Below are 82,062 nucleotides of genomic sequence, written 5' to 3' on the forward strand. Positions count from 1 at the left end.
CTAGGGTCAAGTGATCTCCTTGACGCTAGACGGTTTCCTTTCTAGACTCCGACTCCAAGGTGGTTGAAGTAGGGAAGAAGGAAGAATCATATGAAAATGCGAGAATAAGGGAGAAAGACTCTAATTTTGAGGGGTTAAACCGGTGGTAATTTTGATTTAAAAGATTAAAAAAGCTAACTGTAGGGAGTTTACACTCGGTTTAGAACAAGAAGTAACTGTTATGGAGCGAGTAAACTTAGCAGGCTTATTCCTACTTGAACATAAAGAGGAATAGGCCTTATGTATGTAAAATCAAATTTCTGAAGAATACGATGCCAAACCAAGGTACTGGCAGTTGAGAAAGCAAAAGCGGTGTATCGTAGACGCTGAATTTTCGTCACCTTTTCAAGTCCGCCTGCTTACCTGTTAGTGTAACCGTGTACTGCAAGAGATTTCCGACTTACCCCCCTCGACAAAAGAACAACCACTCCCCCACCCAGCGTTCGACACCCTTTCCACCCCCAATCAGCTAAGATGATGGTAAGAAGTATAAGTGAATACATCAGCCAACGGCGAAGATACTTCGGCAGTCAGCGGGAAAGAAGTATTATTCGCCTGTTGCTGCGCATAAAGTGAACGTATCGCAGTTATTGCTGGTGTGAGAGGGGAGATATCATGCATGCGATCCGCTTCGGGACGGATGGCTGGCGTGCGATTGTCGCAGAGGAATTCACGATGGAAAATGTTCGCATCGTGGCACAGGCGATTGCCTGCTACACGAAGGAGATCGGACAACAGGAGCAACCGCTGCTCGTCGGACATGACACCCGATTTTTAGGAAGAAGATTTGCGGAAGAAGTAGGCAAAGTGCTGACAGCCAACGGCATACGCACCTATTTGCTGAATGAGGCTGCTCCAACGCCGGCGGTCGCATTCGGCGTCAAGCATTTCGCCGCGAGTGGAGCGGTGATGATCACGGCAAGTCACAACCCGCCCGAGTACAATGGCATCAAATACATCCCCGAATACGCGGGCCCTGCGACGCCTGCAATCACCAAAAAGCTGGAGGCATGGATTGCCCGGATCGCAGAGAGCGGCGAGGTGCGAACGATCTCCCTGGAAGAAGCCAAGGCACAAAAGCGCCTGCAAATTATCGTTTTGCGTCCTCATTACGAGGCCCATTTGCGGCGGATGGTGAAAATGGACGTGTTAGGCCGATCTTCCTTGCATGTGGTCGTCGATGCCATGCATGGTGCTGGCATCGGGTATGTGAGCGGCTTGCTGCGGGAAGCGGGAGTCCGAACCGTCGGCATCAGGGAGAGTATAGACGCCGCATTCGGAGGAGATCTTCCCGAACCCAATGACAAGCATTTGGCCTTGTTGAAGCAAGAGGTGCTGAACCAAAAGGCAACGATAGGACTGGCCAATGACGGGGATGCAGACCGTTTTGGCGTGGTAGACGAGCAGGGCAGGTACATTCCAGCCAATGACGTCCTGGTGCTCCTCACCTACCATCTGGTAAAAAACCGCAAGCTGAAAGGAAAAATCGTGCGTACAGTAGCGACCACGCACTTGCTGGACAAAATGGCAGAAGCATATGACCTGGAGCTGATCGAAACGCCAGTCGGCTTCAAGTATATCGGGGAGCAAATGCTTGGCGGCGATGTTCTGATCGGCGGGGAAGAGAGCGGGGGAGCCAGCATCCTGGGCCATATCCCGGAAAAAGACGGCGTCTTGATCAACATGCTGATCGCTGAGCTGTGCGCCTGGGAGGGCAAGAGCATCAGCGAGATCAGGCGCGACATCCACGAACAGTTCGGCGAGCGGTTCAGCGCACGCCTGGACCTGCCCTTGACCTCACAGGAAGGCTTGCTCCAACGAATCATGGACGCAGAACCCCAGTTCATCGGTCCCTTTGCCGTGCAACACATCCAAACCTTGGATGGACGTAAGTTGTTATTGGAGGACGGCCATTGGGTATTGATTCGACCATCTGGAACCGAGCCGTTGGTCCGCATTTATTGCGAAGCCGCAACACAGCAGGCACTGGAAAAAATCAAGGAAGCCATTCGCGACTGGTTTCTTGATATTCGGGTATCGGTTTAGAAGCAAATGCGAATTCGAGACGATTGAGAATAGCTTGAGGGATGGCCAACGGGCCATCCCTTTTTTATCGAGAGTATATACGGTATCTGGCGAGTGTCAAGAAGAAGTCGTATCCCCCGGTTCTGTCTGCCTGAGCAATATAGGCATGGAAACAGCAATTCCCGCTGCCGCGATCATGACTAACACTGCCAGCACCAAATATCCGGCAGCAGCATTGGTTGAATCGAGCATGATCGTGAACAGGGCCAACAACAACAGCCTCATCAAGGTGCCAATCGCCCGAAAAAAGCTCAAGACTCTACCCATCAAATGATTCGGCAGCAATTCCATATACAGGTTCTGACGGATCAACCGTGTCGATACGTTGCACCAGCCTAAGAATGCCGATAAAAGAACAAATACCCATCCGATCGGTATGGCGACCGTCATGACGAGAGCTACGGCCATCCAGATAAAATGGAAGACCATATAGGCGATTGCACCGATTCTTTGGCTCAGCCATCCCATCCACATGCCTGCTGCCACTGCGCCAATGGAATATGTAACCTCTCCGAATGAGTAAATGTTCACTCCTTCTCTTAGAACCTGGCTCACAAATAGAGGATTCAGAAGGTTCGTCAACAACACTGCAATGAATGGCATCAGAGCAGAAACTCCAAAGATGAGGAAACCCGGTTTCATCCTGATATAGACCCAGCTTTGAGAAAAAAGGACCCACCAAGAGGTTCGGGCAGCGCTTTCCGATTGCCTATTCGGCGTAAACGCATAATCAATCCCTGACAGGGTTACGAAAGCGAGAAAATAGGTGAATGCGTTCAAGAGAAGGACCACATGAAGGCCGAACTGCCCAAGAAGAAGTCCTGCACATGCTCCTGCCAGAACGAGAGCGGTCTGATTCTCCACCTCCAAGGCCGCATTGACCGCTTTGTACTGTTTTTGCTCAAAGATCTCTTGTACGAAAGCAGCCTGGGCAGGCTCATGTAGTTGAAACATAAACATTGTCGCCAAATAGAGAAGGACAAGCATCCACTCCTCGTAAGGAGCCCAAAATCCCAAAGCCGCCAGAAAGAACAAAACCGCAAAACCTCCGAGCTGTTCGATCTGCAGCATGAGCTTTCGAGAATAGCGGTCAATCAACGTACCCACGTAGGGTGCGATGAGGAGCGAAAGGATAGCCGAAATCAACATAGTTGAGCCAAGCACGCCGACTGTGCCGGTCGATTCGACCAAATACCACGATATTCCGATCATGGTCATGCCTTGACCAAAGCCAGAAAACAGGTTGGAAAAAAATAGTTTGCGAAAATGACGATCTCCAAAAACGTTTCTCATATTCCACGCTCCTCTTTGCGTTTCTAGGGATTTTTAGTCCCTAATAAAAACGATAAGGAGCCTGCTTATAGATGAGGATTTCCTTCATCCTTAAGCAGGCTCCCAGTATTTCAATGGGCCGATTTCATTTTCGCTTCTAAAAGTATAGCATTGTTGTTCGTAGCCTTGCAATATTCTGAAACGAATCCCTTCTCAAAAATCTTATAAAAAATGGCAGAGAAAATTTACCAACAAACAATTGCCAAACAATTTTGAAAGCGTTATCATAATAATCAGAAAAACTGACAACTGATTCACTTTTCAGTTTTGAGAGCGCAACTACTTCTTTTCAGACAAAAGGTGATGCAAATGACGGAGATAACTCCCGCGATGAAACAGCATAGCAAGACACCGGCGACGACGAAAGGCGCGAAGACGCGGCAAAAGCTGCTGAACGTAGCCGAAGAGGTTTTCGGGGCGAAAGGATACTTCGCTGCCTCCATCATCGACATTACCCAGCAGGCCAACGTCGCACAGGGGACCTTCTACAATTACTTTGAATCCAAGTACGAAATTTACGCGGAGCTCATCCGCCAATTGAGCCGGGATTTCCGCATCGAGATCAAGCAGGAGGTGGCTCAGGCGAAAAGCCAGCGCGAGGCGTTGGAGATCGGGATCCACGTCTTCCTCAAATGGGTGAAAAACCACCGCAACCTGTACAGTATCGTCCAGCAATCCGTGCTGGTGGATGAGCAATTGTACCGCGCCTATTACGAACGGCTGGCACAGGGTTACCTGAAAGGACTGGAAGGCGCAATCGAGCGAGGCGAATTCAAAAACCTCAATCCCGAGACGGTAGCCTATTGCCTGATGGGAGTCACCTCCTTCATCGGGATGCGCTGGGTTTACTGGGAGGATAAAGAGGTGCCTGACGAGGTCGTGCAGGATGCCATTACCTTTATTTTTGAAGGGCTGGTACGCCAGGAAGGAAAGGATCAGAAGGGGGAGTAAGATGAACGGGATTGCGGACTGGATTGATAAGCGAGCCTTCATTACACCCGGCAGAATCGCACTCATTGATGAGAGACGGCAGCTTACCTACCGAGAAATGAGCGCGGAAATCAACCGCTACGCCCACATGCTTGAAGGGAGGTACGGGCTTCAGCCTGGCGAACGCATTGGCATCTGGGCGACCAACAGCATTGAATATCTCATGCTGCTGTTTGCGATCGCCAAGCTGGGGGGCATCGCAGTCGTGCTCAATGTACGGCTCACGCCCAGCGAACTGGAATACCAGCTTAATGACAGCGGCTCACGGCTGCTGATCGTAGAGACCTCTTTTCGAGAGGAAGCGGAATCTATCCTTGCGAACACCGGAGTTCAGCAGGTGCTCTGGTTCGATCAGGGAGAAAGCTCCTGTCACCAGCTGTCCGAGCAGGCTGCCGCTTATCCGAACGACTTGCTGAAAAGGGAGGGAGTTGCCGGAGAGACGCCCTTCATCATCTGCTATACATCAGGCACCACAGGAAAGCCCAAGGGGGCAGTGCTAACCCAGGAAAACATGTTCTGGAACGCTGTCAACAACGTGCTGGCACTCGAACTCACCTCCTTTGACAAATCCCTCACCTTATTGCCGCTGTTTCATATCGGCGGGATCGGACTGTTCGCTTTGCCGACGCTTTTTGCCGGAGGGACAGTCATCGTGCCTCATCGTTTCGACCCGGTAAAAACGCTTCAGCTCATCGAAGAACATCGTGTGACGATCGTGATGGGCGTACCTACGATCTATGATTTTATTCGGAAAAGTCCTAATTTTCCAACTACCAATCTCGAATCGATCCGCTGGTTTTACTGCGGAGGAGCGCCTTGTCCGCATGAGTTGATTCAAAGCTATCTGGAACGCGGGGTACCGTTTGCTCAAGGCTTTGGCATGACGGAAACAAGCCCGACCGTATTTATGACTTCACGCGAGGACTACGGCCGCAAGATTGGTTCAATCGGCAAGCCAGTGATGTTTTGCGACATTCGCGTCGTCGATGAGAGCGGACAGGATGTCGGACCCGGAGAAATCGGCGAGCTGTGGATCAAGGGCGGCAACGTCATGCAGGGCTATTGGAATCGGCCGGAGGCGACAGCCGAATCGTTTCGCGATGGGTGGCTCTTGACAGGGGATCTGGTGACACAGGACGAGGAGGGCTTCGTCACCATCATTGGCCGCAAGAAAGACATGATCATCTCCGGCGGCGAAAACATCTATCCCCTCGAAGTGGAGCAGGTAATCAGCCAAATGCCGGCTGTTGATGAGGTGGCTGTCGTAGGGGTTGCGGATGCGAAATGGGGAGAGGTTCCAGTAGCGGCGATCGCCGTCAAAACGGGACATGAGCTTCAAGCAGATGATGTAAAGCAGTACTGCCAAAAGCGGCTGGCCAAGTACAAGGTGCCTGTGAGGATAGATTTTGTCAACGCTCTACCCAAGAATGCAACCGGAAAAATCGACAAAAAAACGATCAAAGCAGATTTTATGAAGGAGGAACAGCATGGCTAAGTACGAGATCGGACAGACAGCTTCTTTCAGCAAAACGATTACGGAGACGGACGTCGTGACCTATGCGGGACTCAGCGGAGATTTCAATCCCATTCACGTCGATCGGGAATACGCGAAAAACACGCGCTTTGAACAACGGATCGCCCACGGTCTTTTGACGACCAGCCTGCTGTCAGGGGTGCTGGGGATGCATTTGCCCGGACCGGGATGTGTCTACATGGGACAGACGCTGCGCTTCGTCAAGCCTGTGTTTATCAACGATACCGTGACGGCTACCGTAGAGGTGCTGGACTTTGACCCTGAAAAGGGGAACATGCGGCTCAAGACGGAATGCCGCAATCAGCATGGAGAGCTGGTCCTTGAGGGAGAAGCGAAGATGCGGGTGCCGCGTGAGGAACAGGGGGGAGCAGCATGATCGGCATTGCTCATACAGGGGTGTACTTTCCGCCAAGAATCGAGACAGCAAAAGAGATCGCGCAGCGGGCAGAGATTCCCGAGAATGTGATTGTGGAGAAGTTCGGATTGGTACAAAAGCATGTCTCAGACAGCAGCATCCACGCCTCCGATATGGCGATTCAGGCTGCGAAGCCCATTTTGGAAAAAGTAGATCCGCTCTCCATCGATGTACTGATCTACTTCGGAAGCTCCTACAAAGACTACATGGTCTGGACCTGCGGCACCAAAATCGTGCACGAGCTCGGGCTGAAGAATGCGTACGCCTTCGAGATCATGAATGTCAGCTCCTGCTTTCCCATCGCGTTAAAGGTAGCCCGGGATATGCTCGTCGCAGATGACTCCATCCGCAACATCCTTCTGGTCGGGGGATGCAAGGAAGCGGAGCTGGTGGATTACCAGAATGTGCGCTCCCGCTTCATGTTCAACTTCGCTGACGGAGGGGCAGCAGCTCTTGTTTCGCGGGACGCCGGCAGAAGCCGCGTGCTCGGTTCCTGCATATACACGGACGGCTCGTTTCATGACGATGTGCGGGTAGTGGGCGGCGGCTCCAAGCATCCAGCGAGTCTCGAGAGCGTGCAGCAGCGGCTCCATTTTCTCGATGTGAAAGACCCCAAGGATATGAAACAGCGGCTGGACCCCGTCTCTGTAAGCAATTTCGTGCATGTCGTACAGGAAGCGATGGCGAAAAGCGGCAGTTCCGCAAGCGAGATCGACTGGCTGATCCCGCTGCACACCAAGCGCTCGATGTTTCTTGAACTTCTGGACAGACTGGAGCTGCGAGAAGAGCAGGCCATTTATCTGGACCATTACGGTCACTTGTCTGCACTCGATCCTTGCATCGGCTTGCACCTGGGGCAAGAGCGCCGACTTTTCAAAAAAGGAGACAAGATCGTCACCGTAAGCGCTGGAACAGGCTATACTTGGGCCGCAACGGTACTGGAATGGCTCGAATGACAATAGAGGGGGAACGAAAATGAGAAGGAGAAAGCAAGGATTCAAGTTCGGAATCACCTCGCTGCTGGTAGCAACGACATTGTTGGCAGCCGCTTGCTCACAGCAGCCAGCGGCTCAGCCAAGCCAATCTGGGTCGGGACAGGGCGCACCATCCTCGCAGGGCGAATCGAAACAGCCCATCAAAATCGGGGTTCTCGCCTCTCTGACCGGGGCGCTGGAGGATTACGGCAAACAGACGACGCGCGGCTTTGAACTGGGAATCGCCTACGCGACGGGAGGAACCAATGAAGTGGCAGGGCGACCGATCGAGGTCATCATCGAGGACACCGAGACCAAGTCGGATGTAGCGGTAAAAAAGGCGACGAAGCTGATTGAAGACGATCAGGTGGACTTTCTCGTAGGCTCGTCCAGCTCCGGCGACACTTTAGCCGTCGTTCCGCTGGCGGAAGAGCACAAGAAAATCATGGTGGTCGAACCGGCAGCGGCAGACAGCATCACCGCAGACAACTGGAACAAGTACGTGTTCCGCACGGCCCGCAACTCCTCGCAGGACGCCATCGCGGGAGCGCTCGCCATCGCCAAGCAGGGAACGAAGATCGCCACCCTTGCGCCTGATTACGCGTTTGGACGCGATGGAGTAGCCGCTTTCAAGGAAGTGGCGGAAAAACAGGGCGCCCAGATCGTGCTGGAGGAGTACGCGGATCAAAAGACGACAGACTTCACGCCGAATTTGCAAAAAATCATTCAGGCCAAGCCGGAGTATCTGTTCGTCATCTGGTCCGGTGCCAACACGCCATGGAGCCAAATTGCGGATATGAAGCTGCAAGAGCAGGGCATCAAGGTTTCGACGGGGACGGCGGACTTCGCTACCCTGAAAACGATGAAAACCATGGTCGGCATGGAGGGCTTCACGCTCTACTACTACGATCTGCCCAAGAACGAGGTCAACGACTGGCTGATCGAGGAGCATAAAAAGCGCCACAACGGCGATGCCCCGGATCTGTTCGTCCCAGGCGGCATGACAGCGGCAATGGCCATCGTCGAAGCCGTGAAAAAATCGAATGGCGATACCAATGCAGACAATCTGATCCCGCTGATGGAAGGCATGTCGTTTGATTCACCCAAAGGAAAAATGACATTCCGTCCTGAGGACCATCAAGCGCTGCAGGTCATGTATGCGATTCGTCTGGAACAAAAAGACGGGATGGAGTGGCCTGTACCTGTCCTGATGGGGGAACTGTCGCCGGAGGACACGGCTCCGCCGGTTCGAAACAAACGATAGACGCAAGATCAATCAAAAAAGGGTGATAGCATGCAGCCGATTCTTCAGACGGAAGGGTTGACGATCGCGTTTGGCGGACACAAGCCTGTCCAGGATGTAAGCCTGAACGTCATGCCCCACACCTTCACCTCGATCATCGGTCCCAATGGCGCGGGCAAGACGACCCTGTTCAATCTGCTCAGCGGCCAGCTCAAGCCGACAGAGGGCAAAGTGTGGCTAAAGGGAAAGGACATCACCCATCTGTCGGTGGCAAAGCGCACGAGGCTGGGCTTGGGCCGATCCTTTCAAATCACCAATGTCTTCCCCTCCTTAACGGTGTTGGAAAACGTCCGTCTTGCCGTCCAGGCACAGGCGGGCGTCTATTACAGCCTGTTTGCCAGTCCCAAAAAACACGCGCATTTTGAGAAGCGGGCCATAGAGCTGCTGGAGACGGTTTTGCTGGGGGCAAAAGCGGATTCTCTCGCCAAAAATCTGGCGCACGGGGAAAAGCGAAAGCTGGAAATCGCCATGCTGCTCGCCCTGGAGACGGAGGTGCTGCTCCTGGACGAACCGACAGCGGGGATGTCCCTGGAGGAGGTCCCGTCCATTCTGGAAGTCATCCGGCGAATCAAGGAAGAAGGGAACCGGACGATTCTTCTCATCGAGCACAAGATGGACATGGTGCTCAGCTTTTCAGATCGGCTGCTGGTGTTGTTCAACGGCAGACTTCTCGCGGAGGACACCCCGGAAAACATCATGAAAAGCGAACTCGTCCAAACCGCATATCTGGGGGGACTGTATGATGACGCTTCTTAAAGTGGACCGCATCGAGACGTATATCGGCCAGTACCATATCCTGCAGGGTGTATCCTTTGAAGTGAAAAAAGGGGGCGTTACGGTCCTGCTGGGCCGTAACGGAGCGGGGAAGACGACGACTCTTCGCTCTTTGATGGGACTGAATCCGATCGCGACGGGAGCGATTACCTTCAAGGGAGAAGCCATTCATCATCTGCCCACCTACGAAATCGCGCGCAAAGGAATCGGATATGTGCCGGAGGACCAGGGGGTTTTTCCCGAGCTGACCATCGAAGAAAACCTGAAGCTGGCGATGCGCAAGAATGACGAGGCCACGCTGGAGCGGCGCGATTGGATCCTGCAGCTCTTTCCCGATCTGAAAACCTTCTGGAAAAAGCCGTCGGGTCTGCTCTCCGGTGGCCAAAAGCAGATGCTGGCGATCGCCCGTGCCTGTGTCAACGACAACGAGCTGCTGCTGATCGACGAGCCGAGCAAGGGCTTGGCACCGATCATGGTAGACAAGGTGATGAGCGTGATCATGGAGATGAAGCAGCGGGTTACGGTCGTGCTGGTCGAGCAGAATTTTTATATGGCAAGCACGATCGGGGATGACTACTACATCATCGATGACGGGCGGACGGTTCATACAGGCATGATGAAAGAGCTGAAGGAGAACGAAGCGTTGAAAAAAGAATACCTCGGCATCGCGTGAGGAGGTGCACCGCTTGGATGTGCTGTTGAATTTGACAATAAACGGAATCGCAACAGGGAGTCTGATTTTCCTGTTGGCCGCCGGATTGACGCTGATCTTCGGACTGATGCACGTGCTTAATTTTGCCCACGGTGCGCTGTTTGCCTGGGGAGCTTATTTCGGCGTCTGGATTTACACCCAGACAGGCAGCTTCGTCGTCGGGATCATAGGGGCGATCGTGATTGGAGCATTGCTCGGCTGGCTGCTGGAGCGATGGATCATTCAGCCGGTCTACACCAATACGATGTCGCAGATCCAGGTGACGATGGGCTTGCTCCTGGTGATGAACGAATGCATCAAGGTCTTCTTTGGACCCAATCAAGTCAGTGTCCAGCTCCCTTCCTATCTGGATGAAAGCTGGCTGATCGGCGGGGTCATCCTGATCAAATATAGGCTGTTTGTCATCGCTGTCGGCATTCTTGTGTTCCTCGCTCTGCAATATATGCTCAAGCGGACCAGGCTTGGATTGATCGTGCGGGCTGGCGTGATGAACAAGGAGATGGTGCAGGCCTTGGGCGTCAATATCAAAAAGGTGTTCCTGTACGTTTTTATCCTGGGCTGCGGCATGGCAGCGCTCGGCGGAATGCTGTTCGCTCCGTATTCGGGTGTCATCCACGCGGAGATCGGCATGGATTATGGAATTCTTGCCTTTATCGTCGTAGTCATCGGCGGGATGGGCAGCATGGTCGGCTCCGCGCTGGCCGCCCTCTTGGTGGGAGTATTGGGCGCTTTCATGACGTTTTACGTTCCTAGTGTGGCTCTTGCTGTGAATATGCTGCTGATGTTTGGAGTCCTGATGTTCCGGCCGGCAGGCTTGTTGGGGAGGGGATGACCATGATGTTGACGAGACGCCTTGCTTCCTCGCGCTGGTGGATAGGCCTGGTGGTATTGCTGCTCATTGGCTTCCCCTTTGTCAGCGATTCGCGCGGTGCCTTGATCCTGATGACGCAGATTTTTATTTATGCAGTATTTGCGATGAGCTACGATATTCTGCTTGGGTATACCGGAATCATTTCGTTTGGTCATGCGATGTTTTTCGGGATCGGAGCCTACACGACAGCGATTTTTCTCCATCGCTGGGATCACAGCCTGCTCTCTTTTCTGGTCTCGCTGCTTGCTGTTCTGGTTTTGACCGGAATCGTCAGCTACCTGATCGGCGTCATGACCCTGCGGCTGAAAAGCCATTTTTATGCGATGCTGACCTTGGCCATCGCGGGCCTGTTTCTGGTGCTGGCAGAGAAGTGGCGTGATGTGACCAAAGGAAGCGACGGCTTTACCTTTTACATTCCCGATCTTTTGAAGGACCGCACATCCCTCTATTTTGTCGCGCTTGCCTTCATGATCATCATGTTTTTCCTGCTCAAGCGCTTCACGGATTCTCCGACTGGCAAGGTGCTGCAAGCCATCCGTGAGAACGAGCAGCGGACAGAGTCGCTCGGCTACCAGATCCTCCACTACAAGATCATCGCCAGCATGGTGGCCGGACTGGCGGCAGGTCTAAGCGGGTCGATGTACGCGATTACCCTGCGATTTGTCAATACGGCGGTGTTTGGCACCAATGTCACGCTCGACGCCTTGCTGATGACCATTATCGGGGGAGTAGGGACGCTGTTTGGCAGCATGCTCGGCTCTGCGCTGATCCTGCTGGTGCATGCAGGGCTGACCGACCTGGCAAAAATTCACTGGATTTTTGAACGCTGGATGATCTTTTTTGGAGCGATTTATATACTCGCTGTGATGTTCTTCCCGCAGGGGATCGTGGGGATGTTCCGCCAGTGGCGGGCAAAATGGAACAAGGGATAATCTTTACGTGCGTCGGATGGCGCACTTTTTTTATTGCCCTGGAATCCTGACTGGCGGTAGCGCATACGATCTCTTACGTGATTCCTGGTTTCCTTGGCTTGTTTGATTTGCTAGAATCAGTATTGAAGTCGGTGACAGCAAAGAGATGAGAATGAGTGAAAATAGACCAAAAAGTAATCGAATCGTTTTTACAGGACGTTCGCCTGGAGAGCCAGTCACCGATTGATCCCGTTGTTGTCCACCACACGCCGGCTCCCTGGGAGCTGCTGGGCACCGGCAATTACGCGGCTGTCTTTGTCCATCCGGATTATCCCGACGTGGTCCTCAAGCTGTACGCACCAGGACGGCCCGGCTGGGAGCAAGAGGTGCAGGTGTATGAGAGATTGGGGGTAACTCCCTGGTTTCCGATCTGTTACCAGGCGGAGGAAGGATACATCGTCATGAAAAAGATGAACGGCATCTCCTTGTTTGATTGCCTGCGTTTCGGAATCCCCATCCCGCCGCAGGTGATCGAGGATGTGGAGGAAGCCCTGGCCCTCGCGCGAGCGAAGGGGTTATTTCCTCATGACGTTCACGGGAAAAATGTGCTGATGAACCAAGGACGCGGCTGTTTGATTGACGTATCAGACTATCTGAAAAACATCCCGGATCGCAAGTGGAAGGATCTGCGCAAGGCGTATGATCGGGTCTACGTGCCGTTCCTCAAGGATCGCGGCTGGAAAATCCCGTTATGGGTGATGAATACGGTGCGCAAAGGGTATCGCCTGTACCGGAAAATCCGTCGTCCGTTGCGGTCATTTTTGTTTCTATCTGTTGCTTGTGGTATCATATACATTTGACATTGTGTCCGAAGGTCGGCGCGAGTCAGACGAAGGAGGATTTACCTTGTTTTATTATCTATTGGCTGCAGCAGGAATTATCGCTCTTGATCAGGTAACCAAGCTACTTGTGGTGAAGTACATGGCTTTGGGGGAATCGATTCCGCTGATTCAGGATGTCTTTCATCTTACTTCACACCGCAATATGGGAGCAGCGTTCGGCATTCTGCAAAATCAGCGCTGGCTCTTTATCGTGATCACTACGGTGGTCGTGATCGGGATCCTGGTTTCGCTGATTCGCATTGGCAGAAAACAGCCTCGTGTTTCCATGGCCTTAACCCTTGTATTAGGCGGAGCTATCGGCAATTTTATCGACCGTATCATGACCGGACAAGTGGTTGACTTCCTTGATTTTACCCTGATCAATTTCCCGATTTTCAACGTAGCTGATATGGCGATTACGATCGGTGTAGCCATCTTGCTTCTGGATATGGCCTTGGAAGGAAAAAAGAAAACCGCATAATGAACATTGCGAGGAGACAAACATGACCGACACACAGCTTTTTGAACGCTATGACTGGAATATAGAGCCGTCTGACGCAGGTGAGCGGGTCGACAAATACATTACGCTGCAAAACGAGGACTGGTCCCGTTCTCAGGTTCAGGCCTGGATCAAGGAAGGGCGCGTCACAGTCGGCGGCGAACCTGTAAAAAACAACTACAAGCTGCAGGCAGAAGACGAGCTTACCTTGCGCGTGCCGCCTCTGCGGGAAATGGAGATTCTGCCGGAGCCGATGCCGCTCGATATCGTCTATGAAGACAGCGATGTCGTGGTCGTGAACAAACCGCGCGGACTCGTCGTCCACCCGGCACCTGGCCATTACAGCGGAACGCTGGTGAATGGACTTTTGGCACACTGCAAGGATTTATCCGGGATCAATGGCGTGCTGCGCCCCGGAATCGTCCATCGCATCGACAAGGACACGTCCGGTCTGTTGATGGTCGCCAAAAATGACAAGGCGCATATGAGTCTGGCAGCGCAATTGAAGGAGCATAGCGTCAATCGGAAGTATGTCGCAATCGTGCACGGAGTGATCCCGCACGAGATGGGCACGATCGAGGCGCCGATTGGCCGTGATCCGAAAAACCGTCAGCAGATGGCTGTTGTATTTGAAAACAGCAAGCCCGCTGTCACGCATTTTGTTGTGCTGGAACGCTTCAAGAATTACACTCTGGTTGAACTGAAGCTGGAGACGGGCCGTACCCATCAGATTCGGGTCCATATGAAATATATCGACCATCCTTTGGCGGGCGACCCCAAATACGGGCCGAAGCAGACGCTGGATCTGGATGGACAGGCCTTGCACGCCAAGACACTTGGTTTCGTGCACCCGCGTACGGGGGAGCATTTGGAATTCGAGGCTCCCTTGCCGGACGAATTGGAACAGGTCATTCATTTTTTAAGACAACAATAACATAACCATGCAAAAAGGACTTCCATATGATGCTGGGAGTCCTTTACGTTTACTTCTCTATGCGTTTGGAAAGCTTCCATTCGTCAGCTATGTACGCCTGTAGCGTCCCGAGAGGATGGATGATGGGTATCAAAGTTTGCCTTTCAAACTGCTGGGCTGCTTCAGCCATAGACAGTTGTGCAACGGAAACGATTTTCTCAGGATCCTCTTGCACGAGATTGTGCAAAAAAGCACATACTTCCTGCTGATATTCTTCCTTCTTCCCCTGCATGATCAACGGGAAAACGCCCTCCAAGACACGCACATCCGGTTGCATCTCGCTACCTTTTGCCTTTGCGTAATCTGTAAAACGCTTTACCGTACATTCCACAGTGGCGGGATTCGTAAACAGCATAATCGGAGGCCGGGGTTGGCGGCAGAGCGCTTCAAAATAAGGCTCGTCGATCTTCAGGATCGGGATGGAGCAGTTCAGATTTGCTTCTTCCAGCAAAGCAATGTAGTTCGTACAGGTGATGAGGATGGCATCTGCTCCGCATTTTTCAATCCAGGCAATCTGCTCTGCTGCCTTGCGCTGAGCATCCGAATGATGAAAGGAGGCATCCTGAGTCACGCAAATAAGCAGTCCAGGGTCAACGAAATGGAGAGTGTCGACGTCATATAGTTGGAAGGCTTTTTCCGAATATTCGATATTGGAATAGTGAGCATGCAGACAAGCGATTTTTTTTCGCAGCGACGTTCCCTCCCTTGCAATTTTGCATCATTGTAACACAGGGAAGTGAGGGAGAGGGGAGCGTTTTTTTACATGAAAAAAGTCGTTGCTCACGCTTGGAACTATTTCCAATTGCGAATAATAGGCGAGAAAGGCAGGAAAGAGGAGGAGAGCAAGTTGTTATCCATGATGAAAGTATTGTCAGGAATTGCATTGGCGGCGAGTCTATGGAGTCAGGGAAGCAGTGCCGGAGTCCTGGCAGAAGAAACGCAGCCGCTGCCGGAACGGGTCAATCCGGTCACAGTGCCTGCTCAGATTGCCTTTACCAGCAATCAACAGCTTTGGATGCTGAATGGGCAAGACAAGAAAAGCAAGCCCGTCCAAGTGACCAAGGAGGGGATCAGCGAGATTGTCGGCTGGTCTGGCGATGGGAACTGGCTATTATTTATGAAATATCCTGATGAGGACTCGTACTACACCAAAGGGTATCTCTGGGCAGTGAGCAAGGATGGAAGCTCTTCCTTGCAGATCGATGAAAGGCCAATCGTGGAAAAACCGAAGTGGTCCCCGATCACTAATCAGTTCGCCTATGTCGCCGGGACAGTGAGCGGCACCGATACAGAGGCGGAAACGTCCTTCGTCACAGCCCAGCTGAACAAGGACAATACCGTCAGCATCATCAGCACGGTCAAGGCAGATTTCGTTGATTTCGCCTGGATGCCGGATGGCAAGCAATTTCTCGTCTCGCTTCCGGTAGAAAAAGATCGCCCCATGACGCTAAGCCTGCGTGATTTGGCAGGAAAAACGGTAGCGAGTTACCCCATTGCCGATTTGCCAAAAGCGGGCGAAGAGATCTATGCCTGGGCAGCCAAGGCTCTGCAGGTATCTCCAGATGGCAAACAGGTAGCGTACTATGTGCAGTACAACTCGGCTTCGCTGTCAGCCGATGGCGTGCCTGTCCAGTTATTTGATCTCAGCCAGCCAAAGCAAAAGCCGTTGGTCCTGGGAACAGGCTTGGCTTATGCGGAGTGGCTTGGCTGGTCGCCTGACAGTAGCCAGCTTGCCTGGATCGACGGATCAGATCGGATGGCGACACAAAACAAGCAGGTAAAAGTGGTTGACCGTCAAGGGAAGCTGGTCTTCGAAGGGGAGAAGGGACAGGTGGATTCTTTTCCCGTCTGGACAAAAGAGTCCCCGCATAGCCTGTTCTTCACTAGAGGATTGGCAAAAGAGTATCACTACGAGCCGGAGAAGGTCATGGTCCCCGGCCAACGGATCTGGATGCGAGGTACAGATGGAAAGGCTGCACAGGTCACGAAAGGGAGTGAGCACACGGCAGATACGTTTCCGTCTCCATCACAAGACGGCGAGCAGCTTCTCTTTGTCAGACTGGACGCTGCCGGACACGGCTCGCTCTACCTGGAAAAAGGAGGGGAAGAAGTCGAGCTGATCCGCCATGTGACCGGGAATATCGGCTATTACGCCAACTATTTGCCGGAATGGATCGAAGTCTATTGGGATAAATGATTCACTGGTGTTTGTCGATTTTTCATTGACACCCGTCCGGGATTATGACATAATCCTACATGACGAATGGAACCTTTTAATCCAGTCCAGTGAGGCTGGCAAGGGCACGGAATCGACAAGCCATAGGCTGAGGGCTGTAGAACGATGGTTCTCCTGTCTCGCCTACTGATTGTCCACCTGCTTCTTGTCTCCTGACAAGAAGCTTTTTTTCTGTCCACTTGTTCCCGTCGAGGAGGGATAAGCAAATGATCAACAAAAGCGTCATTATGGACGAAGCGGCCATCCGCCGCGCACTGACCAGGATCGCCCACGAGATCATTGAGCGCAACAAAGGTGTCGAGGATTGCATTATCGTCGGCATCAAAACGCGCGGAATCTATCTGGCGCAACGGCTCGTGGAGCGGATCGAACTGATCGAGAATGTCAAGGTTCCGGTCGGGGAACTGGACATTACCTTCTATCGCGACGACTTGCAGCACAAGTCCGAAGATGCCGTCCTGCAAGGCTCGAAATTGCCGGATCAGATTACCGGCAAGACCGTCATCCTCGTAGATGATGTGCTCTACACCGGACGCACCGTCCGCGCAGCGCTGGATGCTTTAATTGACAATGGTCGCCCGCGCATGATTCAGCTGGCAGTACTGGTAGACCGCGGCCATCGCGAACTGCCGATCCGCCCTGATTTCGTCGGAAAAAACGTTCCAACATCACGCACCGAAATCGTCGACGTGCAGCTGGCTGAGGTGGATGTCATGGACATCGTGTCCATCCGGCAGCTTTTGTAAAAGAATATGTTCCTCTTTAAAAACGATCCCGTGAGATCGGCAAGAGGCAGACTACCTTCCTGTGCTTTCAGGAAAGGCTGGCCTCTTTGTGCGCTCACAAAGAGGTTTTTTGTTTGCCGCTAGCGAGAAAGAGAATGATAAAGACAAGACTTAACAGGGGAGAGTCAAGAATAATGAACGAAAAGAACTACATTGACGTACATGAGACGCCGAAATTATCGAAGCTGTTCCCGCTCAGTATCCAACATCTGTTCGCGATGTTTGGCTCGACGGTACTCGTACCGATTCTGACTGGACTTGATCCGGCTACAGCACTCTTTACCAGCGGGATTGGGACACTGCTCTTCCTCTGGATTACAAAAGGAAAGCTGCCGAACTACCTGGGCTCCTCCTTCGCTTTTATCGGACCCATTATCATGGTGAGCAAAGCGTACGGATTCGGAACGGCCTTGCTGGGCTGCTTCCTCTCCGGGATTATCTACATGATCGTAGCAGGCATCGTGAAGAAGGCCGGGGTAAAATGGCTGGATCGCGTATTGCCTCCGGTTGTCATCGCTTCGGTAATCGTGGTGATCGGGCTTAGCCTCGCTGGGGTAGCCGTAGATATGGCCACAAAGGTTACGGTCGATAATGTATCCGTGATCTCCCTTACTTCCATTGAAATCTCCTTGGTTACAATTCTGGTAACCGTGCTGGCAGCTGTAGTGCTGCGCGGATTCTTCGCCCTGATTCCGATTCTGATCGGCATTATCGTAGGTTATCTCTACACGCTCTTGCGCCACCCTGATCTGATCGACCTGCAAAAAGTGGCGGAAGCAAAATGGTTCGTCGGCTTGCATGAGCTGTTTACACAGAACTTCAAATTCGCGGAAGTAGCAGCAGCCATCGGCAACCCATCTGCTTGGATATCCGCGCTCATCATCGCTCCCGTAGCCTTCGTAACCTTGGCAGAGCACCTGGGACATCTGCTGGTGACGAGCAAGGTCATGGATCGGGATCTGATGAAAGATCCGGGCCTGCACCGCAGCTTGTTCGGGGACGGGGTTGCCACCTCCCTGGCCGCTCTCTTGGGCGGACCTCCCGCGACTACGTATGGAGAGAATATCGGAGTTCTGGCGATCACACGCGTCTACAGCAGAGTGGTGATCGGACTGGCGGCCGTTTTCGCCATCCTGTTCGCCTTCTCCGGCAAAATCAACACCTTGCTGATGAGCATTCCGACTCCGGTGCTCGGCGGCGTCTCCGTCATCCTGTTCGGGATTATCGCCGCACAAGGCTTGCGGATGTATGTGGACAACAAGATCAGCTTTGAAAACAAACGCAACATGATCATCGCGGCTGTCATCCTGGTTACCGGGATCGGCGGCTTCAAAATCAGCTTTGAGGGAATGGAAGGCTTCCTGAGCCATGTAGCCATCGACAACATCGCCTTCTCTACCTTCCTGGGGATCATCCTGCATCTGATCTTGCCAGGCAAGGAATCGGCGATGGGAGAAGCGAACCCATCCCAAGAAAAATAAATAAGATCAACACGTTTCAGAACCTTTAACCCGGTCCCGTGAGGCTGGCAAGGCTGATGAACGCTGTTTCCTCCTGTCTGCCTGCAGACAGAATCGCAGCTTCTTGTCTACGCCTGCCCACACGGCTCCGGATGACAAGAAGCTTTTTTTCTGGACAGAACAGATCATACGGAGGGATACACGATGAACAAGACTCGGCACTTGATTGGCCTGTCGGATTTGAGCAAAGAACAGATGGCACACCTCTTGGAACGCGGAGAGTACTGGGCGAAGCGCCCGGGTGAGCAAGCGGAGATTCTGCGAGGCCGCTTTGTCGCCAACCTGTTTTTTGAGGCGAGTACGCGCACCCGCTTTTCCTTTGAAGTCGCGCAAAAACGTCTTGGAGCTCACGTGTTGAACTTCATACCGGAGACCTCTTCTTCTGTAAAAGGAGAGACGGTCTACGATACACTGCGCACCCTCGAAGCGATGGGGGTAGAAGCGGCAGTCATTCGCACAAAAAAGGAAGGCTTGCTTCAAGAGCTGGCTGAGACTGTGGACCTGCACCTCATCAACGCGGGAGACGGCACGAACGAGCACCCGACGCAATGTCTGCTCGACATGCTGACGATGAAGCAGCAGTTCGGACGACTGGAAGGGCTGACAGTCGCCATCATCGGAGATTTGCGTCACAGCCGAGTGCTGGGCTCCCATCTGCACGCGCTGCCGAAAATGGGTGTGAAGCTCTTGCTCAGCGGTCCAGCTACCATGATGCCGCAACCGGCACGGATACCGGACGGCGTCAAAATCGTTGAAATCGATGAAGCAATCCAGACCGCAGACGTAGTGATGATGCTGCGTGTCCAACTGGAGCGGCATTCAGAAGCACTTTACATCTCCAAAGAAGAGTACCACCAAAAACACGGCCTTACGCTGGAGCGGGCGAAGATGATGAAGCCAGGCGCGGTCATCATGCATCCGGCACCAGTCAATCGCGGTGTAGAGATTGATACGAACCTCGTAGAAAGCAAAACCTCACTGATTCAAAAACAAGTAACCAATGGAGTAGCAGTGCGCATGGCCGTACTGGAAACATTGCTGAAAGGGAGCGAAATGACATGGGTATCATCCTTGGCAACGGCAAACTGATCAATCAAGACGGACAATTGGCACCCGTCGAAATTTTAGTGGAAGACGGACGAATTACAGCGATGGGTGAGTCCATCCCACGCGAAGGACATAAGTGGGTGGATTGCAATGGGGGCATGATCAGCGCAGGGTTGGTCGATGTACACGTTCATTTGCGCGAGCCTGGATTTGAGCAAAAGGAAACGATTGCGACAGGTGCTGCGGCAGCAGTTCGCGGCGGATTTACAACCATCGCCTGCATGCCCAACACCCGCCCTTCCATCGACAGCGTCGAGACGGTCACCTATATTCTCGAAAAAGCCAAAGAAGCAGGCAAGGCGCGGGTCATCCCGTATGGCGCGATTACGGTTCGCCAATTGGGGAAAGAATTGACGGATTTCGCGGCATTGAAGGAAGCGGGCATCTTCGCCCTGACCGATGACGGCGTCGGCGTACAATCGACCGCCATGATGAAAAAGGCGATGAAAGCAGCGCAGGAGCTGGGCCTCTCCATCGTAGCGCACTGCGAGGATGACGACCTGCTGATTCCGGGCAGCGCCTTGCATGACGGCGTCGTAGCAGCGCGTCACGGCTTGCCTGGCATCCCGTCCGAGTCAGAGTCCATCCATGTCGGACGCGACATTCTGCTGGCAGAGCAGACAGGTGTTCACTACCATGTATGCCACATCAGCGCGAAAGAGTCGGTGCGTCTGGTGCGCGACGGCAAAAGAGCAGGCGTGAATGTGACCTGCGAGGTAACCCCGCACCACCTGCTCCTGTGCGACGAGGATATTCCGGAGAACCTGGATACCAACTGGAAGATGAACCCGCCGCTGCGCTCCCGCGAGGATCGTGCAGCTCTGATCGCCGGTCTGAAGGACGGCACGATCGATATGATCGCGACCGACCACGCGCCGCACACGGCAGAGGAAAAAGCAAATGGCATCGATCGTGCCCCATTCGGGATCGTCGGCCTGGAGACAGCCTTCCCGCTGCTCTATACCCATCTGGTCGAGACGGGTGAGATCACCCTGCAAAAACTGGTGGAGCTATTGACCGTAAAACCTGCGCAAGCCTTCGGACTGCCGTATGGCCGCCTGGAGGTAGGGGCACCGGCAGACCTGACCGTCATCGACCTGACGACGGAAAAAACGATTGATCCCAAGACCTTTGCAAGCAAAGGAACCAATACGCCTTTTAGCGGCTGGGCATGCAAGGGCTGGCCGATTCTGACACTGGTAGACGGCAAGATCATGTACAAGGAAGCTTAAGAGAGAAAAACATCCCTGCTGACTCAACGAGATACGACAGGAGCGACTACGGAGGAGGAACGATAGATGCGTGCAAGACTGATCTTGGAAGACGGAACGGAATTACTCGGCAGCGCGTTTGGCGCAACGAAGGAAACAAGCGGTGAAGTGGTGTTCAATACGGGGTTGACTGGCTACCAGGAGGTTCTGTCCGACCCATCCTACTGCGGCCAGATCGTGACCATGACCTACCCGCTGATCGGCAATTACGGAATCAACCGCGATGATTTCGAAGCGGTTCGCCCTTATATCCACGGATTTGTCGTTCGGGAGCACAGTGAAGCACCAAGCAACTGGCGCAACACCCAAACCCTGGATGAGTTGCTGAAAGTCTACGATATTCCCGGCATCGCTGGCGTCGATACACGGATGCTGACGAGAAAAATCCGCTACCACGGCACCTTGAAAGGGATGATTACGACAAGCGACGCCCCGCTGGCTGAGCTGGTCGCATCCTTGAACGCTACGCCGCTGATGACCGATCAGGTATCCCGCGTCTCGACCAAAAGCGTCTTCAGTTGTCCAGGCACCGGACATCGCGTAGTCTTGGTGGATTTCGGCTCCAAGCACGGCATCCTGCGCGAGCTCACCAAACGCAACTGCGACGTCGTAGTCGTGCCATACGATGTGACAGCAGATGAGATCCGCCGCATTCAGCCGGACGGCATCCTTTTGTCCAACGGCCCTGGAGATCCCAAGGACGTGCCGCAAGCCATCGAGATGATCCGCGGCATCCTGGGTGAATACCCGCTGTTCGGCATCTGCCTGGGGCACCAGTTGTTCTCCCTGGCTTCCGGCGCGGACACGATGAAGCTGAAATTCGGCCATCGCGGCGGGAACCATCCGGTGAAGGAATTGACGACCGGACGCACCTACATCACCTCCCAGAACCACAGCTACGCTGTAAAAGAAGAATCGCTCGCAGGAACCGAGCTGGAGATTACTCATATCGCCTTGAACGACGGAACGATTGAGGGCGTGCGCAACGCAGCGAAAAACGCTTTCTCTGTCCAGTACCACCCGGAAGCGGCCCCAGGCCCTTATGATTCCGGCTATCTGTTCGACCAGTTTCTTGCCATGATGGATACCGCTAAGGAGGAGAAAACCCATGCCAAAACACGCTGATCTGAAAAAAATCCTCGTGATCGGTTCCGGTCCGATCGTGATCGGGCAAGCCGCCGAATTTGACTATGCAGGTACACAAGCCTGCGAAGCTTTGAAGGAAGAAGGGATGGAGGTCGTCCTGATCAACTCCAACCCGGCTACCATCATGACCGACACCAATATGGCGGACAAAGTCTACATCGAGCCGATCACGCCCGAGTTCGTCGCGCGAGTCATCCGCCAGGAAAAACCGGATGGACTCTTGCCGACATTGGGCGGACAAACGGGCTTGAATATGGCAGTGGCCCTGGCTGAAGCAGGCATCCTGGAGCAGGAAAATGTCAAGCTGCTCGGCACCAAGCTGGAATCGATCAAAAAGGCGGAAGACCGCGAGCTGTTCCGCGCATTGATGAACGAGCTGGGCGAGCCTGTGCCGGAATCCGTGATCGTCAGCACCGTAGAGGAAGCCGTGGACTTTGCCAATGAGATCGGCTACCCGATCATCGTGCGTCCGGCCTATACCCTGGGCGGTACCGGCGGCGGGATTTGCGAAGACGAGGAGAATCTGCGCGAGATCGTGGCAAGCGGGCTGAAATACTCTCCGATCACGCAATGCCTCATCGAGAAAAGCATTGCCGGAATGAAGGAAATCGAATACGAAGTGATGCGCGATGCCAACGACAATTGCATCGTCGTCTGCAACATGGAAAACATCGACCCGGTCGGGGTGCATACAGGAGACTCCATCGTCGTGGCGCCAAGCCAAACCTTGTCGGACCGTGAGTATCAAATGCTGCGCTCCTCCGCACTGAACATCATTCGCGCACTGGGCATCGAGGGCGGCTGCAACGTACAATACGCGCTTGATCCGCACAGCTTCCAATACTACGTCATCGAGGTAAACCCGCGCGTGAGCCGTTCTTCTGCGCTGGCATCCAAAGCGACTGGCTATCCAATCGCAAAAATGGCAGCGAAGATCGCCATCGGATACACCCTGGACGAACTGAAAAATCCGGTGACAGGCCAAACCTTCGCTTGCTTCGAGCCGACGCTCGACTACGTGGTAAGCAAAATTCCGCGCTGGCCATTTGATAAATTCCAGTCTGCCAACCGCAAGCTGGGAACGCAAATGAAAGCGACCGGAGAGGTCATGGCGATCGGTCGGACCTTTGAAGAGTCGATCATGAAGGCGATCCGCTCGCTGGAGATCGGCAGCTATCATATCGAGGTCAAGGGAGCAAAAGAGATTTCCGACGAGGTATTGTCCGCACGCCTGATCGCCGCCGATGATGAGCGCCTCTTCCTCCTGGCAGAAGCGCTGCGCCGCGGCTGGACGATCGAGCAGCTACATGAGTTAACCAAGATCGATTTGTTCTTCCTGTATAAATTCCAAAAAATGGTTAATTTTGAAGCGGTACTGGAGGAAGGCTTGACCACGGAAAAGCTGTATGAAGCCAAACGCATGGGCTTTACCGACCGCAAAATTGCCGAGCTTGCCGGACTTTCCGAAGAAGAAGTGCGCGAACAGCGCAAACAGCAGGGATTCGTGCCGGTATTCAAAATGGTGGATACGTGCGCAGCGGAATTTGAAGCACAGACACCGTACTACTACTCCAGCTACGAAGTGGAAGACGAACGTATCGAGACAGGCAAAAAACGCGTCGTCGTCCTGGGCTCCGGTCCAATCCGCATCGGACAGGGGATCGAGTTCGACTATGCGACCGTGCACGCTGTATGGGCGTTGAAAGAAGCCGGATACGAAGCGGTCATCATCAACAACAACCCGGAGACAGTCTCGACTGACTTCAACACCTCCGACCGTCTGTACTTCGAGCCGCTGTACATCGAAGACGTCATGAACATTCTCGACGTAGAAAAGCCAGAAGGCGTCATCGTCCAGTTCGGCGGACAAACCGCGATCAACCTGGCAGACAAGCTGGCAGCACGCGGCATCAAGATTCTTGGCACCAGCCTCGAAAATATCGACGCAGCCGAGAACCGCGAGAAGTTTGAAGCGCTTCTGCGCGGCCTGGAGATCGCACAGCCGCCAGGAAAAACCGTCACATCGGTGGAAGAAGCAGTCGTAGCGGCAGAAGGACTTGGCTTCCCGGTACTGGTACGCCCATCCTACGTACTGGGTGGACGCGCGATGGAAATCGTCTACAATCAGCCTGAGCTGCTGGAATACATGGAAAAAGCGGTAAAAATCAATCCGGAGCATCCGGTGCTCGTAGACCGCTACATGGTCGGGATCGAGGCAGAGGTAGATGCGATCTGCGACGGCGAAAACGTCCTGATTCCGGGCATCATGGAGCATATCGAGCGGGCAGGGGTCCACTCCGGCGACTCGATCGCGGTATATCCGCCACAATCCCTGTCCCAAGAAATCAAGGATGAACTGATCGACATGACGACGAAGCTGGCACGCGCGCTGCAAATCAAGGGCTTGCTCAACATCCAGTTTGTCATTTATAACAATCGTCCGTATGTGATCGAAGTGAATCCGCGCTCTTCCCGCACCGTGCCTTTCCTCTCCAAAGTGACAGGAATTCCGATGGCAAACATCGCGACGAAGGCGATCCTCGGACACTCGATCGTGGAACAAGGCTTCACGCCGGGCTATCACCCAGAAGAAGAAATGGTATCGGTCAAAGTGCCGGTCTTCTCCTTCGCCAAGCTGCGCCGCGTAGACATCACACTCGGTCCGGAAATGAAATCGACAGGTGAAGTCATGGGACGCGAAAGCACATTGGCAAAAGCGCTGTACAAAGGGTTGGTCGCCGCAGGGATGAACATTCCGACGCAAGGCACCTTGCTCGTCACCGTCGCAGACAAAGACAAGGAAGAGGCGCTGTCCATCGTCAAACGCTTCCGCAAGCTCGGCTTCAAGCTGCTGGCCACTTCCGGCACAGCCGATTACCTGGAGCAGGCAGGCCTGCCTGTCACCCGTGTCAACAAATTGTCTGAAGGCACGCCAAATCTGCTGGACATGATTCACACGGGGGAAGCCAACATCGTGCTGAACACCTTGACCAAAGGAAAAACACCGCAGCGTGACGGATTCCGCATCCGCCGGGAAGCTGTCGAGAACGGAGCCGTGTGCCTTACTTCACTCGATACGGCGACAGCTCTCCTGCATGTGCTGGAGACAATCACCTTCTCGACAGAGGCGATGCCAACACAGCGCGCAGGTGCGAAGGTTACCGTAACGGTATAAGAAAAGCAGTGTCAGATAGAGAAAACCAGACTGGAGATCAAAGGGGAGAGGCAGTGTGAAACCGGAAACCATCGATATTCGTGAGCGCATGATCGTTGCGCTCGACTTTTCTACACTGGAAGAGGTCAAGCAATGCCTGGCTTCTTTGAAGGGACATGTACGCTACGTAAAGGTCGGCATGGAGCTGACCTATGCTGAAGGACCAGCCGTGTTTCATTACCTGAAGGAGCTGGGACTAAAGGTCTTCGTCGACCTGAAGGTACACGACATTCCCAATACGGCAAAAGGAGCCATGCGCAGCCTTGCACGGCACGGCGTGGACATGGTGAATGTGCACGCGGCCGGCGGCGTTGCGATGATGCAAGCGGCACGCGAAGGATTGGAGCAGGGAACAGCGGCGGGTGCTGCTGCTCCCTTGCTGATCGGCGTCACGATGCTGACATCTACCGGGAAGCAGACGATGAACGACGAATTGGCAATTGCAGGCGACGTCGAGGATGTCGTCCTTCACTACGCGAAAATGACCAAGCAAGCGGGTCTGGATGGCGTCGTCGCTTCTCCGCTGGAGGTCCCTGTGATCAAAAAAGCGTTGGGAGAATCCTTTGTTACCGTTACCCCGGGGATTCGTCCGCTGGGCGCCGACCAAGGCGACCAGACACGGATCACCACACCGGAGCAGGCATTTAGGCTCGGCAGCGACTATCTCGTGATCGGCCGGGCCGTCACCGCAGCGAAAGACCCGTCAGCCGCTTGGGAGAGCATCGTGCAAGCGGTCGAGGCGGACCGCAGCTAAATCCGCTCATATACGAGCTACTACAACCCCATCTGGAAAAGAGAGGACATGATAGCATGACGAAGGCGAAAGAAATCGCGAGCAGCTTGCTTGCCATCGGCGCAGTCCATCTGCGCCCTGATCAACCCTTTACCTGGACATCCGGCATCAAATCGCCGATCTACTGTGACAATCGGATCACCATGTCCTATCCGTCCGTTCGCCGCCAGATCGCACAGGCATTTGCCGAACTGATTCGCGAAAAGTATCCTGAAGCACAGGTCGTAGCGGGAACAGCGACAGCAGGGATTCCTCACGCTGCCTGGGTGGCGGAGCTGTTGGATCTGCCGATGATCTACGTACGTGATAAAGCAAAAGGCCACGGCCGCCAGAATCAGATCGAAGGAGCGCTGGCTGCAGGGCAAAAGGTGGTTGTGATCGAGGATCTGATTTCCACGGGCGGCAGCTCGCTCAAAGCAGCGCAGGCCGTGCAGGCGGAAGGGGGCGAAGTTCTCGGAGTCGCCGCGATCTTCAGCTATCAGTTCCCGGATGCCGAAGCCTTGTTCGCTAATGCAGGAATTCCGTGCACGACCATTTCCCATTACACGGCATTGCTGGAAGCAGCGAGGGAGCAGGGTACGATCACTGCCGAACAGGAAACGCTGCTCGGAGAATGGCGCAAAGCACCAAAAACGTTTTTTGCTTAAACATAATGAGAGTGAAAGTGGTCGAATTGCCGCTTTCACTCTTTTTTCATTCCAAATGGGCGTATAAAATATGTAAGGCTGGAATTTATTTGGAGACTATTTCGTACCTTTAGTATATTTTAAAACGAATAGGCTTCATTTCTTAATCGAGAAGGGAGAATGTTATTTGAGTATAAAAAATGAGAAACATATGAAGTCAGAAAAAGTTGATAAAATGTATTTGACTAAAGGATGGGGCTATGTAGCAGCTTTTGCTCTGTTGCCGTATGCGATTTTAAAATCGCTTTGGGCATGGGGATCAACGGTGGGACTTACAACAAATCAAGCTGTACAAGATGTAGCAGGGTTTGGTGATGCGTTAAAGGAAGGATCTGCTTTTCTATATACGTTCTATGCCATTGGAATCGACTTCACAGCTGTCTTGGCGATACTGGCATCATTATTTGCTTTAGCTCTCGTGACCTCTTGGGGGGAGAAAATGCCAAGATGGCTTTTGATCATTGCAGGATGGTCAGTTGGGGTCATAACAGTTCTTATTAGCTTCTTGACAGCCCTTCAATTTATGGGAGTGCTTCCGAAAGGATATACCGAAGGGTTTGCCATTGAGTGCTTATCTTAGTGTCCTTTGGTGTTCCGGAACAACTTTCAACCATCTGGCGCATTTGCTGAATAAAGAGCTTCAGCTTGTAAGAAACCCAGCTAATCTTCTTTTACGAAAGTAGCTGGGTTTTATAGGTAGGACATGCCCTCGTCATTTCATCATGATGATGTTTTGGCTTCCTTTTTTTTCGGGTATCCGATGAGGATCGCGACGATTCCGCAGATCCCTATGAGGATCGGATAAAAAGAGTACGGCAGGATGCTCACTGGTGATATTCCGGCAACACTTGCAGCCGCCAGGAATTGGGCTCCGTATGGCAGAAGGCCTTGAATGGCACAGGAGAAAAGATCTAAAATGCTTGCGGACTTACGCGGCTCAATCCCATACTGGTCAGCAATATTTTTTGCAAGCGGTCCGGCAATTAAAATAGCGATCGTATTATTGGCCGTCGATACATTCGTTAAGCCTACAAGACCGGCAATGCCAAATTCAGCACCCTTTTTCGATGTAATCTTTCGTGTCGCAAGTTGAAGCAAAAAGTCAATTCCGCCGTTGCTTTTCATAACCTCCACCATACCAGCAATTAATATCGCAAGAAAGGCCATTTCATACATGCCTGCCATTCCTTGGCCAATCTTTTGGAAAAGGCTCATGATATGATAGCTGCCATCCGCTAAGCCAACTGCCCCAGCGAGAACAATCCCTGATGCTAGAACTAGGAAAACATTCATTCCAGCCAACGCCAAAATGATAACCAAAATATAGGGGACAATTTTGATCAAATGATAGCTCAGATGCTCCACTTGTGCCGTTTCACCCATCGTGATGGCCCATAAAATGATGCACGTTGCAATAGCGGCCGGTAGCACAATCCAAAAATTCACCTTAAATTTATCCCTCATTTGTGCACCTTGTGAGCGAACGGCAGTGAATGTTGTATCTGAAATAAAGGATAAGTTATCCCCAAACATCGAACCGCCAATAATCGCCCCGATAACGAAAGCCATGGAAAGATCGGTTTGCTGGCTTATCCCAACGCCAATCGGCGCCAGTGCAACAATCGTACCCATCGATGTGCCCATTGACAGGGAGATAAAGCAGGCAATAATGAACAAGCCTACAACAAGCAGGTTTTGCGGAACGACCGATAGAGCAAAGTTAACAGTTGAGTCTACTGCTCCCGTACCTTTTGCTACTTCTGAAAAGGCCCCTGCCAAAAGAAAAATCACTACCATCAGCATGACATTTCCATTTCCTGCTCCTTGGCAAAAAATTTCAACCTTTCGAGAAAACGGCTCTTTTCGATTCATCATCAGAGCGATAGCTCCCGAAATAGCGATGGCTACAATCACAGGAAAGGCGTAAAAGTCACCTGTAATAACCCCTGAACCAATAAATAAAATCAAAAAAACAACAAATGGGATCAGCGCCCATGGATTCCCTGGCTTCATGGTTCTACCTCCAAAAATAAAAGGAACAATTCTTTTGTCCATTCTTTGCCCGAAAAAGGGCCTCATCTTGAAAATACAAGAAGAGGCCTTATATCTATAAAACACTCCTTTTATCTATCAAGCCTTTGCCGAGAGTCTCATCGGGCCAGTCGGTCCATCTCTCTTGATAAGAAGAAAAAGTCTGGATATTTTTAGCTGCCGGATAGACGATTATATTAGTATAGCTGTTCCTGCATATTTCACTCCAGTCTAAATTATATGGAATTTTTTCCTTATTATTCAAAACGCGAGTCGAAAAAAATCTTGGAGAGAGATTTATTGATGGATTTATCCCAGTAACGCAGATGTAGTTGTATTTACCAGACAATGAGGATAACTGATAGAGTGCCAGGGATGCCCCCCAGCAAAGATCCCAACCCGCCTGAAGCGTTTTCCCTTTTTTCCTCCCCACCACTGCAGCATGTATCACACCTAACGGAAGTTTCCTCTTGCATCTTCGGCAAAGGGAGTGTAAAGTATGTAATTATTTCCCTGCTCGATTGAGGGTGGTTGCGCGTGTGCAGATTAAGATAACGCTTGTAGCGAATAAGGCCGCTACAAGAAATATGGATAGCAAGACGGAAATAACCTATTTTTCAAAAACAATAACTGGGCACCAACCCGTGGTGAAGCGTACGACAAGTTTCGAGTTTGATGAAGCTATCGGATCGGCGAATCTCACAGGGGCAGGGAAAGCAAGTTAAACGCCGGACGGTTGCCCAAGTATCATGAAATAGAATCACTCAAACGATATGTTTGGAGCGCTTTACCCGCGGCAGATGCCGGGCTTGTCCTCCCCTCTTTTGCAATTCTGCCTATTGAACAGGCAGGTCAAATTGCTTAAGTTGGATGGGAGGAATGGACAATACCATTCTACAACCCGGGGCAGATGGATGTTGGTGCCCTGATCCTACAAGTTAGAGGTGTGTCCACAATGACCCAGCCATTTATCCGCAACCATCAGTACAATTTCATTAAAAAACAGGCCGATCATGTTCTCCGTACCCATAATACGGTGTCTGATCCGAAAGTTCTCGAAGCGGTCATCTTCCTTGCTGAATCCAAGATCATGGAGCTGTTCCCTGAACTGAGCAAGGAACAAAAAGACCTGCTGCAACCGATTACGACCTGCAAAACATCACAGGATTTTTCGGAGTACCTTAACAGACTAAGCGAGTACACGATAGATTTTCCAGCGATTACAGAAGCGCAGATCAAAAAGCTCTTTCCAAAAAGCAAGAAGCTCAAGCTTCCAGATCTCGCCAATATGGAAATCTCCAAGCTTACCTACCTGGGATGGATCGACATCGCAACGAACAAGATTTATTTTGTTTATCCAGAAAATGGTAAATTCATCGGGGTAGAAGGCAGATTTACGCCGGGGAACAAGAAAAATCTTTGTTCATTGTGCCACGGCCATGAAGAAGTGGCGCTGGTGACGGCGATATCCAAAGCGAAATCCTCGCTTTCGCCGGATTATTACAAGGCGGTTGGCAATTACATGTGTGTCGATTCCGAGAAATGCAACAAGCGGATTACAGACGTCAGCCAATTGGAAGACTTTTTCCAGCGAGTACTGGTGTAAAGGAGAACCACCTGCTCCCTCATGGGGCCAGGTGGTTTTTTTGCTTCCATCCCTTCTTCCTATTCCCATATTCTTCTCGTAGGCCATATGCATTATAATAAGATGATGCTATGTGCTTATTATCGTTTTCAGGGGAGAAACCAATGACAAAGATAGAGATATTGAAAGCGATGCTGACTCGAGATGAGACGAATGCATTGACTTGGTATCTGCTTGGACTGGAATATGCAGAGATGGGGGAGCGCAATGAAGCGTTGCATGCCTTTACGCAGGCTTTGACCCTCGGGGATGAAGAGATTAGACATATGATCGTGAAAGAGGGAAATCCGTATCAGCAAGAATCTCCGCTCAAAAAGGCAATTGAGGATACGGATTTTTTCCTTGCGTATGAATCGGTTCCCATGCTCCTGGCGCAGAGAGGCCAATCGGGCGCGGAGGGTTCCAATGACGAGCAAGAGCAGCGGCCAATCACGCTGGCTGACATCGGGGGAATGACGACTATCAAGGAAGAAGTGCAGCAGAAGATTGTCCAACCGTTTGTCACTTCAGGGGCAGCCGGGATCTTTCGCAAAAAGGGGAGTGGTGAAAGCGTACTGCTTTACGGGCCGCCCGGGTGCGGCAAAAACACCCTCGCGAAGGCGATCGCCGGAGAATGTCAGGCGCATTTCCTTCCAATGTCCCTGGCAGACAGTCTTTCATCCTATCAGGGGGTCAATGAGGATCAAATCAAGGACTTGTTTGCTATGGCACGGGAGCAAAAGCCAACCCTTCTTTTCCTCGATGAGCTGGAAGCGTTGAGCAACAACAGGGGAAAGGCTTCCTCCCTGCTCTTGCGCAGGGTGACCGACCAATTGCTGTGGGAGATGGACCAGATCAAAAGCAGCCCGGAAAAATTGCTGTTCGTTGCAGCCACCAGCATGCCTTGGGACGTCGATCCCGCCTGTCATCGACGGTTTGACAGGCTGATCTTTGTCGGTCCGCCAGATTTGGAAGCGCGCGAAGCGATATTCCGTCAGAAATTGTCCGGACGTCCTTCGGAACCGCTCGATTTCGCGCAGCTTGCCGCCTGGACATCTTTTTATTCCGCTTCGGATATTGAGTATGTAGTAGAATTGGCGACGGAGCAAGTCCTGCATGATATGCTGACCAAGGGCATCGAACGCCCGATCCAGATGAGCGACCTGCGCGAATCGATCGCCGCGACCCGCTCCACGACGGTCGAATGGCTGCGGACGATGAAAAGCTATCTGAAGCACGCGGATCAAGAAGGACTGTACAAGGAAGCCGAATGCTATCTTCTCCACCAAAATCGGTTGTAACTTACCAATCCATAATTGTACAAATTGTGGTACTCTATTTGCAGCAGTTGTTGGGAAGGAGAAAATCATGAGAAAAGCTAAAGCATGGATGCTGATAGTGCTGTCGGCCGTTTTGTTGCTGGCAGGCTGCAGCAGCGATCCAGTCGAGGAAGATGCGAATCACTACTTCAAAGAGGAATTGCCCAAGGTAGCCTCCCTGGAACAGGAGATTATGACCCAGTTTAGCAACATGTCGCAAACCCTGAAGGACCCGCAGGCCCTGTACCAGGGATTGAATGATCAGGTATTGCCGCGTTATGAGGCATTTGTGAAGGAACTGGAGAAGATCAAGCCTGCGACCAAGGAAGTACAGGAGGTACATGAAAAGTACCTGTCTGCGACCCGTGCACAGCAGGAGGCATTTCAACGAATTGTCAATGCTATGAAGGACAAGGACAAGGCAGGCCTGACCGCTGCCCGCGAAAAGCTGGAAGAGGCCAGGACTTTGATCAAAGAAAGCAAAGAGGGCATGAAGCAATTGGCCCTTGGCTATGGAATCCAGTTGTAAACCCCTCTTACCCTTGTGATGCAGGGGACGGCTCGTATAGTCCGCCGGTGTAAATCGCGACGAGGGTACTCGCGATTTCGTCCAGCGAAGCTTGATTTTTGTTTTTGACGATGTCCCACAAATACATTTCATGCGAGTAGAACCAGCCCCGGGCGACAAGCTCGGGGTTTACTTCTGCCCGGGCCAATCCTTGGCGCTGGGCATGGCGAATATCCTGGGCGATTCGCTGGACGAATTGCTCCCGGATCTCCTCCCATTTTTGCTGGACAGTGGGGAAAGCGCCCATCGCTTCGGAAAACAACTGCAGCATTTTGCGTTCGGTTACGGCCAGATTCAAAAATGTCGTCGTCTGGTACAGGATCATCTCGTGGGCTTCCTGCGGGGTCTGCGGAAAGAAAGGCAGTTCCGCGATCGCGTAAAAGGCGGCCATAACATCCTCCATGAGTACAATCAAAAAATCGTCCTTTCCGCTGAAATGCACGTAAGCTGTCCCATATCCGGTATTGGCTCGCTTGATAATCTGCGAGATTGTTGTTTTTTGAAAGCCTTCTTCGAGAAAGATTTGTCGCGCAGCTTCCAGTAGCTTTTGCCGTGTCTGCTGCGATCTGAGGTGGCGACCATCTGTCTGGGAATGGCTCTGTTCCACTTCCATCGTCCCCTTTCTATGTTCTTACGATACAGGGAATAGTCGCAAATGAAAAGAGAGAACCCGATTATTCGCGTGAATGTTGACGCTGGTTCCACTATTCTGTAATCTGTGGAAAAGAAGCGTAGAGGAAGGAAGGGAAATTCGTATGTGCGCGAAATTGCTGGATATATCACGCCCGCTGGTGGCAGGGACACCGACATGGCCGGGTGATACGCCTTTTACCTATGAAGTGAACTGGCCAAAATCATCAAGCGGCTCCGTCAATGTAGGAAAGCTGACGATGAGTATACATACCGGAACGCATGTGGATGCACCTTTTCATTTCGATGACGACGGGAGAAGGATGCTTCATCTGGACATCGACCTGTACGTCGGGATGGCACGGGTCGTGGAACTGTTGGACAAACCCAGTATCGGGGCAGACGATCTCGCCGATTTTGATTTGGAAGGCGTCAGCCGCCTGTTGATTCGTACTGGCTCCTGGAGTGATCCAGAGAGGTTTCCCGAGGAGATCTGCTATCTGCGCCCTGATCTGCCGGCCTTTCTGGCGGAAAAAGGAATTCGGCTGATAGGGGTCGATGTACCGTCGGTCGATCCGCTGGACAGCAAGGAATTGCTTGCCCATCACGGCTTGCACCAGCACGATATCCATATTTTGGAAGGCTTGCTTTTGGATCATGTCCAGCCGGGTGATTATGAGTTGATCGCACTGCCGCTGCCGCTTGCCGATGCGGATGGGAGTCCTGTGCGAGCCGTGCTGCGAAAGAGCGAATAACAGATGTGAAAAAACCGTTCGCCCCAAACAAAAGGGTGAACGGTTTTCTTTATCTCAAGTTACGTGCTACGTGCCTTGCGAGAGAGGGGAAGTCTTCTCGATGACATCCCAAGCCATACCGCGAGCTTTCAGCCGTTCCAAAAAAGGGATGGGGTCAATCAACTCCGGTGGAATGCAGCCTGTCGTCTGTAGCAACCCCTCTGCAATCATGTCGACGGCAACGACCGGGGGAATGCCAGTCTGCCAAATCGTCGCCTGGAACTCGGTCTTATAAAAAACCTCGTCATGATTGGCTATCGTGTAGACGTAAACTTCTTTGCGTTTGTTATTTTTCTTGCCCTTGACCAAGGCACCCACGCTGGAGTAGCCATGGATTTTGCCAGCCAGATCAACCGGTTTGGGCATCGTGGTGACGACGACATCCCGAGGGGCCACTTTTACGCCTTTGACCTCGATCTCCTCGTCGCTGTCCAGGCCCAGATAGCTTAAGACCTTGAGCGTATTGACGAAATCGGGATGCAAGGCGTATTTGAAGTCGACGTATTTGCAGCCTTTCGCCCTGCCGATCGTTTCGCCGAGCGTCGTCGCTTCCTCATGCTCGACATTGTAGCAGTCGAGCCAGCCGATCGGTTCAGGGAACTCAAACTCCTCCTTGTTGGCAAAAGGGGTCGGGAGATACTGCTCCCCCTTGTCAGCCGTCCAGTAATTGGGTTTGGCCAGACATTCCTGGATGGCAGTCTGAGGGCTGAAATAAGAGCAAAAACCATCGTAATCGACGATGGAGTTATCGCCGTCACGGATCAGGATCGCGTCTACCTCGTCCAGTTGATCGACGGCGTAGCGGGCGGCAATATTGGAAAAGCCGGGGTCGCAACCCAAGCCCATGATGCCGAGGATTCCGGCAGCACGGAATTTATCGTTCCAGGCAAGCTGCTTGCGGAGCCATTGTGGTCCCGAAGAAGCAGTATCGATGTAATGCGTTTTTGTATTCAGGCATGCTTTCATCACTTCAAAATTATTTTCCGGCAATCCGATGTGCAGCAGGACATCAATATCGTCCAAAATGGCCTGCACACTGGACACGTCCCTTGCATCCACCCGTTTGACCTGAATTTCCACGTCAGTCTCGCGACGCAGCTCTGCGGCCAATTCCTCAGCTGGTGCGATGGATATGTCCGCCAAAACCAGCTTGGTCAAATACTGTGATTTTACCAGCTCACACGCACTTACTTGTCCTACTCCTCCAACGCCTACTATCGCGACTCGCATAGAGTCCTCCTCCCATGGTTTGAACTATCTTCGCATTCGGAACAACCATTTTTGCAAATGCCAATCCTGATCAGCGATACAAGTCGATACATACATGACAACGTCGATAGGTTCACGCGGACGAAGTCTCAAGACAATAACCTCCTTCAATCAAGTTTCACGGTAGTGGAGAGAAAGGGCACCCCCTCTCATGAGCAATTGCCTTCCCCTTATAAGGTATGAGACTCCCGCAACGTCCCATGCCAGGTGAGCAAGCCTGAAATGACGGATGGCAGACTTTTCTGACAACGTGTTGGGTGGTTATTTTGCCTGCTCTCTATATGGTTCACGAATCAGTCAAAAAAATCCTCTTCTCTCGCAAAAAAGCGGGCACAGGATGGCAGGGAGTCACTTGATGAAACCAGGCATTTGCCTAATAATAACGGTGTCAGCTTGTTCGTGATGATGACAAGGAGGGGGCAATCAAAAATGGATACGATGACCATGCTGCTGTTTGGCGCAACAGGTGATTTGGCAGCCCGCAAAATTTTCCCTGCCTTGTTTCGCATGTATCTGGACCGGAAGCTTCCGCAGCCTTTTTGGGTAGTCGCGACCGGCAGGAGAGCGTGGAGTCAGTCGCGGTTCCGAGCTCACATAGAAGAGTCGCTGCGTGATTTTTGTCAGGATCGGGCAGGGGATTTTTCCAGGCTTCCGGTCTTTTTGCAAGGGATCGAGTATTACGAGATGGATGTGCGGCAGCCGCAAGCCTATTTGAATTTGCACCACTATGTACGGAGCGGGGAGAGCGAACGGCGGATCGGGGAGAATCGTCTTTTCTATTTGTCTGTTTCACCGGAGTTGTTTGCAGGCATTGCCGGGAACCTGCATCGAAGCGGACTGAGTCAGACGAGTGGCTGGAGGCGTCTGATGGTTGAGAAGCCGTTTGGTTCAGACCTCGCATCTGCGCGTGACTTGAATCGCAAGCTGGGTGAGGCGTTTGCCGAGGAAGAGATCTACCGCATCGATCACTATCTGGGCAAGCCGATGGTGCAGAGCCTGGGATCGCTGGAATCAGCCAATCCGATCATTCATGCGATCTGGAACAGTCGATATATCGCCAATGTGCAAATCACCGCCAGCGAGACGATCGGAGTAGAGGAGCGGGCCGCTTATTATGATCATGCCGGGGCCATTCGCGATATGGTGCAAAATCATTTGCTGCAGCTGGCCATGTTGACCGCCATGCACGTGCCTGGGAGGATGACAGCGGAGGAGATACAGGCTGCAAAGCGAAACGTAATGGAAGCCGTGCGTCCGCTAGACAAAGAGGATGTCAGGCTGCACGTGGTTCGCGGGCAATACAGCGAGGGTTCAATAGACGGAACCCATGCCTTCGCTTACCGGGAGGAAGCAGGAGTAGCGCCCATGTCAATGACCGATACATTCGTCGCTGCCCGCCTGTTCATTGATCTGCCGCGCTGGCAAGGGGTGCCTTTTTACCTTCGTACCGGCAAGCGAATGAAGGAAAAGTCGACCCGAATCGTGGTGCAGTGCAAACCTTCCGAGGAAGCAGAGCTGCCGAATCTGATGGTGATCCACGTCTCGCCGGATCAAGGAATGACCTTGCGATTGAATCTGAATGGTCCCGGCAAGCCCGGACAGCTCGAGCCTGTTGAATTGAAGTATGCCAATCAGGAAAATCTCCCCGAGCCCTACGAGCTTCTGCTGGCTGAAGCGATGAAGGGAGATCGGACGCATTTTGCCCAGTGGGAGGAAGTAGAGCTGGCGTGGCGTTGGGTGGAGCCGATTCTCGCGGCATTTGCCGAAAATCGCGTGCCGCTGCATGACTATCCGGCAGGTACGAACGGCCCGGATGCGGCATACCGTTTGCTGGAGGAGGACGGCTTTACCTGGTGGCTTGATCCGCAGGACGAGCCTGTATACACACCTGTACATGCACGATGAAGCAAAGGAAAATGAGGGGGCGGATAACGATGAAGGTCGGGTTGATCGGTTTGGGAAAAATGGGTCTGAATCTGGGACTGCAATTGATGGAGCGTGGACATGAAGTAACTGCCTTTGACGTGAATGCGGAAGCGGTAGGAGAAATCAGCATTGCGGGTGCAACCGGGGCAAAAAACCTGACACAGCTGGTCGAGTCATTGGATGCTCCGCGCATCGTCTGGCTGATGGTCCCGCACGCCCACGTAGACGGCGTCCTGGCGGAGTTGACCCCATTGCTCGCTGCGGGAGACATTGTCGTTGAAGCTGGCAATTCGCATTACAAAGAGTCCATTCGCCGTGCAGCGCAGATGGAGGAGCACGGGATCTTTTATCTGGACGCCGGGACCTCTGGCGGGATCAGCGGGGCCAGACACGGTGCTTGCTACATGGTAGGCGGAGACCCGCAGGCTTGGCGTCTAGTCGAACCGCTATTCCGCGATACGGCAGTGGAGAACGGCTATCTGTACACAGGCAAATCGGGCAGCGGCCACTTTCTCAAGATGATCCATAACGGCATCGAATACGGCATGATGGCGGCGATCGGGGAAGGGTTTGAGGTCTTGGCCAAAAGCGAGTTCGATTACGACTTTGCGAAGGTGGCAAAAGTGTGGAACCACGGCTCGGTCATTCGCTCCTGGCTGATGGAACTGACCGAACAGGCCTTTTCCCAGGATGCCCGTCTGGACGAGATCAAAGGAATCATGCACTCCTCCGGGGAGGGCAAGTGGACCTTGGAGACAGCGCTCGACCTGCAGGCAGCCACGCCGGTGATCGCCATGTCCCTGTTGATGCGCTACCGCTCGCTGGAGACAGATACTTTTTCTGGAAAAGTAGTAGCTGCCCTGCGCAATCAATTTGGAGGACATGCCGTGGAGAAGAAAGAATAAAATAGGGAAAAGCGTCTTCTCAAAAAGGGGGCAGGACTATGCGGTTTGGCGTGATCGGAACCAACTGGATTACCGAGGAATTCATCCGTTCCGGCAGGGAAATGGATGGCTTCTCGCTGGAGGCCGTCTATTCGCGAACGGAAGAAAGAGCCCGAGAATTTGCTGCTATGCAAGGAATTCCCTACTGGTTTGCAGACCTGGAGGAAATGGTCAAAAGCAAGCGGATTGATGCGGTCTATATCGCCAGCCCCAATTCATTTCACGCCTCGCAAGCCTTGGTCTGCATGGAGCACGGCATGCATGTCCTGTGTGAAAAGCCGCTTGCCTCCAACGCCCCAGAAGTCAAGCAAATGATTCAGGCTGCACGCAGGCATGATGTCCTCTTGATGGAAGCAGTCAAATCCACGCTTGCCCCCAATTTCCGGGCGATTCAGGGCAATCTGCACAAATTGGGGCGGATACGCCGCTATGTCGCCAGCAACGGGCAGTATTCCTCCCGCTATGACGCCTACAAGGATGGGCAGCTGCCCAATGCCTTCAACCCGGCTTTTTCCAACGGAGCGCTGATGGATATTGGCATATACTGCATATACCCGCTCGTTGTCCTATTGGGCAAACCTCAGCGCATCCAAGCTGAAGCAGTCATGCTTGACTCTGGTGTGGACGGGCAGGGAAGCATCCTCATGCGTTACCCGGACTGTGAAGCCGCAGTAATGTTCTCCAAGATTACCACCTCTTTTCTGCCTGCCGAAATCCAAGGCGAGGACGCCACGATGGTCATCGATAAGATCAATCGTCCGCAAAAGGTGGAGATACGCTACCGCGATGGTCGCGTCGAGGACATCACAGTACCGCAAACCTCCCGCCTCATGCATTATGAAATTCGTGAATTCATGGAGTTGATCCGCACAGGAAAAAGAGAATCGTCAACCAACTCTCATCAAAATTCCCTTGTCGCAATGCAGATCATGGACGAAGCTCGCAGGCAGATCGGATTGCGCTTTCCGGCTGACGAGCACGTGGATTGGGGTACAGAAGAAGAGGAGGCGGGAACATGAAAATGTACGATGTTACAGGTGCGATCTACGAGGGGATGGCCGTCTACAAAAACAAAGCGGAGAAACAGCCGAGAATCAAGCCGCAGACCAACGGCTACGTCACAGAATCGAGAATCGAGCTGGATGTACATACTGGGACGCATGTCGATGCTCCGCTCCATATGGTCGTGGACGGAGAGACGATGGAGTCAATTCCGTTGGAAAAGCTGGTCGGGAGCTGCAAAGTGCTGGACCTGACAGCGGTAGAAGACCGAATCACGAGGCAGGATCTGGAGCGTTTTGAGATTGAACAGGGGGACTTTCTGCTGTTTAAGACAAAAAATTCGTACAGCGACGAGTTTTCCTTTGCGTTTGTCTACCTAGCTCAGGACGGAGCAGAGTATCTGGCAGAGTTGGGCGTTCGCGGCGTCGGGACAGACGCTCTCGGGATCGAGCGCAATCAGGAGGGGCATCCCACTCACAAGATTTTGTTTGCGGCAGGGATTATCGTGATCGAGGGTCTTCGCCTGAGAGAAGTGGCAGAGTCGAGGTACTTCATGGTCGCAGCGCCGCTGAAGCTGATCGGGACGGATGCTGCGCCAGCCCGTGTTTTGTTGTTTGAAGGACTGTCATAGCGACGAGAGGAAGGCAGGGGGACACAACATGGAAAAGCAGTACGTGCTTGCAATCGATCAAGGAACCACGAGTTCACGGGCGATTTTGTTCGATAAATCAGGGAAGATCATCGGGATGGCCCAAAAGGAATTCAAGCAGTACTTCCCGAAGCCGGGCTGGGTGGAGCAGGATGGCCTGGAAATCTGGGCTTCCGTGGTCAGCGTCATCGGGGAAGTGCTGGCCAACCAGCAAGTTTCAGCCCATGAAGTCGCTGCGATCGGGATTACAAATCAGCGGGAGACGACGCTTGTCTGGGATAAAGAGACAGGGATGCCGATCTATCCCGCGATTGTTTGGCAATCGCGACAGACGGCTGAGATCTGCGATACGTTGAAGCAGCAGGGATGGACGCAGCTTTTTCGCGACAAGACTGGCTTGCTGATCGATGCTTATTTTTCCGGCACCAAGCTGAAGTGGATTCTGGATCATGTAGATGGGGCAAGGGACCGCGCACAGCGTGGGGAGCTGATGTTTGGCACTGTAGACACCTGGCTGATCTGGAAGCTGTCAGGCGGAGCAGTGCACGTCACAGACTGTACGAATGCATCGCGTACGCTGATGTACGATATCCATTCCCTTCGCTGGGACGAAGAACTGCTATCCATCCTCGACGTACCTGTGCAGATGCTGCCCGAAGTACGGTCCAGCTCAGAAGTATACGCCTATACGGATAAAAATCTGTTTTTTGGCGCAGCCGTGCCGATAAGCGGGGCTGCTGGAGACCAGCAGGCGGCTTTATTTGGTCAAGCATGCTTTGAACAAGGCATGGCGAAAAACACCTATGGCACAGGGTGCTTCATGCTGATGAATACAGGCAAGCAAGCTGTTCGCTCCGAGCATGGCTTGCTGACGACGATCGCCTGGGGGATCGGGCAAGAGGTGGAGTACGCCTTGGAGGGAAGCATTTTTGTCGCCGGCTCCGCGATCCAATGGCTGCGAGATGGACTGCGCATGCTGAAAACCTCCTCGGAGAGCGAAAGATATGCGGAGCGTGTATCCTCCACCGATGGCGTGTATGTCGTCCCGGCATTCGTCGGGCTGGGGACGCCCTATTGGAACAGTGAAGTTCGTGGGGCTGTATTCGGCTTGACGAGGGGAACCAGCAAGGAGCATTTTGTCCGTGCCACGCTGGAAGCCTTGGCGTATCAGACCAAGGATGTATTGAACGCCATGGAGGCCGATTCGGGAATACAGTTGAAAAGGCTGCGGGTGGACGGCGGCGCGGTGAGCAACAATTTCCTGATGCAGTTTCAAAGCGATATGCTGGGTGTGCCTGTCGATCGCCCGCAGGTGAATGAGACGACCGCATTGGGTGCAGCGTATTTGGCTGGCCTGGCTGTAGGCTTCTGGAAGGATAAGCGGGAGATCGCCGAAAACTGGCGGATGGATCGCTCATTTACGGTAGAGATGGGGGAGGAAAGCAGGGAACGACTCTATGCTGGCTGGCAAAAAGCCGTGCAGGCAGCTATTGCGTTTGCGTAAAAAGCCTGGCTATCCGTCGAGGCGAGGGACAGCCAGGCATGGGGGAACGGGCAGAGGTTTTCGTTTGGGCAAGCTAGTCCTTGGCAGATACGCTGCCGTCTGAATGAATCCTCGCATTGATGGAGATGGACTCCAGTCGCTTGAGCAGGATCTGCCCGTCTGTATCATTCATCGGAACGGCTCGTGCCAGCTCAGCATGAACCGGGATCGCCTTGAGTGCGCAATTCCCTGATTTCGTGCAGCTTGCCTGCAAAATGATGCTTTCCCAGGTTCGGGGTTCGGTCGAGCGGGTAAAGACGAAATTGCCCAGGCTGTATGCAATCCATTTATCCTTGTACGTTTCGAAGCCTTGCAGGACATGCGGATGTCCGCCTACTACCAAGTCAGCGCCCGCGTCGATGTAGGCTCGTGCGAGTTGTGTCTGATGATCGACGGGATCATCCTTGCGCTCCTCGCCCCAATGGGGGATGACCACGACCAGATCGGCCTGGGTGCGGGCTTCCTGAATCGCTTTTACTGCAAGGGCGGGATCATAGGTGGCAGCCATTCCCGGCTTGTTTTTTCCGGCGTACCAGCTTACCTCAGGAATGACGCGGCTGAATCCAAGGAAAGCAACGCGAATCCCGTTTTTCTCGATGATGACAGGGGCATAGGCCCGTTCCATGTCTTTTCCTGCTCCGATGTAGGCAATCTGGTTTTTATCCAAAAAAGAAAACGTATCGAGAAGCCCCTCCACCCCCTGGTCCATGGAATGATTGTTCGCCAGGTTGACCACGTCAATGCCCGCTTCTTTGAGGGCAGGCAGGGCCGCGGGCGGCGACTTGTAGATAAATGCTTTGTTTTCAGGCGGAGTCCCTCTGGTCGTCACGGGCGTTTCCAGGTTGGCGATCGTAATATCGTCTTGGGCAAACCATGTTGCCACCTCTGTGTAAGGATAGTCATATCCCTTCTCTATCAGCATTTTCTCTACGTTTCCTGCCATCATGACATCGCCGACAAAGGAGAGATGAACGTGCGGCTCCGGTGCAGGCTCGGGCATCTGGCCAACACTGTCAGGCCCGGTCTCGGGAAATCGGCTAGCTTCGTCCGGATCGGAAAAGAAGGTTTTGAAGAACGAATACGCACCGACTGCCAGTACGGCGATCAAGCAAAATAGAATTGTTCGCATACTGATTTGCAGCCATATGCGGCGCTTTTTTTTGCGTTGTTCCATCACTCTTTGTGTTCGCGTCTGTTTCATTCTACCCCCCTCGATCTTCCAGGACTATTGTGAAACATTCCTATAGTATAGCAAATCGAAAGCTGGCAAAACCAGTCGGCCAGCTTGCCAGATCCAAATGAGAAGGGAGTTTGCCGGATGGAAGCAGCTTTTGACCATCTCGTCCATTTTCTTCATCGTCCCCCTGCGGAAGGGAGCGCTCTTCTTGCGCAGGCAGGTTTTCATGTTTCACCAGGTGGACGTCACCCCTTATGGGGGACCTGGAATAGTGTCAGCTATTTTGGACTTTCATACATCGAATGTTTCGCTGTGGAAAACAGCGAGATAGCAAGCAGATCGGACAACCCTTTGATTCGCCAGCTGGTCGATGAAAAGCCGGCAGGCGAGGGGTTCGGTCAGATCGCAATCCGTACTACGCAAATCCAGGAGTGGAGCAAGCGATTGGCTCAAGCTGGCCTACAGGTTACGGGTCCGGTTCCGGGCAGCCGCCAGAGAGAGGACGGGACTACGGTACGCTGGCAGATGCTGTTTGCGCGAGATCCCGAAAGCGGGATGCACCCTCCGTTTTTTATTCAATGGGAACAGGGCGATGAAGACCGGTACCTGGAGTTGAGCATGCGCGGCTTGATCGGAAGTCACCCGAATGGGGCAACGCACCTCGACGCGGTCGGCTATGCGGTTCGCAACCTTGAGGAGGCGACGGATACCTGGGGCCGCTGGTTTGGCTGGGAAGCAGGTCCCCGTGTGTTTGATGCAGAGTTGGTGGCGCATTGCCGAACCTTTTTCTTGCCTGGCGGGAATGTGACTTTGTGCGAGCCGTCCGGTGCAGGAGCGACACAGCAAATGCTGGAAACAAGAGGGGAGAGGCCATTTTTCGTCCGTATGAAAGGTGACTGCGAGAAGACGCAGCATGAGCTGTTTGGCGGGATGTACATGACTGAGCCAATGTGAAGATAAAGTTTTCAAATAAAGAAAGCAGGACGTTTGCCACAAGGGAAACGGCTCCTGCTTTTTTTGCGATCAGATAGTTTACGTACGAAGCGGTTTTTTGGTGATCTGCCTGTACATGTACAACATCGCTCCTCGCCAGGTAGCCAGCATGCCGAATGCCAGCAGGAAAAACAGCCCAGCAGTTTGCAAGGGAGTAAATGAATCGTTGATGACGAGCTTGATGATCACGCGGATCACAAGCAGCCCGCCGAGAATAAAGAACAACGCTCGGGACGGCTTCAGATAAATATCCTCACCGACCACCTCAAATCGCGATGTCATGATCAATGGAACGGACAGTACAATCCCGATCAGAAAGGCAGTCAGGTCGATAACTGGAGTGGTCGTCGTGCCAGGGAACAAAAACATGGCAAAGCCTGTTGCCATAAAAAATGGCGGCAGAATGATGCTTTTCGCAGTTACGGGTCGCTTGGCGCGTTTCATTCGCAAAAAAATGACGAAGACAGCCATGGCGATCGGGAGCAGCAGCCCAAGGGTAGAAGTTGAAAATGTGTCCATGAAAATTTCCTCCCGTAGGTTAACGATGATGTAAGTGTACACCATTCCGGGAACTCAGACAAAGGTTCCGCGTCCATCCGGCCGCAGACACTGCACTTTCCATATAAGGGAAATCAGGCTGCGGCAGGGCTTTCATCACTGCTTCTCACATCCAGCTTGTGCTTTTTACTGTACAAGTGCGTGAAAACGCCTGCGAACAAGGTGACAGTCGCGAGGCAGATCAGGTACAGGCTTAAGCCCAACAAATCGAGGGAGGCGCCTGTAATGGCCAGTGCAAGAAAGAAAAAGCTGCGATCGAGCATGCTCTTGAAAGAGAAGAAGCGCCCGTGCTGATTCTGCGGCAGCCTTTTTTGAAAAATCGTTGTCGTCACCGGGAAAAAGAAGGCGACGATGAATCCGAACAAGGCAAAGGATGCCAATACCATCACTTTATTGTCCACAAAGGTCATGCCGTATTGCGAAATTGCGAAGAAGAACAGCATCAGAGTCGAGGAGGAGACCAGATTGCGTCCACCGATCCAGCGTTTGGCCAAAAGCCCCCCGATCAGGATGCTGATTCCTTCAGCCGCGAAGATCCAACCCATGAGCTGTGGCTCTCCTTGAATGGAGCTAAAATTCAGGATCATGAGATTGACACCGCCGAGGAAAAGGGTGATCAGTCCGCTGTTGATCAATCCGACGAAGATAGCCGGATCTTTTCGGCTTGCTGTCAACACTTCGCGAAATTCAATTTTCTCCCTTTGCTGGCTCTTCTGCACGTGCGGAATCTGAACGAAAAAGGTGATTCCGGCCAAGACCACGTAGGCGACCAGAGAAAACAAATAGAGCTGGGACAACGAAAAAGCAGCCACCAGGATTCCGCCAGCGGCCGTGCCAAAGATCCGAGAGAGCGTCGAGATGTTCAAATAAGCGCTATTGGCTTTCAGAAGCTCATCCTTGGTCAGGATTGCGGGCAGGGATGATTGCAGAGTGGGAAAATAAAAGGCTGCCGAGCTTTGCATGACAATCAGGGCGACGATCATCCAGATCAAGGAATCGTAAGCGATCGCCGGAAGCATCAAGACAGGACTGATACAGCGCACCCAACTGGAAATGATCAGGACTTTTCGTTTGTCGTATGTATCGATGATGACGCCTGCCTTCGGAGACAGAAGAATGCTGACTGCCAATCCGCTCATGAGGACAAATGCTTTCAGCGTATCAGAAGGAATCAGGCCCTGCATAAACTGCAGGTTGGCAATGATAAAAATCCACATGCCGGCGCCCGCAACCACTTCTCCTGTCATCAACAGCAGAAAGGTACGATTTCTCCACAACATGGGGCCCACTCCTTATCAAATAAATTTTACTAACAAGTTTATACAGTATAGCACTTGTCAAAATATTTGTATATTCTCATTGCGCGTATTCATGCAATCGAGAACATGGTGCTGCGTTGGAATGGGTAAACTATCAGACATATCATTTACGGCCAATACGCGATAAAGGAGCTTGTTGAAGATGCTGCGAGTACGGTCGTTTTTGTTGCTGATCGGCTACGGGTTTGCTGCCACGCTTGCCATCTTCTACGGTTTGGTGGAACGCCAAAGTCTGTTTGCGACCTTTGTCAGCTTTCACCTGCTCGTCTGTCTTGGAATTCCGCTTTTTCACGGATGGCGGGAAGGGAGATTGGGCGATCATTGGCAACAGGCCTGGGGCAGGTTCGAGAGGCGCGGCGCTCTCTATGGGATCGCACTGGGTATCTTCTTTTTGGTGGGGGCCATGGCGGGCATGTGGCTGTTGCTCCAAACGCCGGGCAGTGCGGAACACATCCGAAACATTTTGGAGAATTGGGGCTTGGATAAACGCTGGATTGGGTGGTTTGCTCTCTACCTCACCGTAGTCAATTCTTTGCTGGAAGAACTGCTGTGGCGGGGGTTTGTCCTGCAACGCTTTTTACGGGGGTTGAACCGTCTGGCAGCCATCTTGTTATCAAGCTTCTTTTTTTCTCTCTATCACCTGATTGTGGCCGCCGTTTTGTTCGGGTTCTGGTGGGGCATTCTTCTGACGGGAGTCGTTTTCATCGTCGGTGTATTATGGGCTTGGATGAAAGGCTTGTTTCCCTCTGTCTATCCGACTTGGTTCAGCCATATGCTCGCAGATGCGGGCTTGGTAGGGGGAGTGCTCCTGTGGGTATTTTGACAGACGAAAAAGCCGACGCCAACGGAAAATGGATGGCTTCGGCTTATCGATCCGTTTATTTACTGCCATTGCTGCGGCGAAGCTCACGAAGCTTCAATTGCCTCATCCGCTCCTCGCGCACCTCCTGCCGATCGCGCAATGTATGCTTGTTCAGCAAATATTCGTTGGTCATGTCGCTGCTCCGGGACTCGGGCAACTGTCGCTGGCGGCACGCCTGTTGATAGCATTCCCGCAGAGCTTGAGAGGCGATGGGAAGATCCATGCGCTGATAGGGAAGGGCTTTGCGCAAATCGTCGAGCCGCTGCTCCAGCAAGCGGAGGAGGGCCGACTCATCCAGTCCCAATTCCTGCAGCTGCTCTCGTTGCTTGCCGAGGATCTCAATCGCACTGCTCAGCATTTTGATTGCTCCGTTGAAGTTGCCGCGTCGATGGTGGTAAAGGGCTACGGCGATCTGGATCAACCCTACCCATACGGGCTCCCGTTCATTGGCAGGCGCGCTTTTCCAGTACTCTTCCAAAATCTCATGACATTCAAAATAATCCCGTTCGGCATGAAACTGGATCAGATATTCCAAATAGGGTTCGGGATACATCGTGCTCACCTCACAGCTTGGTTTTCAACGGTTCTCTTGTATACTATTATAAAGGATAGACCGTTGAAATCGAGGTGCGAAGATAAAATGACAAAAGATGAATTGCTGAAAGTGCTGGAAAACAACCAGATGACCGATGTCATCGAATTGATTGAGGACGCGGAAAAAGGAGATTTGGAGGAACTGGAGTTGGCGGAAAGCCTTGGCTTGCTGCTCGACCCTGACCTCAATCGCGAAGTGCTGCAACTGCTGGAGAGCCTCGGAGTCACCATCATATACGTACGAGATGATGAGGAAGATGAGACGGATGAGGATGACAGCGAAGACAACTAGCTGCATAATCAGGCGGCAGAAGAACCAACTTGCGAAAATGCGGTTGGTTCTTCTTGATCTTGCCTGCTATTTTTGCGTCCAGACGCGATTCTTGTTGCGGGTTGCAGGGAATTTTTCTCCTCGGGCCAGTTCGATAATCATTGGATCTTGCACACTGGAGCCGGACTCGCCAATTTCCATGTAGACGCCGTTTTTAGGAGATTTTTCGCCCTCGCGAAAACGACTTTGCTCGCCCATGAATACACCTTCCTTTTTGCTGAATCTCTTGCCGCATATAGTATCTCCCGAGGCGATGGCTTCATGCCAGGCTGTCTATTGACGTGCTATTCTGAATTCATATACAGTAGGATTTAATAATAGGCAGAGGGGTGACTCTGTGTTTCGTCTTACTTTGCAGAAAGACTCAAATGTCTCGTATCACGAACAATTGTACCAACAGATCGCCGCCTCGATCCGAAGCGGCGAATTGTCACCGCACGAGCAGCTCCCTACTGTAAGAGAACTGGCTGCCCAGCTGAAAATCAACTACAATACAGTGCGCAGTGTCTACTTGCGCTTGCAGCAGGAAGGGATGGTAGATTCTCGGCAAGGGCGGGGGACCATTGTCAGCAACGTCGTCAATGACCCGCTCCTGACACGCAACCCTGCCCATCTGGCTCTGCTGGCGAAAGAAACCCTGCACAAAATAAAAGCGATGGGCTACTCCCTCGATGAATTTTCCCGCGTTCTGTCAGCTGTCGTTCAGGAAGTGAATCAGTTTCCTGTTTTGTTTTTGCGTTATACCGAGCTGGAGCTGGCAGAGTATTTGCGTCTGGTCCAATACCATCTGCCGAGCGCGATGGTCGAGGGCAGGACGTTTGAGGACTTTACCGAGCGGCTGGAGGAGGACCCCAGCTTTTTGCAGGAGTACAAGGCAATCGTCACTCATCCATCGGCAAGCATGAGGATGCGCCAAATCCTCCCCAGGGAAGCGCCGCCCGTCGTCAGCCTCGATTTCATCCCGGACCCGACTACCGTCATTCCTGCGATGGAGGCGTATCCGCGGCACACCAAAGTAGGTCTCATCTGTGCGACCATACGGGGAGCAGAGGGAATGATCCAGGATTTGCACAACGCAGGAATCACCCATCTGGAGCTGCGGATCATCGAAGCTAATCACCCCGATGTGTTTGACATGATCGCCAACTGTGATATCGTCTATATTTCCAAGCCGGGATACATGACACGGCCCCATCTGCTGACCCTGCCGAAGGTGAAGGAATACCAGGAAATTCCTGATTACCACGGCATCACCAAACTTCGCAAGATCGTCACCCAGTAGACCGTGACAAAGGCTGATTTTCCTATGGACTAGACTGATGTACCATGCGGATGACCACTCACCTACATACCTTGTTGATGTACCGATCAAGAGGGGGTGAGGTTATGGGTTGCGGATGCAGAAAGTCGAGTTGCCACAAGTGCTACTACAAAAAATGCTGCAAAAAGAAATACTACAAGAAACACTGTTACTACAAGCCATATTACAAAACCGAATGTAGAAAAAGCTATGGTCATGGTCATGGCCACAGCTGCGGATGTGGCGGTTACGGTGGATACGGATACGGCTCCTCTAGTCATGGTGGTTACGACAGCAAATACTAAGTTTATGTAGAGAAGGCGCCGACTATTTGGCGCTTTTTCGCTTTTTTTGACTATTTAGGCCCTTCTTGAAGTATATTTTTAGTACGGGATCCAATTTTTTAAAAATGGAGGGTTGAACATGAATGAGTATCTTGCATCGAGCAAGGAGGATCGGACATGGGCCATGGTCGCGCATCTGTCCACTTTGTCCGGCAGCTTTATCCCGCTCGGCAATGTTTTTGGGCCGCTGATCATCTGGCTGATCAAACGCGAGGGAAGCCCCTTTGTCGATGCGCATGGAAAAGAAGCGTTGAATTTCAATCTGTCGATTACGATTTATGCCGCAATTTCTACCGTGCTCATCTTTATATTGATTGGTGCAGTGCTGCTCTTTGGTCTTTTTGTGCTTTGGATCGTCTGTATGATCCTCGCCTGCATCAAGGCCAATGAGGGGAAAATGTACCGTTATCCGCTAACCATACGCTTTATCAAGTAAGTCCTCCTGCTTCCATGGAGCGACTTTCTTTTTTTTGCAGGAGAAGCAGATATCCAACTCGCATAAGAAGAGGGAATTTTCCGATAAAAGCAGGAAGAGCAACCCCGTCCCACGAAATCATCTTGCAGGTAAACGGTGAATCGGGGTGGTGACAGCATGCTGTCGGGCATTACTGTGGTCGATTTTTCGCACCATCTTCCCGGACCCATCTGTACCATGCGACTTGCTGAGCTTGGGGCTACGGTTCTTGAAGTCCAACCGTATCCGCAAGATCCTTCTCCATTTTCCTCTATTGCTGACGGTCCCGCCAGGAAGACGGGTGCAAGTGTTTTGCGCTCGCATCGCAATCAAAAGAGCATCTCTCTGAATCTGCGCACGGTGGAGGGGAGATCGCTCGCATTTGCTTTAGCCAGGGAAGCGGATGTCGTGGTGGAAAGCTATCGCCCGGGCGTCCTGCGTCACTTGGGGTTGGATTATGATCGGTTGTGGGAGGTTCATCCATCTGTCATTTTTTGTTCTGTGACGCATTATGGACAGAGCGGCGACCTGTACCAATTGGGCAGCAGCGATTTGAATATCCAGGCAGTAAGCGGTTTATTGTCCGCAGTTCGGGATGCTCAGGGCAGGCCGGTGGCTGGAGAGATCCCTCTGGCTGATTTCGCGGTTGGGGTCTACGCCAGCGAACAGATCTGCGCGGCATTGGTGCAGCGTGAGCGGACTGGCCGCGGAGCATATCTGGATGTCGCTTCTGCAGATCTGCTTTCCTATTGGTCTGGACTGCACGCGCTTCTTGCAAAGAGCGGCCACGCGCAACAGGCAAAGATTGATTCATCCCGTGATTTTGTGGCTTATCACGTCTATGAGACGGCTGAAGGTCAGTATGTAGCCCTGGCAGCCAGAGAAGAAAAGTTCTGGCGCAATTTTTGCCGTGCGGTGGAAAGAGCTGATTGGGAGACCATGCACACGGCAACAATCAGCGGAAATCATGATTTGTACGTGGAGTTGTGCGACTTGTTTTTGTCCCGGACACAAGCTGAATGGAGTGAATTGGGAGCAGAGGTGGACTGCTGCCTGACTGCGGTTGAAGAATGGGCCGATTGGGCAGAGAATGCCTATGTCCGCAGCCGGGAGATTGCCGATACCCTGCCGAAAGCAGGACAGGTATGGCACGAAGACCACACCCATGAATGGTTGAAGAAAAAGCTGAAAATGACGGACGCATCATTGCGACGCCTGGAGGAAATGGGCGTCATCCCTGTCCGGATATGATAAAAAAGGGGGTAGCGAGAATGGAGGAAAAAGACAAGCAGATTCTTGTCGATAAGCGAGACGGGGTATGGACCATCACCCTGAATCGTCCACAGGTGTTGAATGCCTTGACTGTCGAGATGTTCGGACTGTTGCGGGACGTGATCGTGGAAGCAGCTGAAGAGGAGGCAGCTGAATGTATAGTGCTGCGAGGTGAAGGAGGCAACTTCTGTTCCGGAGCTGATTTGAGCGTGCTCGGTTCGCTGAAGGAGGAGAGTCAGGCGCATGAGGCTCTGAGCGTCATCAACGACTTGTTAACCCGTCTGCACCAGATGCCAAAGCCGGTAATCGCCGCAATTGATGGCGTAGCGGTGGGAGCAGGATTGAATTTGGCTTTGCATGCCGATTTTGTCATCGCTGCTGAGAATGCACGCCTTCAGGAGCCATTTGTACAAATAGGCTTGACGACGGATTTCGGCGGGACGTATCTGCTGCCCCGTCTGGTCGGGATGGCGCAAGCGAAGCGCTTGGCACTATTGGCAGATCCGATCTCAGGAGAAGAGGCAGAACGGATCGGCTTGATCTACAAGGCAGTTCCCGCTGCTCTTCTCCATCAGGAAGTCGGGGACCTGCTCGCACGATTGCGGCGACTGCCCAAGCAGGCGTATTCCGTCACCAAAGAAGGGCTCAATCAAAGCCTGCAACATGATCTGGCCCATATGTTGGCTTGGGAAAAAGATCAACAGCCCGCATTGTTGCAGCATCCGGAGTTCGCAGCCCTCATACGGGCAAAAATGAAGCGATAACAACTGGAAAGATTATCCGTTGAGCCTTTCAGCATTCTGTGATAAAGTAAGAGCAACAACTTCCTGCGATGTACGTAAGGCCGTAAATGTTTCTAACCTTATACGTGTTATTCGGGAGACGAAATTTCGCTGTAGATGTCAAGCCCACCTCCTGCTGGGATGCATGGGAAGGCAGAAGCGCGAAAAAGGGTCACCCACCTGTGTGAGCGCAGGTTATAGAAACATGAGGTCAACGGCAGAGCGGGTACACGTAAAAATGCGAAACCACCTGGAACATCGTTTCCGGGTGGTTTTTTTGGTTCCATTCCCTTTGTCCGACTGGATTGAACTCTTTCTGTTACCCTTGGTTCTGGCTTTTGCCCTGTCCTTTTTGTCCTTGGCCCTGCTGTCCTTGCTGTCCTTGTTGGTTCCCCTGCTGAACAATCGTCAAGGATTGGTGCAGAGAGTCGGTGTCCTTCGCATCCTGGAGAATCTGATACATCTGCAAGAAGTTAGCCTTTTGTCCTTCTGGAATTCCCTTGATGCGTACCGTCATCTCTTGGGGGCCATTGTTTTGTTGTCCCTGCTGTTGCTGCTGGGAGCCCGAGTTTTTATCATTGCCGCCACCCATCGGTTCGTCGAGAAAGCTCAGGAACATGGAGTCGTTTTCTTGGCTGTCTTGCGATTCCCCGTTGTGGGCATTGCTTTGCTGCTGATCCTGGCCTTGGTTGCCTTGCTGTTGATCGAACAGGACACTGAATTCGTTCAAATCTGTCTGGATGATGCCAATCACGTTCATTTCGATGCTCCTTTCAGGAAGTCACCCTGGATGTTTGGTGTGGTGTACGCCTTTACGCTGGAGATAGCCGTGGAAGAAATACTCCTCCACCCCGATGATCAAGGATGTCAACAATAGACCGGACAACGCGAAGGTCTGATTAAAAAGGGAGCAGCTCGCCCAAAACAGGGCGAACACAAGGAAGAAATCGGCTGTAGTCGCTAATGTATTGTTCGTACTGGGCAAGATCAGCAAATCGCCAATGGCGTAGGCAATCAGACTGATGATTACACTTGCTACGATCGCAAAAGCAAGGGAGGTCCCTGACCACCAGAGTCCAGGAATCGCTACTATACCGTTAGATACGAGCTTGATCAGGATGTTCAAGTTTGGAACTCCTCCTTTCACATGCTCTTAGTATGAGCGTTGCCTTCGCTGCTATGCGTTTCCCTTGGCGTTCATTTTCAATCTGAGGACCAAGTCTTCGTCAGGTGTAACGTAGACGGTTTTTTGCTGTTCATAGATACAGAAGCCTGGTTTTGAGCCACTGGGTTTTTTTACATGCTTGACCAAGGTGTAGTCTACAGGGACTTGGCTTCCCTGCTGGGCGCGGCTGAAAAAGGCCGCGAGATTGGCTGCTTCCAGCAAGGTTTGTTCAGAGAACTGCCGTGCCCGGATGACGACGTGGGATCCCGGAATATCCTTGGTATGCAGCCAGGTGTCTTGCGGAGATGCCAGCTTGTTGGTCAGGTACTCATTTTGCTTGTTATTCTTGCCGACTAGAATTTCCGTTCCGTCAGAAGAAGTGTATGTTTCCAGAGCTGGCTTCGTATCTTTCTTTTTGCGCATCCCTCGCTTTTTGCGGTCGCGCATGTACCCTTGCTCGACCAGTTCGTCGCGAATTTCTTCTGCCTCCTGCAAGCTGGCATGCTCCAGCTGCCCCAATAATCCATCGAGGTAGAGGATCTCCGTTCTTGCTTGCTCGATTTGTTCGCTGACTACCTGGATGCTGTTTTTCGCCTTGTTGTAACGCTTGTAATAGGATTGCAGGTTTTCCGACGGAGTCTTCAGCGGGTCCAGCGGAATGGTGATGGTCCCTCCGGCTTCGTCGTACCAGTTGACGGTGACCAGTTCCTTGTCGCCGCGCTTGATTTGATGCATATTGGCCGTGATCATCTCTCCGTACAGGCGGAATTGCTCGGCGTCCCTGGCGTCCTCGAGTGTCTGCAGGAGCTTTTCGATTTTTTTCTCGTTCTTGTTCCGCTCTCCCGTAACGAATCGGATCAGATCATGGGCGCGCTGCTTGACCGTATCGCGAAAGGCTTTTCCTTCGTAGTACGCCTGCAGGCAAGACTGGACCGTGGGATAAGGCGTAAGGGATTCCGGTTCAAGGTGTGTGAGCTCCACGACATGAAAATATGATTTGTCCCGAGTTGTCACGATCATGGGTGTATAACGCTCGGCGAGCAGGTCGTCCCGAATGCCGGAAAAGGCTTCCCAAAGGCTGTCTCGTGTAGCCAGTCCCGCTCTATGAACGATTTCCTTTGCCAAAAGAGGACTTACCCCTGTGTAGGCATCGACAATTTGCTTGTCCAAGCGTCCGGTATTCCAGTCAAGGGACGTGATGAATTCCATCTTGTCTACTTCAAAGAGATTGCGCTTGTTTTGGCCTGGCGGGGATACATAGGGACGGCCCGGAATGACCTGTCTGTATTGACTGATCGCCAACGTGACGTGCATGGCGCTGTCCAGGATGGTACCGGAAGCTGGATCGACGAGAATGATGTTGCTGTGTTTTCCCATAACCTCCATGATGATTCTGCGTACCGTCGTATCTCCCAGCTCATCGCGCGTGCGCACGTCGATGTGAATGATGCGCTCCATGCCGACTTGCTGGATCGATTCGATCATCCCGCCTTCGCAATGCTTGCGCAGAAGCATGCAGAACATCGGCGCTTCCAGCGGATTGGTAAACTCCTCTGTCGTCACATGGATGCGCGGATAGGTAGGGTTGGCCGAGAGCAAGAGCTTGAGGTTCTCTCCTTGTGTACGAACCTGCATAAGGATATCGCTGTGGTGGGGCTGATGAATCTTGGAAATGCGCCCACCGACCAATCTATGTAATTCCTGTGCTACGGCACGGGTGACTACGCCATCGAATGCCACTTTGATTCACCTCGTTCTTAATGGTTGCAATGATGCCTTCACAGTGTAGCATAAATCGGCTGCAGAGGGATGAATGTTGTATCCTTTAACCTGCATGAGTTGACACTGCAAATAGTTGTCTCCTATAATAAATTAACGATTTTTTGGTCGTTGGGAAATGCTCCCATTCCTCTTGGCGGCTCGTCTGCCGTGAATCCGAAAAAATCGGAACGGAATCCAGTGATGGAAGTGAATGCAATGGTACGAAGCATGACGGGTTATGGACGGAAAGAGGATGAAAAAGGAGCAATGCGCGTAACGGTGGAGATCCGTTCGGTCAATCATCGTTTTTCAGACATACTGATTCGTTTGCCCAAAGCCTGGACGTTGCTGGAGGATTCGGTTCGCAAGCAAGTCGCGGCTTTTGTCAGGCGCGGACGCGTTGATGTGACGATTGCGCTGGAGGGGGAAGCGGCAGCGACGAGATCGGAAGTCGAGATCGATTGGCAGCTCGCCAGCCAATTCGTGCAGATCGCCAGGGAGATGGGTGAGCGTTTTTCACTGGAGACGCCATTGACACCCAAGGACCTGCTGCTTTTGCCAGGTGTGCTGCAAACCAAAGAAGGCAAGGATGAGGCCCAGCAGGACACAGGGGACTGGATCCTTGATACTGTCAAAGCGGCGGCCGAAGATCTGCTGGCGATGAAAATAGCGGAGGGAACCCAACTGCAGACCGATCTGACCAAGAGACTGTCACAGATCGGGGAGTGGGTGAGCCAACTCCAAGAGCTTGTTCCTCAAGTCAGCGAGGAGTATCGCAAACGTCTTCAACAGCGAATGGCTGACATGCTAGGTCAGGTTTCTGTAGAGCCGGACCCGCAGCGCATCGTACAGGAAGTCGCTATTTTCGCCGAAAGAAGCGACATCAGCGAAGAGGTTACGCGGCTGCAAAGCCACTGCCTCCAATTTTCCGAGCAGCTCGGACGCGATGACGCGATAGGGCGAGGGCTAGATTTTCTCTTGCAGGAAATGAACCGGGAAGCGAACACCATTGCTTCCAAAGCAAATCATTTACATATTCAACATCTGGCAGTCGAGATCAAGACGGAGCTGGAAAAGATGAGAGAGCAAGTTCAGAACATCGAGTAGGACGAAAGGATGGGCTGGGCCGCATGGCAATCAAGCTAATCAATATTGGATTTGGCAACATCGTGAACGCCAACCGCATCATCTCCATTGTAAGTCCTGAATCTGCTCCGATCAAACGGATCATTCAGGAGGCGCGGGACCGCAATATGCTGGTGGACGCGACATATGGAAGACGGACGCGTGCGGTGATCATCACGGACAGCGATCACGTCATTTTGTCCGCAGTGCAGCCGGAGACGGTGGCACAAAGGCTGACGACGAAAGATGATGAATCGGACGAATAAGTAGGAGTGTAAATCATGGATATGTCTGATCGTGGTCTCCTTTTGATTCTATCCGGACCTGCAGGGGTAGGGAAGGGCACTGTCTGCAAAGCCCTTCGCGAACGTATGCCTGATCTGGTATACTCGGTATCTGCTACGACGCGCCAGCCGCGTCCCGGAGAGGTAGAGGGAGTCAATTACTTTTTCAAAAGCAAAGAAGAATTTCGCCGCATGATCGAGCAAGACGAATTGCTCGAATGGGCAGAATACGTGGGGAATTACTACGGAACACCGCGTGCCTTCGTCGATTCGATGCTGGCTTCTGGGCGCGATGTCATTTTGGAGATCGAAGTCCAGGGTGCCTTGCAGGTAAAAGAAAAGTTTCCCCAGGGGACGTTTTTGTTCCTCGCTCCTCCAGATCTGGAAGTACTGGAAAACCGGATCATCGGCCGCGGCACAGAGTCCGAGGAAACGATTCGCAAGCGGATGGAAGTGGCGCGAGCGGAGATCGAGCTGATGGACCATTACGATTATGTCGTGGTCAATGACGAAATTGAGTGGGCGTGCGACCGGATTCAGGCGATCATCACTGCCGAGCATCTGAAGAGAGAACGCCAGGTACACAAATATCGCAAATGGTTGAAGGAGGTTCGATAATCATGTTGTATCCATCGATTGATGAACTGACTGCGAAAGCGGAGAGCAAGTACATTCTGGTGACTGTCGCATCCAAACGCGCGCGCCAGCTTCGGGAGAACAGCCCGATGCAAGTCGCCAAGCCAAAGTCGAAAAAATACGTCGGGATGGCATTGGAAGAGATGATTTCCGATGAACTCGTGTACGAGAATAAAGACGCGCGTAAATAGGGTTAAAACCTCGTAAAAACAACCTCAAGCAGGTTGTTTTTTTCGGATGAGGAGCTTTCTTGAAAAGGGGAGAATGAGATGCATTCGCTTGACTCGCTAGAGGGAAAACGAATTGTGCTCGGTGTTTCCGGAGGGATTGCTGCATACAAGGCCGCTGCTTTGACGAGCAAGCTGACACAGGCAGGGGCGACCGTCCATGTGATCATGACCAAGCATGCAGTGGAATTTGTTCAGCCGTTGACGTTTCAGGCCTTGTCCCATCAGCCTGTGCACACGGATGTTTTTGCGGAGCCCGACCCGCATGTAATCAGCCATATCGATCTGGCAGACAGGGCAGACTTGATACTTGTAGCTCCTGCGACAGCCAATGTCATCGCGAAAATGGCGCACGGTCTTGCTGACGATATGCTGACGACAACCGTCCTGGCCACGAAGGCTCCGGTCCTGGTGGCTCCAGCGATGAATGTGAACATGTACGACCATCCGGCAACACAGGCCAATATGCGCCAGCTTGCGGAATATGGCTATCGATTTATCGAGCCTGGGGAAGGGTTGCTTGCCTGTGGCTGGGTAGGAAAAGGACGTCTGGCAGAGCCGGAAGAAATCGTCGCGGCGGTCGCAGCCTTTTTTGCCGAGCAAAGGCAAGTGGACTGTACAGACAAGGACTTGAGCGGAAAAACCGTGCTGGTAACGGCTGGTCCGACGAGAGAAAAAATCGACCCGGTGCGCTATATTACCAATCACGCTTCGGGCAAGATGGGCTACGCGATTGCGGAAGCGGCACGGGACCGCGGAGCGCACGTCATCCTGGTGAGCGGCCCGACTTCTTTGCCGCAGCCTGCAGGAGTGCGCTTTGTCGCTGTGGAGTCGGTGCAGGAAATGTTCGATGCGGTCATGCGTGATTTGCCTGAAAGCGACATCGTAATCAAGTCTGCTGCAGTCTCGGATTATCGGCCGAAAACGGTACATGAGCATAAAATGAAAAAAGGCGATGGCCCGCTCGTCCTGGAGTTGGACAAGGCACCAGATATCTTGAAAACCATAGGAGAGCGAAAAACCAAGCAGTTTGTGGTCGGGTTCGCTGCCGAGACGCAGAATTTGACAGAAAATGCCAAATCCAAGCTCGAGCGCAAAAACCTGGATATGATCGTCGCCAACAATGTGCTGACAGAAGGCGCCGGGATGGGCAGCGACACCAATATCGTCACGCTGATGGCCCGTTCCGGCGAACAGGTGGAGCTGGCCAAAATGAGCAAGCGCGCCGTAGCGGACAAGCTTTTGGATGCCATTCTTCTCTTGTCGGAGCAGCGGTCGCTGCGTGAGCTGTCATGATTGCACAGGTTATCGTGGATGTGCCGGTCAGTCGGACCAACCGGCCGTTTGACTATCGCGTACCCGGATGGCTAAGTCCGCTCATACACGTGGGAAGCCGTGTGGTGGTGCCGTTTGGTCCGCGCAAGCTGCAGGGGTATGTCATCGGAATCACGGAGGACGACGGACCTGAGGAGGCCCTTCATCGGCTCAAAGATGTGGAGCAGGTCATGGATGACACACCTCCGCTGACACCCGAACTGTTGAAGATGAGCGAGTGGATGTCCAGGCAGTATCTGTGTCCCTGGGTGACGGCTGTACAGGCGATGCTGCCGGCCGTTCTCAAAGGCAAGGCGCAGAAATGGCTGACCGCGAGCGATCTTTTGGACGAAGAGACATGCTCCAGGTCGGGGCTTCTTTGGGAGCTGTACCGCAAGCGCCAATTGCCGCTTGCAGAGGTGGAGAAGCAGTTCCCGGACGAGTTTATGCTGGTGCCGGGCTGGATTCACAGCGGTCTGCTGTCGACGGAGTACCAGGTAAGGGACCGGATCACGAAAAAACAGCAAAGCTTTGTGAGAAGCCTTTTGACGCCCCAGCAATTGTCGGAGTCTCTGGCTTCTCTATCGGCTCGAGCCGAGCAGATGCGCAGAGTGCTGGAGGTGTTTCTTCAGCACCCGGAGCAATCCTTTTCGGTACAGACTATGCGCGACGAATTCGGGATCAACCGCTCTGCCTTGAAAGGCTTGGAGGCAAAAGGGTGGATCGCGATCGAGCAGGTCGAGATATACCGCGATCCGTATGCAAATCGCCGATTTCAGGAGAAACAGAAGCCGGATTTTACCCCGCTGCAACTCCAGGTACTGGAACCGATCATCACTTCCATCAAGGAGTCGAGCTACGCATCGTATCTTCTGCACGGTGTCACCGGGAGCGGCAAGACAGAGGTGTACCTCGAAGCCATCGAGCACACCCTGATGAAAGGGCGGGAAGCGATCTTCCTCGTGCCGGAAATTTCGCTGACACCGCAGATGGTGGAGCGTTTCAAGGCGCGCTTTGGTGCGGATGTGGCTGTGCTGCACAGCGCATTGTCGCAGGGAGAGCGCTATGACGAGTGGCGCAAAATCATCCGTAAAGAGGTAAAGGTAGTGGTCGGGGCGCGCTCCGCGATCTTTGCCCCTTTTGAAAATGTCGGACTGATTGTGATCGACGAAGAGCATGAAAGCTCCTACAAACAAGAAGAGACGCCGCGCTATCATGCACGTGAAGTCGCCTTGTGGCGGGCCAAAGAGAACAATGCGGTCCTCTTGATGGGCAGCGCCACACCGGCACTGGAGACGTACGCCCTGGCGACGCGAGGCAGGTATACGCTTCTCAAGATGCCTGATCGCGTGGGCAACCGCCCCATGCCGCAAGTCCACGTCGTCGATATGCGCGAGGAATTGCACAGCGAGAACCGCTCCATGTTCAGCCGCCTTTTGCATGAAATGATCGCGGACAGGCTGAAGAAGCAGGAGCAGATGGTCATCTTTTTGAACCGCCGCGGTTTTTCCACATTTGTCATGTGCCGTTCCTGCGGATACACCATGCGCTGCGTCCATTGCGACATCTCGCTCACCTATCACAAAAGCAATCATACGGCGCGCTGCCACTACTGCGGGTATACGATTCCGCAGCCATCGCATTGTCCGGAGTGCCAAAGCGAGCATATCCGCTTCTTCGGGACAGGGACGCAGAAGGTGGAAGCAGAGCTGGCGAAGCTCTTCCCCGGTATTCGCGTCATTCGCATGGACGTGGACACGACTTCGCGAAAAGGCTCCCATGAGGAGCTGCTGAGCAAGTTCCGCCAAGGCCAGGGCGATGTCCTGCTCGGGACCCAGATGATCGCCAAAGGGCTGGATTTTCCGCGCGTAACGCTGGCAGGAATTATTGCGGCGGATACCTCCTTGCACCTGCCGGATTTTCGCGCTGCGGAGAAGACCTTCCAACTGCTGACGCAGGTAGGAGGAAGGGCGGGGCGCCACGAGCTGGAGGGGGATGTGGTCATTCAGACATACACCCCGGAGCACTACAGCATCCAGCACGCCACCAGACACGATTATCCGGCCTTTTATGAAGACGAGATGCTGCAGCGTCGCAGGACCGGCTATCCCCCGTATTTCCGGCTGGTGCTGATCACCTTCAGCCATGAAGAGGTTCCGGTCGTGGTGCGGGGTGCGCATGTCATGGGAGATTTTTTGCGGCAAAAGGTAGCGCCGACAACCATTCTGCTGGGACCTGTCGCTTCTCCGATCGCTCGGGTAAAGGATAGATTTCGTTTTCAGATCATGCTAAAATATCGGGATGAACCGAATGTGGCCGAATTGCTGGCGCAAGCAACGGCTGTGTTTGAAGAGTGGAACAAACAGCAGAAGGTACTGATGACGATTGACGTCGATCCTTACGTACTGCTTTAGGGAGGATACAAAACAAATGGCTATTCGCACCATCGTCAAGCATCCAGATCCAATCCTGCGGGAAAAAGCGATCGTGGTGACCAAATTCAACGCAAATCTGCACAAGCTGCTGGACGACATGGCAGACACGATGTACGACGCCAATGGCGTAGGGCTTGCTGCCCCGCAGGTCGGCATCTCCAAACGCGTCATCGTCATGGATTGCGGCGACGGATTGATTGAACTCGTCAATCCCGAGATCGTCGAGTATGAAGGAGAACAGATCGACTATCCGGAAGGCTGCCTGAGTATTCCGGGACTGCGCGGTGAAGTACGCCGCCATCAGTGGATCAAGGTGCGCGGTCAGGATCGCCTGGGCAATCACGTGGAGCTGGAAGCGGAAGATCTGCTGTCCCGCTGCGCTCAGCACGAGATCGACCACTTGAACGGCGTACTGTTCATTGATGTGGCAGACAAGGTGTACCCGGTGAGCCCGGACGAGGAAGGGGAATAATTCGCTTTGGATAAAACTCGCATCCTGTTTATGGGAACGCCTGATTTCGCTGTATCCAGTCTGGATGCGCTGATGGAAGCAGGCTATCACGTCATCGGAGTGGTCACACAGCCTGACCGCCCCGTAGGACGCAAACAAGTCATGACCCCGCCGCCTGTAAAAGAGGCGGCTATCCGTCATGGGCTTCCAGTCTTGCAGCCGGAGCGGATCAAGACAGAGGAAGCCTTGGCAGAAGTGCTGGCGCTTGAGCCGGACTTGATCGTGACAGCGGCGTATGGACAGATCTTGCCGAAAAAGCTGCTGGAAGCGCCCCGCTTTGGCTGCATCAACGTCCATGCTTCCTTGCTGCCCAAATACCGGGGAGGCGCCCCGATCCACAAATGTATCGTGGAAGGCGAAAAGGAGTCCGGCGTAACGATCATGTACATGGTGGAGGCGCTAGATGCAGGGGATATGCTCAGCAAGGTCATCGTCCCGATCGAGGAACGGGATACGGTAGGGATTCTTCACGACAAGCTGGCTGCCGCTGGTTCCGCTCTCTTGATCCGGACGCTCCCGGCCCTTTTGGCGGGCGAATTGAAGGCGGAGGCACAAGACCATGAAGCCGCTACCTTTGCCCCCAACATCAAAAGGTCTGATGAGCGCATCGATTGGTCGCGCACAGCGGAGCAGATCTACAACCAGGTGCGCGGTTTGAATCCCTGGCCGGTCGCTTTTACGAGCTATCAAGGCAAGGTATGGAAAGTCTGGTGGGTGGAAAAAGTCCAAACTACGGGCTCCACAAACGTTCCTGGCACCATCCTCGCTCGGGAAGAGGATGGCTTGGTCATCGCCTGCGGGAGTGGCGCGGTTAAAATCACCGAGCTTCAGCCGGAGGGCAAGAAGCGGATGAGCGCTCTCGACTTTTTGCGCGGAGCGGGCAGCAGCATCGAAATCGGCACAAAGGTAGGAGAATAGCCCGTGGCAAAAAAAGGTGCGCGTGAACTGGCACTTGATGTGCTCAATCGAGTGGAAGAACAGAAGTCCTACAGCAACCTGGAGCTGAAGTCCGTATTGGACAAAGCAGATTTGAGTGCAGCGGATGCGGGTCTGGTTACCGAGCTGGTCTATGGCACGATTCAGCGCAAATTGACGCTTGATTTCGTCCTGTCCCATTTTGTCGGCGGCAAAAAGCTCCAGGCTTGGGTGCGCAACCTGCTGCGCCTGAGTCTGTACCAGATTCGTTTCCTGGATCGGATTCCCGAACGGGCGGCGGTGCATGAAGCAGTCGAAATCGCCAAACGCCGCGGCCACCAAGGTATCGCCTCGATGGTCAATGGCGTTTTGCGCAATGTCCTGCGCCAGCCTGATGTATGGGAGCGCGAGCCGCAGGGAGACCTTGCGGAACGCTTGGCTGTCATATATTCCCACCCGCAATGGCTGGTGCGTCAGTGGCTTGACGTATACGGCGAGGAGACGACCCGTGCGATCTGTGATGCGAACAACCAAGCGCCGCATAGCTCCATCCGGGTCAACCGTCTGAAAACGACCCGTGAAGCCTTGTTGTCCCACTTGCAGGAAGAAGGCAAAGCAGCAGAAGCCTCAGCGCTATCCCCGGACGGCATCCTGCTTGCGGGAGGAAACGCTGCCGGGACAAGCTGGTTCCAAAAAGGGTATTGCACGATTCAGGACGAAAGCTCCATGCTGGTCGCCCTGGCTGTAGCTCCTAAGGCCGGCATGCGCGTGCTGGATGCGTGTGCGGCTCCGGGAGGGAAGACGACGCATCTGGCCGAACGGATGGACAACCAGGGAGAAATCGTAGCCAGCGATGTCCACCCGCACAAGCGGGAACTGATCGTTCAGACAGCGAATCGTCTTGGCATCAACATTATTCAAGCGATCGTCAGCGACGCGCTCGATCTGCCGGCTCGGAATTTGGGCAGCTTCGACCGCATCTTGCTGGATGCCCCTTGCTCCGGCTTCGGCGTCATTCGCCGCAAGCCGGATCTCAAATGGAACAAGACGCCCCAGGATGTCCAGGAGATTGCCAAGCTGCAATACGAGCTTCTGGTGGGCCTCTCGTCCATGCTTGCCCCAGAGGGACTTCTGGTCTACAGCACCTGCACGATCGAGCCTGCGGAAAATGAGGAGATCGTCAAGCGTTTTGTGGCGGAACATCCTGATTTTGTCCTGGATGAGACGCTGGCCGATGACATGCCTCAGACAGTCCAGGAAAAGCTGGATGCGTCCAAGGGATATTTGCAGATTTTGCCCCATGATTTCGACAGCGACGGCTTTTTTATCGCCCGTTTGAAGCGGAAAAGATAATCGAAGGGGCGGCATGCTCGGAAACGAGGCGTGCTGCTCCTTTTTGCCGTTTGTTTGCGCGAGCGCGGATTGGTTTACACTAGGTAAAGCGACGCAATTGCGCAATTGGTGGGGAAAACCGTTTGAAGACGGGCGTCAGGCAGGGTACAATGAAAAAATGACGATGCCAAGCTGCATTGATTTTGAGGATGTGAAAACAGCAATGCCAATAACAACATTTACGAGCGCCAAGCCGCTCATCTACAGCCTGACCCTCGACGAACTGAAGGAATGGCTGGTAGAGGCGGGGGATAAACCGTTTCGCGCCCAACAAATTTTTGATTGGTTGTATGTAAAACGCGTTGCTTCCTTTGACGAGATGAGCAATATATCCAAGGATCTGCGCCAAAAGCTGGAAAATGCCTTCCGCATTGATTCGCTCAAGGAGATCATGCATCAGGAGTCGCAGGATGGAACGATCAAATTCTTGTTCCAACTGATCGACGGCCATGCGATCGAGACCGTCATCATGCGTCACAACTACGGCAACAGCATCTGCGTGACTACACAGGTTGGCTGCCGCATCGGCTGTACGTTTTGTGCGTCCACTTTGGGCGGGTTAAAACGCAACCTTGACGCCGGTGAGATCGTCTCACAAGTACTGATGGCGCAACGCAAGCTGGATGCCCAGGGTGAGCGTGTCAGCCATGTGGTCGTCATGGGGATTGGCGAGCCTTTTGAAAACTTCGAGAGTTTGATGGGCTTTTTGTCCATCATCAACGACAATCGCGGGCTGAATATCGGGGCGCGCCACATCACCGTCTCGACGAGCGGCATCGTGCCGAAAATCTACGAATTCGCGGAAAGAGGCGGGCAGGTCAATCTGGCTATCTCCCTGCATGCGCCCAACACCGAGCTGAGAAGCCAGCTTATGCCGATCAACCGCGGTTTCCCGCTGGATTCGCTGATGGAGGCGTGCCGTCATTACATCAACAAGACAGGGCGTCGCATCAGTTTTGAGTACGGCCTGTTCGGCGGAAAAAACGATCAGCCGGAGCATGCCGAAGAGCTGGCCCGATTGGTCGGAGATATGCTTTGCCACGTAAACCTGATTCCCGTCAATTACGTGCCGGAGCGAGATTATGTGCGCACACCGCGCAATGAAATTTTTCAGTTCAAACGAATTTTGGAGGACAAGGGAATCAATGTGACCATCAGACGTGAACACGGCAGTGATATCGCCGCTGCTTGTGGACAGTTGAGGGCGCAACACGCTAAAGAAACCGTGGGGTGACGTGTTACCATGGAAATTGCGATGAAATCCCATGTCGGCCGCGTCCGTCAGGTCAACGAGGACTTTTTTGCCTGTGTGGAAGATCTGAGCGGACGTGTGCTGGCAGTTGTAGCAGACGGTATGGGCGGTCATCAGGCTGGCGAAATCGCCAGCCGGCTCGCCGTTGAGCGAATAGTAAAAGAACTGAGTCATCTGGAAAATGGCCTGGACGACGAGGATGCCCGGGAACAACTGATGAACGCTGTCTTGCATGCGAACAAGGAAGTCTATGAATATGCTCTGGAGCACCCGGAATGCAATGGCATGGGGACGACCGTCGTCGCCGCTTTGCTGAGTGCGCAGAGCGTCATTACAGCGCATATCGGGGACAGTCGCCTGTACCACTTCAATGATGGGGCCCTTATCATCAAAACGGAGGATCACTCCCTGGTCAACGAATTGGTGAAAAGCGGGCAGATTACCCAGGAAGAGGCCTCCGTCCATCCCCATCGCAATGTCATCATGCGTTCCTTGGGGACGGAGCCGGATGTGCGTATTGACCTGGGACAATTTCCATGGTCTGCGGATGACATCGTACTGATTTGTTCTGATGGCTTGAGCAACAAGGTGCATGACAAGAGAATGGAAGAATGGCTACATAAAGAGGTATCGCTACAGGACAGGGTGGACGGCCTGATCGATGAGGCTTTGGCTGCCGGTGGGGAAGACAACATCACACTCGTCGCTGTCCGCAATATGCCCGATGCTAGTCAGAAAGAGGGGTGAGAGAGATGGAAGGTTTGCGACTGGGTGGACGCTATCAGTTGGAAGCCCGTGTTGGCGGTGGCGGCATGGCAATCGTATACAAGGCCAGGGATTTGATATTGAATCGGCAGGTGGCCGTTAAAGTGCTGCGTTCCCAATTTGGGACGGATGAAGATTTCGTCAATCGTTTTCGGCGGGAAGCACAGGCGGTTGCCAGTCTGTCTCACCCCAATGTGGTCGGCGTATACGATGTGGGACAGGAGAACGATACGCACTACATGGTGATGGAATACGTGGAAGGCTCCACGCTGAAAGAAATGATTGTCGCACGCGGGGCTTTGCCGGTAGAAGAGGCAGTGCGAATCGCCCAACAAATTTGCGATGCATTGGAGCATGCGCATCAAAATCAAATTATTCACCGTGACATCAAGCCGCATAATATTCTGATCGGGAAAAATGGACGCGTAAAGGTAACGGACTTTGGCATCGCCAGAGCGGTAACCTCAACGACGATTACGCATACCAATGCTATGCTTGGATCAGTGCACTATTTCTCTCCCGAGCAGGCGAGAGGCGGCATTACGGGGGAAAAGTCCGATATTTATTCACTCGGCATCGTATTGTATGAAATGGTTACGGGAGAGCTTCCTTTTTCTGGAGATTCGCCGATCTCAGTGGCGCTCAAGCATTTGCAGGAGCCTCTTCCCGAACCGCGGCAAATCAATCCGGGCATACCACAAAGTGTGGAAAATGTCATATTGAAAGCGCTGGTAAAGGACCCGTTCTTGCGCTATTCTTCAGCCCGCGAGATGCTGGAGGATCTGGAAACGTGCCTGTTGCCGGAGCGTCTGCATGAGGAAAAACTGATTTTTCCTGTGGATGATGAGGAGACGAGAGTCGTCCCCGTCATTACGCCTGAAATGCTGGAAAAGCAGGGCGCTGGCCGCGCCGGTTCAAGCCAGCGCAGCCGCTATGAGCGCACTGATGAACATGATGAGCAAAAACCGCCGAAAAAATGGTGGGTCAAAGCCTTGCTGTGGATGGGCGGCATCGGTTTGTTTTTCGTACTTGCGTTTCTCGGATTCAATTTACTTTTAAATCTTTTCCCAACTGTACCGGAAGTACCCGTCCCTTATGTAGAAGGCTCGCCTGTCGAGCAGGCGACAAAAAAGATCGAAGACGCCAAGCTGGTCGCACACGTGGTCGAGGAAGCGAACGACACGTTGGAGAAGGGGATGGTCATCAGACAGGATCCTGCTCCCCCGATGCGATTGAAGGAAAAGGCAACCGTCACGATTTACGTAAGCAAAGGGCAACAGGCGGAAGACATGCCCAACCTGATTACACTGTCGCGTTCGACAGCAGAAGATATGCTGAAGCGAATGGGCTTTAAACCGGAGAACATCAAGTTCGTGGAAGAAGAGGACGACCAGGCAGAGGCAGGGATCGTCATCGGTCAGAATCCGGCGTTCAACGAAAAAGTCTACCCGAGCAAAGACACCGTGACGGTCAAGGTAAGCAAGGGCAAATCCTTCGTCAAGATGCCGGAAGTGCGTGGAAAGACGGTAGAAGAGGCGACAATCGAGCTCTTGAAGGCTGGATTGGAAGTAGGGGACGTCACCAAGGAGCCTTCGTACACCACCCAGGAGGCGGGCAGAGTCTTGTCCACTCATCCGTACGACCCTGGCATGCAGGTGGAAAAAGGAGTGGCGATTCCGTTGACCGTAAGCAATGGACAATTCCCGTTGGATGCCAAGTCCTACAATGTACCGGTCTACGTGCAAGTCGTTCCCGGCGAGACGGTCGACTTCAAGATCGAGGTATCGGACGCTCGCGGCGACAAGCAGGTAGCCTACCAGGAAGTCATCACGGAAAGCAACGAGTTTGACGTGCCGATCGTGCTCTCGCCGCAGAAGGATGCCGTGATTCGCGTGTTTATCAAAGGGCCGAACAATCAGTACAATGAATATCAAACCATTCCTATATCGTACAACAGCTTGCCGTAGATAAGTGGAGGTACTTGAATGCCAGAGGGACGGATTGTCAAAGCGCTAAGCGGTTTCTACTACGTAGCGGACGGGGACCGCGTCTACAGTTGCCGTGCGCGCGGCTTGTTCAAGAAAAAAGGAGCGAAGGTGACACCTCTCGTGGGTGACTGGGTCGTCTATGATGTCATCAGCGAGGAAGAAGGTTATGTCATGGAGGTGGGCGAAAGGACCAGCGAGCTGGTTCGCCCGCCCATTTCCAATGTCGATCAGGCCGTCTTGGTCTTTTCCATGTTCAAGCCCCAATTCAGCTCGCTGTTATTGGACAAGTTCCTTGTACATACGGAGAAGGCAGGCATCGACTCTGTGATTGTTTTGTCCAAGGCCGACCACGCGTCGGAGGAGGAGATCGCAGAGATTGTCGCCAAGTACACAGCGATCGGCTACAGGGTCATTCCCACCTCCAAGGTGGATCAGCGCGGAGTCGAGGAAGTAAAGGAATTGCTGCGCGACCGCATTTCTGTATTCGCGGGGCAATCCGGTGTCGGCAAATCCTCGCTGATCAATCTGTTGTTTCCCGGCGTCAGCCTGCAGACTGGAGATGTCAGTGAAAAGCTGGGGAGAGGAAAGCATACGACCCGTCACGTGGAGCTGATACCGCTGGAGGGCGGCGGTTACGTAGCGGATACGCCGGGATTCAGCTCCCTGGAGTTCATGGACATGGATGAGCTGGATCTGGCGGAGGCGTTCCGGGATTTCGCCGTGCTGAGCTCAGACTGCAAGTTTCGCGGCTGCCTGCATATCAGCGAGCCCTCCTGCGCGGTACGGGCTGCTCTGGAGGCCGGGGAGGTCAGCAGGGAGCGCTACGAGCATTACAAACAGTTTCGAGAAGAGCTGAAAGAATATCAACGGAGGAACAAACCATGGTAAAAATCGCACCATCTATCCTGTCAGCAGATTTTGCACGTCTGGGTGAGGAAATTCAGGATGTCGAACGGGGAGGAGCAGACTGGATTCACGTCGATGTCATGGACGGCCACTTCGTTCCCAATATCACGATTGGTCCCTTGATCGTAGACGCTATTCGTCCCGTCACCAAGCTGCCGCTTGATGTCCACCTGATGATCGAGGAGCCGGACCGCTACATCCCGCAATTCGCCAAGAGCGGGGCAGACTGGATCACTGTCCATCAGGAGGCGTGCCGCCATCTGCATCGCACGATTCACCTGATCAAGGAGCAGGGGGTCAAAGCAGGGGTGGTGCTCAATCCGGCTACGCCGCTCGTGACCATCGAGTCCATGCTGCCGGATCTGGACATGGTGCTGCTGATGACGGTCAACCCTGGATTTGGCGGACAAACATTCATTTCTTCCGTAGTCGCAAAAATCCGCGAGCTGCGGAGACTGCTCGATGAACGCGGTCTCGGACATGTGGAGATCGAGATCGACGGCGGCGTCAACAAGGAGACAGCCCGTCAGTGCATTGAGGCAGGCGCGACTGTTCTCGTTGCAGGCAACGCCGTATTCAATCAGCCTGACCGGGCGCAGGCGATCGCTGCGATTCGCGGATAAGAGGAAAAGGTGTCCTTCAGTCAATTGAGACTGTCGGACACCTTTTTTTGGGATGAAAAGCTAAGGCTCGTTTGATGTGACATACGTCCCGGCGATCAGATCATGGATGGAGCGCTTGTCTTCGCGGGCGGCGACCATGATGGCGCTGACGATGATACCGATGCCAAAGGTAATGATGTAGATCAGTCTCCCGACGAATTCCCGCAGAAGCATGTTGCCGATTCCTACATTCTCACCGTTCATTTTGACTATGCGAATGCCCATGATTTTCTTTCCAATGGTGTAGCCATTCCAGAACAACGGAAGCAAAAGAAAATATAGAAAAGTGATGACTTCGACGAAATATTCGTTTTCCTCGCCCCCAAAGATGAAAGATATAAGCAGGGACAGTGGCAATCCAAAAAGCAGCCCATCCAAAAAAGCAGCCCCAAAACGACGCCAAAACCCTACTGGATTCATGTCCAAAAATTCTATCTGTTCTGTGTCCATGTTGCTCCTCCCCATTCATTTGATAAGACAACACAAAACTCCGCCTTTCATCTGGGCGGAGTGCGTCGTGTTGATTTTGTATTATTATATGCAGATTTGTAAGATAATTACAATGCGGTGATGAGCCTTAGCAGTACTGCAATACGCCCGGGAACCTCAGACAAGACAATATGCTCATGGGAAGCATGGGCGCCGTCGCCGACAGGACCCAGGCCATCGAGTACGGGAGTTCCGGTGGCAGCGGCAAAATTCCCGTCGCTTGTTCCGCCTACCCCAATCTCATCGAGTTCGATTCCTTCCAGCTTTGCTTGGCTTTGAGCCAGACGAAACAGCTCTTCCGTTCCCTTCGTTCGCTCCATTGGCGGCTTGGTGATCCCGCCCTCTACAATCAGACTGGCTTTGGGGAGGACAGGGCTGAGTTGCCGCATTAGCCGATCGATGCGCTCTGACTCTTGAATCGTCTGCACGCGAACGTCAATCACGGCTTCGGCCTCATCAGGCACGACGTTGGAGGCACTTCCGCCCTTGATCGTGCCGACGGAGAGCGTGGTACCTAGAGCGTAGTCCGTCCAGGACTGGATGTTCAGCACATGGTGGGCCAATTCCTCAATCGCGTTGATCCCTTTGGCGTGATCATTCCCTGCGTGCGCTGCCTGTCCGCGCACTTTCAAGATAAAGTCTCCGCCGCCCTTGCGACTGGTTTTCAAGGCTCCATTGCCCGCAGCAGGCTCGATCACCAGCACGCACTTGCTTTTTCTTGCTTCCTCTTTGATCAAATGCTCGGATGCCAGACTGCCGGTCTCCTCATCGGTGTTCCAAAAAAAGACCAGCTTGTTTTGGAGCGGCAATCCCTTCTCGATAATGGTACGGAGGGCGAAGTAACTGAATACAATTCCTGCCTTCATATCATACGTACCGGGCCCATACGCGCGACCGTCTTCGATGCGCCATGGCTCTCGCTGCAGTGTGCCGATCTCTTTGACCGTGTCAAAATGGCCCAATATGAGAATTTGCTCGTCACCGCTGCCGTATTCGATGCGCAAAGGATTGCCGTATTCGCGCTGCTGGATGACATCCACGCGGCACCCCAAAGCAGCAAACCGTTCAACGAGCAGACTTCCCAACCGATCGACAGCTTCCTTATTGTGAGTGGGGGTCTCCATCTCCACATAGGTTCGCAATTCTTCTACAATCTCTGGCATCAATTCCTGGAAATAAGAAGTCCAGTTTTCCATATTCATTTCCTCCCTGGTACGCGCCTTTGTCTGGATTCTATTATGCCAGAAGCAACGAGAGTACGGTGCAGTTTTTACAAAAAACGGACATACTACGGACATACTATCGAAGGAAGCGGTTTCTTCGAAAATTAGGCATTGATTATTCCAATCATTTTGTTGTATAAATATAAATTGTTGATCAAAACTTTCTTCATACTAAACGGAGGTTTCATCATGAAAAACAAAAAGTCGGTTTTTTCGCTTGCCATTTCCTCGTTGCTGGCAGTAGCGATGATAACAGGCTGTGGGACAGGCAATCAGTCCGGAGCAGGCCAAGCGCCACAGCAGCCGCAAGCAGGCCAGGATGCTGCGCAGCCAAGCGGAGATAAAAAGACATTGGTCATGGCTACATCAGCAGACTATCAGCCTTATGAGTACCATGATCTGTCCAGCGGCAAGGATGAGATCGTTGGCTTTGATATCGACATTGCCAAATATATTGGACAAGAGCTGGGCTTCGAAGTACAGGTAAATGATATGAACTTCGACGGACTGGTTCCAGCCCTTCAATCCAAACGCGCCGATTTCGTCATGGCAGGGATGACTCCTACACCGGAGCGCCTGCAAAATGCTGATTTCTCGGTCATCTACTACGAAGCGAGAAATACCATCGTATCGAAAAAAGACAGCAACCTGACAAAACCAGAGCAGCTGGCTGGCAAAAAAGTAGCCGTACAGCTCGGGTCCATCCAGGAAACAGCAGCAAAAGAATTGGCAGAAAAAGTAGAAGGCTTGCAAATCACTTCCCTGAACCGCATTGGCGAGATCGTGGAAGAAGTGAAAACGGGCCGCGTGGATGCCGCGATCATCGAGGACCAGGTAGCGGCAGGCTTCGTGAAAAACAATGAGGGCTTGCAATATACCGTCATCGAAAGCCCTGAAACAAACGGAACTGCGATTGCCTTCCCGAAAGGCTCTCCGCTGGTCGAAGATTTCAATAACGTGATCAAGAAAATGCAAGAAAACGGTGAGATGGACAAGCTCATCAACAAATGGTTCAGAGAATCTGAATAACAGCTGACAGGCTGTTGGTAAAGGTGGGGAAGGGCATGGATTGGAATTTTGATCAAATCGTGCCCTATATCCCTTTTATTTTTGAAGGGATAAAGGTCACGCTACAAGTTACATTGATTTCCGTGGTACTAGGCTTCATCTGGGGTTCTATACTGGCACTGATCAAAATCTCGAAGCTGGGTCCGCTCAACTGGTTTGCTGTCGCCTACACCTCGGTTTTTCGCGGCACGCCATTGATTTTGCAGCTTTCATTTGTCTATTTTGCCACACCGCAGTTGACGGGCTACAGCATCTCGCAGTGGGAGGCGGCGGTGCTTACCTTTACACTGAACTCGGCCGCCTATATTTCGGAGACGATTCGCGGCGGGATTCTCGCGGTCGACAAAGGGCAGTGGGAAGCGGCCAAGGCGCTCGGGGTCCCTTATCGGCGCATGATGCTCGATATCATCCTGCCGCAGGGGGTTAAAAACATCCTGCCGGCACTGGTGAACGAGACGATCGCTCTGTTAAAGGAATCCGCACTCGTCTCCACGATTGGTCTGGCTGATATTCTGCAGAACGCCAATGTGGTCAGGGGAGTGACCTTCCGCTACTTGGAGCCGTATATCATCGCCGGCGTGCTGTACTACGTGATGGTAATGCTCCTGACTTGGGTGGCCCGGTTTGTGGAACGGAGGATGAGACGCAGTGATTAAGATCGATCAGATTACGAAATCGTTTGGACAGCTGGAGGTTCTCAAAGGCATCTCGACCGAGATTGGCAAGGGAGAAGTCGTGGCCATCATCGGCCCGTCCGGATCAGGCAAATCGACCTTGTTGCGCTGCATCAATCTGCTCGAGGTTCCGACAAGCGGCCAGATTATCATCAACGGACAAGCCATCACGGATCCGAAGGCAAATGTGATGCAAATCCGCCAGCAGATCGGCATGGTCTTTCAGCACTTTCACCTGTTCCCGCACATGACGGTGCTGAACAACTTGACCTACGCGCCGGTCAAGGTAAAGGGCATGTCCAAAGACGAAGCCGAGAAAAAAGCCAAGGAGCTGCTTTCGCGCGTTGGGTTGTCGGATAAAGCTGACGTATATCCGTCGCGCCTGTCTGGAGGGCAGAAGCAGCGCGTAGCGATCGCCCGTTCTCTCGTCATGGAGCCGCAGATTATGCTGTTTGACGAACCTACGTCTGCCCTTGATCCGGAGATGGTCAAAGAGGTGCTGGACGTGATGAAGGGGCTGGCGGATTCGGGAATGACAATGGCTATTGTGACGCACGAAATGCGTTTCGCAGAAGAAGTAGCGGACCGCATTCTGTTTCTCGACGGGGGGCGTCTGGTGGAAGATGCGCCGCCTGCCGATTTCTTTCAGCGTCCTGCCAGTGAGCGCGCCAAGCAGTTTTTGGAGAAGGTTCGATAAGCAAAGTCGCGTTCTGATAGAGCGCGGCTTTTCGTTTTGACAGTACTGAACACTTGGGCTAGAATCAGAGCAGTAAGAGTAGAAATTGTTCTCATTTGTCCAATGTTCAAAAACCATCTATGTTAAGGGAGTGGAAAATCGTGGATCGGAATCGACTGCTGATATGGCTAGAAATGGCGATGATGGCAGCACTCGCATTTGTTTTTAGTGAAATTAAAGTCTTTCAAATGCCACAGGGAGGATCGGTCTCCCTGGTCATGGTTCCCATTGCTTTGATCGCTGTTCGGCGTGGCATCATTCCCGGACTTGTGACTGGTCTGATTGTCGGTTTGCTGCAGCTTTTCTTTGGCGGCTATTACGTACATCCCGTGCAGATCCTGCTGGATTACCCGATCGCATTTGCGGCTCTCGGCCTGGCTGGGATCGTACGCATCTCCGAGTTTGAGAACAAGCAAAAGCGAAATATCGCAATATGGGGCGCGCTTTTGGCAGGTGTGATGGTTCGTTTGGCTTGCCATTTCATCTCCGGAATCGTTTGGTTTGGGGAATTGGCTCCAGAGGGCATGAATGTGGCATGGTATTCGTTCGTGTACAATATCACGTATCTATTGCCTGAGATGGTAATCTCGGGGATTGTCCTCACGATTGTTCTGGCAAGCGCGCCTCAGTTGCTGCAGCCTGCCCGCAAACGTTTGGTCTAAGAGAGCAGAAACCTGCTGAGTGGACCTGCATTTTTATCATCAGCCGTGCATATTGTAATCAGGCAGCTATCCTGCTGCCTGATTTTTTGTCTTTGGTTGGAATCATTTGGAAGCCATCATTTTTACATTTTCGTGCGGCAGGATACATGTTTATCCGACAGCAGAATATGATGTAATATGCACGTTTGGGAGAACACCTTAAAGGAGGTGCGTCAAGAAATGGGATTGCGCTCCTTTCGCCTGCGACAGGGGGGCGCCTTGCGACGTGTTCTCGGTGTTGCATTGGCTGTCGGAGGAGTCACCATTTTCCTGTACATGGCACCTCCGTGGGTTTGGTATAGCCTGTTATCGGTGGCGCTCATGGGGGCCGGCTTGTTTCTGTATCGTGGGAAGTAATTTCGGTGAGGAGGGGTAACATGCGGTTTTACACCATCAAGTTGCCGAAGTTCCTGGGTGGCATGATTCGCGCCGTCATAGAGGCATTCAACAAGAAAAAATGACGGCGTGGCACGGGCCTCCTCAAGGATGCAAGGTCAAAGAAATGCAAAAAAGCACCTCAAGGGTGCTTTTTTTCGCGTAGCATGAAACACTATACGCGAGTTACGAGTCCGGATTTCAGTGCTCGGGTACTTACATAAACGCGCTTCGGTTTTCCATTTACAAGAATGCGCACTTTTTGTACGTTAACACCCCAGGTGCGGCGAGTTGCGCGCATGGAGTGGGAGCGAGCGTTTCCAGCTTTAGCAGATTTACCAGTTACAAAGCAGCGACGTGCCATTACGATCCACCTCCCTTGTTGCATCTAAACGGGATTTCCTTCGATGGGAAATACAAATACTCGATAATAGTAGCATATGACTGCTGTCAATTGCAATACTTGACATGAGGATTTGTCCGCTTGTTCCGCAATGACAATCTACCAATCGACAAAAACGCTTCATTTCTCCCATATGTTAGTGTAGAATTGGGGGAAGCATAGTTAGGCGAACCGATGACGGCCAAGCCGTTGAAAAAGGAGGAGTCCTTGCATGACAGTGGAATTGAGCACCCCTCTCGGAAAAATCGACGTTACGGAAGATGTTGTCGCACGAATTGCTGGGGGCGCGGCCATGGAAGTTTTTGGCCTGGTAGGAATGGCATCCCGAAAAGCGTTAAAAGATGGAATCGCGGAGCTGTTGAAAAAGGACAACCTGAGTAAAGGTGTCGTAGTCCACAATCAAAATGGCGAAGTGACCTTGGACATGCATATCATCGTCAGCTATGGCGTGAAGATTTCTGAAGTGGCTGGCAACGTACAGCGCCGTGTTCGATACACGTTGGAACAAACGGTTGGAATTGATGTCTCTGCCGTCAATATTTTCGTACAGGGAGTTCGCACAGACAGAGATACGTAAGGAGGAACGTAAGTGGTACATACGCGTCTGGATGGCGTGCAGTTTAGCAGGATGGTTTACTTGGGAGCGAGTTTTCTGTCCGGAAACGTCAAAGTGGTAGATGGATTGAATGTGTTCCCCGTACCGGATGGCGATACGGGGACCAATATGAATTTGACGCTCACCTCAGGCGTGGAGGAACTGTCGCGCAAAGAGTCCGCGAACATTTCGGATGCCGCCTCCGCCTTGGCAAAAGGCTTGCTGATGGGGGCCAGGGGGAACTCTGGGGTTATCTTGTCCCAGTTGTTCCGCGGCTTCAGCAAGACGGTCAGCGGGAAAGAGGAAATCAATGCCCGTCAGTTTGCGGACGCACTAAAAGCCGGTGTAGATTCTGCCTATCAAGCGGTGATGAAGCCGGTAGAAGGGACCATTTTGACAGTTGCGCGGGAAGCAGCAGACATGGCTGTCCGTACTGCCCGTACATCCGATGATGTGGTCCACGTCATGGAGAAAACATATGAACAGGCGCAAGAGACTTTATTGCGTACACCGGATATGCTGCCCGTCTTGAAAGAAGTCGGTGTGGTCGACTCCGGAGGACAAGGTCTGTTATACATATATGAAGGATTTTTGCGTGCCTTGCGCGGGGAGACGGCCAACGAGCTGAAGCAAGCCTCGCCGCAGCCCAAGGACCAGCTGCAACTCGACAAGCTGGTGCAAGAGCACCACAACGCGCAGGTTCATCTTAAAACAGAAGATATTCAATACGGGTACTGCACGGAGTTTATGGTATGGCTCTCCCATAGCACCGAGCCGAACAAGAAGCCGTTCTCTGAAGCCTTGTTCCGCGCACAATTGGACAAGATGGGAGATTCCTTGCTCGTCGTCTCGGACGATGATGTAGTAAAAGTACATATCCATGCCGAGCATCCGGGCAACGTCATGCAGTACGCCCAGCAGTTCGGCAGTCTTCACCGCATCAAGATCGAAAACATGCGGGAGCAGCACGCCAACATTTTGAAGGCAGAGGAGAGCAAAGAGCAGGATGCCGCTGCCGAAAGCGGGCAATTGGGAGCGCTTCCTTACGGCCTGATCGCAGTAGCCGCTGGCAAGGGGATTGCTGAAATCTACCGCAGCATGGGTGTTCATGTCGTGGTAGAAGGCGGACAGACAATGAATCCGAGCACGGAAGATTTCGTAAACGCGATCACAGGGCTAAATGCCGAGCATGTCATCATCCTGCCTAACAACAGCAATATCATCATGGCTGCCCAACAAGCATCGGAACTGGCAGAGGTGCCTGTCACCGTGATCCCGAGCAAAAGCATTCCCCAGGGCATGGCAGCGCTCGTGGCGTTCAATGCAGGCGCGGAGCCGATGGTGAACGCAGAGGCGATGAGCAAGGCGATTGCCCATGTCAAGACCGGTATGGTGACACATGCCGTGCGCGATACGCGAATGGGTGATGTGGAAATCAAAGAAGGCGACTACATTGGCATTGCTGAAAAGGAAATCGTCACATCAGGCGCGGATCTGATGGAGAGCGCACGGACGCTGTTGCTCAGCATGATCGATGAGGATGCAGAGATCGTCACGATCTTCCTCGGAGCTGATGCGACGCAGGATCAGGCGGCAGAGCTGGAAGAGGCCGTTTCAGACGCGTTCCCGGATGTGGAAGTCGAGATTCTTGACGGTGGTCAACCTCTTTATCCCTTTATCTATTCTGTAGAGTAATCGTGTGAGGAGATGCGCGTATGTCCATTGTGATTCTTACTGACAGTGCTTCCGATATCGAAGCATCTGTACGTCAATCATTGGGGATTGTAAGTGTTCCGCTGAAGGTCATGTTCGGATCAGAGACCTATCTGGACGGAGTCACCATTTCCTCAGGTGAGTTTTTTGACAAATTAAAGCAAAGCTCTGCACTGCCAACTACTTCGCAGCCTTCTCCGATCGAGTTTGCCGAAGCGTACAAGGGAATCGTGGAACAGCATGGAAAAGATGTACAGATTATTGTGATCATGCTGTCTGCCGCCCTTTCCGGCACGTATCAGTCTGCGATGATCGCCAAGACGATGATGGAAGACGAAGTGGATATCACAGTGATCGACTCGCGCAAAGCCTCGTTCGTCCATGGCATGATCTGTGTCGAGGCCGCCCGTGCGGCACAGGAAGGCAAAAACAAGCAGCAGATTCTCGACATGATCGACCGCTACCTGGATGAGGTGCAGGTGTACTTTATCGTCGATACCTTGGAATTCCTGCAAAAAGGCGGTCGAATCGGACGTGCTTCTGCCGTGATTGGGTCGCTTCTCAACATCAAGCCGATTTTGATGCTGGACCCTGCGGGCTACGTCAGCGCTTTTGACAAGGTTCGCGGGACGAAAAAAGCACTCAACCGTGTGCTGGAAACCCTGCAGGAATACGCCCAGGGGCAGCGGGTCAAGGTAGCCGTCCTGCATAGCAGCGTTCCTGAGCAGGCTGCAGAAATGCTGGAGCGCATCAAGCAGGAGTTCTCGGTCAGCGAATCCTATATTCAAGAAATTGGTCCTGTAATCGGTACCCATACCGGACCCGGTTTGCTGGGCTTCGTGATGGTGAAAGAGTAAGCTCAGGATTTTGGCGGATAGCCTCCCTCAGTCGAAGGGGGGCTTTTGCCTTCTTCAAGAGCCGGATGTTCAAACCTATGTAGCGCTTTCATATGCTGTACGATACAATGAGAATGAACGTGCCACCCCTTTGATAGCAGGAGGAGAAACGGTTGAAATACAAAAGCGTATTTGATATTATCGGCCCCATCATGGTAGGGCCCTCCAGTTCCCATACCGCAGGTGCGGCGCGGATCGGCAGAGTGGCTCGCAAGCTGTTGGGTCGTCAGCCGAAGCGGGCTGAAATTACCTTCTACGGCTCATTTGCCAAAACGTATCAGGGTCATGGCTCAGATGTAGCGACAGTCGCGGGAATTCTTGATTTTGACACTTTCGATTTGCGCTTGAAAGATTCTCTGACCATTGCGCAAAATGAAGGAATGGAAGTTATCCTGCAGACCTCAGATGTGCGGACAGAGCATCCCAACACAGCGAGAATCAGGCTGTCAGATGAGAAGGAGACGATTGAGATCGTCGGCGTATCCATTGGCGGCGGCAAGATCGAGGTGCTGGAGATCAATGGTTTCTCCTGTCAATTGGGATTCGACAGTCCGACCCTGCTGGTCTTGCATGAGGATCGTTTCGGAATGATTGCGGCGGTAGCCAAGGTGCTGACGCAGCAGCGGATCAACGTAGGACTGATGGAGGTCTCCCGCCACGACCGCGGTTCCCGCGCATTGATGGCACTGGAGACGGATGCGGTCGTATCGGAGCAGGTCATGGAGGAGATCCGCAACATTCCCCATATATTCGATGTTTCCCTGCTGGCGTTAGGCTAAGGGCCTGACAGGCGGGATAGAGGAGTGGTATCACATCATGTTTCGCAATGTGGCTGGATTGGTGGAGCTGGCAGAATCTCAGGGAAAGAAAATCTCCCAGGTGATGATTGAGGCGGAGATGGAAGTATCTCAACGCAGCCGGGATGAAATCATGGAGCAGATGTACAGAAATCTGGACATTATGGAAAAAGCGGTCCAGCGCGGGCTGACAGAGGATATCCGCTCTCATAGCGGATTGACAGGCGGGGACGCAAAAAAACTGCAGGAATATATGAAGACCAAGCCTTTCCTCTCGGGCCCGACGCTGTTGAATGCAGTCTCCATGTCTGTCGCGGTCAATGAAGTGAACGCAGCGATGGGGACCATCGTCGCGACGCCTACGGCAGGAGCGTGCGGCATCGTCCCCGGCACGTTGTTCGCGGTTTCCGAAAAATTGCAGCCGACGAGAGAAGAGATGGTGAACTATCTGTTTACCTCTGGCGCGATCGGGTATTGCATAGCCAATAATGCCTTTATCTCGGGAGCTGCCGGCGGTTGTCAGGCAGAGGTAGGCTCGGCGACAGCGATGGCAGCGGCTGCGATCGTGGAGATGGCGGGAGGCACGCCGGAGCAGTCTTCGCAGGCCGTGGCGATTGCGCTGAAAAACATGCTCGGTCTGGTCTGTGACCCCGTAGCCGGCCTCGTGGAAGTACCCTGTGTAAAACGAAATGCAATGGGAGCTGCGATTGCGACGGTCGCGGCAGATATGGCATTGGCCGGGATCAAGAGCGTCGTACCGACCGATGAGGTGATCGAAGCGATGTACCGAATCGGCTGCGAGATGCCGACTGCCTTGAAAGAGACGGCGCAGGGAGGACTCGCCGCGACACAGACCGGCAAACAAATCGAAGCCAAGATCTTTGGCGTCCGGTTGGATACCCCGTGAGCGGAATGTACGAGAAGTCCGTCTCCCTTTTGCACGGGGTAGGGGAAGAGCGGGCTAAGTCTTTGGCAGGGATGGGCATAGAGAGCATAGGTGATCTCTTGGAGTATTTTCCCTCCCGTTATGAGGATTACCGCGTTCGCGACTTGACCGAAATCAAGGACGGGGAGAGGGTTACGCTAGCCGGTACGGTCTACGGCGAACCCTCTGTTCGTTTTTACGGAAAAGGCAAATCGCGCATCAGCGTAAAGGTCGTGATGGACCGGGTCGTGGTGACGGCTGTCTGGTTCAACCAGACGTTCATAAAAAGCAGATTGGCGCCAGGCAAAGAGGTGCTTTTGACCGGAAAATGGGACAAGCACAAGCTGCAAATTACCGTGAGTGAAATGACCGAGGTCGATTCGGAGCGTGCCGCCAAGCGAGGGGAGCTGGCTCCTGTCTATCCGCTGCGCGGGGATGTGACACATGCCTTGCTGCGCAAGCTGATCCAGCAGGCATTGCGCCAGTACGGACGGGAGATACCGGAGATTCTGCCTGCGGAACTCGTCGAGCGCTATCGGCTGATGCCGCGTGCAGACGCCTTTCATTCCATCCACTTTCCGGAAGGCGCAGAGGACGGGCGGCAGGCTCGGCGGCGGATCATGTTTGAGGAGCTTTTTTTGTTCCAACTGAAAATGCAGACGCTGCGACGCATCAATCGGCAGCAGACGGAAGGCACGGCACTTGCGATTCCGATGGACGAGGTGCGCCAATTCGTCACCAGCCTGCCGTTCCCGCTGACGGACGCTCAGAAGCGCGTCGTCAAGGAAATCCTCGACGACATGCGGGCTCCCCACGCGATGAACCGCTTGCTGCAAGGGGATGTAGGCTCCGGGAAAACGGTGGTAGCGGCGATCGCCCTGATCGCGGCTGTGAAAGCAGGCTATCAAGGGGCGTTGATGGTGCCGACCGAGATCTTGGCTGAACAGCATCTGCAGTCGCTGACGGCTCTGCTGGCTCCCTATGGGGTAGAGGTGGCGTTGCTCTCCGGTTCCCTGACCGCGAAAAGACGGCGCGAGGTGATTGGCTCTTTGCAGATGGGGCTGGTCGATGTGGTAGTCGGCACGCATGCCTTGATCCAGGAGGATGTGTTTTTCTCCAAACTGGGTTTGGTCATCACGGATGAACAGCATCGCTTCGGAGTAGAACAGCGGCGGATTCTGCGCAGCAAGGGGCTTTCTCCTGACGTGCTGTTCATGACCGCGACGCCGATTCCGCGGACCTTGGCGATCACGGCTTTCGGCGATATGGACGTCTCGACAATCGACCAGATGCCTGCAGGCCGCAAGCCGATTGAGACAACCTGGAAGAAGCACGACCAATTCCCGGCTGTGCTGGAGGAGATGCGCGGCGAACTGCGCCGTGGCAGACAGGCATACGTCATCTGTCCATTGATCGAAGAGTCGGAAAAGCTGGACGTGCAAAACGCGATCGACGTCCATGCCCAGCTCTCTCAGGTGTTCCCGGAATTCGGTGTCGGCTTGATGCACGGACGGTTGCCGGCGAAGGAAAAGGATGCGGTCATGCAGGCGTTTTTGGCTGGCGAATATGCCGTGCTGGTCTCGACGACAGTGGTCGAGGTCGGGGTAAACGTGCCGAATGCGACCTATATGGTGGTCTACGATGCGGAGCGCTTTGGACTAGCCCAATTGCATCAGCTTCGAGGTCGGGTGGGACGCGGCTCGGAGCAATCCTATTGCGTGTTGATCGCCGACCCCAAATCGGAGATCGGCAAAGAGCGGATGCGCGTCATGTGCGAGACCACAGACGGTTTTGAATTGTCGCAGCGCGATCTGGAGCTGCGCGGCCCCGGTGATTTTTTTGGCACCAAGCAGAGCGGGCTGCCGGAGTTCAAGGTGGCGGATCTTTTGAGCGACTACAAGGCGCTGGAGGTGGCGAGGCAGGAGGCGGCCCATCTGGTGGCGGAGCGTTCCTTCTGGAGAGAGGATCGCTATGCTTGGCTGCGTGAGTACCTCAAGCGCGAGGGTGTATTGGACGGGATTGTTTTTGACTAGAGCGAGGCGAGGCAAGGCGCCCCTGTTTGCGGCTGGCAACGGCACAACAGGGGCGCTATTTGGTGACAAGAGACCGTTGGCTGTCTTTCTCTTTTTCAAGGAATTGTCTCCCTATTCCCTGATGCTGTATGATGGAGAGGAGAGGGGAAATTCATATTTTGATTGTGAAAATGAGGAGACAAAATTTCGTTTTACTGGAAGATTCAAAGCTCGGAGGTGCATGCTTCGAGCCTATGATCCGGGTTTATAAATCGGAACAAGCCCTTGATCATGACATTGCTCTTTTTTACAAGGGTTTAACAAAAGGACAACAAGCCGTGTTCATGTTCTACGCGCATTTTAATCACGCCAATAAATCACTGACAGAGTTATATTGGTGGAGTGCCTATTTCTTTGCGCAGCCAAGCATTTGGTCAGAAATCAAAGGCGGTTTGCGGTATTTCAAAGATGATGCCATGCTTTCATTTTTGGAAGACATGGAAGTTGTTCTTATCAAACATAAACATCCGAGGAGTTTAGCGGGATTCCATGTTACACGTGACGACCTCGATCGTAACCAAGAACTTCGCGAATCCATGACCACTCTCAACACCTCTTTTCGCAATATCGCTTCATTCACTCTTATTCGAATTGGTGCGCATATCCGCAGCAACCCAGACGAGTTTGTACGATTGGAGGATTAGATTGCGGCAGCCGCAGCAGGGCAGCCAGCGCATACAGAAGTTAGAAGTCTTCCTCGCATGAACTGCACCCCGTCAAG

At 52.9% G+C, this 82,062-nt stretch carries 81 protein-coding genes, 1 other RNA gene and 1 pseudogene; 67 read left to right on the top strand and 16 right to left on the bottom strand.

The window, feature by feature from the left end; all coding sequences use genetic code 11:
* Positions 1-654: 654 nt before the first annotated feature.
* The gene (locus tag EDM58_RS09690) at positions 655-2,085 is read left to right on the top strand and encodes a phosphoglucomutase/phosphomannomutase family protein (RefSeq protein WP_122913172.1); all 1,431 of its coding nucleotides are present in this window, start codon (positions 655-657) and stop codon (positions 2,083-2,085) included.
* Between the two features lie 96 nt (positions 2,086-2,181).
* On the opposite strand, the gene EDM58_RS09695 is transcribed toward EDM58_RS09690, so the two are convergent.
* Entirely contained in the window at positions 2,182-3,417 is a 1,236-nt protein-coding gene (locus EDM58_RS09695) for an MFS transporter (RefSeq protein WP_122913173.1), read from the bottom strand.
* 348 nt (positions 3,418-3,765) lie between these two features.
* Between EDM58_RS09695 and EDM58_RS09700 the strand changes: the two genes are divergently transcribed.
* The 12 genes from EDM58_RS09700 (at position 3,766) to EDM58_RS09755 (ending at position 14,254) form a co-directional block, all read left to right on the top strand.
* Positions 3,766-4,407 (top strand): TetR/AcrR family transcriptional regulator, encoded by a 642-nt coding sequence (locus EDM58_RS09700; protein ID WP_122913174.1) that lies wholly within the window; start codon positions 3,766-3,768, stop codon positions 4,405-4,407.
* Position 4,408: 1 nt separating this feature from the next.
* Positions 4,409-5,941: an o-succinylbenzoate--CoA ligase gene (menE, locus tag EDM58_RS09705; protein WP_122913175.1), complete on the top strand. Its 1,533-nt coding sequence runs from the start codon at positions 4,409-4,411 to the stop codon at positions 5,939-5,941.
* On the top strand, positions 5,934-6,356 hold the full coding sequence (locus EDM58_RS09710; RefSeq protein WP_023557367.1) for a MaoC family dehydratase: 423 nt from the start codon (positions 5,934-5,936) through the stop codon (positions 6,354-6,356). The genes menE and EDM58_RS09710 overlap by 8 nt, the downstream gene beginning before the upstream one ends.
* Positions 6,353-7,351: a 3-oxoacyl-ACP synthase gene (locus EDM58_RS09715; protein WP_122913176.1), complete on the top strand. Its 999-nt coding sequence runs from the start codon at positions 6,353-6,355 to the stop codon at positions 7,349-7,351. The genes EDM58_RS09710 and EDM58_RS09715 overlap by 4 nt, the downstream gene beginning before the upstream one ends.
* 19 nt (positions 7,352-7,370) lie before the next feature.
* Entirely contained in the window at positions 7,371-8,633 is a 1,263-nt protein-coding gene (locus EDM58_RS09720) for a substrate-binding domain-containing protein (protein WP_122913177.1), read from the top strand.
* Between the two features lie 30 nt (positions 8,634-8,663).
* The gene (locus EDM58_RS09725) at positions 8,664-9,428 is read left to right on the top strand and encodes an ABC transporter ATP-binding protein (protein WP_122913178.1); all 765 of its coding nucleotides are present in this window, start codon (positions 8,664-8,666) and stop codon (positions 9,426-9,428) included.
* A complete protein-coding gene (locus EDM58_RS09730; RefSeq protein WP_122913179.1) occupies positions 9,415-10,119 on the top strand; it encodes an ABC transporter ATP-binding protein in 705 nt (234 codons plus the stop codon). The genes EDM58_RS09725 and EDM58_RS09730 overlap by 14 nt, the downstream gene beginning before the upstream one ends.
* A gap of 13 nt (positions 10,120-10,132) precedes the next feature.
* Entirely contained in the window at positions 10,133-10,990 is an 858-nt protein-coding gene (locus EDM58_RS09735) for a branched-chain amino acid ABC transporter permease (protein WP_122913180.1), read from the top strand.
* Between the two features lie 2 nt (positions 10,991-10,992).
* Positions 10,993-11,961 (top strand): branched-chain amino acid ABC transporter permease, encoded by a 969-nt coding sequence (locus tag EDM58_RS09740; RefSeq protein ID WP_122913181.1) that lies wholly within the window; start codon positions 10,993-10,995, stop codon positions 11,959-11,961.
* A 155-nt stretch (positions 11,962-12,116) separates the two neighbouring features.
* Positions 12,117-12,800 (top strand): serine/threonine protein kinase, encoded by a 684-nt coding sequence (locus tag EDM58_RS09745; protein ID WP_122913182.1) that lies wholly within the window; start codon positions 12,117-12,119, stop codon positions 12,798-12,800.
* A gap of 46 nt (positions 12,801-12,846) precedes the next feature.
* The gene (gene lspA / locus EDM58_RS09750; protein WP_122913183.1) at positions 12,847-13,302 is read left to right on the top strand and encodes a signal peptidase II; all 456 of its coding nucleotides are present in this window, start codon (positions 12,847-12,849) and stop codon (positions 13,300-13,302) included.
* 22 nt (positions 13,303-13,324) lie between these two features.
* On the top strand, positions 13,325-14,254 hold the full coding sequence (locus tag EDM58_RS09755; protein ID WP_122913184.1) for an RluA family pseudouridine synthase: 930 nt from the start codon (positions 13,325-13,327) through the stop codon (positions 14,252-14,254).
* A gap of 49 nt (positions 14,255-14,303) precedes the next feature.
* Here the strand turns inward: EDM58_RS09755 and EDM58_RS09760 are convergent, their stop codons facing one another.
* Positions 14,304-14,984: an aspartate/glutamate racemase family protein gene (locus tag EDM58_RS09760; protein ID WP_122913185.1), complete on the bottom strand. Its 681-nt coding sequence runs from the start codon at positions 14,982-14,984 to the stop codon at positions 14,304-14,306.
* A gap of 165 nt (positions 14,985-15,149) precedes the next feature.
* Here EDM58_RS09760 and EDM58_RS09765 point away from each other — a divergent pair, with 165 nt between their 5' ends.
* The 10 genes and pseudogenes from EDM58_RS09765 to EDM58_RS09810 form a co-directional block, all read left to right on the top strand.
* Complete coding sequence (locus EDM58_RS09765; RefSeq protein ID WP_122913243.1) at positions 15,150-16,490, top strand: TolB-like translocation protein; 1,341 nt, start codon at positions 15,150-15,152, stop codon at positions 16,488-16,490.
* A 245-nt stretch (positions 16,491-16,735) separates the two neighbouring features.
* Positions 16,736-17,275 (top strand): bifunctional pyr operon transcriptional regulator/uracil phosphoribosyltransferase PyrR, encoded by a 540-nt coding sequence (pyrR, locus tag EDM58_RS09770; RefSeq protein ID WP_122913186.1) that lies wholly within the window; start codon positions 16,736-16,738, stop codon positions 17,273-17,275.
* A gap of 173 nt (positions 17,276-17,448) precedes the next feature.
* A complete protein-coding gene (locus tag EDM58_RS09775; RefSeq protein ID WP_122913187.1) occupies positions 17,449-18,795 on the top strand; it encodes a solute carrier family 23 protein in 1,347 nt (448 codons plus the stop codon).
* 183 nt (positions 18,796-18,978) lie between these two features.
* A complete protein-coding gene (locus EDM58_RS09780) occupies positions 18,979-19,923 on the top strand; it encodes an aspartate carbamoyltransferase catalytic subunit (protein WP_122913188.1) in 945 nt (314 codons plus the stop codon).
* Positions 19,893-21,173, top strand: a complete 1,281-nt coding sequence (locus EDM58_RS09785; protein ID WP_122913189.1) for a dihydroorotase — start codon at positions 19,893-19,895, stop codon at positions 21,171-21,173. The genes EDM58_RS09780 and EDM58_RS09785 overlap by 31 nt, the downstream gene beginning before the upstream one ends.
* 66 nt (positions 21,174-21,239) lie before the next feature.
* Entirely contained in the window at positions 21,240-22,337 is a 1,098-nt protein-coding gene (locus EDM58_RS09790; RefSeq protein WP_122913190.1) for a carbamoyl phosphate synthase small subunit, read from the top strand.
* Positions 22,321-25,533 (top strand): carbamoyl-phosphate synthase large subunit, encoded by a 3,213-nt coding sequence (gene carB, locus EDM58_RS09795; RefSeq protein ID WP_122913191.1) that lies wholly within the window; start codon positions 22,321-22,323, stop codon positions 25,531-25,533. Before EDM58_RS09790 ends, carB begins: the two co-directional genes overlap by 17 nt.
* Positions 25,534-25,621: 88 nt before the next feature.
* Positions 25,622-26,326: an orotidine-5'-phosphate decarboxylase gene (gene pyrF / locus EDM58_RS09800; protein ID WP_425455612.1), complete on the top strand. Its 705-nt coding sequence runs from the start codon at positions 25,622-25,624 to the stop codon at positions 26,324-26,326.
* Between the two features lie 56 nt (positions 26,327-26,382).
* Positions 26,383-27,012 carry an orotate phosphoribosyltransferase gene (pyrE, locus tag EDM58_RS09805; RefSeq protein WP_122913193.1) on the top strand — a complete coding sequence of 210 codons (630 nt, stop codon included), beginning with the start codon at positions 26,383-26,385 and terminating at the stop codon, positions 27,010-27,012.
* Between the two features lie 166 nt (positions 27,013-27,178).
* Positions 27,179-27,616 (top strand): annotated as a pseudogene (locus EDM58_RS09810) (hypothetical protein); the annotation flags it as partial.
* A gap of 155 nt (positions 27,617-27,771) precedes the next feature.
* On the opposite strand, the gene EDM58_RS09815 reads toward EDM58_RS09810, so the two are convergent.
* Positions 27,772-29,064, bottom strand: a complete 1,293-nt coding sequence (locus tag EDM58_RS09815; protein ID WP_122913194.1) for a Na+/H+ antiporter NhaC family protein — start codon at positions 29,062-29,064, stop codon at positions 27,772-27,774.
* 973 nt (positions 29,065-30,037) lie between these two features.
* Here EDM58_RS09815 and EDM58_RS09825 point away from each other — a divergent pair.
* The 3 genes from EDM58_RS09825 to EDM58_RS09835 all read left to right on the top strand — a co-directional run bounded on the left by EDM58_RS09825 (position 30,038) and on the right by EDM58_RS09835 (position 32,554).
* A complete protein-coding gene (locus EDM58_RS09825; RefSeq protein ID WP_122913195.1) occupies positions 30,038-30,688 on the top strand; it encodes a FusB/FusC family EF-G-binding protein in 651 nt (216 codons plus the stop codon).
* 143 nt (positions 30,689-30,831) lie between these two features.
* Positions 30,832-32,007, top strand: coding sequence for an ATP-binding protein (locus EDM58_RS09830; protein WP_183187469.1), 1,176 nt, complete (start codon positions 30,832-30,834; stop codon positions 32,005-32,007).
* A gap of 67 nt (positions 32,008-32,074) precedes the next feature.
* Entirely contained in the window at positions 32,075-32,554 is a 480-nt protein-coding gene (locus EDM58_RS09835; protein ID WP_122913197.1) for a hypothetical protein, read from the top strand.
* Between the two features lie 7 nt (positions 32,555-32,561).
* Here EDM58_RS09835 and EDM58_RS09840 read toward each other — a convergent pair whose 3' ends face one another.
* Complete coding sequence (locus EDM58_RS09840) at positions 32,562-33,206, bottom strand: TetR/AcrR family transcriptional regulator (RefSeq protein WP_122913198.1); 645 nt, start codon at positions 33,204-33,206, stop codon at positions 32,562-32,564.
* A gap of 142 nt (positions 33,207-33,348) precedes the next feature.
* Here EDM58_RS09840 and kynB point away from each other — a divergent pair, with 142 nt between their 5' ends.
* Positions 33,349-33,978: an arylformamidase gene (kynB, locus tag EDM58_RS09845; protein ID WP_122913199.1), complete on the top strand. Its 630-nt coding sequence runs from the start codon at positions 33,349-33,351 to the stop codon at positions 33,976-33,978.
* 66 nt (positions 33,979-34,044) lie between these two features.
* Here kynB and EDM58_RS09850 read toward each other — a convergent pair whose 3' ends face one another.
* A complete protein-coding gene (locus EDM58_RS09850) occupies positions 34,045-35,247 on the bottom strand; it encodes a saccharopine dehydrogenase family protein (protein WP_122913200.1) in 1,203 nt (400 codons plus the stop codon).
* A 468-nt stretch (positions 35,248-35,715) separates the two neighbouring features.
* Here EDM58_RS09850 and zwf point away from each other — a divergent pair, with 468 nt between their 5' ends.
* The 5 genes from zwf to glpK are packed head-to-tail and all read left to right on the top strand — an operon-like array spanning position 35,716 to position 41,311.
* Entirely contained in the window at positions 35,716-37,191 is a 1,476-nt protein-coding gene (zwf, locus tag EDM58_RS09855; RefSeq protein WP_122913201.1) for a glucose-6-phosphate dehydrogenase, read from the top strand.
* A gap of 29 nt (positions 37,192-37,220) precedes the next feature.
* The gene (gnd, locus tag EDM58_RS09860; protein ID WP_122913202.1) at positions 37,221-38,117 is read left to right on the top strand and encodes a phosphogluconate dehydrogenase (NAD(+)-dependent, decarboxylating); all 897 of its coding nucleotides are present in this window, start codon (positions 37,221-37,223) and stop codon (positions 38,115-38,117) included.
* A gap of 38 nt (positions 38,118-38,155) precedes the next feature.
* Positions 38,156-39,175: a Gfo/Idh/MocA family protein gene (locus EDM58_RS09865; RefSeq protein ID WP_122913203.1), complete on the top strand. Its 1,020-nt coding sequence runs from the start codon at positions 38,156-38,158 to the stop codon at positions 39,173-39,175.
* On the top strand, positions 39,172-39,789 hold the full coding sequence (locus EDM58_RS09870) for a cyclase family protein (protein ID WP_122913204.1): 618 nt from the start codon (positions 39,172-39,174) through the stop codon (positions 39,787-39,789). Before EDM58_RS09865 ends, EDM58_RS09870 begins: the two co-directional genes overlap by 4 nt.
* Positions 39,790-39,817: 28 nt before the next feature.
* Positions 39,818-41,311 (top strand): glycerol kinase GlpK, encoded by a 1,494-nt coding sequence (gene glpK, locus EDM58_RS09875; protein WP_122913205.1) that lies wholly within the window; start codon positions 39,818-39,820, stop codon positions 41,309-41,311.
* A 73-nt stretch (positions 41,312-41,384) separates the two neighbouring features.
* On the opposite strand, the gene EDM58_RS09880 is transcribed toward glpK, so the two are convergent.
* A complete protein-coding gene (locus EDM58_RS09880; RefSeq protein WP_122913206.1) occupies positions 41,385-42,551 on the bottom strand; it encodes a CapA family protein in 1,167 nt (388 codons plus the stop codon).
* A gap of 117 nt (positions 42,552-42,668) precedes the next feature.
* Between EDM58_RS09880 and EDM58_RS09885 the strand changes: the two genes are divergently transcribed.
* Positions 42,669-43,481: a VOC family protein gene (locus tag EDM58_RS09885; RefSeq protein ID WP_122913207.1), complete on the top strand. Its 813-nt coding sequence runs from the start codon at positions 42,669-42,671 to the stop codon at positions 43,479-43,481.
* Between the two features lie 78 nt (positions 43,482-43,559).
* Here EDM58_RS09885 and EDM58_RS09890 read toward each other — a convergent pair whose 3' ends face one another.
* Complete coding sequence (locus tag EDM58_RS09890; RefSeq protein WP_122913208.1) at positions 43,560-44,039, bottom strand: CcdC family protein; 480 nt, start codon at positions 44,037-44,039, stop codon at positions 43,560-43,562.
* A gap of 113 nt (positions 44,040-44,152) precedes the next feature.
* Entirely contained in the window at positions 44,153-45,358 is a 1,206-nt protein-coding gene (locus EDM58_RS09895) for an MFS transporter (protein ID WP_122913209.1), read from the bottom strand.
* 181 nt (positions 45,359-45,539) lie between these two features.
* Here EDM58_RS09895 and EDM58_RS09900 point away from each other — a divergent pair, with 181 nt between their 5' ends.
* Positions 45,540-46,220, top strand: a complete 681-nt coding sequence (locus EDM58_RS09900; protein ID WP_122913210.1) for a CPBP family intramembrane glutamic endopeptidase — start codon at positions 45,540-45,542, stop codon at positions 46,218-46,220.
* Positions 46,221-46,275: 55 nt separating this feature from the next.
* Here the strand turns inward: EDM58_RS09900 and EDM58_RS09905 are convergent, their stop codons facing one another.
* Positions 46,276-46,812, bottom strand: coding sequence for a DUF309 domain-containing protein (locus tag EDM58_RS09905; RefSeq protein WP_122913211.1), 537 nt, complete (start codon positions 46,810-46,812; stop codon positions 46,276-46,278).
* 87 nt (positions 46,813-46,899) lie between these two features.
* Between EDM58_RS09905 and EDM58_RS09910 the strand changes: the two genes are divergently transcribed.
* Complete coding sequence (locus EDM58_RS09910; protein ID WP_122913212.1) at positions 46,900-47,145, top strand: hypothetical protein; 246 nt, start codon at positions 46,900-46,902, stop codon at positions 47,143-47,145.
* Between the two features lie 66 nt (positions 47,146-47,211).
* Here EDM58_RS09910 and EDM58_RS09915 read toward each other — a convergent pair whose 3' ends face one another.
* A complete protein-coding gene (locus tag EDM58_RS09915; RefSeq protein ID WP_023557326.1) occupies positions 47,212-47,382 on the bottom strand; it encodes a YjzC family protein in 171 nt (56 codons plus the stop codon).
* A gap of 139 nt (positions 47,383-47,521) precedes the next feature.
* Here EDM58_RS09915 and EDM58_RS09920 point away from each other — a divergent pair, with 139 nt between their 5' ends.
* The 5 genes from EDM58_RS09920 (at position 47,522) to ssrS (ending at position 51,569) form a co-directional block, all read left to right on the top strand.
* Positions 47,522-48,466 (top strand): GntR family transcriptional regulator, encoded by a 945-nt coding sequence (locus EDM58_RS09920; RefSeq protein WP_122913213.1) that lies wholly within the window; start codon positions 47,522-47,524, stop codon positions 48,464-48,466.
* A gap of 441 nt (positions 48,467-48,907) precedes the next feature.
* Positions 48,908-49,264 carry a DUF4870 domain-containing protein gene (locus EDM58_RS09930; RefSeq protein ID WP_122913215.1) on the top strand — a complete coding sequence of 119 codons (357 nt, stop codon included), beginning with the start codon at positions 48,908-48,910 and terminating at the stop codon, positions 49,262-49,264.
* Positions 49,265-49,420: 156 nt separating this feature from the next.
* The gene (locus tag EDM58_RS09935) at positions 49,421-50,533 is read left to right on the top strand and encodes a CaiB/BaiF CoA transferase family protein (protein ID WP_122913216.1); all 1,113 of its coding nucleotides are present in this window, start codon (positions 49,421-49,423) and stop codon (positions 50,531-50,533) included.
* Between the two features lie 20 nt (positions 50,534-50,553).
* On the top strand, positions 50,554-51,318 hold the full coding sequence (locus EDM58_RS09940; protein ID WP_122913217.1) for an enoyl-CoA hydratase/isomerase family protein: 765 nt from the start codon (positions 50,554-50,556) through the stop codon (positions 51,316-51,318).
* 57 nt (positions 51,319-51,375) lie between these two features.
* A non-coding RNA gene (ssrS, locus tag EDM58_RS09945) (6S RNA) lies at positions 51,376-51,569 on the top strand.
* An 86-nt stretch (positions 51,570-51,655) separates the two neighbouring features.
* Here the strand turns inward: ssrS and EDM58_RS09950 are convergent.
* Genes EDM58_RS09950 through EDM58_RS09960 form a run of 3 tightly spaced genes read right to left on the bottom strand, consistent with a single transcriptional unit; the run spans position 51,656 to position 54,241 of the window.
* A complete protein-coding gene (locus EDM58_RS09950) occupies positions 51,656-52,096 on the bottom strand; it encodes a hypothetical protein (RefSeq protein WP_122913218.1) in 441 nt (146 codons plus the stop codon).
* A gap of 21 nt (positions 52,097-52,117) precedes the next feature.
* Positions 52,118-52,462, bottom strand: a complete 345-nt coding sequence (locus EDM58_RS09955) for a DUF2512 family protein (protein WP_122913219.1) — start codon at positions 52,460-52,462, stop codon at positions 52,118-52,120.
* A gap of 51 nt (positions 52,463-52,513) precedes the next feature.
* The gene (locus EDM58_RS09960; RefSeq protein WP_122913220.1) at positions 52,514-54,241 is read right to left on the bottom strand and encodes an Rqc2 family fibronectin-binding protein; all 1,728 of its coding nucleotides are present in this window, start codon (positions 54,239-54,241) and stop codon (positions 52,514-52,516) included.
* Positions 54,242-54,310: 69 nt separating this feature from the next.
* On the opposite strand from EDM58_RS09960, the gene EDM58_RS09965 reads away from it, so the two are divergent.
* The 14 genes from EDM58_RS09965 to rpe all read left to right on the top strand — a co-directional run bounded on the left by EDM58_RS09965 (position 54,311) and on the right by rpe (position 68,635).
* The gene (locus EDM58_RS09965) at positions 54,311-55,369 is read left to right on the top strand and encodes a YicC/YloC family endoribonuclease (RefSeq protein ID WP_342768998.1); all 1,059 of its coding nucleotides are present in this window, start codon (positions 54,311-54,313) and stop codon (positions 55,367-55,369) included.
* A gap of 23 nt (positions 55,370-55,392) precedes the next feature.
* Positions 55,393-55,653 carry an extracellular matrix/biofilm regulator RemA gene (gene remA / locus EDM58_RS09970; RefSeq protein WP_015891999.1) on the top strand — a complete coding sequence of 87 codons (261 nt, stop codon included), beginning with the start codon at positions 55,393-55,395 and terminating at the stop codon, positions 55,651-55,653.
* 15 nt (positions 55,654-55,668) lie between these two features.
* The gene (gene gmk, locus EDM58_RS09975) at positions 55,669-56,289 is read left to right on the top strand and encodes a guanylate kinase (RefSeq protein ID WP_122913221.1); all 621 of its coding nucleotides are present in this window, start codon (positions 55,669-55,671) and stop codon (positions 56,287-56,289) included.
* Between the two features lie 2 nt (positions 56,290-56,291).
* On the top strand, positions 56,292-56,498 hold the full coding sequence (gene rpoZ, locus EDM58_RS09980; RefSeq protein ID WP_122913222.1) for a DNA-directed RNA polymerase subunit omega: 207 nt from the start codon (positions 56,292-56,294) through the stop codon (positions 56,496-56,498).
* Between the two features lie 78 nt (positions 56,499-56,576).
* The gene (gene coaBC / locus EDM58_RS09985) at positions 56,577-57,830 is read left to right on the top strand and encodes a bifunctional phosphopantothenoylcysteine decarboxylase/phosphopantothenate--cysteine ligase CoaBC (protein ID WP_023557314.1); all 1,254 of its coding nucleotides are present in this window, start codon (positions 56,577-56,579) and stop codon (positions 57,828-57,830) included.
* Positions 57,827-60,262: a primosomal protein N' gene (priA, locus tag EDM58_RS09990; RefSeq protein ID WP_122913223.1), complete on the top strand. Its 2,436-nt coding sequence runs from the start codon at positions 57,827-57,829 to the stop codon at positions 60,260-60,262. The genes coaBC and priA overlap by 4 nt, the downstream gene beginning before the upstream one ends.
* A 16-nt stretch (positions 60,263-60,278) precedes the next feature.
* The gene (def, locus tag EDM58_RS09995) at positions 60,279-60,755 is read left to right on the top strand and encodes a peptide deformylase (protein WP_122913224.1); all 477 of its coding nucleotides are present in this window, start codon (positions 60,279-60,281) and stop codon (positions 60,753-60,755) included.
* A gap of 6 nt (positions 60,756-60,761) precedes the next feature.
* Positions 60,762-61,712, top strand: a complete 951-nt coding sequence (fmt, locus tag EDM58_RS10000; RefSeq protein WP_122913225.1) for a methionyl-tRNA formyltransferase — start codon at positions 60,762-60,764, stop codon at positions 61,710-61,712.
* Between the two features lie 3 nt (positions 61,713-61,715).
* Positions 61,716-63,062 (top strand): 16S rRNA (cytosine(967)-C(5))-methyltransferase RsmB, encoded by a 1,347-nt coding sequence (gene rsmB / locus EDM58_RS10005; RefSeq protein WP_122913226.1) that lies wholly within the window; start codon positions 61,716-61,718, stop codon positions 63,060-63,062.
* 202 nt (positions 63,063-63,264) lie between these two features.
* Entirely contained in the window at positions 63,265-64,335 is a 1,071-nt protein-coding gene (gene rlmN, locus EDM58_RS10010) for a dual-specificity RNA methyltransferase RlmN (RefSeq protein ID WP_122913245.1), read from the top strand.
* A 9-nt stretch (positions 64,336-64,344) separates the two neighbouring features.
* Positions 64,345-65,100 carry a Stp1/IreP family PP2C-type Ser/Thr phosphatase gene (locus EDM58_RS10015; RefSeq protein WP_122913227.1) on the top strand — a complete coding sequence of 252 codons (756 nt, stop codon included), beginning with the start codon at positions 64,345-64,347 and terminating at the stop codon, positions 65,098-65,100.
* A 5-nt stretch (positions 65,101-65,105) separates the two neighbouring features.
* Positions 65,106-67,085, top strand: a complete 1,980-nt coding sequence (gene pknB, locus EDM58_RS10020; protein ID WP_122913228.1) for a Stk1 family PASTA domain-containing Ser/Thr kinase — start codon at positions 65,106-65,108, stop codon at positions 67,083-67,085.
* 18 nt (positions 67,086-67,103) lie between these two features.
* Positions 67,104-67,994 (top strand): ribosome small subunit-dependent GTPase A, encoded by an 891-nt coding sequence (rsgA, locus tag EDM58_RS10025; protein WP_122913229.1) that lies wholly within the window; start codon positions 67,104-67,106, stop codon positions 67,992-67,994.
* Positions 67,988-68,635, top strand: a complete 648-nt coding sequence (gene rpe / locus EDM58_RS10030; protein ID WP_122913230.1) for a ribulose-phosphate 3-epimerase — start codon at positions 67,988-67,990, stop codon at positions 68,633-68,635. Before rsgA ends, rpe begins: the two co-directional genes overlap by 7 nt.
* A 60-nt stretch (positions 68,636-68,695) precedes the next feature.
* Here the strand turns inward: rpe and EDM58_RS10035 are convergent, their stop codons facing one another.
* Both EDM58_RS10035 and EDM58_RS10040 read right to left on the bottom strand, forming a co-directional pair.
* Positions 68,696-69,124, bottom strand: coding sequence for an RDD family protein (locus EDM58_RS10035; RefSeq protein WP_183187470.1), 429 nt, complete (start codon positions 69,122-69,124; stop codon positions 68,696-68,698).
* Positions 69,125-69,231: 107 nt separating this feature from the next.
* Positions 69,232-70,359: a M20 family metallopeptidase gene (locus tag EDM58_RS10040; RefSeq protein WP_122913231.1), complete on the bottom strand. Its 1,128-nt coding sequence runs from the start codon at positions 70,357-70,359 to the stop codon at positions 69,232-69,234.
* Positions 70,360-70,575: 216 nt separating this feature from the next.
* Between EDM58_RS10040 and EDM58_RS10045 the strand changes: the two genes are divergently transcribed.
* From EDM58_RS10045 to spoVM, 6 genes are all read left to right on the top strand, one after another.
* A complete protein-coding gene (locus EDM58_RS10045) occupies positions 70,576-71,415 on the top strand; it encodes a transporter substrate-binding domain-containing protein (RefSeq protein WP_122913232.1) in 840 nt (279 codons plus the stop codon).
* Positions 71,416-71,450: 35 nt separating this feature from the next.
* Positions 71,451-72,110: an amino acid ABC transporter permease gene (locus EDM58_RS10050; protein WP_122913233.1), complete on the top strand. Its 660-nt coding sequence runs from the start codon at positions 71,451-71,453 to the stop codon at positions 72,108-72,110.
* A complete protein-coding gene (locus tag EDM58_RS10055; RefSeq protein ID WP_122913234.1) occupies positions 72,103-72,825 on the top strand; it encodes an amino acid ABC transporter ATP-binding protein in 723 nt (240 codons plus the stop codon). Before EDM58_RS10050 ends, EDM58_RS10055 begins: the two co-directional genes overlap by 8 nt.
* A 140-nt stretch (positions 72,826-72,965) precedes the next feature.
* On the top strand, positions 72,966-73,526 hold the full coding sequence (gene thiT, locus EDM58_RS10060; RefSeq protein ID WP_122913235.1) for an energy-coupled thiamine transporter ThiT: 561 nt from the start codon (positions 72,966-72,968) through the stop codon (positions 73,524-73,526).
* Positions 73,527-73,745: 219 nt separating this feature from the next.
* Positions 73,746-73,922, top strand: coding sequence for a hypothetical protein (locus tag EDM58_RS25665; protein WP_023557300.1), 177 nt, complete (start codon positions 73,746-73,748; stop codon positions 73,920-73,922).
* Between the two features lie 20 nt (positions 73,923-73,942).
* Positions 73,943-74,026 carry a stage V sporulation protein SpoVM gene (gene spoVM / locus EDM58_RS10065; protein ID WP_023557299.1) on the top strand — a complete coding sequence of 28 codons (84 nt, stop codon included), beginning with the start codon at positions 73,943-73,945 and terminating at the stop codon, positions 74,024-74,026.
* Positions 74,027-74,115: 89 nt separating this feature from the next.
* Here the strand turns inward: spoVM and rpmB are convergent, their stop codons facing one another.
* On the bottom strand, positions 74,116-74,304 hold the full coding sequence (gene rpmB, locus EDM58_RS10070) for a 50S ribosomal protein L28 (RefSeq protein ID WP_005831020.1): 189 nt from the start codon (positions 74,302-74,304) through the stop codon (positions 74,116-74,118).
* Positions 74,305-74,554: 250 nt separating this feature from the next.
* Between rpmB and EDM58_RS10075 the strand changes: the two genes are divergently transcribed.
* From EDM58_RS10075 to EDM58_RS10105, 7 genes are all read left to right on the top strand, one after another.
* Positions 74,555-74,920 (top strand): Asp23/Gls24 family envelope stress response protein, encoded by a 366-nt coding sequence (locus tag EDM58_RS10075; RefSeq protein WP_122913236.1) that lies wholly within the window; start codon positions 74,555-74,557, stop codon positions 74,918-74,920.
* Positions 74,921-74,932: 12 nt separating this feature from the next.
* Complete coding sequence (locus EDM58_RS10080; RefSeq protein ID WP_122913237.1) at positions 74,933-76,633, top strand: DAK2 domain-containing protein; 1,701 nt, start codon at positions 74,933-74,935, stop codon at positions 76,631-76,633.
* Positions 76,634-76,653: 20 nt separating this feature from the next.
* Positions 76,654-77,508 (top strand): DegV family protein, encoded by an 855-nt coding sequence (locus tag EDM58_RS10085; protein WP_122913238.1) that lies wholly within the window; start codon positions 76,654-76,656, stop codon positions 77,506-77,508.
* Between the two features lie 152 nt (positions 77,509-77,660).
* Positions 77,661-78,326: an L-serine ammonia-lyase, iron-sulfur-dependent subunit beta gene (sdaAB, locus tag EDM58_RS10090; protein WP_122913239.1), complete on the top strand. Its 666-nt coding sequence runs from the start codon at positions 77,661-77,663 to the stop codon at positions 78,324-78,326.
* 37 nt (positions 78,327-78,363) lie between these two features.
* Complete coding sequence (gene sdaAA, locus EDM58_RS10095; protein ID WP_122913240.1) at positions 78,364-79,251, top strand: L-serine ammonia-lyase, iron-sulfur-dependent, subunit alpha; 888 nt, start codon at positions 78,364-78,366, stop codon at positions 79,249-79,251.
* 5 nt (positions 79,252-79,256) lie between these two features.
* Complete coding sequence (gene recG, locus EDM58_RS10100; protein WP_425455613.1) at positions 79,257-81,302, top strand: ATP-dependent DNA helicase RecG; 2,046 nt, start codon at positions 79,257-79,259, stop codon at positions 81,300-81,302.
* A gap of 158 nt (positions 81,303-81,460) precedes the next feature.
* Positions 81,461-81,985, top strand: a complete 525-nt coding sequence (locus EDM58_RS10105; RefSeq protein WP_148039314.1) for a hypothetical protein — start codon at positions 81,461-81,463, stop codon at positions 81,983-81,985.
* The last annotated feature ends 77 nt before the right edge of the window (positions 81,986-82,062 follow it).

The sequence above is a fragment of the Brevibacillus panacihumi genome (assembly GCF_003710985.1).
Taxonomy (GTDB): domain Bacteria; phylum Bacillota; class Bacilli; order Brevibacillales; family Brevibacillaceae; genus Brevibacillus; species Brevibacillus panacihumi.

Excerpts from the sequence above, each read along its gene's own strand:
- EDM58_RS09690 (WP_122913172.1), top strand. The coding sequence starts at position 655 with ATGCATGCGATCCGCTTCGGGACGGATGGCTGGCGTGCGATTGTCGCA.
- EDM58_RS09695 (WP_122913173.1), bottom strand. The coding sequence starts at position 3,417 with ATGAGAAACGTTTTTGGAGATCGTCATTTTCGCAAACTATTTTTTTCC.
- EDM58_RS09700 (WP_122913174.1), top strand. The coding sequence starts at position 3,766 with ATGACGGAGATAACTCCCGCGATGAAACAGCATAGCAAGACACCGGCG.
- menE (WP_122913175.1), top strand. The coding sequence starts at position 4,409 with ATGAACGGGATTGCGGACTGGATTGATAAGCGAGCCTTCATTACACCC.
- EDM58_RS09710 (WP_023557367.1), top strand. The coding sequence starts at position 5,934 with ATGGCTAAGTACGAGATCGGACAGACAGCTTCTTTCAGCAAAACGATT.
- EDM58_RS09715 (WP_122913176.1), top strand. The coding sequence starts at position 6,353 with ATGATCGGCATTGCTCATACAGGGGTGTACTTTCCGCCAAGAATCGAG.
- EDM58_RS09720 (WP_122913177.1), top strand. The coding sequence starts at position 7,371 with ATGAGAAGGAGAAAGCAAGGATTCAAGTTCGGAATCACCTCGCTGCTG.
- EDM58_RS09725 (WP_122913178.1), top strand. The coding sequence starts at position 8,664 with ATGCAGCCGATTCTTCAGACGGAAGGGTTGACGATCGCGTTTGGCGGA.
- EDM58_RS09730 (WP_122913179.1), top strand. The coding sequence starts at position 9,415 with ATGACGCTTCTTAAAGTGGACCGCATCGAGACGTATATCGGCCAGTAC.
- EDM58_RS09740 (WP_122913181.1), top strand. The coding sequence starts at position 10,993 with ATGATGTTGACGAGACGCCTTGCTTCCTCGCGCTGGTGGATAGGCCTG.
- EDM58_RS09755 (WP_122913184.1), top strand. The coding sequence starts at position 13,325 with ATGACCGACACACAGCTTTTTGAACGCTATGACTGGAATATAGAGCCG.
- EDM58_RS09765 (WP_122913243.1), top strand. The coding sequence starts at position 15,150 with ATGATGAAAGTATTGTCAGGAATTGCATTGGCGGCGAGTCTATGGAGT.
- pyrR (WP_122913186.1), top strand. The coding sequence starts at position 16,736 with ATGATCAACAAAAGCGTCATTATGGACGAAGCGGCCATCCGCCGCGCA.
- EDM58_RS09775 (WP_122913187.1), top strand. The coding sequence starts at position 17,449 with ATGAACGAAAAGAACTACATTGACGTACATGAGACGCCGAAATTATCG.
- EDM58_RS09780 (WP_122913188.1), top strand. The coding sequence starts at position 18,979 with ATGAACAAGACTCGGCACTTGATTGGCCTGTCGGATTTGAGCAAAGAA.
- EDM58_RS09785 (WP_122913189.1), top strand. The coding sequence starts at position 19,893 with ATGGGTATCATCCTTGGCAACGGCAAACTGATCAATCAAGACGGACAA.
- EDM58_RS09790 (WP_122913190.1), top strand. The coding sequence starts at position 21,240 with ATGCGTGCAAGACTGATCTTGGAAGACGGAACGGAATTACTCGGCAGC.
- carB (WP_122913191.1), top strand. The coding sequence starts at position 22,321 with ATGCCAAAACACGCTGATCTGAAAAAAATCCTCGTGATCGGTTCCGGT.
- pyrF (WP_425455612.1), top strand. The coding sequence starts at position 25,622 with ATGATCGTTGCGCTCGACTTTTCTACACTGGAAGAGGTCAAGCAATGC.
- pyrE (WP_122913193.1), top strand. The coding sequence starts at position 26,383 with ATGACGAAGGCGAAAGAAATCGCGAGCAGCTTGCTTGCCATCGGCGCA.
- EDM58_RS09815 (WP_122913194.1), bottom strand. The coding sequence starts at position 29,064 with ATGAAGCCAGGGAATCCATGGGCGCTGATCCCATTTGTTGTTTTTTTG.
- EDM58_RS09825 (WP_122913195.1), top strand. The coding sequence starts at position 30,038 with ATGACCCAGCCATTTATCCGCAACCATCAGTACAATTTCATTAAAAAA.
- EDM58_RS09830 (WP_183187469.1), top strand. The coding sequence starts at position 30,832 with ATGACAAAGATAGAGATATTGAAAGCGATGCTGACTCGAGATGAGACG.
- EDM58_RS09835 (WP_122913197.1), top strand. The coding sequence starts at position 32,075 with ATGAGAAAAGCTAAAGCATGGATGCTGATAGTGCTGTCGGCCGTTTTG.
- EDM58_RS09840 (WP_122913198.1), bottom strand. The coding sequence starts at position 33,206 with ATGGAAGTGGAACAGAGCCATTCCCAGACAGATGGTCGCCACCTCAGA.
- kynB (WP_122913199.1), top strand. The coding sequence starts at position 33,349 with ATGTGCGCGAAATTGCTGGATATATCACGCCCGCTGGTGGCAGGGACA.
- EDM58_RS09850 (WP_122913200.1), bottom strand. The coding sequence starts at position 35,247 with ATGCGAGTCGCGATAGTAGGCGTTGGAGGAGTAGGACAAGTAAGTGCG.
- zwf (WP_122913201.1), top strand. The coding sequence starts at position 35,716 with ATGGATACGATGACCATGCTGCTGTTTGGCGCAACAGGTGATTTGGCA.
- gnd (WP_122913202.1), top strand. The coding sequence starts at position 37,221 with ATGAAGGTCGGGTTGATCGGTTTGGGAAAAATGGGTCTGAATCTGGGA.
- EDM58_RS09865 (WP_122913203.1), top strand. The coding sequence starts at position 38,156 with ATGCGGTTTGGCGTGATCGGAACCAACTGGATTACCGAGGAATTCATC.
- EDM58_RS09870 (WP_122913204.1), top strand. The coding sequence starts at position 39,172 with ATGAAAATGTACGATGTTACAGGTGCGATCTACGAGGGGATGGCCGTC.
- glpK (WP_122913205.1), top strand. The coding sequence starts at position 39,818 with ATGGAAAAGCAGTACGTGCTTGCAATCGATCAAGGAACCACGAGTTCA.
- EDM58_RS09880 (WP_122913206.1), bottom strand. The coding sequence starts at position 42,551 with ATGAAACAGACGCGAACACAAAGAGTGATGGAACAACGCAAAAAAAAG.
- EDM58_RS09885 (WP_122913207.1), top strand. The coding sequence starts at position 42,669 with ATGGAAGCAGCTTTTGACCATCTCGTCCATTTTCTTCATCGTCCCCCT.
- EDM58_RS09890 (WP_122913208.1), bottom strand. The coding sequence starts at position 44,039 with ATGGACACATTTTCAACTTCTACCCTTGGGCTGCTGCTCCCGATCGCC.
- EDM58_RS09895 (WP_122913209.1), bottom strand. The coding sequence starts at position 45,358 with ATGTTGTGGAGAAATCGTACCTTTCTGCTGTTGATGACAGGAGAAGTG.
- EDM58_RS09900 (WP_122913210.1), top strand. The coding sequence starts at position 45,540 with ATGCTGCGAGTACGGTCGTTTTTGTTGCTGATCGGCTACGGGTTTGCT.
- EDM58_RS09905 (WP_122913211.1), bottom strand. The coding sequence starts at position 46,812 with ATGTATCCCGAACCCTATTTGGAATATCTGATCCAGTTTCATGCCGAA.
- EDM58_RS09910 (WP_122913212.1), top strand. The coding sequence starts at position 46,900 with ATGACAAAAGATGAATTGCTGAAAGTGCTGGAAAACAACCAGATGACC.
- EDM58_RS09915 (WP_023557326.1), bottom strand. The coding sequence starts at position 47,382 with ATGGGCGAGCAAAGTCGTTTTCGCGAGGGCGAAAAATCTCCTAAAAAC.
- EDM58_RS09930 (WP_122913215.1), top strand. The coding sequence starts at position 48,908 with ATGAATGAGTATCTTGCATCGAGCAAGGAGGATCGGACATGGGCCATG.
- EDM58_RS09935 (WP_122913216.1), top strand. The coding sequence starts at position 49,421 with ATGCTGTCGGGCATTACTGTGGTCGATTTTTCGCACCATCTTCCCGGA.
- EDM58_RS09940 (WP_122913217.1), top strand. The coding sequence starts at position 50,554 with ATGGAGGAAAAAGACAAGCAGATTCTTGTCGATAAGCGAGACGGGGTA.
- EDM58_RS09950 (WP_122913218.1), bottom strand. The coding sequence starts at position 52,096 with ATGAACGTGATTGGCATCATCCAGACAGATTTGAACGAATTCAGTGTC.
- EDM58_RS09965 (WP_342768998.1), top strand. The coding sequence starts at position 54,311 with ATGAATGTTGTATCCTTTAACCTGCATGAGTTGACACTGCAAATAGTT.
- remA (WP_015891999.1), top strand. The coding sequence starts at position 55,393 with ATGGCAATCAAGCTAATCAATATTGGATTTGGCAACATCGTGAACGCC.
- gmk (WP_122913221.1), top strand. The coding sequence starts at position 55,669 with ATGGATATGTCTGATCGTGGTCTCCTTTTGATTCTATCCGGACCTGCA.
- rpoZ (WP_122913222.1), top strand. The coding sequence starts at position 56,292 with ATGTTGTATCCATCGATTGATGAACTGACTGCGAAAGCGGAGAGCAAG.
- coaBC (WP_023557314.1), top strand. The coding sequence starts at position 56,577 with ATGCATTCGCTTGACTCGCTAGAGGGAAAACGAATTGTGCTCGGTGTT.
- priA (WP_122913223.1), top strand. The coding sequence starts at position 57,827 with ATGATTGCACAGGTTATCGTGGATGTGCCGGTCAGTCGGACCAACCGG.
- def (WP_122913224.1), top strand. The coding sequence starts at position 60,279 with ATGGCTATTCGCACCATCGTCAAGCATCCAGATCCAATCCTGCGGGAA.
- rlmN (WP_122913245.1), top strand. The coding sequence starts at position 63,265 with ATGCCAATAACAACATTTACGAGCGCCAAGCCGCTCATCTACAGCCTG.
- EDM58_RS10015 (WP_122913227.1), top strand. The coding sequence starts at position 64,345 with ATGGAAATTGCGATGAAATCCCATGTCGGCCGCGTCCGTCAGGTCAAC.
- pknB (WP_122913228.1), top strand. The coding sequence starts at position 65,106 with ATGGAAGGTTTGCGACTGGGTGGACGCTATCAGTTGGAAGCCCGTGTT.
- rsgA (WP_122913229.1), top strand. The coding sequence starts at position 67,104 with ATGCCAGAGGGACGGATTGTCAAAGCGCTAAGCGGTTTCTACTACGTA.
- rpe (WP_122913230.1), top strand. The coding sequence starts at position 67,988 with ATGGTAAAAATCGCACCATCTATCCTGTCAGCAGATTTTGCACGTCTG.
- EDM58_RS10035 (WP_183187470.1), bottom strand. The coding sequence starts at position 69,124 with ATGGACACAGAACAGATAGAATTTTTGGACATGAATCCAGTAGGGTTT.
- EDM58_RS10040 (WP_122913231.1), bottom strand. The coding sequence starts at position 70,359 with ATGGAAAACTGGACTTCTTATTTCCAGGAATTGATGCCAGAGATTGTA.
- EDM58_RS10045 (WP_122913232.1), top strand. The coding sequence starts at position 70,576 with ATGAAAAACAAAAAGTCGGTTTTTTCGCTTGCCATTTCCTCGTTGCTG.
- EDM58_RS10050 (WP_122913233.1), top strand. The coding sequence starts at position 71,451 with ATGGATTGGAATTTTGATCAAATCGTGCCCTATATCCCTTTTATTTTT.
- EDM58_RS25665 (WP_023557300.1), top strand. The coding sequence starts at position 73,746 with ATGGGATTGCGCTCCTTTCGCCTGCGACAGGGGGGCGCCTTGCGACGT.
- spoVM (WP_023557299.1), top strand. The coding sequence starts at position 73,943 with ATGCGGTTTTACACCATCAAGTTGCCGAAGTTCCTGGGTGGCATGATT.
- rpmB (WP_005831020.1), bottom strand. The coding sequence starts at position 74,304 with ATGGCACGTCGCTGCTTTGTAACTGGTAAATCTGCTAAAGCTGGAAAC.
- EDM58_RS10075 (WP_122913236.1), top strand. The coding sequence starts at position 74,555 with ATGACAGTGGAATTGAGCACCCCTCTCGGAAAAATCGACGTTACGGAA.
- EDM58_RS10085 (WP_122913238.1), top strand. The coding sequence starts at position 76,654 with ATGTCCATTGTGATTCTTACTGACAGTGCTTCCGATATCGAAGCATCT.
- sdaAA (WP_122913240.1), top strand. The coding sequence starts at position 78,364 with ATGTTTCGCAATGTGGCTGGATTGGTGGAGCTGGCAGAATCTCAGGGA.
- recG (WP_425455613.1), top strand. The coding sequence starts at position 79,257 with ATGTACGAGAAGTCCGTCTCCCTTTTGCACGGGGTAGGGGAAGAGCGG.